The organism is Curtobacterium pusillum (genome assembly GCF_013359865.1).
Classification (GTDB): Bacteria; Actinomycetota; Actinomycetes; order Actinomycetales; family Microbacteriaceae; genus Curtobacterium; species Curtobacterium pusillum.
This window is the reverse complement of record NZ_JABMCE010000060.1, coordinates 1-85,284: the sequence shown is the minus strand read 5'-3', so window position 1 is coordinate 85,284 and position 85,284 is coordinate 1. Positions and strand designations below refer to the sequence as shown.

Here is an 85,284-nt window from a genome sequence, read left to right as displayed (position 1 = left end):
GGCGCGGCCGGCGGCGGGGGCCGCAAAACACCGGTGTTCACGCTCGGCGCCGCGGAATGCCGCGGTGCGTTGCACGAACACCGGTGTTTTGCGCGAGGGAGGGGCGTCAGTAGGCGACGCCGAAGCGCGCGCGGTGGTGCGCCGGGGCGGTGATCTCGTCAACGAAGGCGAGCGCGTAGTCCTCACCGGAGATGTCCGAGTTGCCGTCGGCGTCGGTCAGCAGGACGTCGTCCGTGGTGCGGTAGGTGCCGCGACGCTCGCCGGGGTTGTACCCGCCGAAGGCCGCCGCCGGGCTCACGTAGAACCAGTCGACGTCGGTGCCGCTCGCACGGAGGGCGTCGAGGATCTGCGCGTGGCTCTTCGCCTCGCCCTTGAACGCGTCCGGGAACTCCGGCGTGTCGAAGAGGCGCGGGCCGCCCTCGGCGACGAGCAGGGACCCGGCGCCGCCGACGATCCCGAGCCGGGCACCGGTGGCGGCAGCGGCGTCGACGAAGTGCTGGAACTTGTCCTTGAGCTCGCTGCCGTCGGCCTGCACCGCGTGGAGCGCGACCACGATGACGTCGGCGCCCTTGGTGACCTCCGCGACGAAGTCGGCGTCGAACGCGTCGCCCTGCGCGAGGGTCAGCCCCTCAGCCGCTGCGAGCTTCGAGGTGTCGCGGGCCACGGCGGTGACGGCGATGCCGCGGGAGAGGGCCTCGCGGGTGATGGCGGAGCCGGCGTAGCCGGTGCCACCGAAGACGACGATGCTGGTCATGGAGCTTCCTTTCGTGGGACGTTGACACTCACCGTACAAGCGTTACTCTCTTTGAGTAAGTAGGCACCTGAGAGTGCGTATCGGAGGACAGATGTCGGCGCTCGAGTACAGCCCCTACGCCGCGGCGTGCCCCTCGCGCCAGCTGCTCGACCGCATCGGCGACCGGTGGAGCGTCCTCACGATCGGCACCCTCGCCGACGGTCCGGCACGCTACTCGGCGATCGCCGCGCGCGTGCAGGGCGTCTCGCAGAAGATGCTCACGCAGACGCTCCGGGCGCTCGAGCGCGACGGACTCGTCACCCGAACGGTCTTCCCCGAGATCCCGCCGCACGTCGAGTACGAACTCACCGACCGCGGCCGATCCCTGCGCGAGGTCCTCAAGCCGCTCGAGGACTGGGCGACGAGCCACATGGACGACGTCGCGATCTCGCGCGATGAGTACGACGCACGCTGAGCCGCGAGCCGCGAGCGGCAACGGCACACCTGCACCGGCGACGGCGACGGCGACGACGACGCCGACCACCGCCCTGGGCGCCGCCCGGAATCCCTTGCGGCATCGCGTGGTTGCCTGGGGACATGCGATCAGTCGTCTACACGAAGCCCGGTGACAGCAGCGTCCTCGAACTCGTCGAGCGGAGCACCCCGGAGCCCGGCCCCGGCGAGGTCCGCGTCCGCATCGTCGTCTCCGGCGTCAACCCGACCGACTGGAAGGCCCGGCAAGGCGGCACGTACGGCGACGACCTGCCGTTCCCCGAGGTCACCCCGAACCAGGACGGCGCCGGTGTCGTCGACGCCGTGGGCGAGGGCGTCGACGGGCTGAGCGTCGGGGACCGAGTGTGGCTGTACATGTCGGCCGCGGGTCGCCCGACCGGGACCGCGCAGGAGTACACGGTCGTCCCGGCCTCCCGCGCCGTGCCGCTCCCGGAGGGCACCTCGTTCGACATCGGCGCGTCGCTCGGCGTCCCGGCGATGACCGCGCACCGCGCCCTGACCACCCACGAGGACGGTCCGTCACGGCTCGCACCCGGCGCCCTCAGCGGCAAGACCGTGCTCGTCGCGGGCGGCGCCGGAGCCGTCGGCCACGCCGCGATCCAGCTCGCCCGGTGGGCGGGCGCGACGGTCGTCACGACGATCAGCTCCGAGGCGAAAGCGGCGCTCGCGACCGCCGCCGGTGCACACCACGTCGTGAACTACCGCGACGACGACGCAGCCGCGCAGATCCGCGGAGTCGCCCCGGACGGCGTGGACATCGTCGTCGAGGTGTCGATCCCGAAGAACGCCGAGCTCGTCGCCGAGGTACTGGCGAACCACGGCGTCGTCTCGATCTACGCGAACAACGGCGGCGACGAGGCCACGCTGCCCGTCCGTCCGAACATGAGCGTGAACGCCCGGTACCAGTTCCTGCTGCTCTACACGATCGGCGACGAGGCGCTCACCGCGGCGGCCGAGGACGTCTCAGCAGCCCTGCGCGACGGGGTGCTGGCCGTCGGTGAGGACGCCGGACTCCCGCTCCTGCGGTTCGCACTCGACGACACCGCCGCCGCGCACGACGCCGTCCAGGGCGACGCCGTGGGCAAGGTGCTCATCGACGTCGCCGCCGGCTGACGAGCCGCCCCGCCAGAGGACGACGAACCGGCGGAACGGCTCAGCGCGCCAGCTCGGCTGCGAGGCGCGCCTCGAACCGAAGGCGGGCCGCCACGCGCTCGCGCTCGATGTTCGCGGCGATCACGTCGAGGTCTTCGTAATCGGCGTCGGTCGTGTCGTCGGTCCAGTTCGGGGTGTACACCCGGGACCGACCGAAGGGCTTTGGTTCGGGGGTCACGACGGTCATGGGGGGATGGTACGTCGAACGTCCGACAAATCGCGTGAGCATCACGGGTCTTTCCTGGGGTTCCGATCCCGTTCCGGGAACGAGGACGCGAGCGAGAACGCGATCGCCATGAACGAGGCCATCATCGCCACGTACTTCGCGTCGAGGTCGGTGAACGCGTCGGCTGCCGGCGAGTCGACGGTGAGCATGCCGAAGGAGTACTCCTCGGACCGGATCACCACCGACACGTAGGACCGGTAGCGCGGTTCGAACCCGGGCAGGTCCTCGTCGACGTCGACGTCCGCGGCGCGGTCCCCCACCACCCGCGGGCCGCCGCCCACGAGCACCCACTCGAGGTTGCGGTCACCGTACGGCGTCCCCGCGCGGAACACCCCCGCGGTGTCCTCGGCGCCGCCGTGCCCGATCGGCTCGAGCGCTCGGAGGTCCGCCGAGAGCTGGTACACGTTCGCACGCACATCGGGCACGCCGGGGAGCAGGTAGAACGCGAGCGCCACGGCGATCCGGTCCGCGAACACCGGGAGCTCGCGAGGACGGTCCCGACGCGGGAGCTCGGAGAACCGGACCAGTCGGGACGCGAGCTGACCGAACGCGTACCGGACCGCCGTGCCCTGTTCGAGTTCCAGGGCCCGGGCGGCAGCGGCCGCCGCCGCGACCGACGCTTCACCCCGACGGGCACGGACCACCTGGACGACCACCGCGGCCGTGAGCACGACGAGACCGAACACCACGAGCGAGATCCGGACGGGCGTGGCGACGAACAGGTTCGGCAGCTGGAACGCCGCCGTCGGTGCGGTGGCGATCACGATCGGCCACACGACTGCTCCGGCACGCCGTGGACGTCGCTGCGACGTCGTCCGCTCCCCTGTCATGCCTTCGACGCTAGGGCACACCACCGACGCCTCAGGAGTTGTCCACAGGCCGTCGCCGGGTGACGCATCTGTCCTCCGCAACGCCGACTTGCCCCCCGAACGGGGGCCAGCGGAACATCATCGACATGAAGCAGCGACAGAACCTCAGAGCCGCGACGCTCCTCGCGACCGCCGCCCTCGCCCTCCTCGGTGGCACGTTCGGGGCAGGTGCGGCGAACGCCGCCACCGTCTCCCCGCAGGTCATCGGCGGCGAACCGGCACCGAGCACCCCGTGGGAGGTCCAGCTCGTCTTCCAGCAGGGCGGCACCGCCACCTTCGGCTGCACGGGCGAACAACTGAACGCATCGTGGGTGATCACCGCCCGACACTGCGTCGACGGCACCACCGCGATGAACGTCTACCACTCGAACAGCACGACGAACCGGGGCCCCGCGACCGCGGCCGACCGCCTGTACTCGGCACCCGCGGGCGACATCGCGCTCGTGCACCTCCGCACGCCGAAGTCCCTCGCCTCGTACGCGCAGCTCGACCTCGGGTACAGCCCGCGCTCCTCCGGCACCGGCACGATCCTCGGCTACGGCAACCGCGCGAACAGCGTCCCGACGACGGGGCTCTACCAGGCGACGGTGAGCCTCACCGGCAGCTCCACCGACGCGTACCGCGGGATCGCGCAGCACGTCACGGGCGTCAGCGGGGCGTCGAACCACGGCGACTCGGGCGGCGCGCTCGTCGTGAACGGCAGGGTCGTCGGCGTCTGCTCGACCGGTGACGTGGCCGACCCGGGGGCGAACACCCACGCCGGATCGAACTACGCCGTCCTCCCCCAGAGCGCGAGCTGGATCCGGTCGACGGCGGGCGTCTGACCCAGCCGGCCCACCGCCGGGCTGGAGGCGCGGTGCAGGCTCGCACCGCGCCTCCCGTCCGCCAGCGGGTCGGGCGCAACCCGCGCCTCCCGTCCGCCACCTGGTAAGCAGGACGCATGACCGACGTCTCCACGCCCGCGCCCGGAACCAGAGCACTCGTCCTCGGCGGTGGCGGCGTCGCCGGCATCGCCTGGGAACTCGGAGTGCTGTCCGCCCTCCAGGCCGCCGGCGTGGACCTCGACGCGGCCGACCTCGTCGTCGGCACCAGCGCCGGCAGCGTCGTCGGCACCTTCGTCCGGTACGGCGGCGTGCAGCAGGCGTACGACCAACAGCACGCACCCGTCCCGACCACGTACGAGGAACCCGTCCCCATCGACGAGGAGGACTTCCAGCAGCGCGTCGGAGCCGTCATCGAGGGCGCGACCTCCGACCAGGACGCCCGAGCCCGCCTCGGCCTCCTCGCCCAGCGGACCACCACCGGGCAGACCGACGACGAGCGCACCGCGACCTTCGCCGAGACGCTGCCGTCCACCGAGTGGCCCGCGAAACCGCTCGCCCTCACCGCGATCGACGCCACCGACGGCACCTTCCGCGTCCTCACCGCCGCCGACGAGGTCCCGCTCCCCCGCGCCGTCGCCGCGAGCTGCTCCGTCCCGCTCGTGTGGTCACCCGTCGGCATCGAGGGGCGCCCGTACATCGACGGCGGCCTGCGCTCCGCCACGAACGCCGACATCGCCGCCGGGTACGAGCGCGTGCTCGTCGTCGCCTGCGGTCCCGAGGGCCCGTCGCCGCTCGGGCCGTGGCTCGACGTGGCGGTCGAGGGGCTCCGTGCCGCCAGCAGCTCCGTCGAGGTGATCGTCGCGGACAGCACGGCGCAGCAGGCGTTCGGCGAGAACTCGCTGTCGCTCGCCACGCAGGCGCCGTCCGCCGAGGCCGGCCGGACCCAGGGCGCCGCGGTCGCCGAGGGAATCGCCGCGTTCTGGGCGTGAGTTCTCCACAGGCCGCAGCGTGACGCTCGCGGAGGCAGGGTCCGCCGATAGCGTGGGGGCATGACGACGCCGTTCTCGGACCTCGACCAGTACACCGCCCTCCCGCGAGTGGACGGCATCGCGGTGAGCCCGGACGGCTCCCGCGTCGCCCTCACCGTCAGCGTGCTCGACGCCGACGGCACCGGGTACCGCCGCTCGATCTGGGCCGTGCCCGGCTCCGAGGACGACGTCACGGCGACGCCCGTCCGCCTGACGCGCTCGACCAAGGGTGAGGGCGATGTCGCGTTCACCCGGGCCGGCGACCTCCTCTTCGTCTCCGGGCGCCCCGACGGCGAAGGCGACAAGGACACCGACGCGCCGCAGCTGTGGGTCCTCCCGGCCGCCGGTGGCGAGGCCAGGCCGGTCACGCGGCTCACCGGCGGGGTCGGCGGCGTGCTCGGCACCGCTTCCGCGGCAGACACCGTCGCGATCACGGCGGGGCTGCTCCCCGGTGCCGGCACGGACCGCACCGGCGTGATCGCCGCCGACGCCGAGCTCCGTGGGCGCCGCAAGGACCGGAAGGTGCAGGCGATCCTGCACGAGACCTACCCCGTGCGCTTCTGGGACCACGACCTCGGCCCCGACGAGACGCACGTCCTGACACTCGACCTCGGCTCGCTGTCCGAGGCGGAGACGACGCGGCCCGCCACGCGCGACGTCGGCGATGCCGCCGCTGCGAAGCACTCCTACCCGTCGCACCTCCCCGTCCTCACCGACCTCACGCCCGCACCGGCTCGGTCGCTCGAACACGTCGACGGGGTGGTCACCCCCGACGGTTCGGTGGTCGTCGCCACCGTCGCCGTCCAGGAGGCGCGTGGTTCGCGCTCGACGATCGTCGCGTTCGACGTCGCCTCGGGTGCGCGCACCGTGCTGTTCGACGAGGACGACGTCGACCACGAGATGCCGACGATCAGCCACGACGGCCGCACGATCGCGTGGGTACGCACGCCGCGGTTCACGCCGGCCGGCGCTACCGAGCAGGAGATCTGGGTCGCGACGCTCGACGGCTCCGGCGTCTCGGGTGCGCGACGCATCGCGAACGACTGGGACCGGTGGCCGAACGAGCTCGTCTTCGCGCACGGCGACGGTGCGCTCCTGGCGACGGCGGACCAGGACGGTCGCGCTCCGGTGTTCCGGCTCCCCGTGGACGGCGGCGCCGTCGAGCAGTTGACCCACGACGACTGGGCGTACTCGAGCTTGCGCGTGGCGGAGGCGAGCGGTGCGGTCGTGGCGCTCCGTGCTTCCTGGGCGGCCCCGCTGCACCCCGTCCGGATCGCGACGGATGGCACCGCGATCCCGCTCGCGACGCCGGCTCCGGTTCCCGACGTCCCCGGTCGGCTGGAAGAGGTCGAGACGACCGCGGCCGACGGCTCGCGCGTGCGCGGCTGGCTCGTGCTGCCCGATGGTGACGGCCCCCACCCGCTGCTGCTGTGGATCCACGGCGGCCCGCTCAACTCGTGGAACCAGTGGTCGTGGCGGTGGAACCCGCAGCTCGCCGCTGCTCGCGGGTACGCGGTGCTCCTGCCCGATCCCGCGCTGTCGACCGGGTACGGCCTCGACTTCATCAACCGTGGCTGGAACGCGTGGGGTCAGGCTCCCTTCACCGACCTCATGGCGATCACCGACGCGGTGGTCGCACGGGACGACGTCGACGAGACGCGGACGGCGGCGATGGGCGGCTCGTTCGGCGGCTACATGGCGAACTGGGTCGCCGGGCACACCGATCGGTTCCGGGCGATCGTCACGCACGCCAGCCTCTGGGCGCTCGACCAGTTCAACGGGACGACGGACATGTCGCAGTACTGGCAGTCGATCTTCGACCAGGACGGCCTCCACGAGAACGACCCGCACCGGTTCGTGGCCGACATCACCTCCCCGATGCTGGTGATCCACGGGGACAAGGACTACCGCGTGCCGATCGGCGAGGGGCTCCGGCTGTGGTCCGAGCTCGCCGAGCACCATGCCGCGGCCGACGGGACGATGCCGCACCGGTTCCTGTACTTCCCGGACGAGAACCACTGGGTGCTGAAGCCGCAGCACGCCGCGGTCTGGTACGAGACGGTGTTCGCGTTCCTCGAGCAGCACGTGCGGGGCGGCGAGTGGAAGCGCCCCGAGCTCCTCGGGTGAGTTGAGCGCGCGGCCTCGGGTCGCGCGCGAGTTTCGACGATGCACCAGTCGATCGACGCGCACTTCGTCGCACCATGCGTCCGCATCAGTCGGACTCGCCGAATTCGACACCCCACGCTTCGATCGACGCGTGGGGTGTCGTACGCGGCCTGCGACGCGCCGCCCGCAGCGCTTCCCGCAGCGCCGCCCGCAGCGCTTCCCGCAGCGCTTCCCGCAACGCCGACCGCAGCGCGCCGACCCGGCCGCACCCGGCCTCGCGCCTCCCCTACACGAACGCAGCCTGGCCCGTGATCGCCCGCCCGACGATGAGCGTGTTCACCTCACGCGTGCCCTCGTACGAGTAGATCGCCTCGGCATCGGCGAAGAACCGCGCGACGCCCTTGTCGAGCACGATCCCGTTCCCGCCCTGCACCTCTCGGCACCAGGCCACGGTCTCGCGCATCTTCGCCGTCGCGAACGCCTTCGCCATCGCCGAGTGCTCGTCGCCGCCGGTGCTGGCGTCCTGCATCGCCGACGCCTGCGTGCACAGTGCGATCGACGCGGTGATGTTCCCGAGCGACTGCACGAGCCGGTCCTGCACGAGCTGGTGGGCGGCGATCGGCTTGCCGAACTGGATGCGGTTCCGCGCGTAGTCGAGCGCAGCCTCGTACGCGCCGATCGCGATGCCGATCGCCTGCCACGCCACCTCGGTCCGGGTCAGGCGGAGCACCTCGGCCGTGGTCCGGAAGGACTCGGCGCGCTGCAGCCGGCGCTGTTCGGGCACGCGCACTCCGGTCATGACGATGTCGGCGTTCTGCACACTGCGGAGCGCGATCTTGTCCTCGATCTTCGTCGCCGTGAAGCCGGGTGTGTCCGTCGTGACGAGGAAGCCCTTGACCTGACCGTCTGCGATGTCCTTCGCCCAGATGACGACGACGTCCGCGAAGGTCGCGTTCCCGATCCAGCGCTTCTCGCCGTCGAGGACCCATTCGTCACCCTCGCGCCGCGCGGTCGTGCGGAGCCCGCGTGCGGAGTCGCTGCCGGACAGCGGCTCGGTCAGCCCGAACGCCCCGACCAGTTCCCCCGACGCCATGCGCGGGAGCCACTCCTGCTGCTGCGCCTCGCTCCCCGCCACCGCGATCGAGTTCATCGCGAGGCCGGACTGCACGCCGATGAACGTCGCGACGCCGGCGTCCACCCGCCCGAGCTCGAGTGCCGCCCACCCGCGGTACACGGCCGAGTTCTCGAAGTGCCGGACGAGCGGGATGCCCGGCCCGTACATGCCGAGTTCCGAGAGCGGCTCGACGACCTGCATCGGGAACTCCGCGCGCGCCCAGTACTCGTCCGCGATCGGGCGCACCTCTGACTCGAGGTACGCGCGCAGCCGTCCGAGGGACTCGCGCTCCTGGTCGGTCAGCCCCTCCTGGAAACGGTAGAAATCGGACTCGAGCAGCGTGGTCGTGGACGTCGTCATTGACATGGGAACCACGATGCATCATTCTCGGAAACGTTGCAAGGGAGGGACGCGTGTACACATCGGATTCAGCGCTGCGCGCGTTCCGGGAGGCACGGCGCACCTTCATCGCCGGCTCCCGCATCGACATGGGCGCCTTGGCCGACTCGCTCGGCGTCGACCGCACGTCACTGTTCCGGTGGGTGGGCAACCGTGACCGGTTGCTGTCCGAGATCCTCTGGTCGCTCGCCGTCCCGACGCTCGACGCGGCTGCCGCCGCAGCGGCTCCCGCCGGCGCCGCGCGGATCGTCGACGTGCTCGATCGCTTCACTGCGGACCTGATCGAAGCGCCCTACTTCCGGGCGTTCCTGACCCGCGAACCCGCACGGGCCCTCCGCCTCCTGACGACGACCCACAGTGACGTGCAGCGCCGGTTCGTCGACCGCGTCACCGCACTCGTCGACGAGGAACGGGTCGACGGTTCGTTCGATCCCGCTCCGCTGTCCTCCGAGGAGCTCGCCCGGCTGCTCGTCCGCATCTCCGAATCCTTCACGTACGCCGACCTCATCTCCGGGGAAACACCGGACCCCGTGCGGGCCCGGGCGACGTTCGAGTACGTGCTCCGCCCCACGACCACACCGCTTCGCACGACAGGAGACCGATGACCATCGACGAGTACCCGTTCCGCCGCCTCTACCCCACCCGGTGGAACGACAACGACATGTTCGGGCACGTCAACAACACGATCTACTACTCGGCGATGGACAACGCGTCGACCTACTGGTTCCGGGAGCAGGCCGGACTCGACCCGTTCTCGTCGCACTGGATCGCTGTGCTGGTGTCGTCGAGCTGCCGGTTCGTCGAGTCGGCCGTGTGGCCGGACGTCATCGAGGTCGGGATGCGGTCGAAGCACCTCGGGAACACGAGCCTCTCGTGGCAGTTCGGCCTGTTCCGGCAGTCCGATGGTGCCCTGCTCGCGACGGGCGAGTTCGCGCACGTCATCATTGACCGCGAGGGTGCACGGCGTCCGATCCCCCTGCCGGAGTCCCTTCGCGCGCTCGTGACGTCCACGATGCTCGCCCCGGCACCCGAGCCGACGCCCGCCGTCACGGACTGACGCCGCACACCTGAGCCGCGCACAACCGATGTGTCCCCGAACCATGGATCCCCGCGGCTCGGGAGCACTTGCGTTGTGCAGCGCCGCTGCGCACCGTCGAGCCCGGTCCTCGGGTCAGGGGCGGTAGTCCCCGCGACGCGGGTTGTTCAACCGCACGATGAGGTCGTCGCCCGCCGGCTCGCCACCGACCCAGGTCCCGATCACCTTCGCGAGGTCGTCAGCACGGAGCCGATCCTCGCCCGATCGCGTTCATGATGCGCACGCGGCCGATGCGAGCCGCTCCCTCGTCGCGTAACCCGTTCGAGGGCAGCCCGCTACGAACTGAGACCTGCCCAGGCGGCGATGCCTGTCCAGACACCGCTCCCGATCGCCCCCTTGACCACGTCCGCGCCGACCACGAGCACCCGAAGCGCGAGTCTCTTGAGGCGGGACTCGTCCCCCGGATCGGCCGCGAGCGCGTCATGGAGCTCCTGCAGATCATCTGCGACGACCCTGGCTTCCGAGCTGGGCAGACCGGCGACGATGCGCTCGCGCGCCGAAAGCAGTTCGCGCAACAGATCGATGACGGAGGGATCCATCGTGGTGACGTGAGCCACCCCGTTGTCGCGTTGCTGCACCGCGCCAGGAGAGTCGAAGTTGATCTGCAACTGGCCGTTCTCGTTGTGCACGCTGACAAACACTCCTTGACGATCAGTCACCGTCGTGAGCGGTTCTCCTGGGTCGAAATCTCCGACAGCCCGCGACATCATGTGGATCGTACCGGCGCGGGTGATCCGGAAGGTCGGTGGACGCGACCGCTTCATGCGGTCCGCCAGCCCCAGGTCCTCGAGGCGCACGAGCGCCGCCTCCGTCGGTGGGTGGGATGGGAGCATCGCCGTCAGCTGCGCGAGCGATGCCCGACTTCCTCCGCGCTGGTTCGCGTTCGAGAGCAATGCAGCCAGCTCGAAGTCATTGGCCTGTATCTGGGGCACCGGCGGCGGAGCGATCTGGTGCATCGGCCGGCGGTTGAAGAAGTCAGAAGCCTCGACGACCTCGACGATGTGGCCGTCGGGAACAACATCACTCTGTCCGTCCGCGAACGCAAGCCACAGCTGCCCGTAGCGATCCGGCCCGTACACAGCGGCGATCGTGCGCGCGTAATCCTTGAGAGTTTGGACCTCCGACGTATCTCGCGAGCGGTGACCCCAATAGACCATGCCCGCCGAAACGTCATGGGGCCCGTATGCCACCCGTCCCCAGGTCGGCCTCGTCCAGAGGTAGCACGCAACCCCGAGAACGACGGCGAATCCTGCAATCCGCATCGCGATGCCGCTCGGGCTCAACGGCAACCCGAACAGGACACCGAGGAGCACCACCCCGAGTCCGATGAGGTAGAGCCGCATCGCGCTCGTCCAGAGCGGAAAGAACGTGCCGCGTGGGCCGTACATCGATGCGTCGGCCCAAGGATCGACGAACACGAACCGTTTCCAAAGCGATGACGGCCGCTGCTGATCCCCCACATGGGCCACCCTACCGACGCGCGGTCGGCTGGCTGCGGTCAGATCAACGCATCCGTGAGGTGGTTCGGCGTCCCGAACCGGTGCGCCGTGATCGACACCGCCTGCTCCCGGACGAACGGCAGGATCTCGATCCGCCCGGCCTCGGTCACCGGCTCACCGTAGACGGCGACGTCGGGACGCCCGCCCACGGCCGTGTACAGCGCAGAGACGTCACCGCCGATGAGCCGCACGCGCGTGGAGGGCCCGCTCGCGACTGCCGAAGCGAACGCAGCGTCGGTGTGCGAGGACGTGAGCGACCGGACGTTCGGCAGCGCCCGAACGGCCGCCATCACCGGGCCGGGCAGCGTCGACACCGTCGAGACGTCGATGGTCGTGCCGGCCCGGACCGACGCGGCGACGACCCGCACGAGGTCGGCGACGGCTTCTTCCGCGGGCGATGCCAGCCGGACGTGCACCGCGGGGTACGGCAGGTACCGCGCGATGTTCCGCTCGGCGCTCAGGGCCGAGACGTCCGCGGCGGTGCCGAACAGGGTCGACCAGGCGTGCTCGTCGGAGGCGACGGCACGGTCCAGTGACGACGAGGAGATCCCGGCGGCATCGACGAACGACGACACAGCGGCGGAGGGCGACGACCCGACCGACGAAGCAAGAGGCGACCACGATCCGAGGCCGAGCAGGTAGTTCAGCCCGCCGGCCTTGGTGCCGGCGCCGACTGCGGACTTCTTCCAGCCGCCGAACGGCTGTCGACGCACGATGGCGCCGGTGATGCCACGGTTGACGTAGAGGTTGCCCGCCTCGATGCGGTTCAACCACGTTCCGATCTCGGCCTGGTCGAGCGAGTGCAGGCCCGAGGTCAGGCCGTAGTCGACCTCGTTGACGATGTCGATCGCCTCGTCGAGGGTGCGCGCGGTCATCACGCCGAGGATCGGCCCGAAGTACTCGGTGCGGTGGAAGGCCGAGCCGCGCCGGACGCCTTCGCGGACTCCGGGGCTCCAGAGCTTGCCGGAGTCGTCGAGCTCGCGCGGCTGCACCGCCCACGTCTCCCCCGCACCGAGCGAGGAGAGCCCGTCGAGGAGCTTTCCGGCAGCCGGTTCGATCACCGGCCCCATTTGCGTGGTCGGGTCGGCCGGGTAGCCGACGGTGAGCGAGGACACCGCGTCGATGAGCTGCGACCGGAAGCGCCGCGACGTGGCGACGGACCCGACGAGCACGACGAGCGACGCGGCGGAGCACTTCTGACCGGCGTGCCCGAACGCCGAGGCGACGACGTCCTTCACGGCCAGGTCGAGGTCGGCGGAGGGCGTGACGATGATCGCGTTCTTGCCGGAGGTCTCGGCGAGCAGGGGCAGGTCGGGACGGAACGAGCGGAAGAGCTCGGCGGTCTCGTAAGCGCCGGTGAGGATCACCCGGTCGACGAGCGGCGACGCGACGAGCTGCTGCCCGAGCTCGTTCTCGGCCACCTGCACGAAGGCGAGCACATCGGCCGGGGCGCCCATCGCGTCGAGCGCGGTGTCGATGATCGACGCGAGGACGGCACCGCAGCGTTCGGCCGGCGGAGCGGGCTTCAGCACGACGGCGGACCCGGCGGCGAGCGCGGCGAGGGTCGACCCGGCGGGGATCGCGACGGGGAAGTTCCACGGCGGCGCGACGAGGGTCAGGGCCGCGGGCGTGAAGGCAGCGCCGTCGACGTCGTCGAGCTGCGCGGCGAGCGTGCCGTAGAAGTGCGCGAAGTCGATCGCCTCGGACACCTCGGGGTCGGCCTGGTCGATCGTCTTGCCGGTCTCGGCGGCCATGACCTCGACGAGGGCTGCGCGGTTTGCCTCGAGGGCGTCGCCGACAGCGTGCAGCACGGCACCGCGGGCCGCACCCGACCACGTCCCCCACGTCGCGCCGGCGGCACGGACGCGACCCAGGACGCTGTCGAGCGCCGTGGCGGAGCCGAGCCGCGCCTCCTGGACGGCCCTGGTGCCCAGCGTCGAGGACGCGACCCGCGCGGTGATCTCGGCGCCCCACGTGCGGAACGAGGCGACCGAGGGGTCGGTGTCCGGGGTGTTCTCGAAGTGTCCGGCGCCCGGTCGCCGCACGGCGGCGTAGCGGTCGGCCACCCGGTGCGGTGCCGGGGCGTCCAGGCCACCGGGCAGCGACAGCGGCGCGAGCGATGCGCGGAAGCGTTCCTCCTCGCGCGCGAACAAGGTCGGCGAGGACGCCAGGGAGAACACCGCGGACATGAAGTTCTCCTGCGATGCTCCTTCTTCCAGGCGGCGGATCAGGTACGCGATCGCGACGTCGAACTCTCCGGGGTGCACGACCGGCGTGTAGAGCAGCAGGGAGCCGACGGTGTTCTTGACGGCTGACGCCTGCCCCTGCGCCATGCCGAGCAGCATCTCGAACTCGATGCCGTCGCGGACTCCCCGAGAACCGGCGAGCAGCCAGGCGTGCGCGACGTCGAACAGGTTGTGCCCGGCGACGCCGACCCGGACGTTCTCGGTCCGGGACGGCGTCAGCGCCCAGTCGAGCACCCTCTTGTAGTTCGTGTCGGAGTCCTGCTTGGTGTGCCAGGTGGCGAGCGACCAGCCGTGCACCGATGCCTCGACCTGCTCCATCGGCAGGTTCGCGCCCTTGACGAGACGGACCTTGATGGCGGCACCCCCGCGGGCGCGACGAGCGGCGGACCACTCCTGCAGGTGCTGCATCGCGGCGAGCGCGTCGGGCAGGTACGCCTGCAGGACGATCCCGGCTTCGAGCCCGAGGAACTCGGGCTCGTCGAGGAGCTTCGTGAAGACCGCGATGGTGAGGTCGAGGTCCTTGTACTCCTCCATGTCGAGGTTGATGAACTTCTGCGGCGACGCCTCGGCAGCACGGCGGAAGAGGGGCCGGAGCTTCTCGACGATGTCCTCGACCGCGTGGTCGAACGCCCACGGCGAGTGCGGGTGCACGGTGGAGGAGACCTTGATCGACACGTAGTCGACGTCGTCGCGGGCGAGGAGCCGGTGGGTGCCCTCGAGGCGGCGCGCTGCCTCCTTCTCGCCGAGCACCGCCTCGCCGAGCAGGTTGACGTTCAGTCGGACGCCGTCCCGCTTGATCTTCGCGATCGCCGGCCCGAGCTTGGCGTCGGTGGCGTCGACGATGAGGTGGCCGACCATGTTCCGGAGCACCCGGCGTGCGATCGGGACGACCACACCGGGCAGCGCCGGTGCCATGCCTCCGCCGAGGCGAACGAGCCCGCGGAGGGCTGCGGGCAGGAAGCCCGGGGCATTGGGCGCGATGGCGCGGAGCGTGCGTGCCGCGACCCCGAGGTCTTCCGGGCGGACGACGCCGTCCACGAAGCCGACCGCGAAGTCCAGACCGGCAGGGTCGGCGAGCACGCCGGCGAGCTGCTTCGCCGAGCCGTCGACCGGGTAGGTCTCGGCCTCGGCGAGCCACTGTCGCACGAGCGCGACGGACTGGTCCGCGAGGGCGTCGTGGTCGGTGGCGGGGTGCTCGTGCAGGGTCGTCATGGGGTCAGTGTGGCGCGACGCATGCTTCAGCGGAAGCAACGGTTCGTGATGGGTACCGTTCAGCTGAGCTATCGTGTCCGCATGCTCGACGTCCGCCGTCTCGTCCTCCTCCGCGAGCTCTCGATCCGGGGCACGATCGCCGCCGTCGCCGAGGCCCTGAACTTCACCCCGTCGGCCGTCTCGCAGCAGCTCTCCGCGCTCGAACGGGAGGCCGGCGTGCCCCTGCTCCGCAAGGCCGGTCGGCGTCTCCAGCTCACCGCGCAGGCCGAGGTCCTGGTGCAGGCGGCCGGTGACGTGCTCGACGTGCTCGACCAGGCGCAGGCGACCGTGGAGTCCACGATGCCGACCGTGCAGGGGCGCGTCCGGGTGGCGGTGTTCCAGTCGGCGGCGCTGGCCCTCATGCCGAACGCACTGCACGCCATGGCGACGGAGCACCCGGACGTGCGGATCGAGATGGTGCAGCGCGAGCCGGAGACCGCGCTGCACGAGACCTGGGCACGCGACTTCGACATGGTCATCGCCGAGCAGTACCCGGCGCACGCGGCACCGCACCTGCCGGGCCTCGACCGGTCCGACCTCACGACCGACGCCGTCCGGCTGGCCCTGCCCCCGGTCGACACCGCGCTCGCTCCGGTGTCGTCGATCGAGGACGCCGAGGCGCTGCCCTGGGTGATGGAGCCGCGCGGGACGGCGTCCCGGCACTTCGCCGAGCAGGTCTGCCGCCGCTGGGGCTTCGAGCCGGACGTCCGCTTCGAGACCGCGGACCTGCAGACGCAGATCCGCCTCGTCGAATCCGGGAACGCGGTGAGCCTCATGCCGGACCTCATGTGGACGGGCCGCACGACGACGTGCCGCCTGCTCGAGTTGCCCGAGCGTCCGCGCCGGACGATCTTCACGGTGGTGCGCGCCGCCGGCTCGTCGTCGCCGGCCGTCCGGGCGCTGCGCGAGGCCCTCGAGCGAGCCGCCGCCGCCGTGGGCGACTGACCGCCGGACGGCCACCGGAACGAGACGTCAGGACCGCTCGTCCCGCGGCGCCGCGCTTCCCGCCCGTCGCGGTCCCGATCCTGTGGAAAACCCCAGGTGAGAGGCGGTGATTCCGTGATGGAACCGCAATCTCCGTGCCCGCCTCAGGAGCCATCCGCGGGGCTACGTTCGGCGGTGCGAGGCCGCACGTTCGCGAGTCCGCGCCACTCACTTCCAGGGGGGATTCCATGCACCAGTCCAACAAGCCGCCGGTCCGTCGGGCTGCCGTGATCGCGGTGTCGATCGCGGTGACGGCCGTCGCCTCCGCGCTCGGCGTCGGAACCGTCGCCTCGGCCGCTCCGACGGCGCCAACCACGGCAACGGTGAGCCCGACGGCGTCCGGGACGCCGAGTCCGAGCCCGTCGGCGACCTCGAGCGCCGGGCCGGCGAAGGTCGCTGCCCCGGCTGCAACACCGAGCGACGGCAGCGACCTCGCGTTCACCGAGCCGTCGACGCAGGCGGCCCCACTGGCGCTGACCGCCGTCGTCGGCACGCCCTTCAGCCACGCCTTCCACACGACGGGCGGCACCGGCACCGTGGCGTACGCCATCCAGGACGCCCCGTCCTCGGCGTACACGGTCAACGTCGAGACCGGCGTGCTCAGCGGCACTCCGACCACCGCGGGCACGTTCGACTTCGAGGTCGTCGCCCTGAGCGGGGCGACCCAGATCACGGAGTACGTCCGCCTGACGGTCTCCGCGTCACCGCTCGTCTTCACGGAGCCGTCGAGCACGGCGACGCCACTCAAGCTCACCGCGACCGCCGGGACCCGGTTCACACACACCTTCCGGACGACGGGCGGCACGGGCCGCCTGGCGTACGCCATCCAGGACTCGCCGTCGCAGGACCTCAGCGTCGACGTCGAGACCGGCGTCCTGACCGACACTGTGACGGCGGCCGGGACGTACGACTTCGAAGTCGTCGCGCTGCGCGGCACGGCGACCGCGACCGAGTACGTCCGCCTCACCGTCCGCGCCGCCGCACCCGTCGGGGTCCTGGCGATCGTCGACCAGGGCAAGCCCGGCACGACCGCGTGGTCGGTCGCGCCCGGCGGGACCATCACGGCGTTCAGCGGCGAGGGTCGCCCGCTCGGCACCGTGTCCTCCATCCCGGCGCAGCAGAACGGCACGCTGTACGTCTCCGGTCTCGCAGTCGACCGCTTCGGCAACCGGACCGACCCTGGTTCGGTGAGCGGTGGTCCACGGCCGACGCTGACGAGCTCCGTGGCGTCCGACCAGATGGTCTGGGACCAGTCCGGGTACGCATTCCGCGTGACGTTCCCGCACGCGTCCCCCCACCGCCTGACCATCACGCAGGACGGCGTGTCGACGTCGTTCGCCGTCGCGGTCCGTCCCGTCGCCACGGCTTCGGTGGCGACGACGAGCAGCGCCGGCGGGACCCTCGCGTACACCGGCGCCGACGAGACGGCGCCGCTCGCCTGGGCCTTGGGGCTGCTCACGTCCGGCGCGGCCCTCCTGCTGTACCGGCTCCGGCGCCGGCGCGCGTGACGTTGGCCACCACCTGACGGACGGGAGGCGCGGTGCCAGCTGGCACCGCGCCTCCCGTCCGTCATCCCGGCACCCCCAACCCGGGTCACATTCCGGACGGCGGTATCGCGGGCACGCGGGCGTCACCCTACGATCCGAGCAGGGCCGAGAATTCTCGGCAGATTCTTACGATCCGGTACCCGACCGGACCTGAACACCTGGGGGAACACGTGCGCCGCAGCACTTCCACCGTCCGCCGCGCCTGCGCGGTCGGCACGACCGCCGCACTCGTCGCGCTGACCACCGGTCTGGGCATCGCGACCGCGACCGCAGCCCACGCGGACACCGTCTCGACGCTGAGTGCTCCGGCTGACCCGCAGCCGCAGGACACGACCGGCACCGACGCCGGCATCGGCACCGGCAGCGACGAGACCGGCACCGGCACCGGCACCGGCACCGGCACCGACGAGACCGGTACCGTCACCGGCACGGGCACGGGCACGGGCACGGACGGTGACACCACGACCGACGCCGCGAGCGGCGGTTCCGGTGCGGCCCCGGTCACCGGCACCGGCTCGGACGCAACCGGCCCGACCGACGGCTCCGGCACGGGGTCGGGCGTCGACACCGACCAGACCACGACGACGGATGGTGGCACCACCGCTCCCTCGAACACGGTCCGACGCACAACGGACGCGACCTCCGAGTCCGGCACGTCGACCACCGAGGTCGCCGCCAAGACCGTGAAGATCGCCGGCGCCGTGAAGGTCGGCGTCACGCTGCGCGCCGAGACCACCGGGTTCGCCGCCCCCCACACCTACGCGTGGACCCGAGACGGCGACACCACCGTTCTGTCGATCGACGAGTCGTACACGTTGACCGAGGACGACGTCGACCACGTGATGACGCTCACCGTCACGGACTCGGCGACGTCCACCGCGATCTCCGCCACGAGCGAGAAGGTCTCGCAGGACGTGGCGTTCGCTGACGCCGACACGAACAGCGTCGATGCGCCGCTGACCTTCACCGAGGACGCCGGCGTCGCCTACTCGCACTCGTTCGCCGTCGCCGAGGGAAGCGGGACCGTCACGTACTCCATCGGGTACTCGTACCCGGAAGACGTCGACCCGAGCGACAGCGATGACCAGCCCGAGAGTTACCTCCCGGACGGCGTGCAGTTCGACCCCACGACTGGTGTGCTCCGCGGAGAGTCGATCTCGGCGGGCGACTACGAGTTCACGGTCGTCGCGACGAACGGCACCTCGTCCGCGACGGAGTACGTCTCGATCACGGTGAACCCCGATGTCGCGGTCGGCGTCCTGGCCTTCACGAGCGACACCAGCAACGACGACATCTTCAACGAGACCAAGGCCTCGAACGCCTGGATCATCGAGCCGGACGGCACCATCACGACGGTCCACCGCCCCGCCGACCTCGACGCCGACCCGACGATCGAGTTCGGCGGCCAGCCGACCGTGAAGCAGGGGCAGTCGCTCTGGATCCAGGGGTTCTCCGTCGACCAGTACGGCAACCCCACCGCTGACTTCGACGAGGAGACGGGCGACCTGCCCCAGCCGGTTGTGACGAGCGACGTCGCCACCGACCAGATCGCGTGGGACGACGACGAATACGCCGTCAGGGTCACGTTCCCGCACGCCTCGACGCACCACCTCACCGTCGCTCAGGACGGCGCCTCAGTGCGCTTCCCGGTCACCGTGGTGCCGACCGCCGCGACCGTCACGACGATCGCGAGCACCCCGACCGGCACGACCGGCACGACCGGCCGGCAGCTCGCCTACACCGGCTCCGACGCGACGGGCGCCCTCCCCTGGGCCCTCGGCCTCGTCCTCGCCGGCGTCGGCCTGATCGGCGCACGCACGCTGCGCCGCCGTCACGCCCAGCGCTGACGTCCAGACGTCTCCCGTCAGTTCGCGTGCCCGCGCGGCTGGCGGGAGGCCCACCTCGGCCCCGCCTCGCCCGTCACCGGCGCGGCGGGGCCGTTCCCGTCGTGCGACGGCTGTCGATCGGTAGCGTTGGGTCATGCCCACGCTCCTGCACATCGACTCCTCGGCCGACCTCGCACACTCCCGCTCCCGAGCCCTCACCGCCGCCTTCGCCGACGCCTGGCGCGCCCGCGGTCCCGAGTACACCGTCGTCCGGCGCGACCTGCACGTCGACCAGCTCCCCCACCTCGAGGGCTCGGCCCTGCACTGGGCAGCCGGTGACCGCACGGACGACGAGGTCGTCGCGCCCGAGGCCGACGCGCTCCGGCAGGAGGTCATCGATGAACTCCTCGCCGCCGACGTCGTCCTCGTCGGGGCGCCGCTCTACAACTACACGGTGCCGTCGACACTGAAGGCCTGGATCGACCGCATCCACATCCCCGGGGTCCTCGCCGGCGACGTGCAGCCCCTCGCCGGGCGTCCGGTGGTGACCGTCGTGAGTCGCGGAGCCACCTACGACGCCGGCACCCCGACCGAGGGCTGGGACCACGGCTCCCCCGTCCTGCACCTCATCCTCGGCACCGCGCTCGGCATGAAGCCCTACCCGATCACGGTGAGCGCGACGCTGGCCGACCGGCTGCCCGAACTCGCCCCGCTCGCCGACCACGCCGCGGCCGAGTTCGCCGACGCGAAGACCACGTTGGAGCGCCTCGCGACCACGCTCGCCTGACCTCAGGACACCTTCGCGAGCTGGTGGATCCGTTGCGCGGAGAGTCCGAGCACGGACGCCATCTCAGCGTAGGTGTACCCCTCGGCGCGCATGCGGGCGACGACGTTCCGCGCGAGCCGGGCCGCTTCTGCGGCGTCCTGCCGCGCGTGCTCGGCGAGCGCGCGACTCGCTTCCCACTCCGCTCGGGCGTCGTCGGGCAGGACGAACTCCACGTCGACGGTGATCTCGGTCTCCGGGATGTCGAGCGTCAGCGCCACACACTCACGTGCCATCCACTCGACGTCGGACACTCGGCGTGCCTGCGTCACGGCACGGGCCTCGGGGACGTCGATCGTCCACCATCGTCCTTCACGGTGTGCTCGCGCGCGGTACCTCGTCGTCATCGCTCCTCCGTTCATCGCCAGCCGTCCGGTGCGTCCGGGAAGACCGCCAGCACCTGTCGCACCACGCCGGGGCTGAGTTCACGGTGACGTGGGAGCACGAGCCGTCCTCCGCCCGGACCGCACCACACCTCGTGACTCCCTCGCACGCGGCCGACCCACCATCCCCGATGCCGCAGGAACGTCGTCACTGCCCGGTGGGGAACGGCTCGCACCACGCTATCAATCCCTCCTAGTCGACTCCATCAAGCGCGGCGGCTAGAGAAACGCGCCCTCGATCCAGTTTGTGTCGGCCTCCGCACGAGAGACAGGAGGGGCGACGACCTGTGGACAGCGCAGCCCTCGTCGGCACTGTGGAGGATGACGATCAGGCGGGGCGGATCTCGCCGCTCCGCCCGAGGAGCGCTGCGTGGAACGCCGTCTGCGTCAACGCGCTGGCGAGCAGGAGCCCCGTCATGGACCCGATCCCACCGCTGAACGGCACGCGGGCGGCGACCTCGAACAGCGTCGGCTCGTGCAGGACGTCGAGCGCCTCGGCCACGTGCCGCGAACGCTCCTCGCGGTGCCGCGCCAAGGTCCGAGCGCGCCCCACGACGTCCCGGAACCGGTACTCGTGCCCCGGGCAGACCTCGAGGTCCGCGTACCGGTCGAGGCGCCCGAGCGACGCCAGGTAGTCCCCGAGCGGGTTCGTCGTGGTCCTGCCGCCGAGCCCGATCCCGGAGTTGATCCGCGGCAGGACGTGGTCGCCGGTGAACAGGAGCCCGTCGGCCTCGTCGACGAAGCAGCAGTGCCCGGCCGTGTGCCCGGGGGTCCAGAGCGTCACGATCGTGCGACCGGGGACGGGGAGCTCGTCGCCGTCCTCGAGCAGCAGGTCCGCGAACGGCTCGGACGTTCGCCCGAGTCCGATCCGCCGCCCGCTCCCCCAGGCCTCGACCACGCCGGCACGCAGGTCCTCCGGCAGGCCCCACGTCGCGACGTCGGCGTCGTTCGCGACGGCGTCCTCGCGTTCCCGTCCGAGTGCCTCGACCTCCAGCCGGTGCATGGCGATGCGCGCACCACTGGCCCGGCGGATGGCCGCCGCCGCCCCGAGGTGGTCGGCGTGCAGGTGCGTCACGACGACGAGCGCGACGTCGTCGAGCGACCGGGCGAGCGTCGACAACCCATCGCGGAGCGCCTCGAGTCCGTCGTCGGCGGCCCAACCGGGGTCGATCACCGCGAGCGCCCCGTCCGAGCCCTCGACGACGTAGACCAGGGTCGCGTCGGGCACGCCGAAGCGGAACGGCACGGCGAGGGTCCAGACGCCCGGCCGGACCTCCTCGACGGGTGGCAGGACGCCGTCGCGGAGCGCGGCGGCCTGCACGGGGCTGATCGGTTCCGGTGCCGGCGCTGCCGGCGGGGGCACGGTCGTCACGCGACCACCCTAGTGACGCGACCGGCGGGACCCGGGCGAGCCGCGCCTCCAGGCCGAGTAGACAGGCCGCATGGAGATCACACCCATGCTCGCCAAGGCCGTCGCCACCGTCCCCGACCCGGACAGCGTCCGGGGCGGCCTGCGCTACGAGCCGAAGTGGGACGGCTTCCGCGGGATCGTCACGATCGACGGCGACGACGTCGAGATCGGCAGCCGCGGCGCGAAGCCCCTCACCCGCTACTTCCCGGAACTCGTCGAGGCGTTCCGCGCGCAGTTCGGCGGTCGTGACCACCCCGTGGTGCTCGACGGCGAGGTCGTCCTGCGCTCCGGCGAGCCCGGTGCCGAGCGGCTCGACTGGGACGCGCTGTCGCAACGGATCCACCCCGCGGCCTCGCGGATCGCGAAGCTCAGCGTGGAGACGCCGGCACAGTTCGTGACGTTCGACCTGCTCGCCGTCGACGGTCAGGACCTCGTCGACCTGCCGTTCGACGAGCGGCGCGCACGGCTGGAGACCCTCGCCGACGACATGACGGACCCGCTGTTCGTCACCCGCACCACCCTCGACGTCGACCTCGCACGCGAGTGGCTCACCACGTTCGAGGGCGCCGGACTCGACGGCGTCGTCGCGAAGCCCCGAGCGAAGCCGTACGAGCCGAACAAGCGCTCGATGCTCAAGGTCAAGCACCACCGGACGGCCGACGTCGTCGCGATCGGCTACCGGGTGCACAAGAGCGGCACGGGTGTCGGCTCGCTCCTCGTCGGGCTGTACGGCGACGACGGCGAGCTCCGCCAGGTGGGCGGCGTGTCCGCCTTCTCCGACAAGCGCCGGGTCGAGCTGGTGGACGAGCTCGACCAGGTGGTCCTCCGCGATGCGGATGGGAGGCCCGTCACCGGTGAGGGGGAACGGTCGCGGTTCTCGTCGGGCCGGGACACGTCGTTCGTCCGGCTTTCGCCGGACCTCGTGCTGGAGGTGCGCTACGACCAGATGGAGGGCGACCGGTTCCGGCACACGGTCCAGTTCGAACGGTGGCGTCCGGACCGCGAGGCGCGGTCCTGCGGGTTCGAGCAGCTCGAGGTCCCGACGGCGTACGACCTGCAGGACGTGCTGATGTCCGATTGACGCTCCGGGGTGGAAGTAGTTAGGCCGACTAGTAGTTTGGGAGTGCGGGCATCGACCGCGGCGAGGGACGGGAGCGGAACATGATCATCGACGGCATCAGCGACGCACACCGCGGGACCTGGTCCCGACTCACACGGCTGCACACCGCGAGCATCACCCTGCCGGTGCAGACCACGCGGGTCGTCGAGCCGAAGCGCGTCGGCGAGGACACCGGCGCCGTCTGAGTCGGTCGGCTCAGCCCTTCTTCGCCCGCGACGGCTGCACGCGCGGCGGTTCGCCCGGCATCTTCGGGAAGTCCGGCGGGAACGGCAGTTCTCCCTCGCCCTTCTCCAGGTCGCGCTCCCACCACTCGAGCAGCGGCGCGATGGAGCCCGGCTGCTCGCCCAGGGACTCCCACGGGTCGCCGGTGCTCGCGAGCCGATCCGGCACGGTTCGGATCGTGAACGTGGTCGGGTCGACGTCGTCGAGCTCCTCCCACGTGATCGGCGTCGAGACCGCAGCGTGCGGCAGGGCACGGGGACTGTAGGCGCCGGCCATGGTCCGGTCGCGGTTCGCCTGGTTGAAGTCCACGAAGACCCGCTGCCCGCGCTCCTCCTTCCACCACGCCGTCGTCACCCGGTCGGGCATGCGCCGCTCGAGCTCCCGCGCCGCCGCGATCACCGCGTGGCGCACGTCGAGGAACTCGTGCTCGGGGCGGACCGGCGCGAACACGTGCAGCCCGCGGTTGCCGCTCGTCTTGATCCACGCCGTCAGACCCACCTCGTCGAGCACCTTCCGCAGCTCGTGCGCGATCGGCACCGTGTCGCCGAAGTCGGTGCCCGGCTGCGGGTCGAGGTCGATCCGGAGCTGGTCCGGGTGGTCGGAGTCCTCCGCGCGCGAGGCCCACGGGTGGAACACCACCGTGTTCATCTGCGCCGCCCACACGGCGACGGCCGGCTCGTCGATGACGAGCTGCGGGTGGGACCTCGCGCTCGGGTAGGTGACGACGACGGAACGGACGTACTCCGGGGCGCCCTTCGGCGGGTTCTTCGAGAAGAACTGCTCGCCGTCGACGCCGCCGGGGAACCGCTGCAACGAGATCGGCCGGTCACCATTGGCCCGGACGAAGGCATCACCGACGGCGACGAGGTACTCGGCGAGGTCGAGCTTCGTGATGCCGGGCTCCGGCCAGAGCACCCGTGACGGGCTGCTGATCCGGACCTCCCGGTCGCCGTCGGGGCCGGGCACGTTCAGCGTCGTCGCGTCGCTCGCCATGCTGCGGAACCTACACGGCCGCTGCTCCAAGGGACCGTGTCGTCACATAGTGTTCCAGTGCAGGTGACCGTTCGCGTCGGCTCCCTTGCCGCCGCACCGGTACGAGCGCCCGTTCGACGCCTGGGCGACCGAGCCGTTCTGGGCGTCCGCGCAGAAGGCGCCGGGGGTGATGAGTCCCTGCGCCGGCGCCTGCTCCTGCGGAACTGGAGCCGCAGGCGCTTGAGGCACCGGCGCCGGTGCGGCAGGGGCGACGTAGGACCCGAGCGCGGTGACCTCCGTGACCGGCGCACGCGTCACTTCCTTGCCCACCTGGACTCTGCCGGTCTCGGTGCCGTCCGTCGTCGTGACCCGCCACGTGGTCGTCAGCACACCCGGGACTCCCGCAGTGGTGATGCGTGTCTGGCCCTTCGGGAGCGCGGGATCATCGACCGTGGTGCGTTCGAACGCGATCGTGGAGTCCTCGGTCACCTCGGAGACGACGACCACCGGGGTCGGCGTGGGCGTCGGCGTCGTACGCGGAGTGGCGGACTCCGCCGAGGCCACGACCGCGGCCGGACGCGCTTCGCCAACGTTCGTCACCACCGATCCGACCAGCGCACCGGCCGAGCCGACGCCGCCGATCCAGATCGCCGCCGCGACGACGACCACCACGGTCGCCTTCGTCTTCGTGGTCAGTGCCGCCCACCGCATCTCGTCCGCCCCTTCCGGCTGTCCGACGATCCAGCGTGTGGGAGACGGACCACCGCCACGACCCCCCACAACGGGGCAGCCGCGTCCAGCGGACACGGGCGGGACGGGAGGGTGGCTCGTACGTCGGAGTGGACCGGCGAGCGAATGCAGTTCGTGAGCGGTGACCCGTCTCGCGCGGGTGCGCCGCGCCTCCCGTCCGACCCGCTGGCCGGGGCAGGCCGCCGGCCGTCGTGGTGGGTCCTGCAGGCCCGTCACAGCGGGAGCGGCGCGGCTAGGCTGAGCCGGTGAGCACCACCACCGAACCCCTGCGCGTCGGGTTGGTGTCGCTGCACACCTCCCCCGGTGACGAACCCGGCTCCGGCGAGGTCGGCGGCATGAACGTCGTCGTCCGCCACCAGGCCGAGGCCCTCGCCGACCGCGGTCACCACGTCGACATCATCACGCGCCGCTCGTCGCCGACGCAGCCGGACTCGGTGTCGCTCGTCCCGGGCGTCTGCCTGCGGTTCCTGTCCGCCGGGCCCGCCGAGCCGGTGCCGAAGGGCGAGCACGACGCGTTCATCGAACCGTTCCGGCACGAGCTCGAACGTCTCGGCCCGTTCGACGTCCTGCACTCGCACCACTGGTTCTCCGGCGTGGCCGCGCTGCCCGTCGCCCGCGAGCGGGGCATCCCGCACGTGCAGTCCTTCCACTCGATCGCCGCGGGCAGCGACACCCCGCTGTCCGAGGGCGAACGGCCGGAGTCCGCGGGGCGGATGGCCGGCGAGCAGCTCCTCGCGCGCGACTCCGACGCGGTCGTGGTCGTCTCCGAGGCCGAGGCGTCGACGGTGCGGACCCGCCTCGGCGGCGACGACGCGCGTGTCTGGATCGTCCTGCCGGGCGTCGACGGTTCCGTCTTCCGCCCCGCCGCAGCCGGCTCACGCCGCGCCGCCGTCCCCTACGTGGTCGCCGCGGCGCGGGTGCAGCCGCTGAAGGGACTGGACCTGGCCATCGAGGCGATCGCCGGCATCAGCCAGGAGGCGCGACCCACCCTCGTCATCGCCGGGGACGCCTCGAGCGAGGCGGGCGGCTACGTGGACGAACTGCGTCGTCTCGCCGAGGCGCACGGCATCGGCGACCGCGTGACGTTCGTCGGTCCGCAGTCGCGTGCCGACCTGGCGTTCCTGTTCCGCGGCGCGGCAGCCGTGCTCGTGCCGTCGCACTCGGAGACGTACGGCCTCGTCGCGCTCGAGGGTTCCGCTTCCGGGGTGCCCGTCGTGGCCGCCGCTGCCGGGGGTCTCCGCGAGGCCGTGGTCGACGGTGAGACCGGGGTGGTGCTCGAGTCCCGTGACCCTGCGGTCTGGGCGGCGGAGATCGAGCGGATCCTGACGGACTCCTCCTACTCGGCATCGTTGGCCGCCGCGGGTCGCGAACACGCCGAACGGCTGAGTTGGGAGCGGTCCGCCGCGGGACTCGAGGACGTCTACCGCCGGGTGCTCGGACGCTCGTGAGCACGGCGGGACGGTTCGACGGGTTCTGGGCCGCGCTCGACGCCGTCCCGTGCGCGGACGACGCCGAGGCGCTGTACGACGTCGCGTCCGACGAGGGACGGCTCCGGCGCGCGAACCTGGATCGCTACCTGACGGTCGTCGGCTCCGGCGCGGACACGCTGCTCGTCGCCGAGGCCCCGGGCTGGCGCGGCATGACGAACACGGGGGTGCCGTTCACGAGCATGCGCGAACTCGGGCCGGAGTACCTCGTGCCGCCGGCGCCGACCGCCCCGTGGGAGGCGTCGTCGCGTGTCGTGCAGGCCGCCCTCGCGTCGTGGCGCGGTGCGCTGCCGCTGGCGTGGGCGATCTTCCCGCACCACCCGTTCGCGGCACCGGATCGGCTGACGAACCGGACGCCGCGGCCGGCCGAGGTGCGCGACGGCGCCCCGGTGTCGCTCGCACTGCTCGAGGCCCTGGGTGGTGCGTCCGCCGTCCGGGTGGTCGCGGTGGGACGGAAGGCCCAGGGAGCCCTAGCGCTGGCGGGCATCGACGCGATCGCGGTGCGGCACCCGGCGCAGGGCGGCGCGAAGCAGTTCACCGAGCAGCTGCTGGCGCTGGACCAGTAGTCCGGCAGGCGTTCACCGCGCGTGGTCAGGCGGAGCGGACCTCGACGCCCTTCGCGGTGAGCCGTTCGACGACGTGCGCGGGAAGCGGTGCCGCGGCGTACACGGTCGTGAGGGCCGGCAGGTCCAGCACGTCGTCCCAGTTCTGCGGGTCGTACCGGTCGTCGGAGCCGTCCCACCCGGGGTGCACGTCCTGCAGGACCTCGAGGTCGGAGTCCACCGTGAGCTCCGTGACGAGCGACAGCTGCGACGGCAGGAGTTCCAGATCGTCGTAGTACTCGCGCGCCCGGTCGTCCTGCCCCTCGACGTCGAGGTCCTCGTCCCCGTCGTCCTCACCCTCGGGGTCGTACGGTTCGAGGACGTCGAGGTCGTAGCAGAGCACGTCGAGCACGAGCAGCTTGGCGTTGAAGTCGGCGAACTCGACGGGCTCTTCGGTGGTGTTCGACTCGTCGTACATGGCTCGGAGCGTAGCGGTCCGTCCCCGTGCACGTCCGGGGTGCGCGCGTCGGGCAGGACACGACCGTGTTGCGATCAGCGGGGAGCTTCCTGTGAAAGCGGACAGAATGCTGTCGCCCCGGAGAGGCTGACGCATGGCCACCACCAACACAGAGCGCCCGCAGCAGGAGCAGACCGAGCTCCGGCGGGTCATCGGTCCCAAACTCCTGCTGCTGTTCATCGTCGGGGACATCCTCGGCACGGGCGTGTACGCGCTCACGGGTCAGGTCGCGGCGGAGGTCGGCGGAGCAGCGTGGCTCCCCTTCCTCATCGCGTTCGCCGTGGCGCTGCTGACGGCGTTCTCGTACCTCGAACTCGTGACGAAGTACCCGCAGACGGCGGGAGCCGCCCTCTACGTCCACAAGGCGTTCGGCATCCACTTCGTCACCTTCATCGTCACGTTCATCGTCATGTGCTCGGGCATCACGTCGGCGTCGACGGCGTCCCGGGCGTTCGCGGCGAACCTCGGCGCGGGCTTCGGTCTCGAGCTTCCGAACGCGGTGGTGATGCTCATCGCGATGGGCTTCATGCTCGCCGTGATGGCGGTCAACTTCCGCGGCGTCAGCGAGAGCGTGAAGACGAACGTCGTGCTCACCCTGGTCGAGCTGTCCGGTCTCGTCATGGTGATCCTCATCGGGTTCTGGGCGATCGCCGGCGGCGACGCGGACTTCTCCCGCGTCGTGATGTTCGAGACACCCGAGGACAAGACGCTCCTCCTCTCGGTGTCGACCGCCACGTCGCTGGCGTTCTTCGCGATGGTCGGCTTCGAGGACTCGGTGAACATGGCCGAGGAGACGAAGGACCCCTCCCGCATCTTCCCGAAGGTCATGCTCACCGGCCTCGGCATCACCGCCGTGATCTACGTGCTCGTGTCGATCTGCGCCGTCGCCGTGGTGCCGATCGGTGAACTCGCCGGCAACGAGACGCCGCTCGTCACGGTCGTGCAGACCGCGGCACCGGACTTCCCCATCGCCGACCTGCTGCCGTTCATCTCGATGTTCGCCGTCGCCAACACGGCGCTGATCAACATGATGATGGCGTCGCGGCTGCTGTACGGGATGAGCAAGCAGGGTGTCCTCCCGGGGTTCCTCTCGCGCGTCTCCCCGACCCGCCGCACCCCGTCCACCGCGATCGTCTTCACCACGCTCATCTCGCTCGCGCTGATCGGCTGGGTGTCGCTGGACCCCGAGTCCCCCATCGTCGTCGTCCTCGGTGGCACCACCTCGCTCCTGCTGCTGTCCGTGTTCGCCGTCGTGAACGCCGCGGTGCTGGTGCTCCGGCGCGACAGGGTCGGGCACAAGCACTTCCGTGCCGGGGTGATCGTGCCGATCATCGGGGTGGTCACGTGCCTGTGGCTGGTGCTGCCGTTCTCGTCCGGCCGCGACCCGCAGCAGTACCAGATCGCCGGTGCACTGCTCGCGCTCGGCATCCTGCTCTGGATCGTCACGTGGTTCACCCACGGCCGCAAGCGGGCCGAGAAGGCGCCCACTGGACTCGTCACCGAGCCGACCGCTGTGCAGCGCCCGCACGACCACGAGCACCGGGACGTCTGACCCGGCGAACGCCGACGACACCCCCGATCGGGCGGGTGCGGTTCCCAGGCGGCGCACGTAGCCTCTTCGTGCTCCGCCTGACCCGCCCCGCCCGAGAGGACCCGCCATGCGCCGCGTCGGCATCACGCTCGCATCGGTGTTCGGCGCGGGCGTCGTCGCGATCGGCATCGGTGTCATCGTCGTGGTCGTCATCGCGGTGAACTCCCTGACCGGTGCCGCGAAGTCGGCCACCGCCGACGCCGTCCCGACGTGCCCGGACGTGGCGACGAAGACGGTCGGCGGCATCGTCGTCCCCGCCGGTCCGGTCGGCGGCTTCTGCCAGGACCGTCTGGTGAACGCCGCCTACGTCATCCAGGCCGCGCAGGCCCTCGGCATCGGCCCGCACACGCAGGCCGTCGGCGTGATGACCGCGATCGGCGAGTCCAGCCTGGTGAACCTCGACCACGGGGACGCCGCCGGACCCGACAGCCGCGGGCTCTTCCAGCAGCGGGACAACGGTGCGTGGGGCACGTACGAGCAGCGGATGGACCCGTACACGGCGGCGTCGATGTTCTACGCGAAGCTCGTGAAGGTCCCGGGCTGGAAGACGATGACGCCGACGCAGCTGGCGCACGCCGTCCAGATCAACTCGGACCCCGACCACTACGCCAGGTTCTGGCCGGAGGCGAAGGCCGTGGTCGAGGGACTCACCGGGCAGACCGTGCCCGACGCGGCGCCCGAGAGCTGACCGGCACGTCACGACGCGAGCGCGATCGGTCCGTGGTCGGCCTCGTCGACCTCGTCGAGCGACACGATCGCGATGCCGCCGGTGTGGACGGCCACCTGGGCCCGGAGTCGGACGTGACGCTCCTCGAACGCGCAGGCGCAGGCGTCCACCCACTCCCAGTCGACGGGGAAGAGCCGGGACTCCCCCGGGCGCTCCCACACGAGCACGACCTCGGTCGCGGCGACCTGCACGAGGACGTCCGCCACGAGAGCAGCGAAGTCCTCGACGTGCTCGTCCGGCTGCCACGGCAGGTCGGAGATCGGCATGACGAACGACACCGGGACGGCTCGTTCGTCGAGGAACAGCACCCAGCACTGCCGGGTGATCGGGCGTTCGACGAGGTCGGCGACGAGGTCCACCACGTCGTCGTCGGTGCGGACTGCGGTGCGGATGAGGCGGTCGAGCATGTCGGTGTCTGGCATGTCCCCAGCGTCGCGGAACGGCGCGCACCCCGAGCGGCCCCGACGCCGTTCTGTGGACCGCTGTCCTCGGAACACGACCTGTGGAGGAACCGCCGACCGACGGATCAGTCCTCAGATGCCGTGGGTGATCGCGCTGTCCACGAGCAGGATCGCCCCGAAGAACACCGCCACGACGGCCGCGATGCCGACCAGGGCGAACGGCCACGACAGTCGGCGCCGCACGAGCCGCAGCACGCAGACGACCAGCGTGGCGACGAGGACGAGCGCGACGAGGACCGGCCCGGTGTACACGACCGCTCCACCGAGCGTCTCGTTGCAGGTGTTCCCCGGAACGTCACACGAACTGAACGCGAGCGACAGGAACACGATCCCGCCACCGGCGACCACCGACTCCGCTGCCAGCAGGACCAGCAGCGCGATGGTGGCGACCACGTCGACGACGCGACGACCACCTGCCAGCGGGTGTCGCGCCTCCCGTCCGAACGCCGCCGGACCCGACCCGAGCGGATCCGCAGCGACCGGCGCGTCCATCACCCTCGCCACCCACGGACGGACCCGGGCGCGGCGGCGACCAGCAGCGGCTGCCCGGGGAGCCGGCCGGCGAGGGTGAGCCCGAGGAGGACGCGCAGGAAGGAACGCATGCCCCCATCGTGCTCGTCCGGCGGCGCCGAGGTCCGCCGGTGCCGCGATCGGACATCCGCACGCCCGGGTCGGTAGATTCAGACGCATGGGAGCAGCCGCGCGGGACCACGAGCCGGCCGCCGTCCCCGCGACCCTCGCCGTGCTCCTCGGGCCGGTCGCCTTCTTCATGGGGATCATCGTGCCGGCCGCGTCGATGGGGAAGCACGTGGCGCTCGGAGCGGTGTTCGGCGTGGTGTGCGTCGCGAGCGGGTGGCGGGCGCTCGCGATCGCCCGGCGCGGCCGGCGTGCCGTACGGGTGTGGGCGTGGATCGGGATCGTCCTCGGCGGACTCGGCCTGGTGATGCTCGTGTGGCAGCTGCTCGTCATCGTGACGGGAGGCGCGTTCCCACCGCCGTTCTGGTCGCCGTACGCCCACCGCTGAGCCGTGGAACCGTGCACGGCTGCGGGCTCCGGTGACTCGGTCGTCCCCGGTCGGTCCGCCGCACGCGGAACGCGCCCAGGGTGCAGAGTGGGCGCATGACGACGACGACACGCACCCTGTTCCGACGGAAGCCGATCGAGACGATCGAGGACGAGACCGGGGGCGAGGGCGGCCTCCGACGGCACCTCGGCCTCTGGCAGCTGACCGCGATCGGCATCGGCGGCATCATCGGGGCAGGCATCTTCACCCTCGCCGGCACGGTCGCGAACGGCGTCGCCGGCCCCGCCGTCCTCATCAGCTTCCTCGTCGCCGGTGTCGCGAGTGCCGCCGCTGCGCTGTCGTACGCGGAGTTCGCCGGACTCATCCCGAAGGCCGGCAGCGCGTACACGTACGGCTACGCGGTCCTCGGCGAGATCGTCGGGTGGTTCATCGGCTGGGACCTGCTCCTCGAGTACACCGCGATCGTGGCGGTGGTCGCGATCGGGATCTCCGGGTACGTCGGGTTCCTCGTCGGGCAGTTCGGCGTGGACCTGCCCGCCTGGATGCTCGGCGCTCCCGGCACGGGCGACGGGCACGTGATCGACGTCTTCGCGATCATCCTCTGCCTGCTCACCGCGTTCGTCCTGACCCGCGGGATCCGCAGCGCCGCCCGGTTCGAGTTCGTCGCCGTCGGCATCAAGGTCGGTCTCGTCGTGCTCATCGTGGTGCTCGGCGTGTTCCACATCAACAGCGGCAACTACTCGCCGTACTTCCCGTTCGGCTTCGGCGGCGTGATGACCGGCGCCGCGACGGTGTTCTTCGCGGTGTTCGGCTACGACGCCATGTCGACCGCGGCCGAGGAGTCCACCGACGCCCGCAAGCACATGCCGAAGGCGATCCTGCTGTCCCTCGGCATCTCGATGATCCTCTACGTCCTCGCGACGCTGGTGCTGACCGGGATGCAGAAGTACACCGACATCGACCCCGCCTCGGGCTTCTCGTCGGCGTTCGCGTCGGTCGGCCTCGGCGGGGTGGCGAACGTCATCGCGATCGGCGCCATCGTCGGCATCATCACCGTCCTCGTGACCTTCATGCTGGGTGCGAGCCGCGTCTGGTTCTCGATGAGCCGCGACGGCCTCATGCCGAAGTGGTTCGCGAAGACGGACCCGAAGCGCCACGTCCCCACCCGCGTGACCTGGATCCTCGGCATCGCGTCGGCGGTCCTCGCCGGTGTGCTGCCGATCGGGGTCGTCGCCGAACTGACGAACATCGGCATCCTGCTCGCGTTCGTGGTCGTCTGCAGCGCCGTGATCGTGCTCCGCTACCGCCAGCCCGACCTCGACCGCCAGTTCCGCCTGCCGTTCATGCCGGTCATCCCCGCCATCGGCGTCATCGCGTCGCTGTGGCTCGTGACGTTCCTGCAGTGGGAGACCTGGGTGCGCTTCGCGGTCTGGTTCGCGATCGGCCTCGGCGTGTACTTCGGGTACTCGCGCCGCCACAGCGCGCTCGCAGACCGCACCGACCGCTGAACACGGCCGCGCCCGACCGCACGCGCCCGCCGTTGCGCGAGACCGCACGGCCCCGCACGGGACCGCACCGAACCGCAACCGGCATGCGGATGACCGCACCGGCGCCGTGGCGGAACCGCACGTGTCCCGCACGGTCTGTCCGCACTTCCCAGTACTGATGCGGACACCCCCCGTGCAGGGGGCAGAAGCAGGGCATCCGGCTCCCTAGCCTCGTGACGACATCACTCACGAAACGGACGGCCGGCGGTCCCCATGGTCAAACGCATGCTCATGATCGCGACGATCGCGGTGCTCTCCGCGGCGCTGACCCTGACGGCCGCGCGCACCGCCGAGTCCGGCGAACCCGACTCCGCCGGACTTGCCGTGCCGACCCCCTCAGCGAGCCCCGTCCCGACCCTTCCCGACCTCGGCACCCCGACGTTCTCGGAGGACTTCGACACCCCTGCCGCTGCGGGGGGCCCGTTCGCCGCGACCTACGCGCAGTCCTGGCAGCCGTACCCCGACGGCATGGGTGGGAAGTACTGGAGCGGGCAGATCATCAGCGCCCACGACGGCTACATGGACGTCGCGATGGACGGCGAGCACGGCGCCGCGGGCACGTTCGGCACCCCGACGGGCGCGTGGTCCCACGTCGGCGGCACGTTCAGCATCCGTGCCCGAGCCACGGGCGGCGGTGACAACGGCCTCGCCGTGATGCTCTGGCCCACGTCGGACGACTGGTCAGAGGGCGAGATGAACTACCCCGAGGGGAACTTCGACGGCGCGGTCCACGCTTTCCACCACTCGATGGTGCCCGGGCACGAACAGGACAAGGTGTCGTACACCGCGGACGTGTCCTGGAGCGATTGGCACACCTACACCACGCAGTGGGTGCCGGGGAAGTACGTGCGGTACTACCTCGACGGCAAGCTGGTCCTGTCGGTGACGCACGACGTGCCGACCACACCGCACCGGTACATGTTCCAGATCGGCAACTGGGGCTCGAGCGGGCACCTGATGATCGACTGGGTCAGGAGCTGGGACGCGACCTGAGCGGTCAGCGGTCAAAGGTCAGCGGTCGCGACCCGATCAAGCGGGCGGTGCACTGCCTTCCCGCACCTCGCGCACGTTCTGCGCCTGCCACCCCTCGGGGACCGACTCGCGGAACGCCCGGAGCGCGTCCTGGTAGCTGCTGCCGGTCGCCTCGTGCGGCTTCGTGTCCCGTGCGCGTGCGAGCGCCCGGACGGTCGTCTCGCCGGTCGCCTTGCTCGTGACCGCGTTGATCTGCTGCAGCTCGAACCCGTCCAGGTCGAGCGCCGCGATCGCGGCCTGCCGAGCCGCTTCGATGTTGTCCCCGCTGCCCTCGGATTCCCGGGTCGCGGTCGATCGGAGTTCGCCTCGCATGGTCGTCACCGTCCCAGTATCGCTCGGGCGACGGCCCGCCGGGGTCGGTGGCACCTGGCAGAGTTGTGCCGTGCCTGCCACCCCGATGATCGACGCCGTCGACGTCATCCGTTTCGTCGGGCCGCAGACCTTCGGCCGTGCGCGCGACCTCGTCCGGGCCGGTCTGGTCGACGACGCCGTCTGGCACGACGATGACGGCACCGTCACCGCGGCGGTCCTCGGCTCCGCCGACGACCCGTACGAGCTCCGCGTCGAGACCACACCGGCCCGCGGCGAGTTCGTCCGCCCCGTCCGCAGCACGTGCACCTGTCCCCTCGGCGGCGAGTGCAAGCACGTCGCCGCCGCGCTCCTCACCGTCAACGCGCGCGCCCTCGCCGCGGCCGCCGGCCCACACCAGGAAGCGCCGGCTCCGCCACCCCCGGACTGGAGGCACGACCTCGCCCGCCTCGCCGGTGACGACGAGCAGGCGGTCACCCCGCAGGGCACCCCCATGGGTCTGCAGTTCGAGTTGCGTGACGCGGTCTCCGCCCGGCTGGCGTCCCGCGCGAGGGCGGCCGGTCGAGCGCTCCCGACGGCCTCGCGGTCCGTGCGGCTCGGCGTCCGCCCGGTGACCCAGAGCGACGCCGGCAACTGGGTCCGCGGGCAGCTGACGTGGGGCACGCTGCCGTACTCGCTGAACCGGCTCGGCCTCGCCCCCGAGCAGCACGGCTGGTTCCTGCAGTTCGCCGCCCTCCACCGCGCCGGACAGCTCGCGGGGTTGCCCGGCGAGGCGGACTGGATCCACCTCGACGACTTCGGCAGCCCGCTGCTGTGGCCGTTGCTCGCGCAGGCACACGGGCTCGGGATCGCGTTCGTCACCGGGAAGCGTGCGGGCGGCGCGGTGCTCGGCACCGAGGCCCGCGTCCTGCTCGACGCCGCCCGGCACGACGGCGGACTGGTGATCGGTGCGAGCGCGGTCCTCGACGGCCGACCGGTCGCCGAGGGTGCCGCGCGGATGATCGGCGACCACGGCGTCTACGCCTTCCGTGAGAGCCCGGAGTTCCACGTCGCGTTCGCCCCGACTCCGGCCCCCGTGCCGGAGGACCAGCGCCGCATGCTCGTCGAGGGCGCCCGGATCACCGTGCCGGAGTCCGAGGTCGAGGAGTTCCTCGCGGACTGGTCCCCGAAGCTCCGCGGGGCACTCGGGCTCGTCAGCTCCGACGGGTCGATCGAGCTGCCCGAGCGCACGCCGCCCGAACTCGTCCTCACGGCGACCTTCGAACCGGCCCGCGCGCCCCGGACGGACGACCGCGTGCACCTGCAGTGGCGGTGGCAGGTCGACGGCCGCAAGGACCCCGTCGCGCTGCACGGACCGCTCCCCGACCTGTCGGGCCTGCGCGCGGCCGACGACCCGGCCCCCTCGGAACCGGCGGCCGACGACGCGGGCCGAGCCGCGCCTCCCGGACCCGGCGGCGGCCTGGCGTGGTTCGAGGACGGCACCGTCGAGGGCGCCGACGTCGCGGTCTTCTCGAACGAGCTGCTGCCGGAACTCCCGGGCCTCGGCGTCCGGACGGTCGTGCAGGGCGAGCGCGTCGACCACGAGCGGCTGACCGGTCGTCCGCACATCCGTGTCACGACGATGCCGTCCGAGAAGCACGACTGGTTCGACCTCGGGATCGTCGTCAGCGTGAACGGGAAGGAGATCCCGTTCACGCCGCTGCTCCGGGCGCTCGCCAAGCGGGACCGACGGCTCAAGCTCATCGACGGCTCGTACCTGTCGTTGTCCGACCGCGCGTTCGACCGGCTGAAGGAGCTCATCGAGCAGGCCCGCGACCTCGACGAGTGGGAACCGGACCAGCCGATGACGGTGACGCCGCTGCAGGCCGGGATCTGGTCGGAGTTCGACCAGCTCGCCGACGAGACCTCCCACGACGAACGGTGGCAGGCGATCGCGTCCGGGCTGCTCGGCGCGACCCCGCCGGGTTCGGTCGCCGTCCCGCCGTCGGTGCACGCCGACCTCCGGCCCTACCAGCACGCCGGGTACGCGTGGCTGTCGTTCCTGCTGTCGCACGGCATCGGCGGGGTGCTCGCCGACGACATGGGTCTCGGCAAGACCCTCCAGGTGCTGACGACGATCGCGGCGGCACGGGAGTCATCGCCGGACGCGCCGCCGTTCCTCGTCGTGGCGCCGACCTCGGTCGTCGGCAACTGGGCGTCCGAGGCGGCTCGGTTCACACCGGGTCTGCGCGTGGCGACCATCGGGTCGACGACGCTGAAGGACCCGGGCCTCGTGGCGCGCACCGCTGCCGCCGCCGACGTCGTCGTGACCTCGTACGCGCTGCTCCGGCTCGACGCCCGTGCGTACACCGACCTGCCGTGGTCGGCCCTCGTGCTCGACGAGGCGCAGTTCGTGAAGAACCCGCAGTCGCAGACGCACCGGGTCGCGGTCGACCTGCGCGCGCCGGTGAAGTTCGCGATCACCGGGACGCCGCTCGAGAACGGGCTGACCGACCTCTGGGCGCTGTTCCACATCGTCGCGCCCGGGCTGCTGTCGTCGTGGTCGCGGTTCGGGGACGACTACGTGAAGCCGCTGTCGTCGCCCGACCTCCGCGGGGACCCGCGCCGTCAGCTGACCGAGCGGCTCCGGCGACGGATCCGGCCGCTCATGCTCCGCCGGACGAAGGAGGGCGTCGCCGCCGACCTGCCGCCGAAGCAGGAGCAGGTCGTCCGGGTGACGCTCGACCCGGCGCACCGGGCGCTCTACGAGACGACGCTGAACCGGGAGCGCCTGAAGGTGCTCGACCTCATCGACGACCTCGCGCGGAACCGGATGATCGTGTTCCGGTCCCTGACGCTGCTGCGGATGCTGGCGCTCTCACCGGCGCTCGTCGACGGGTCACGGGACGACGTGTCCTCGGCGAAGCTCGACCTGCTGCTCGACGAACTCGAGCAGCTCGCCGCCGAGGGACGACGCGCGCTCGTGTTCAGCCAGTTCACGTCGTTCCTCCGCATGGTCGCCACGGCCCTCGACGACCGCGGCATCGGGTACGAGTACCTCGACGGGTCGACGCGGCGCCGGCCCGAGGTCATCGACCGCTTCCGCAACGGCACCGCCCCCGCGTTCCTCATCTCGCTCAAGGCCGGCGGCTTCGGGCTGACCCTGACCGAGGCGGACACCGTGTTCGTACTCGACCCCTGGTGGAACCCCGCTGCCGAATCGCAGGCGGTCGACCGGACGCACCGCATCGGGCAGACCCGGTCGGTGAACGTGCAGCGGTTCATCGCGGAGGACACCATCGAGGAGAAGGTCCTCGCGCTCGCGGCGAAGAAGGCCGAACTCTTCGCCACGATGATCGACGACGACGCCCTGTTCGCCGACGACCTGACGGCCGACGACATCCGCTCGCTCCTGGAGTGACGCCGGGCGCGCGGGCTGCGCGCATGGCCCGACGTTCCACGAGTCGATCGACGGGTGGAACGTCGGACGATGCACACGGCGGAGCGGCGCCGAGCACGCCGATCGCGCGCGGAAGTAGCCGCGCGGCGTCAGCGGCCGAGGGCGTCGATCGCCGCGACCTCCTCGGCCGTCAACTCGACGCGGGCGCCGGCCGCGTTCGACCGGATGCGCTCCGGGTTCGACGACTTCGGGATCACGACGAACCCGTGCGCGACGTGCCAGGCGACGATCACCTGGGCGCTGTCCACGTCGTGCGCCCTCGCGATGTCGAGCAGCGTCGGGTCCTGGAGGTTGCTCGCCTTGAACGGGCTGTAGCCCTCGAGGACCACACCCCGGTCCCGGAGGCCGTCCGCGATCGCCGCGTCGTACTCGACCGGGCTCCACTTGATCTGGTTCACGGCCGGGGTCGTGCCGGTCTCCTGCACGAGCTCGTCGATCTGCGCGAGCGAGTAGTTGCTCACGCCCACCGCACGGGTGAGCCCGTCGGCCTGCGCCTGCACGACCTGCTCCCACACGTCCGGACGCGCCTCACCGTTCGGCGGCCAGTGCACGAGCCACAGGTCGAGGTGGTCCAGGCCGAGCTGGTCGAGGCTCTCCTCGATCGTCCCGCGGACACGGTCGGCGTTCTCCGGCGGCAGCTTCGTCGTCACGAAGACGTCGTCACGGGCGAGCCCGGAGCCGGCGATCGCCTTCCCCACGCCGCGCTGGTTGCTGTACCCGGTGGCGGTGTCGATGTGACGGTAGCCGGCACTGAGTGCTTCGCCGACGGCCGCCGGGGCATCGGCATCGGGGATCTGCCAGGTGCCGAAGCCCAGGAGCGGCATCGACCCACCGGTGACGGACACGGACGGATTCGCGTAATCGGTCATGCGTCCGTGTCTACGCCGTGCCCGCCGGTGCCTCGCACACCCGGGGTCGTCGACGCCCCGCTCCGCCTCCTCGCGATGTCCGCGGTCTCCGGCATGATCGTCGAGGCCATCCGGCTCGCCCCGCCGCACCACCGCACGACCAGGAGCACCACCCACGCATGACGTCCCGCCGACGCCGAACCCGCACCAGCCTCACGTCCGTCCTCGTCGTCCTCGCGCTCGCCGTCGGCGGGTACACGCTCCACACTGCGGGGATCCTCGCGCCCGATGCCGAGGCCGCACCCGGCACGAGCAGCGCGACCGCGGGGTCCGGCGCGCCCACCATCACGACGGAACCGGCGGCGCCGGAGACGACCCGCGCCTCCAGTCCGACCGCCTCGGTGACCGGGACGGCCACGGACCACGAGGACGCGGCGACCGCGCGGACGCGACTCGCACAGCTGCCCGTGAAGGGCAAGGCGCCCGCGACCGGGTACGACCGTGTCGCGGACTTCGGGACGGCGTGGCTCGACGTCGACCGCAACGGGTGCGACACCCGGAACGACGTGCTGGCGCGGGACCTCACCGCCATCACGCGTCAGGGACCGTGCACGGTCCTCACGGGGACGCTCGTGTCGCCGTACACCGGTGCGACGATCGACTTCGTGCGGGGGAACACGACGTCCACGCTCGTGCAGATCGACCACGTCGTCGCGCTCGAGAACGCCTGGCGCACCGGAGCGCAGCAGCTCACCCAGACCGAACGCGAAGCCCTGGCGAACGACCCGGAGAACCTGTTCGCCGTCGACGGGCACTCGAACGCGCAGAAGCGCTCCGGCGATGCGGCGACCTGGCTGCCGGCGGACAAGTCGTTCCGGTGCACGTACATCGAGCACCAGGTCGCGGTGAAGACGCAGTACCGGCTGTGGGTCGCCCCCGCGGAGCACGACGCGATGGACCGCATCCTGAGCACCTGCTGACCACGCATGGCACGATGCGAACATGGCTGAGTCGCTGACGATCCCCCAGGCCTTCGCCCTGCTCCAGATCTCTCCGGACGGTCGGCGCAGCACCGATGGGCAGCGCCTCGACATCGGTCTCGCCGGAGCCGTCCTGGCAGACCTGGCGCTCCGAGGGGCGGTCACGCTCGACGGCGGGAAGGTCGCGGTCGCCTCGGGAACGGTCACGGGCGACGCCGCTCTCGACGAGGTGCTCGGGTCCATCGCTGCCTCCGGAGCGCCGCGGAAGGCGAAGTGGTGGGTGCAGCGGCTCGGGAAGCGACCCTTGCGTGACGCGGTGCTCGCCGGCCTGGTACAGCGCGGCATCATCAGCGAGGAGCAGCGCACCACGCTCGTGCTCTTCACGACGACGCGGCACCCCGAGCGGGACGGCGGGCCCGAGGCACTCGTGCGGTCGGGCATCGCGGACGTGCTCCGGCAGCGGACCTCGCCGACGCCATACCTCGCGGCGCTCATCGGCCTCCTGGACGCGACGAGCACCCTGCGCGAGCAGTTCGGCCGGGTCGACAAGGCGCTCGTGAAGTCGATCGCCGAGGGCGAATGGGCCTCGCCGGCCGTCCGCGCGGTGCTGTCCGACGTCCAGACCGCCGCGATCGTGGCCGGGGTGGTCGCGTCGACCGCCGCGACGTCGGCGGCGACGGGCTGAGGCGTGTTCCGACGCGCTCAGGCCCGAGCGCGGTGACCGCAGCGGCCACGGACCTGCGAGGTCTCGGGCCGCCGTGCTCGGCGGCGATCGAGTGCGATTCCTGGGACGACGAGCCGATCGAAGCGCGTGTCCCAGTCGGGTACTCCGACTACCAGACGGTGCCCGCTCCGAGGAAGATGCTGATGAAGGCTAGGCCGCCGAGGACCAGGCCGGTCACGGCCATCCCCATCCCGCGGTGGACACGGTTCGCCCGGACGATGCCGCAGATGCCGAGGATGATCGCGAGCACGTCCGGGACACCGCCGAGGAGCAGCCCGATGAAGAACGGCACCCACGTGACCAGGAACCCGAAGATGCCGAGGACGAGCGCAGCCACGGCCAGCCCGTTCCCCGGCTGCTGGCCGTAGGCGCCGGGCATGGGTTGGTACGGGTACTGCGGCGGGGGTGAGTAGCTCATACAGCCAAGCCTAGGAATGCGCAGCCGGATCCTTCAGTCCCCGTTCGCGGCACTCACAGCACGTGGTGAGCGATGAGCTTGCCGAGGTAGGTGATGTCGAAGCGGCCCTTGAACTCGAACCGGACCTTCCCGAGGCCGCTGAACCAGAGTTCGAGCTCTGCATCGAGGTCGAACGTCCCAGCCGTCTCGACAGAGAACGCCTGGATCTTGCTGTACGGCAACGAGCTGAAGTCGCGCTTCTTGCCGGTGATGCCCTGCACGTTCCCCGCGATGATGCGCTTGTCGGTGAAGACGACGAAGTCGCGGATGGTCTTCGCCGCGACGAGGACCTGCTCGCCGTCGAGGAGGAGCCCCGAGATCTGCGGGACGATCTCAGCCGGGTCGCACTGGGCGAGCTTGAACAGAGAACCGTTGTTGAAGTCGATCACGCCGCGAGCGTAGCCAGTCCCCCGCACGGAAGAGCATGCCGACACCCACCCAGTTCTGGGGATCGCTCACCTCGGCGCCACCCCGCCAGACTGGGCCGACGACCAAGCACGGATGAGGGGGACGTCGATGCCGCTGGGCGGACCAGGACCACGTGATTGGTCTCCACCGGAGTTCTCCTCGGCGCCACCACGAAAGCCGCCTCGTTCGGGGCCCGCGTTGCTCGCTGATGCGGCACTCCCTCGACGCACTTCGAGCCGACCGACACGTCCCTGGGCATGGGCGACACTCGCCATGTTGCTCGGGACCGGGAGCCTCGTCATGGGGCTGGTCGAACCTCAGCGGGCTGGTCTCCAGTCGGGGTTCATCGCGTCGACGATAGGGATCACCGCCGTCGTGCTCGGCGTGCGCGTGGTGAAGACCGCGAGAGGGGGCTCGTCAGTCGCACGAGCCTGCGGGCGCGGAGGCGCCATCCTCGGAGCCGTCGGCACGGCCCTCATGGCGTACGCAGTCATCGCCGTGGCGCTCACCGGGGTCGGCGTCCACCTTCCGGCGATCTCGTTGCCGATCAGCGACCGCGGGCAGGCGATGAGCACGGTCCTGCCGTCCACGAACGCCTCGGCAGCAGCGACGAACGCAACGTCCGTACCGACTCCTCCGGTACCCGTGCCGGCCGATGCTCCCGCTCAACACGCTGCGGTTCCGCAGACGACGGAAGCCGCGCCGGCGACGCCCGAGGCGGAACGCTCCGCCGTCGTCCAGAGCGCGGGCACGCTCGCCTTCGTGATGGAGCAGTCGTTCGGCGGCGGCCCGTACCCGGAGACGCTCGCCGTCGGGATGAGCAGCCCCCAGCGCATCATGCTGACCGACGGCACGGGACTCGCAGCCGTTCCGGACGGTTCGCGCGTCCTCTACTCCACGTCGTCCGACCGATCAGCCTGGTCCGTCACGATCATCGGCGCACGGTTCGGAGCGGTGGCGACGTACAGCTCGGCGGTCGGCACGGTCGAGGCCGGTTGACACCGTCCCGCGTCGGTTCCCGCGGATGCCCGCCACCGAACGCTCGACTCGGTGCGGCGACCCGCACGGTCAGGGGCGATGCTCGACGAGCTCGATGAACCGGGACAGCAGCGACAGCCCCGCGATGGACGGCGGCAATGCCGTGGTGAGCGCCGGCGAGTACACGAGGTACGCCGCCCACTTCGCCCGGGACAGCGCCACGTTCAACCGGTTCGGCATGAGCAGGAAGTCGAGTCCGCGCGGGATGTCGGCAGCGCTCGACGCGGCAAGCGAGACGATCGACACGACGGCCTCGCGCCCCTGGAACAGGTCCACCGTGCCGACCTGCGTTCCCCTGAGTCCGGCCCGGTCGAGCGCCTCGCGGATGACGGCACCCTGCGCGTTGTACGGCGCGACGACGATGACGTCCTCGTCCGTGAGCGTCCGGGACGCGTCACCGTCCACCCATCGCCGCCCGACGACGTCCTGCACGAGCTGTACGACGCGCGTGGCTTCCTCCGCCGAGGAGGTGGTGTTGCCCACGTGCACGATCGGCTCGGGGTGCACGCCGGGCTCGATGCCGTCGAGGTGTCGACCGGACGCCATCGAGGCGAGCTGCCCGTCGTACGACAGTGCCGAGACGGACGCGGTCAGCGCTGGCTCCATCCGACGGGTCCGCGCGAGGAAGTACCCGAACGCATCCGGCAGCACGTGTTCACCGTCCGCGAGCCACCCGAGGGCGGATTCGTCGACCGGCTCGGGGTGCGAGCCCTGCGAGACCTGCGGGAGCTGCTGCGGGTCCCCGAGCAGGAGCAGCCTGGTCGCAGCGACCGAGGACGCGATGGTGGGCGCGAGCGAGAACTGACCGGCCTCGTCGACGACGAGCAGGTCGAGGGAACGCCGCTCGATCGTTGCCTCGTTCGCGAACGTCCACGCGGTCCCACCGACGACCCCGCCGGTGCCCGACGCCTCGCAGGAGGACAGGAAGGCGGCGACAGCGGCGCCGTTCTTCACCGGCGTCCACGCTGCACCCTCGAGTTCGTCCTCGGTCGCGCCGGGCTTCGGCACCTTGACGACCCGGTCGGTGGGGACGCCGGCGCCCACCACCGACGCGAGGAAGTTCTCCGACGTCGCGTGCGACTGCCCGACCACCCCCACCCGCCAGCCGTACTCGCGGACGAGCCGAGCGACCACGTTCGACCCGACGTACGTCTTCCCCGTTCCCGGAGGGCCCTGGATCGCCAGGTACGACCGGTCGAGTCCGAGCAGCGTCGCCACGACGGCCGACACGGTGTCGTCGCCCTGCACGGGGACGATCGCTCCGCGCGGCGGAACCCGTCGGAGCAGGTCGAACGCGGGATCGGGCAGCATCGACGGCAGCTCGTCGAGCACCGCCTGACCCCACTCCGCGATCGCCTCGGGCTGCGGCTTGGCCCGTGGCGGCGCGGCCGGCGAGAGTGCCACCGGGAAGTCGTCGTGCGGTTCGCCACCGGTCGGCAGGCTCTCCTTCAGCAGCACCTCGGTCGCGTCGCCGTTGTCGGCGACCTCGAGCACGACCGCGCGAGACGACGCGCCCTTCGACCCGGGGCCCGGAGCGGTGACCGACGGCGGGAGCGGGTCGTCGTAGACGAGGTGGGGCGTGCCTCCAGGCCGAAGGCGTGAGCCGGGCGCGAGCGTTCCCGACAACCGGAGCTCTCGAGACGGCTGCTGGCGGGCCGTGAGCTTGCCCCAGTCGCGCTCCACCGAGACGCGCTCGACGACGAGCACGTCGCGCGTGTCCGCCCAGTCGTCCACCGGGTTCCGGAGCCGGTCGAAGTGGTCCTGCCAGAACGTCTTCGCCTCGCGCCGGTGGTAGTCGATCGCGGCGGCGGCGAGCGCCAACGCGGTCTGGTCGGGTGTGCGGTCGAGCGCGTCGACGTGAGCGAGTTCCGCGGCGAGCGCGACGTACACCGGGTTCGGTTCGCGCTCGACGGGGATCGGCGGGACGTCGAGCGTCTCCGGCCCGGCCGTGGGCACGGTCTGGGAAGCTCGCAGCGACAGCAGCCAGTCCCGGAGCCGGAGCGTCGACCGGCAGTCGTAGGCGTTGTAGTCGGCGACCTCGTCGAGCATGTGCTGCCCGGCCGCGGCGTCGCCGTTGCGGAGCTCCTCGATCGCGTCGACGTAGGCGGTGATGCTGTCCGCGGCGTTCGTGACGTCGCTCAGCCGGAGGTCCTCACCCATGTACAGCGGCTCGAGCTTCTTGATCGAGTAGCTGTGGCTGCCGACCACGAGCGCCTTCCGCACGATCGGGTACAGGTCCACGAGGACGCCCGCGCGCAGCAGGTCGTCCACCGATTCCTCCCCGACGCCGTGGCGTGCCGCGAGGGACAACAGGTGCGTCCGCTCGTACGCCGCATAGTGGTAGATGTGCATGCCCGGGAACTGCTCGCGGCGCTGCCGGACGAACTCGAGGAAGTCCACGAGGGCCTGCCGCTCGTCGCGGATGGAGTGTGCCCAGAACGCCGCGAACTCCGCACGGTCGTCCACGAGTCCGAAGAGGTAGTCGAGTCCCCAGTGCACGCCGTCCTCGGTGTGCAGCGGGTCGCCCTCGAAGTCGAAGAACACGTCGCCCGGATTCGGCGCCGGGATGGCGTCAAGTGCGTGCGCGTCGAGGACCTCGAAGAGCGGCTTGGTGGGCGCTCCGGCCCGTCGCGCTGCTCGCGCTGCGTCTTCTGTCTCGACCTGGAGGCGCGCCTGACGCACCAGCCTGTCCTGCGTCGAGCGCGACATGCCCGGCACGGCCGCGGTCCGGCCCGCCAGGTCGTCGATCGTCCGCACCCCCTGCCGGATCAGCTTCGTCCGCTGGTCGAGGCGCATCCCCGCGACGAGGACCAGATCGCGGTGCTCTTCCACCTGGGTCGAGCAGACGTCGCACCGGCCGCAGGAGCCGTAGCGCGGATCGCCCCAGGCGAGCGGTTCGTCGGCCGCCAGGCGTTCGGCGATCACCCGCTTGAGCTCGGCGCGCTGCGTCCGGTACACCGGCGCGATGTCGGCCAAGTCGTGGGTGGTGGTCGTCCGGTCGCCGAGCACGAGGTGGACCTGCTCGCCGGTGGGGATGCCGTGCGCCTGCATCTGCTCCGCGTACGCGGCGAGCTGCAGCAGGGCGCTGATCTTGGCGTGGCGGGCGAGCTTCGTGTCGTAGACCTCGTACTCGCCGCGGTCGTTCCGGATGATGAAGTCGGCGAAGCCGATGAAGTCGTCCGCGTGGAAGGTCGGCTGGTAGAGCACGTCCGCACCATTGCGCATCGCGGTGAGCGCCTGTTCCGCTGCCGCCGCGTAGTCAGCCGGTTCGGGGCGGTCGAACTCGACGACGTCCCGCGTCTCCTTCAGGATCGCGAGGTAGTCGAGCTCGTGCTGGTCCCCCAGCCGTGCCGTGCGCTCGAGCATGTCGTCGTGCGACTCGGGCAGGGGTTCGCCCCGTCCGAGCTTGGCGTCCATCCGCCGGAGGAACGCCCACTCGCAGGCAGCCCACGTGGAGAGGTCGCTCGGGCTGAGCAGTACATGCCCGTCGCTGCCGATCTGCATGGGTCCCCCGTCTCGTGTGGTGCCCTGCGAGCCTAGGGCCGGCCGCCGACACCCGTCGCCCTCTCGTCGCTCGCGTCCACCACCGTGGCGCGTCAGCGAACCTCTGCCGACTCCCACATGTGGCGCACACCCTGACGCAGCGCCCGGACCCAGGGCAGCACCGGAACCACGAGCAACGCCGGCGTCACCATGCAAGGGCCAGCGCCGATGGCGCCCCCGAGCCCAGGGTCGCCGGCCAACATCACCAGCGACGCTCTCCCATGCGCGTGCGCGTTACGGCTCGATATCGCGAGGCGCTCCGCGCCCCACCCCGATCTCCTCGTGGCACGTCGGGGTTGCGTGACGCCTTCAACCGCGAGATGCTGACACTGCCAGCAACATTTCAACGGTAACCCATCACAAAGAAGGGGACGCCGATGTCCTACCGCACGCCCCGCGCCGCCACCGCGCTGACCGCTTGCTTCGCCGCCGTCGCCTCGTGCCTCGTCGCCGCTGGTCCGGCCAGTGCGAACACGAACGCAGACGAAGCGACCATGCGTGACACCTGGAACACCTACGATGTGCCGGCTTCAACGCAGGACAGACTCCTCGACGAACTGACTTCCGGCGGTACGTGGGATTCTCTCGAGGGCAAGACCCCGATCGCGACCGAATCGACGATTCGGTCAGGAACCGAGGAGACGGTGGCGCGGTTCGCTGACGGTTCCATCAGTGTCACCGAGGTCGAACTCCCCACCGCCGGAGGTGCACGGGCATCCCTCAGCGGCTGCAAGATCCTCTCGCAGACGCACTACGACTCCAGGCGCTTCTGCAACGTCTCGACCAACGTCGTCGTGGCCTCGGCCGCCTACACGGTGACGTACCGCGTGGTGCAGGGCGGCCCTTCGTCGATCGTCAGTCGCTCGAGTGCCAGCGCCATGGTCACCAGGGGCTACCTCGGGAACATCTCGAAGAAGCAAATGGTCACCTCGCGGACCACCCAGAGCGGATCGAGCCCTGCGGTTGTCACAGGACGATGGACCTGGACTTCGAACCACGGGGCTGGTTCGCGGGACTACTGGCTGCAGTTCAACGTTCGCGGAACGTCCACATGGGCGCAGAACAATTGAGGATGCCTGACGTGACTTCGGCCATTGCTGAGACGCAGAATCCGCTCATCCCGGTGGGCTGGGACATCGCGGGCACCGTCCTGAGCATCGTGGTGACAGCGGCGATCATCGCCGTGATCTGCTTGCTCGTCTGCACCACCAAGCGCCGGGGGCGCGACTGACCTGAGGGGCCCGCTCACAGAGGGCGGGCCCCTCAGTCCAGCGCGGTCGGCTCAGCTGCGGCGGGTGTGCACCTCCTGAATAGCGATGTGGTGGTGACTGGCGGTGACGAGCGACGGGACTGGCACCGGGCCCCGTGAAGCAGCCCTCTCGAAGCGGCTGACCACCTCACTTGATCGAAGTGAACCGCGGCCCCTCGTACCCGTCGCGGGACACGTGTGCCGTGAAGTCCTCGAGCGACCGCACCCAGTGCCCCCGATCCCCGTACAGCGCCTGGTAGACGACCACCGGCTCCTCGGTCTCGACGTCCCGCGCGACGAGCACCACCTCGTACTCCCCGCCCTTGAAGTGGCGGTACCGGCCGGGCGTCACGTCGTCGCTCATCCTCCCGATGCTAGAGCCGCCGTGGTCCCTAGACTCGGGCCATGACCGAGCAGGCACGGACCGAGCGCGGCCTCGACCGTCTCGTGAACTTCTCCGACGCGACCGTCGCCATCGCGATCACGCTCCTCATCCTCCCGCTGGTCGACATCGCCGGTGAGCTCACCCGCGGCGAGAGCGCGGGCGACCTGCTGCGGAACCACTGGCCCTCGCTCGTGGAGTTCTTCGTCACGTTCTGGGTCATCGCGCGTTTCTGGACGCTGCACCACCAGGTGTTCGAGCACGTCCGCTCCTACAACCTGCGGCTGATGCGGCTGAACTTCGTCTGGCTCGTCAGCATCGTGTTCCTGCCGTTCGCCACCAACCTGCTGAACACCAGCGCGAACGGTGACCGGGTGTCCTACGCGCTGTACCTCGGGAGCATGGTCGTCACGAGCGTGACCCTGACCGCCATCGAGCGCGAACTCCGGCGATCCCCGGAGCTCCTGTCGACACCGCTCGGCGACTGGCGCAGGGGTCCGATCGCCGCCGGGCTGCTCGCACTGGCTCTCGTGCTCGCGATGATCTTCCCGTCGGTCGGGCTCTACTGGGTGCTGCTCCTCGTCCTGCAGGGCACCCTCACGAAGCTCCTCCCAAAGCCCCGCACCTGAGACGAGGAAGAGCAGGAGAGAACACCATGCGCAGCATCGTCGTCAGCGTCCCGTTCGCACTCGTCGTCAGTGTGGCCCTCGTGGCCTTCGGCGCAGTCCTCGCGACCGCCCCGGGAACCGCAGGCCTGTGGATCAGCAACGCTGTCGCCGCCGTCGCGCTGTTCGTAGCGATCGTCTACACCGGCGCCGCGATCCGACGCCGCCGTAGTCGTCACAACTGACCCACGCCGCCCTAGCGGGTGCCCCGCGCCGGCCGACAGCCGGTGCCGGGCGCTCATGGTTCACACCCCCGGAGGAGGGACTTCGTGCACCGGCGGCAGCGCCTTCCGCCGAGGCAGCGCACCGCGCCCGGCACGGCACCGGACGCGCCGGTGAGCAGCACCCGTCAGCGCGACGTGCCCTCGAGCGCGATCCGCGCCCCGAACCCGACGATCGCAATCCCGGCTACACCGTCGATCGTGCGCGCCACGCGCCGCTTCGACAGCCACGCCCGGAACCGCTGCGCCACGAGGGTCAGCAGCGTGAGCCACACCGCGCCGAGCACGACGTGCACCCCGGCGAGTGCGATGCCCCACGTGATCTGCGGCGCTCCCGCGGGGATGAACTGCGGGAGGAGCGCAACATAGAACGCGCCCATCTTCGGGTTGAGCAGGTTCGTCATCGTGCCCTGCCGCCACCCGCCGAGGAACGAGTCCGTCGTCCCCGTCGTCGGCTGCTCGGCCCCGTGGGAGGTGTTCCCCCGGATCGCGGACCACAGCATCCGCCCGCCGATGTACACGAGGTAGGCGGCCCCGACGAAGCGGAGCACGTCGTAGGCGACCTCCGAAGCGATCAGGATCGCACTCACCCCGGCCGCCGCGAGCACACCCCAGGCCATCGTCCCGGTCTGGATGCCCGCGATCACGCCCCAGGCGCGCCGCCGACCGCCGAGCGCGGCACTCCGCAGCACCAGCGCCGTGTCGAGGCCCGGCGTCACGGTGAGCACGGCGACGACGAGCGCGAAGGACCAGAGGACGGTGATCGAGGGCAGCACGGCACCAGCGTATTGCTGCTGCGGAGGTCTGACGGCGAGACCCGGACTGGAGGAACGAATCGCCTCGTCAGGGCGCGGTGCGTCGTCGAGGTGGGTCACGCCTCCACGCCGTGCCGTACGCCCAAAGGGTGGTCCGAGTGCCGGCGGCGATGCTCACCAAGCGCCCAGACCGCAACCGACGAAACACGAAAGTAACTTGCAGCTCTGGTGCCGCAGCCTGCAATGCGCTTTCATGGGGCGCATGACGATCACCGACCGCACCGACCGCGCCGACGCGTTCGCCCTCGTCCGGACCCAGTCCCGCACGATGCCGACAAGCATGCGCGCCATCGCCGACGCCGTCCTCGATGACCCCGCGACCGCTGCGACGACCAGTGCCGCCGAGCTCGCCGGACGCGCCGGGGTCTCCCCCGCCACCGTCTCCCGTTTCGCCCAGCACCTCGGGTTCGCGAACTTCGCCGCACTCCAGCGCAGCATGACCCGGGCCGTCGAGCGGGGCATCCACGAGCGGCGCGAGACCGAGATCCACGCCGGCGTCGGGGTCGATGACGACGTCGCCACCGTGATCGCGAAGGTCACCGAGGACGTCCGCGCCGTGATGAGCGACACCCGCGCCACGCTCGACCCGCACGCCCTCGAGGCCGCCGCGGCAGCGATCAGCGACGCCCGCCGGGTCGCCCTCTACGGCGTCGGCGCGAGCGGCATCGTCGCCCGCGACCTGCACCTCAAGCTCGAGCGCATCGGCATCGCGAGCTCGATCGCCGACGACCCGCACAACGCCCTCACCCTGGCGAGCGTCCTCGGGCCGAACGACGTCCTGGTGATCACGAGCCACTCCGGCACGACGACCGAGGCACTCGAAGTGGCGGCACTCGCCCACGAGAACGGCGCCACCGTCGTCGCGATCACCGGCCATGCCGCCTCGCCGCTCGTCCACCACACTGACCACGTCCTGCTCGGTGTCGCCGGCGCCGAGAGCGACCTCCGCCCCGCAGCGATGGGCAGCCGGATGAGCCAACTCGCCATCGTCGACGCCCTGTTCATCGTCGTCGCCCAGCGCACCGACGAACGCTCCCGACCACTCCTCGCCCGCAGCCGCCACGCGGTCCGCACGCACCACCGTTCCTGAAACGAGCACCATGCACCACGACCAGCTGCACCACGACGACCTGCGCGACGAACTCGCAGGCCTCACCACGGAGATGACCGACCCGAGCCTGGACGACATCGACCGGGTCACCACCCTCGAGGCTGCCCAGCGCATGAACGCGCTCGACCGCAGCGTGCCTGCGGCACTCGAGCCGTGCCTCCCGGCCATCGCCCTCGCCGCCGACCAGATCGCAGCCGCCTTCGCGCGCGGCGGCAGACTCGTCTACGTCGGCGCAGGCACACCGGGACGACTCGGCGTCCTCGACGCCAGCGAGTGCCCACCCACCTTCGGTACCGACCCCGCGCAGGTGGTCGGTCTGATCGCCGGCGGTCAGGTCGCGCTCACCACCGCCGTCGAGGGCGCCGAGGACGACGAGGAAGCCGCTGTCCGCGACCTCGACGCGCTCGACCTGACGGCCGACGACGTGGTCGTCGGGATCAGCGCGTCCGGCAGGACCCCCTACGTGATCGCAGCCATCCTGGAGGCGCGGCGCCGCTCCGCCCTGTCGGTCTCCGTCGCGTGCAACGCCGGGTCGGCCGCGGGGCGGGAGGCGGACATCGCCATCGACGTCGTCGTCGGTCCCGAGTTCATCGCCGGGTCCACCCGCCTGAAGGCGGGAACCGCGCAGAAGCTCGTGCTCAACATGCTCACCACCCTCGCGATGGTGCGCAGCAACAAGACGTACGGCAACCGCATGGTCGACGTGCGTGCGACGAACGCGAAGCTCGTCGCGCGGGCGTTCTCACTCGTGCAAGACGTGACCGGCGCCCCCGACTCCGAGGTGTCCGCTGCTCTCGACGAGGCCGACGGCGAGGTGAAGACCGCCATCGCGATGATCCTCACCGGGGCATCAGCCGGTGACGTCCGGGCGCGCCTGGACGCCGCTGGCGGCTCCCTGCGCGCCGTGCTCTAGCTCCCTTCCCCTGCAAGCCCGATTCCTTTCCCCCGAGGAGCACCATCAATGACCGATGCACAGCAACTCGCACAACAGATCCTCGACACCGTCGGTGGATCCTCGAACATCGCCGACGTCGAGAACTGCATGACCCGGCTGCGGGTCGAGGTCTCGTCTCCCGCTTCTGTCGACCTGCCGGGTCTGCAGGCGATCGACGGGGTCATGGCCGCGATCGCCGCAGGCTCGAACCTGCAGATCGTGCTCGGGCCGGGTCTCGTCGACCGGGTCGCGGTCGACCTGGAGGCTCTCCGTTCGGGTTCGGCCACGCCTGCTGGTGCGGCTTCGGCCTCGGTGTCGCCCGAGGAACTGGCCGCACGTGGTGCCGCGATCAAGGCGTCCGCCCGGTCCCGCTCCGACGGGCGGACCATGCGCGCCATCCGTCGCATCTCCGCGATCTTCATCCCGCTCATCCCCGCGCTGATCGCCTGTGGCCTCATCGCAGGCATCAACGGCATCCTGACGAACCTCGGCTGGCTGCCGGGCATCACGCCGTTCCTCGCCGTGCTGTCCAGCGGCTTCCTGTCGCTGCTCGCCGTGTTCGTCGGGATGAACGCCGCGAAGGAGTTCGGCGGCACGCCCATCCTCGGTGGCGCGGTCGGCGGCATCATCGTCGCTGCCGGCGTCGCGAACGTCACCGTGTTCGGCGAGACCCTCGCTCCCGGGCAGGGCGGTGTGCTCGGCGCGATGGCCGGCGGGATCCTCGCCGCCTACGTCGAGCGGTTCATGCGGAAGGTCACGCCGGACGTCATCGCGCTCATCGTCGTGCCGACCGTCACCGTGCTCGTCGCCGGCTCGGTGACACTCGGAGTCCTGATGTCCGTCGCCGGAGTCATCTCCGTCGCGATCGGCACCGCGGCCGCCTGGCTCCTCGCCAACGGTGGGGCGTTCGCCGGGTTCATCCTCGGTGGGTTCTTCCTGCCGCTCGTGATGACCGGCATGCACCAGGCGCTCACCCCGATCCACACCACGTTGATCGACCAGACGGGGTGGACCGTGCTGCTGCCCGTGCTGGCGATGGGTGGTGCGGGGCAGATCGGTGCGGCGATCGCGCTCTGGATGCGATTCCGTCACAACGAGGCGCTCTCCCGCACGATCCGCGGTGCTCTGCCCGCCGGGCTCCTCGGCGTCGGCGAGCCCCTCATCTACGGCGTGACGCTCCCCCTCGGGCGGCCGTTCATCACCGCGTGCATCGGTGGGGCGTTCGGTGGCGGCGTCGTCGGGCTGTTCGACCAGCTCGGGCACTCGGTCGGGGCGATCGCCATCGGGGCGTCGGACCTGTCGCTCATCCCGCTCCTCAATGGTTCGTCCGGCTACGGCTGGGCGCTGCTCGGATACGGGTCGGGGCTGGTCGTGGCGTACGTCGTCGGGTTCGTGGCGACGCTGCTGTTCGGGGTGTCCGCGTCGGTGAAGGCCGACCTCGAGGCGCAGTCGACGGCCTCGCCCGGCGATCCAGTCGCCCCGGCGGCGCCGCTCGACGTCGAGGTCACGCCCGTCGATTCCGTCGGGGCTGCTCGCTGATGCGGCTGGGCGCGAGCGCGTACCTGGCGCACGCTGCGCTGGCGGGTCCGACGTTCTCGGCTGCGGCGGAGGCGGGTGCGACGCTCGCGTTCACGTCGTTGCACATCCCGGAGGACTCGCCTGCGGGCGCCCGAGCTGCGGCGACCGCGATCGTGTCGGCTGCTGCGTCGTCCGGGCTTGCGGTCGTCGCCGATGTCTCCCCCAACACCGCCCGGCTGCTCGGTGATTCGCCGTGGGAGTTCCTGCGGTCGATCGGGGTGGCCCGGGTCCGGATCGACTTCGGGTTCTCTCCCGCGGAGGTTCGCGCGATCGCCGCGGTGCTGCCGATCGCACTCAACGCGAGCACCCTGCGCGCCGCCGACCTCGCGCCGTTCGCGGACCTGGACGTCGAGCTCATCCACAACTTTTACCCGCGGGAGTGGACCGGGCTTGCACTGGCGTCGGTCGCGTCGTCGGTCGCAGTTGCCCGCTCGTTCGGCTGGCGGGTCGGGGCGTTCATCGCGGGCGACTCCGTCCGGCGTGGGCCGCTCGGCGAGGGTCTGCCGACCATCGAGGAGCACCGGACCATGCCGCCGTTGTTCCAGGCGCTGGCGCTCGTCGACGCTGGTGTGGACGACGTGTACGTCGGAGATTCGGCGCTGACCGATCACTCATGGGCGAGGCTGGGGTCGTTCATCAGGGACGACGTCGTCGTGCTCGACGGTGTTGCGGCGCCGGGCGTGCACCCGGCGGTGATCGAGATGCTGGCAGTCCCCGATCGGAACCGCCCTGATGCTGCCGAAGCCATGATCCGGCTGGAGCACTCGCGCGAGCGGTTCGCCGGGTTGCCGCTGCCCGAGGTCGGTGGGCAGCCGAGGCCGACGGGGTCGGTGACCGTGCAGTTGGCGTCGGCGGGGAGGTACTGCGGAGAGGTGGGGATCACGCTCCGCGACTTGCCTGCGGACGGCCGCGTCGCAGTCGTCGGCGCGTTGACTGCGCCGGTTGTGCTCGGGACGCGTTCCTTCGCGACGATCCTTGACTGCGCCTCCTCCACCGCATCGACTCTGGCAGTCGTTCGCCAGCCGACGGGCCGGGTCCGGCCGGGCACCGACATCCCGCCTTCCGAATCGGCCTGTTCCTCAACGCATGCCTCTGACCCCGCAACGAGGTTTGCACGTGCGCCCGAGGTTCAACGCCGAGCTCTCACGTCATGACCGGCGGACAGCCCGAGAGCGAAGTGGACGCACGGAGCCAGCCCGATGCACGGCCGCGCCGAGTGTCGAGCGGGAGCTCGACGGTCGAAACGAAATCACCCGGTCTGCACGACGGCGCATGGCAGGGTGGACTTCGTGATCGAAGTTGCAGGTGCCCGCACCCGCGCGGACGGGACCGTCCTCGCCTTCCCACGGGCCCCGGTCGACCGGCAGCGGGCCAGTGGGAGTTCCCCGGCGGGAAGGTGGAGCGAATCGAGCTGCCCGGAGCAGCACTCGCGAATGAACTCTGCGAAGAGCTCGGGCGACGTCATCGGCGGTGGTCGCGGGCCCGCCGCGGCCCTATTGACAGACCACCCCGAAGGGCGCAGTCGACCTCGAGGCCTTCTACAGGATCGCATCGCTGCACAACCTGAGTAGCCCGTCGGGAACGCTTATCGCCGGACCTCGCCCGGGCGCTCACGCCCGGAGCACCATCGAGCGCCGGACGGCTTCCGCGAAAGACAACCCAGGATGATGACGGCTCGTCCAACGCTGCCACCGCGACGGATGGCGCGGACCCTCGCCGACCACGAACACGGGCAGGGCCAGTTCGCAGAGCAGCTCGTCAAGCCACGCGAGCTGCACCCGATGATGGACCCGGGCTGGACCCGTCGGTGACTTCAAGCCATAGGCAAGCAAGACAAGATCCGCCTGTCGGAGCTCGCGTTCAATCGTCGGACGCGCCACAATCCAAGCGTCAGGCTCGGCTCCTGCAATCGAGATCCCACCGCTACGGTGCGTCACCGCCGAGAAGAGATTGACCACACGCACCTCTGCGGCCGAGACGATCTCGCGGGCGAGTTCAACACGCGCCAGAGTCCGCGTTCCGTCGGTCTCAGGAGGGTTACTCAGCACGCACACCAACCGAGCGTCATCCCCCCATTGTCGGACGCTCCTACTACCGTTCAACACCGCGGACACACCTCCATCGTGCCACCTCGCACGACGCGTTGGTGAGGCAGCTAAGAGTTCTATTAGCGATGCTAGGATGACATCATGGCCTCGGAAGCCCCCATCTGGTACGGCCCTCGGGCACTCACGAAGGTGCGTCAGGTCTGCATCCCCGTAGAACTCGTCCGCGCCCTCGGGTTGGACGCTGGCAGCGAAGTTCAATTTGCGCTGACACCAGATGGGGACGAGATCCGGATCCGGCCGACGGGGCGCTCTCGTGCGCCCGAGGTCAAGGAGGCGTCATGAGCGCAGACGATCTTGAAGCCCTGTATGCAGCACCCCTCCCGGCGAACCGATCGGGAGCGCTCTACAACGCTTTTTCGTATCCGACGAAGATTTCAGCGGAGAGTGTCGGTCTGTTCATCGCTTGCCACACGGAGCCGGGCGACCACGTGCTCGACACATTCGGTGGCTCCGGCTCGACGGCAATCGGCGCGCTGCTGTGCGAACGGCCAACCGACCTTATGCTCACCCTGGCCGCTGAGAGAGGCCTGCAACCAAAGTGGGGAGCTCGAAGGGCCACCGTTTACGAACTATCGGAAATCGCAACGCTGCTGACACGTGTGATGACGGCAGCCCCGGAACCCACCGCGTTCACGGCCGCCGCCCGTCGTCTGGTCGCTGCGGCCGAGCATCTCGAGCCGTCGCTCTACGCCTCGGAGGGGCCTGACGGGGAGTCAGGAACAGTTCGCCAGGTGATCTGGAGCGACGTCGTCGCGTGCCCGAAGTGCGGCGAAGAGACCACCTACGCGGACACTCGCGTCCGGTACAACCCTCTGCGCTTTGATACCCAGCACACCTGCGCCTGTGGCCACACCGGCTCACCGGATGACTGGCCACGCGTCCTTGAAGATGTCCTCGACCCCTGGACAGGCGAAACGCTGACACGCCGTCGTCGGGTGCCCTGGAAGGTTTACGGCACCGGCCCAGCCGGCAACTGGAGCCGAACTGCCGTCCCTGCGGATGCGGACAATGAAGAGGAGGCTCGACTGCGCCCACTCCCCGAATCAGCCCCGCTCACAGCTCTGCACTGGGGGGACCTGCATCGCAATGGCTACCACCAGGGCATCGCCTCCCTGCACCACCTCTACACGGCCCGTAATTTCAGGGCGCTGGCGGTGCTCTGGCAGCTCATCGACCGGGAGCAAGAGGAACTCCGCGAGGCGCTCAAGCTACTCGTGCTTTCGTACAACGCGGCGCACTCGACACTCATGACGCGCGTGGTCCTCAAGAAGAATTCGACGGACTTCATCGTCACCGGAGCCCAGTCGGGCGTCATGTACGTCAGCGGCTTGCCCGTCGAAAAGAACGTCTTCTCCGGCGTGCGACGCAAGATCTCTACCTTCGCGGCAGCGTTCGAGCTGCTGCACGGGCTGAACGGCGAGGCGACTGTGGTGACCGGAAGCAGCGCGGACCTGCACCTCGAAGACGACTCGATCGACTATGTCTTCACTGATCCGCCTTTCGGCGCCTATATCCCGTACTCGGAGATCAATCAGGTCAACGAACTTTGGCTCGGACAGACGACGCAGACCCAAGACGAAGCGATCATCTCGCCCGCGCAAGGCAAGGGCGTCGACGAGTACCGGGCGCTCCTCACGTCCGTCTTCTCAGAGGTGGCGCGGGTGATGAAGCCGACAGCCGAAGCCACGCTGGTATTCCATTCGTCGCAGGCATCCGTCTGGCGGGCGCTGGCAACCAGCCTTGACGACGCGGGGCTCACGGTCACCGCCTCGAGCATCCTCGACAAGACGCAGGGCAGCTTCAAACAAGTAAACGGGCATCTCGCCGTGAGCGGCGATCCCATGCTGCGTCTGACAAAGCGCTCGCAGCCGACATCCCTGAGTCAGGTCGCCACGTCGACGATGACGGATCTCGTTGCCGGATCCGGTCGACCGGGCGCTACCCCGCGCGAGCGGCAGCGGCAGTTCTCTGAAGTCATCGGCCGAGCCATGGTCGACGGCGTGCCGATCACGATGAACGCACAAGCCGTGTACGACTTCGAGGCGAGCGAGTGACGCTTCTCGCCCCAAAGGAGGCCGACCGGAAAAAGCAACTTGGCCAGTACTTCACCGGGCAGCGAGTCGGGCGCCTCCTAGCCGAGCTCGCCGGCGCCGAGTCTGCGAAGAGCATCATCGACCCGATGGTGGGTTCTGCAGATCTTCTCGTGTCCTGCCTCGCGGCCGGTGCCATGCCGGAACGGATGATCGGCGTCGAGCTGGACCCAATAGCGATTGCGGAGGCCAAGGCGGCCCTGACTGGCGTGGCCGGAGCGAAGCTCCTGCTTTCCGACGCCTTCTCAGCCGAGCTCCCCGCCGAGCAATTCGACCTGGTCATCACAAACCCCCCTTACATCCGCTATCAAGCCAAGCGGGACGTGGACGGCGTCGAAATCCCGTCCGGCGAAACGGTGCGAACCGGCCTCGTGCGCGCCATCGAGTCGCGCGGCGGGCTTACCCCTGCGGTTCGTACGCGCCTTCTCCGTGCCGCTTTCGAATACCCGGGCACAGCAGATATCGCTGTTCCGGCTTGGATCCTCAGTGCTTCGCTCGTCCGCGAGGGGGGCGTTCTTGCTGTCGTAGCACCGCAAGCCTGGCTCAGCCGCAACTACGCCCATGTCGTCCGCGAACTGCTCGACGACCTGTTCAACGTGGAAGTCATCGTCGAGGACGGAGATGCTTCCTGGTTCGAGGATGCCCAGGTCCGGACGCATCTTGTGGTTGCGCGTCACCGGGCTTCCCGGCCGCAATCCCAGCACCGGTCGGTCATCCGGGCACGGGCGACACGGGAGCTCGACTGCGGCGGCTCACTTCGCGGTTCAATGCCCTCCGAGCGGGACGTGGTTGCAGCCCTCCGCGCGATTACATCCGGCTCCGCCACATTGGTCACCACCGGCCTGAGTGCCCATGTTGAACGTGATCTGTTCGTGGCGGCGAAAGGCCAGGCTGGCCATGTGTCCTTACAGGTTGCGGCCGCGCTCGGAGCGGTACCGGGAACGATGACACGAACGCTCGAGTCCTATGGCTGGCGTGCGGGTCAGGGGCTCCGAACCGGAGCGAACGACTTCTTCTACGTCACCGAAAAGGACGGTCCAAAGCCAGCCCGCCGCTGGGGTCTCAACGCATTGTCGCTCCCCCGCGAATGCCTCCTGCCCGCCGTGCGCCGCCAGAGCGACCTGGGTCCACAACGTGACGTCGCGGACGAAGCATCGCTCACCGCACGCGTCTTGTACTTGCAAGGGTGGGTCACGGCAGCAGATTCGAAACGCTTGGCGGCACCGCACACTGCTCGAATCCTGCCGCCCGACGTCGCGAGATGGATTGCCAGAGTCGCAAAGACACCGTTCTCGGACAGCGATCGTTCCAAGCTCTTCCCGGAGCTCACAGCCGTCGCTACTAACGTACGCAACGACCGCTCCGCGAAGCCAATCGCGTTTTGGTACCAACTCCCCGAGCTCGCACCCCGGCACCGTCCCGCCGTGTTCGTGCCGCGAGTCTGCGGCGGACAGCCTGCTGCTTACGCGAACTCGGTCGGTGCTGTGGTTGACGCAAATTTCGCCTCGCTCTGGCCCGTTGAGTCACGCGCGCTTCCTGCCGATGCTTTGCTGGCGCTCCTGAACTCAGCTTGGACATGGGCAAATCTCGAGGCATCCTGCACCGTGCTCGGCGGAGGCGCGCTCAAGGTCGAGGCCACCGACTTACGACGCCTGCCGTTACCTGACCTCGCGGCCGCGGACATCGAGCAACTCTCGGCCCTCGGACGCACGCTGCGGACGCAGACCAGCAGCGAGGCGCTACGCCAAGTCGACGCCCTCGTTTTCAGCGTCCTGGCCCCAGCCACTAATGCAACAACTGGATTGCGCGAACTCGCCGAGCGCTCGCTCCGGCACCGTTCCAAACGCTAGAAGTTCCCACCGTCCTCGTCACCCCAGATCCTCGCAGTACCAATAGGGTTGTTGCACACAACGAAGGGTGGAGCGGATGGATTTGGCACTCGAGACGATCCGGGTACTACGTCGGTTCAAGAACGCGGTGTTGGAAGGTCCGCCCGGCACTGGTAAGAGCCACGTCGTCGACGCCGTCGCTGCGGGCTGGGAAGCCCAAACCAGTCGACCGCTCGGCGGTAACGGGCGCGGACGCTACGCCATCACGCTGCACCCGAGCACCACGTACGAAGAGTTCGTCGAAGGGCTGCGCTACGACGAAACGAAGAGCATGTTTGTCCGCCGGGACGGCTTCCTCCGCGAGGTCATCAGCGACGCGATCAGCAACCCGGGGGCTGACTACCTCGTCCTGATTGATGAGCTAAATCGCGCGAACGTGCCGAAAGTCTTCGGAGACCTCCTGCTCACGATGGAGGCGAGTAAGCGATCCTCGTGGAACGGCACCAAGTGGGCCGGCGGTATGGAGGTCACGCTGCCGTACTCGGGCAAGCTTTTCTCCGTGCCCGACAACGTTTACCTCCTCGGCACCATGAACACATCCGACCGCTCGATCGCCCCAATTGATTCGGCTCTGCGACGCCGGTTCGGATTCGTCCGCGTCGAGCCCCTGGCCGGGGAAGCCCTCCGCGCCAAACTCATTGAGACAGACGGCGCGGAAGCAGCTGAACGTCTCGCGCGTTCCATCGACCAGTTGACGAACCTCAACGAAGCGCTTCGCCGGAGCCTTGGCCCGAGCGCCATGTTGGGACACAGCTATGTGTTCGGCGTAGACCCAACAGGGGGAGCGGTCGCGGATGCGAACGACCCCCTCGCGGTGGTGCGTGAGACAGTATCCGCTTCCGCAGCGACCGGAGTGTTCTGGGTAGAGGCGAGGAAGTTGGACGGGGGGAGCCACAACCAACTGAACCTGCCAGACATCGAGCCGGGCACCGGGCGCAAGGGCATTGTGGATGCCTTCTTCCCGCTGTCTTCGGGGGGTAGCACCACGACGCAACGCTCACCACGAGGGACACACGACAAGGTTGAGATCCTCTTCGCCGGTAAACGCTACGTCGACAACGTGGTCCGGTTTAACCCCGCCGGTCCCAACTATAAGATCTACTACCAAGGCACAACCGCTATCGGCGAGAAGTTCAGCACGATTGGAGCGTCGTTGCTCCTGGACCACAAGGTGCACGTTTGGTTACGTCGGAACGACAACACCCTCGAGCTCCTGCTGCTCGACCGCTCCCCCGCGGTACTCGCCGCGCTAGAAGGGGTAAGCGTTGCTCCTGACGGCTGGCACGAGCACACGCGCAATCCTAACGGGCGCTCCTACGGCGTCGTCGATCTCGCCTCGCTCGCCGCGACCGGCACCACGCAGCGCAGCGCGGATGAAGATGCCGAATGGATGATTTGGCGATATGCGATCCTGCCGCAGCTTCTCGACACAGCAACGCAAGTCGGCGCAACCGAGCTTCTCACGACACGGACCCGCAACGCCTGGCTAGAGACTGCAAATGCGAGCGATCTCGCCGACCGATGGGCGACGTTCGACGCGTTCCTCAGCAGCTTGTCGCTGACGATCGAGGAGGAAGGCCATGGGCTGACACGCGGGCTCACCGTCTCCGAGGTTCCTTCAAGCCCCGCGCCCGATTCCACTGACGCTCCGGAACCAACCGGCACCACGCCAGTGACAAACGAAGACGATCCCTATGCCACCGACGATGAGTAGCGAAGGGCGTCTTTGGATCAGAGCCAGTCCTCGCGGGAGTCGGTCGGGTTTTGCCGTCCTACCGGATGGTGCTGGTGGCCGGATCACCGTGACCGTCCTACCCAAACCTTGGGCACCTCGGGCCAAAACCACCCGTGAGTACGTGCACGTCGAGGGTTCCACGACGCACCTGGTTCTGCACGAGACCGAGCAGATCGCGATCCGGTCTTCCCATGCGGCACGGGGCGCGATCGCTTTGAACCTGGTGAACATCGGTAGCGAGCAGGCGGGGCTACTTGAGCTAGCAGCTACCCGCGACCACGACCACGAGCCAACCGACGCCGCAACCTCCAGCGATCCCTTCGGCGCTCTTCTCGATCTCGCATTGCTGGCCGAGCGCGGCAGCCTGTCCAACAGCCCTCTGTCCTTCGAGGGCGCCCTCGCACAGTCGTTTCTTCGGCTCCTCACACACGAGCGCCTACTGCAGGCCGTGGAACGTCTAATCTTCCGGGCTCGCCCGAAGTACGCCGAGCGGACAGAAGTACTCGAGCAGCCGCGGGGTCGTTTGAGCGAGCGCAGCTTGCTGTTCTCCATGAAATCGGGCACGCCTCGGGTGGAGTCGACCTTTGACGAGCTCACCGTCGACACGCCCTTACTCCAGGTGGTCGCGTCCGCTCTCCGAGTGATCGCCAGCGAGCGGTTGCCTGCGAAGATTGTGGCGCTGAGTCCAGGTTTACCGAACCGAGCGGTCAACCTTCTCCGCCATCTGACTGGAGTGCGCCTATTAGATCGGGAACATGCCGCCCGCGTAGCCGAAAACCTCTGGCTGAGCCCGCTCGACCGTATCTGGGAACCGACCATCGACGCAGCGCTGCCCGTGCTCCGTCAGCAGGCGGTCATGCCGGAGGATCAACTGGACTCGAGCGGCGCGATCGCCATTCACGTGTCGACCGAGAAGTTCTGGGAACAGTGCCTCGAACTTGCGCTGACCGCCGCCTTCCCTACCCTCGCGGTCAGCAGAAACGCCAAAGCCGGCGAAGGGGTGAACGTCCCCACACCCTGGGCACCCACCGCTGATGGATTCGCACAACCTGAGGCGGCCGTCGATTCCTATCCAGATTTCATGTTCACGACATCGCTGCATGTGGTCGTCGCTGACGCAAAGTACAAACTCGGCGGCACGAGGGCACCGAGCTCGCAGGACGGCTATCAGCTGTTCGCGTACAGTCACCTTGCTTCCCTCAATGAGCAGCGGTCGTCAATCGCGATGATCCTCTATCCTACGCGCCACGGCGCACGCTCGAGTCAGGTCGAGTTGCAGCGTCTCACTGGAGGGGGCTACCCACTATGGCTCGTCCAATTGCCGTTCCCCACACCGAATAATCTCCGCAGCCCCACGGCATGGAGCGCGTTCGTCACGGCTCTTTCGAGCAACCTCCAAGAGTTATCCACGAGCTGGAATGTCGACCGAACCAAGCGTCCGTCTGACTAGCCGGGCAAGGACGGATATCCGGCGCCGCACCAATCAGAAGAAATCTTCGAAGCCGACCCCATCAAAGGCGCCTGAGGATACCTGTTGGGCAAGGCCCCTACTGGTCCCCCAAAAGCTGGTCCCACGGCGCGTCCACTAACAGCGCGACTCGCCGAATGTGCGGGCCTTTAACCTCATCAATGGGACCCGAAGTGCTGTCGCCCACCGCGTACGCGAGCCACCCGTCCCCGAGCCCGAACCCGTACCTTCGGCAGTACGCAGTCATCTGTTAGCGGTCCGTGTTGCGGGTATTGCCCGTGCTTGGCCACCTTGTACTTCACGTCGATGCACATCCGAACTTCCCCGCCGACGAGCCACACGAGGTCCCGATCTTCACCGTCCCCTCGACGTGGAGCGTTGACGCGTACTGTGCCGCGAGCTCTCCTCCGTACGGCCCAAACGCTTCGCGCAGCGCGGCGGTCATGAGGTCCTCGAACACCCACCACATGTCGACGAGGAACCCGGCGGCCACGAGCGACCCAGCGCGCTGCTTTATCGATGCACCCGACAGCCCGAGCGAGACAATCGGCAGCACCGCGGAGTGGTGCGCGTTCCGCCGGTCCGAGCGGGCCATGGGCACCGGCGCCCCGACGGGGTTCACCGTCACCCCGTCGATCAGCCGCACGACTCGCCGCAGCCGCGCGACGACGTCAGCCGCCGCCCCGGCAGCCGGAGCAACGGCGTCGCCGCTGTCAGGACGAGCCGGTCCTCAGCCGGCGGACCGGGTCTTCGGCCGGATACACACGTCATGACCGGCGATCCGAACGACACCGACCTTCCGGACACCGTTGACTCGGTACTCGTCCACGACGAACGTCGGAGAGACGTCCGCGATCCGCGCGGCGACGAAACCCCCGCGACCTCGCGCGGCATCCGGTGCAGCCTCGGCTGGTCCGCCTCCCGCAGGTCAATCCGCGGGGTCGGCACCTTCGCCCCCCGCAAACGAGCGCGCGGCCTGACGACGCAACGCTGCCAGGCCGTACCGCGCCTCCAGATCGACGCCGTCGCCGTAGTGATGCTCCGCAAGGAGCGGCAGGTTCTCGTACCGCCACACGTCTTCCAGGGCATTCGGGTCAAGGTCCCGCATCAGGCAGGACGGCCCCGCTTTGGCATGGCGATCGGCAATTGCCTAGCTTGATCGACGGCAGTTGCGACCTGTCACCGCTGGAGTCGACCAATCAGACGACCAACGATCTACCTGTCGCCGTTCGGCTTCGTCGACTTCGCACCGTCACCGTCTTCCCGTTCACGAAGAGCACGCTCCGCGATCTCAGCGGCAACCCTGCCCGTCGCCAGTCGCGCGCGTTCGAGCGCCGACGATCCGAACGCCCGCGCAGCCTCGAGACTGTCGGTACTTTCGTCGATCGCCTTGTCACGGAAATCACCGACCGCCTCCAGCCACCGCTTCGCTTCCTGCCCCGTGTGCCCCTGCTCGAACCCGACACGGTTGTGGAACTCTCCGACGGCAGACCCAACCTGATTGCTCGCACGAACCACCGCCCGAGCCGGGATGGGTTGCAACAACACCTTCGTGTTGGCCCTCGTCACGGCCGCATCCATCCGTCCGATCAGTGCAGCCGTGCTGCCAGTGATCCGTTCGAAGCGGTTCTCCCGGATGGCGCGGAGAGCGAGGCGCTTCTGGGTCGCATCTTCCGGGGCCGCATCGAGCACCCGGTCGAGTTCGAGCACGTCGAGCGTGTCCTGGAGCTGCAGGCAGTGCGCGATGACGGCGAGCCACTCACGCACCTTCGGCTCGATCGCCTCCGTGGCGTCAGCGAGCTCGCTGAGCTTCATCTTCTTGTCAAGCTTGTTCGCCAGGCCATCGAGCTGGCGGAGCGCGTACGCCTGCGTCCGGGCGAGCGTGGCGCCTGTCCCCTGCACCTTCGACCACGTCGCTTCGTCGACACGTCCGGACGATGCACGTCCCGTCATCGCATCTTCGATGACGAAGTCGACACCGACCATGTCGGCGAGGACCGCGTCCTGCTGGTTCCGAAGGACGTCCTCGACCTTCTCGTCGATGTCGGCGAGGTAGTCGGCGAGCTGGTCGATCGACTTCTGCAGCGCCATCTGGTTCATCATCGTGCCGATGCTTGCGATGGTGGTCGGGTTCAGCATCGAGCCGACCGAAGCGAACTGCAGGATGTGCTTCGTCTGTCCGCCAGACGTTGCGATTCCCATCATGAGGCCGGTTTCGCTGTTCTTCATGAGCGGCAACTTCCGCGCAATCGCGGCGGACTCCTCGGTCAGCTGCACCCAGCGTCCCGAGCTGGCCATCCCGTCCGCGGTGAGCTGGGCGAGACTGCCGAGAGCACCCGTTGGGAGGTCCTGGGCCGGAGAGCTCGAATCATCGGCCAGCCCCTGACTGCGGAGGAATTGCTCGACTGCCGAGGGCTCGCCGAGGACAGCGAGGCCGCCACCGTCGCTGATGATCTCGATTCGGTCGTCCATCGTTGCCTCTCGATCCGGGTCGTTCATCGTTCGAAGTGCTCTCGTGCTCGGGCGGCCAGATCAGGATCGATCGCCCATCGTTCGCCCAGCCGATGGTTCGTTGCTGTGCGCCGGAGGAACGCCCGAAGGCGCTTCGCGTCGATGCCCAGCTCACGTGCAAGCTCTGGCGCAGTCACCGTCATGCTGCCGACTCCTGTGCCGATGCCTCGCCGGGAAGCTGGTCGATGAACCATTGCAGCGCGTCGACGATCTGTTCGCGTGCAGCCGGCTCCCTGAACACCTCGATCGGGAAGGACGGCCGCTTGTCGATGCGGCTGGCCGGAAGGCTGACTCCTTCCACTGCATTGAGACGGGCACGAAAGGCCTCCCGCAACTCGACTTCGTCGAAGGGCGGTCGGTCCCGCAGGTACTGGAACACCACTTCAACGTTGCCGCTGATCGGGTAAACCGTGAACGGCCAGTACGACTTCTCCGCTCCGACACGGCGCGGAGAAGTCATGAACGCGCTTATCTCCCGGTTGGAGCCGAACTCGACGCTTCCGCCGAGGTCCTCCCAGGCGTCGAACAACGCGGTGACACCGTGGACGATACTGGGCGGGTTCGCGGACGAGAGCTGCCCCAGGAACGTGCGGTCCGTCGTGTCGGTGCCTTCGAGGCCCTCCGCGACCAGTCCGATGAGCTCCGCAAGGCCCGCTGTCGATATGCGGGCAGCCTCATCAGCGACACCGTTCGGCGCGAACAGCAAGCCCTCTTCTTCGAGAACGACTCGCGGGTCGCGATCGTCATCTGCGTCCAGCCAACGGAAGCCCGGAGAGATGGTTCCACCGCCTTGCAGGACGCGGTGCGCGCCTGCGACAGGGACGCTGCTGAGGTGATTGCCAAGCGGCACCGGATGAGTGCCGATGAGCGCTGCGACATCTCCGTACGATGACCAGCGACCAGCGGGGATCGCCATGATTGCCTGATGGACGAGCGACCAGTCCCGGCCCGGCGTGTCAGGCTCAATACGCTCGTTGGGGCCGGACCACTGTTCGATGATCCGGTCCGCGAACCATTCATCCCGTTCGAGGATCTGCTCGCGGCCCCAGGATGACGCCTCGAGCACTCGTCGATTGAGCGCGCTGTAACTGCTGTTCAAGTAGTCCGTTTGCTTCGATTCGAACGACCGGTTGCTCAACTCGGAGTTGTACCCGGTGAGCGTGAGATTTCCGAGCTGGTGAACCAGCTGCTCGTGGACCTCGTCGACGGACTCGTCGTCCCCAAGTTCCCGTTCGAGAGCAGTGCGCCACTCAGGAGTCAGGGTTTGAGGCAAGATGTGCTCGATCGTTGACTTGTCGACATCCACGGGCTCCTTCGGGTTGAGCGATTCCTGCACCCACTTGAGGATGAGCTTCTGCTGCGTGCGGAGGCCTCGGAGGTAGAACGGCTGCGTCCGAATCGATTCACGGATCTGCGCGTCAGTCGCGAAGTACTTGCGACCCGTCGAGAAGTAGTCGAGCAGCACTTGGTCGACCGGACCGTCGTCGATGACCGCGCAAGCCTGCAAGATCGTACGGTTCAAGCCCTGTCCGGGGCGTCCGCCGAGCGTCCGCCGCACGATGTACGACTCGATCGCGGCGAGCGCACCCGTTACCTCGTCCGCGCTGCTCGTGCCAGCCGCTCGGCGAGCGAGCAGGCGGAGCGTGAGAGGCACTGTGGTCGTCGATCCCCACTCGGCGAGGCGTTGGAGGTGCTTACGAAGCCCTGGCTCGGGCTCGAGCGATGGCTCTCGGATGACTGCGAGCTGTTCGGACAGCCGGCTGAACCGCTCGATCTCCGCGAGGATCTGCTCGTCGTCCATCTTCGCGAGGCGCGACTGCTGGTAGCTGTAGATGTCTCCCTGCTTCAGCAGCGGTTCATCCGCCACGGCGTCGAGCCAGAAGATCAGCTCGAGGTCCTCTGTGCTCAGACGTTGCTGCATCGGCAGCCACCACGACGAGTACACAGACTCGCCGCGGGAACTGAGGCGCATGAACAGGTAGTTCCGGACGAGGTCTCCCTGGGTCAGCCGAAGCCCCGTGTTGTTCAGGGACTCGAAAATCCGGTACACGTTGTCCTCGTCACGAGCGGTGATCGACACGAAACTCAGACCACCGAGGACAGCCTCCCGAATTCGCTCGATGTCGTGCGGATCCTCCGGGTCGTCCGCGAGCTCGAGCGCCCTACGGAAGAACGAGTACGCCTGCCCCACACCCGAGGTCGAGTCCGCGCCGACAGCACCGTCGACGACAGCTCGGAATGCGTCACGATCGGCTTGCGTCGGTAGGAGCTTCAGCCGACCGTCTCCCGGCTTGAATCGATCGGCAATGTACTGCTCATGAATGCTCTCCGCGAGCATCGGCTGGTCCTTCTGGTGGATCCGGAGGTAGTCGCGCAATGCACACAGCAAGATCGATAGCGTCGTCAGCCGCTGCTGGCCGTCCACGACCAAGAACTCCATACCGGTCGGAACGATGGCCCCGGTCGAGAGCACGAGGGAACCCATGAAGTGTGTCGTGCCCGGGTTGCTCCGACGCGTCTCGGCGAGCTCGAGAATGTCACTCCAGAGACGATCGCGCTGACGCCCTTGCCACGCGTAGGGCCGCTGGTACAGCGGTACCAGGTACTGCTTCGGTCCTCCGAGCAGTTCCTGCAGGGTCGTCTCGCGCACGTCCATGTGTGTCCCCTCAGTCATCGGAATTCTAGGGACAGAAGTCAGCTCAACTCCACGCCCCGGCCGAGGGGCAAGCAGAACCGCACGATCGATGCGGAACTCCGCCCGCGTACCCCTGAACAGGTGCTGCCGCTCAAACGCCTCACCCACGAGGATGGTTCAACACCACTCGTCCCGGGGACGACGAGCGGCACCGAGGACCAGGACCTCCCCGAGGGGCAACACCATGACGATCGCCGGGGAATCGGCAGGGGTCGAAGCACGCCGCCAACGAAGCCACGCACAAGAACTCCGACGCCAGGCGAACGACGCCGAACAACGCGCAGCCCGCTTCGAGATCGCCGAGCGCACCGAGAGCGAGACGGCGCAGCTCCTCGCCCCACTCGCCGGCATCGGCTACCACCTGCTCGCCGACCGCCGCTGGCCCGGCAGCCGCACCGCCCAGGTCGACATGGTCGTCGTCGGTCGGGCCGGGATCTTCATCGTCGACACGAAGGCCTGGCGCGAGGTCGCAGTCCACGGTGACCGGATCACCCGCGGCCAGGAGGACGTCACCGACGACATCGCCCGCCTCGCCGACCTCGCGTACAGCACCGAGGCAGCACTCGCGGACATCGGTCTCGCACCGGGCGAGGTCCACGCCGTCGCAGCCCTCGCCGGTCAGAAGCGCATGCACGCCCGCGTCGCCTCCGTCGACGTGATCGGCACGCACGACCTCGTCGGACACATCACGAAGCGCGGCGCTCGCCTGTCGGCCTCCCGCGTGGACGAGGTCCTCGCTGCGATGCTCACGCACTTCCCGGTGATCGGCGACGACGCAGCGTCGGCGCCGCAGGTCGTCGTCCCCGCAGCGGTCCTCCCCCGCGAATCCGCGCCGACGCCCGCACCGACGATCGCCGCGCTGGACGACGAGCTCACGGACCAGCTCCTCGACGGCGTCCTCGAGTCCCCCATCGAGGACTGGATGGCCTTCCTCGACCCCGCCCAGGCGAAGCTCGTCCGCCGCAGCTTCAACGGCCCGGCGCGCATCCGCGGCGCCGCCGGCACCGGTAAGACCGTGGTCGGCCTGCACCGCGCCGCCTACCTCGCACGCTCGACCGGCGGCCGCGTGCTCTTCACCACCTACATCAAGACCCTGCCGCGAGTCCTCGAGTCGCTCCTCGAGCGCCTCGCGCCCGACATGGTCGGCCGCGTCGACTTCGTCGGCGTCCACGCCTTCGCGACGCGCCTCCTGAAGGGACGCGGGATCGCGTTCCGCGCACCCGGACTGGAGGCGCGACTCGCGTTCGACGACGCGTGGAACGCGATCCGCGCCTCCAGTCCATTGCGGTCCTCGCGTTTCTCCCGCCCCTACTGGGAGGACGAGATCAAGCACGTCATCAAGGGGCGCGGCCTGACGCGCTTCGAGCAGTACGCGGACCTGGCGCGTGTCGGGCGCAAGCACGCGCTCCCGCTGGAGACGCGGCAGGCGGTCTGGGACCTGTACGAGGCGTACTCGCGTGGGCTGCGCGAGCGACGCGCGCACGACTGGGAGGACATCGTCCTGCTCGCGCGCGACGCCGTCGCGGCGGTGCCGCTCGAGCGCTACGACGCGGTGATCGTCGACGAGGCGCAGGACCTGTCGTGCGCGATGGTCTCGCTGATGCACCACCTGGTGGGTGATCGTGCGGACGGACTGACGCTCATCGGGGACGGCCAGCAGACGATCTACCCGGGCGGATACACGCTCGGTGAGGTCGGCATCAGCCTGTCCGGGCGCGGTGTCGTGCTCGACGTGAACCACCGGAACACCGCCGAGATCCTCGAGTTCGCGAAGGAGATGGTGGCCGACGACCAGTTCGTCGACATCGAGGGCGTGGACGGCGTCGGGGACACGGTCTCGGCGATCTCCCGCTCCGGTCCGGCGCCGGCGTTCCACCGGTTCTCGAGCCGCGCCGAGCACGACCGGGTGATGCTCGCAAGGCTGAGCGAGGTCCTGCGGCTGATCGGGACCGGGCACGGTGACGTGGGCATCCTGACGGCGACGAACCGGCAGGCGGACGACGTCCGGGCCGTCCTGCGCGCTGCCGGCGTTCCGGTGGTCATGCTCGACGAGTACTCGGGCCGGACGACCGACGCGGTGCGGCTCGGCACGGTGAAGCGGGCGAAGGGCCTGGAGTTCAAGCAGGTGCTGCTCGCGCACGTCGATCGCGGGATGGTGGACGCTGCACCTGCCGAGTCGTCCGAGTCGGACCGGGAGCGGCGGGAGCGTGGGCGGCGCAAGCTCTACGTGGGGATGACGCGTGCGCGGGACGGGTTGTGGGTGGGGGTCCGCGACGGGGTGTCGCGGAGCCGGTGACAGCGGGAGCAGCTCCTACCGCTGGTCCTCGACTCGAGGCTCATCAAGACGGCCGTAGGCATCCGCCAGCCGTTCGGTGACGTCGCCCCCTGCGCCCTCGACCTGGCGGACCAGGACAGCCCACGAGTTCGTGTGCTCCACACGCCTGCCGAGGGGTTCGGCTTCTTCGCGGGTGAGTTCCCGAGCCCACGTGAGGTCGTACGTCCCAGCGTCGAACAGCATGAACAGCGCGAGGTCGAAGTCCCAGGACCGAACCGCCGAGAACGCCTGCGGACGCGCGTCGCTCGGCTGCACCATCCGCGCTTTCACCTGGACGCGCGTCCCGTCCGGCGTGAGCAGGTCGTAGCTCTTCTCCGAGTTCGGCGCGAGCGTCCCGCCGTACGCACGCAGTGCGAGCGACTCTGCGAGGTCGCCGAGCGGCGCGTTCCTCGTCCGGATCAACTCTCGCCGGAGGAGCTCGTCGATGACTGCCACGGACGATGCCAGGAGTTGTCGAACGGTCAGCTCCGCGGGGTCGAACGGCGGCGGGATCTGGACCATGGCGGCAGCCTACGACTCCCCCGGGCGTCCCAGGACCGTCCAGGTTCGCACGCGAGGATCGGCGCAGGGAGAACGCATGCACCGAGAGTTCGATCAACCACCACGCCGCTGGCCGTGGGCCGTCGTGATGCTGGCCGGCGGAATCATCGGCGCACTCGAGGCCTTCGGCATCGTCGGCGTCACCTGGGTCTCCGACCCGACGGTGGACCAGCCGATCGTCACGGAGCACGACTGGTGGCCGCCGGACTCCGCCCTGCTGGTCCTCGTCGCGATCTTCGCCATCCCGGCCGGACTGCTGGTCGGTGGGGCGGTCGCCGCCGGTGTCCACGCGCTCACGATGGCCCTCGACGACATGCTTGGCCTGGCAGGAGCCGTAGTCGTAGCGGGCATGCTGACGGCCGCCGTCGGGTTCGCTGCGGGCCTGCCGATAGCAACGCTCATCGAGGCTCCCCCGGTCCTACTGCCCTTCGCCGCCACAGCGGCAGGCATCAGCGGCGCGCTCCTGTCGGCTGCCGCGCTCCGGAGCCGGGAACCCAGACGCGCCACGGCCTGACCGGCGGGACTACTCCCAAGTCAGCACGAACCGCCCCCGCGTCCCGCCCGCCTCGAGCCGCTCGTGCGCCTCCGCCGCCCGCGCAGCCGGCAGCACCTCTGCCACCCGCGGCGTCAGCGTCCCGCTCTCCACTGCGTGCCGCAACTGCTCGAGCTTGTCGAACGACCGGTACTCCTGGGCCACCATGATCCTGTCGAACCGGATCCCCCGAGCCCTGTTCCCCTCCCAGCCCCGCACGCTGAAGAACGCTCCCCCGTCCTGCACCGCGTCCACGACCTCGTCCTGCTGTACGGAGGCATCGGCGAGCGCATCGACGCCGGACGGCACCAGAGCCCGCACATCCCGAGCGAACGAAGCACCGCGCAGGACGACGTGGTCCGGCCGCAGCGACCGCACGAGCGGCTCGTCCTTCGGCGCAGCATCGGCGATGACGGTGATCCCAGCAGCACGTGCCAGCTGCACGACATAGTTCCCGAGCAGCCCGGCGGCGCCGGTGACGGCGAGCGTCTGCGCGGGTGCCAACGCCGCGCGCGACAGGATCTGCAGCGCGGTCAGCCCGTTCATCGGGATCGTGGCGGCCTCCTCGATCGAGATCCCGCGCGGGATCCGCGTGAACGATCCGACGGGCGCGACGAGCTCCTGCACGTACGCCCCGCCGTGCGTGCTGAGCGGCAGCGCGATCGCCATCACCTCGTCGCCGACCTCCCACCCCGACACGTCCAGCCCGACCTGGTCGATGACCCCGGCCGCGTCCATCCCGGGCACGTACGGCGGCGAAGCCTGCGACGAGTCCCGCTGCCCGGCACGCACCCCTGTGTCGGTCGGGTTCACGGCGAACGCCTGCACCCGGATGCGCACCGAGCCCGAGCCGGGGTGTGGCTGCGGGACCTCGTGGACGGCGAGGGCCCCAGGCCCTCCGAACTGTTCGACTCCGACGACCTGCATCGTTCCGGTCTACCCGTGCGTTGCTCCGTGCAACCTGACCCGCGACTCCCGGTGAGCCGTTCCACGGCCGACAGAGCGCCCCGCGCTTCCGTTGTCTCGTTGAACGCAACGACGTAGGTCCGACCGTCCCGCATCCGCAGGCGAACCGCGTGGTGCCCTCCAGCGGAGTACAGCCGCCCCCGATCCTCGTGCGGCCTCCCCTTCACACCCCACCCGCCGTACTCGGCGAACGCGTCCACCGAGACGAGCGCGGCCTCGGCGATGTCCTCCTGCCGCAGCCGCATGCGCCAGAACGGCGCGAACCCGACGACCACGCGCTCGTGCGTGCAGGTGACGAACGCTGCCGTGCGCATGACGCAGACGCCGACCGCAACCGATGCAGTTCCGAACGCCAGCAGCACGATGACCGCGGCTCGATCGAAGCCGTTCGCGGCGACGCCCACCGCGAGCATGACGGCCACCGGCAGCAACAAGAAGACCAACGCCAGCACGGCCCCACTTCGCGCTCGACTCCGGAACGGCGGGCTGCGATGGGTGGACGTCATGGCTTGCGTGTCGACACCGACGCTGCGAAGTCGGCGAGGTCGAGCTCCGCGCCCGCCCACTCGACCAGCATCGGGTCGTGGGTGGCCACGACGATCGCGCTCCCCGTTCGCCGCAGCGCATCGAGACCATGTCGGACCCGCTCCGCGCTCTCCTCGTCGAGGGATGCGGTCGGCTCGTCGGCCAACACGACCCGCGGGCGCTGCGCGAGCACGCGGGCAACTGCGACGCGCTGCTGCTCGCCGCCGCTGAGCAATCCGGCCCGGGTCCGGTGCCGTCCACGGAGCCCGACGACGCTCAACGCCTCGTCGATCCGCTCGCGCAGCGCCGCGCGCGTCGTGCCCGCGGGCCTGAGCACCCCGAGGTTCTGCGCGACCGTCCACTCGGGTACGACGGCGTGGTCCTGCATGACGAAACCGAGCGCCTCCCGTCGCAGACGCCGTCGTTCGGCTGCGCCCACCCGGTGCACGTCCTCGCCGAGCACTCGCACACGGCCCCGCGCCGGCACCTGGAGACCGCCGAGGCACCGCAACAAGGTGCTCTTCCCCTGCCCCGACACCCCGCGGACCGCGACCGCGCTCCCCGGGTAGGCCTCGAACCGGACCCCGTTCCAGAGCGTCCGTGTCGAGACGTCGAACCCGAGGCCTTCGGTGGCGAGCAGCGGCTGGGCGGTCATCGGATGTTCCTTTCGCGCCGACCGGTGAGAGCCAGCAAACTGATGAGCACGGCGGCAACCGCGCTCCCGGCGACGGCAGCGCTGGTGAGCGCTCCGCTGAGCGACGTTCCGAGGACGAGCTCCGTGGCTGCGACGACCGCGAACGTCATCGCCAGGCCGCCGGCGACGAAAGTCCGGTGCGCGACGGCCGGATGCCGTCCGACCAGGAAGCGCAGGCGTGCCGAGCGACGGTTCCGCGCGCGGTGGTCCGAGATGAGCGCGGCAACCGCGAAGACCAGTACCAGTCCGGTGGCGACAGCGAGGATCTCAGCGATCAGCCGTTCGGCTCGCAGCGCTCCGAGCTTCCCCTCGACCACTGCGCCCACTCGACGGATCTGCAGCACCGAGGCGGAGAGGTCCCGATCTGCGAGTGACCGTTCGAGTGCCGATCGGTCCGAGAACCGGACCTCGCCGTTCGCGACCGCGGTTCCGAGACGGTTCGGGGCGATCTGCGCTGGGTCCCGGACGACCAGCACCGGGACCTCCGGCCAGCTCGATGCATCGGAAGGGGCCGCGCTCGTCCAGTCGGCGATGGCTTCGACGATGGAAGCCGTCGACGGGACCGAGCGCGCCACCACGTCGAGGCCGTCCGGCGGACTGGCCTCGTCGACTTCCCACCCGTCGGCGAGCGTGGATGTGGCGGCGGCTCGAACCGCTTCGAGTCTCGGCTCGAGGACCTCGGGCACGAGGAGGACTGGCTCCCCGCCGGGAGCAGCGTCCGCGACCTCGTCGGCGAATGGTTCGAGGGCTGTGCTCGCTTCGCCGACCACGGTGAACTGGTCGACGAAGGACGACTGCGCCATGCTCGCTTCGCCGCGCCGGAGTGCTTCGAGCGCCAACTCCCCAAAGGCGACGTCCTGCTCGAACGCGGTGAAGTTGGTTCCGAGTACGACGTCGTTCCCGCGCGATGCCTCAGCGACGAGCGTCGACTCCAAGGCATCAGATGCTTCGCGTCCATCGACTGCCGCACGGAAGTCGACCACGGTCAGGACGAGCAGCGCGACCGCCGTGGTCATGACGACAGGACGGAGCGAGCTCGTGGCCGTCCCACCGACGGCGTCCCGTGCCCACCACAGACTGCAGAGGACGTGCGCGACGACGATGCCGAGGCTCGTCGCCCCGAGCGCCGCGAGTGCCATCGGTACGGTGACGCTCCAGGTCGGGACGTCCGCCTGCCGAAGCCACAGCAAACAGACGACGGCGATGAGCAGCACCAGCGCGATCGCTCCGACGAGTGAGCCGATCTCGCGAGCCTCATGCGCGACCAGCCGGAGCCGGGACCACCCGACCGTACGACGGAGCACCTGACGCGCACTGCGCTTGATCGACTCCGCGACGAGCGCGACGACGACACCGAGCGCGGTCGCCACCAGAGCGGCGAGCGTGGTCGGTCGTTCGACGGCGACGAGGAGGGGTTCGTACCAGGTCGGATTCAGTCCGGCGAACTCGTAACCGGCATCACGAAGGCCGTCGAGGAAGGCTGCGACGCCATGCTCCGAGCCCCCGATCGCGAACGTCGTCCGGAGATCGAGGTCTGCTCCGTCGAGGACCGGCCGCACATCGAGGTGTCCTGCGAAAACCGGCATCGCAGGCTCCCCCCGGAGTGTGTAGGCAGTCCAGGCGCCTGCGCGGCCATCCCGATCGGGAACCAGCATCGAGAGCGCGACGTCCGCGTCTGCTGCGATGCTCGACAGTTTCTGGACCTGTTGCGCCGTCGTCAGGCCGTACGGCAGGTCCGTGAACTCGACGCTCGTCCGCCCCGCAAGCAGGCCGAGCGATTCCAGCGTGCCGACGATCGACACGACCAGGGCACTCGCCGCAAGCAGTGCGGCCGCCACCGCGACGACGGTGGCGGCCGCGAACATCCTCATCCGCGGGTGGCCCAGTACGCCTGGTTCCCCGACAGCGACTTCGCCCGGTGGGCGTAGGCCAACTTCGTCGGCGGCATCCAGGCGGACCTGGTCACCACGCCGCTCGACTTGACCGAAGCGCGGTGGGTGGAGCGATCGGTCAGGAACAGCGAGTGCACGCGCTTGTCCCACACCCCGTACGTCCACGTGCCGCCGCCGACGTACTCCGTGCCGTTCCTGGTCTGCATGGCGTCCGCGGACGCGCTGCCCTCGCGGATCGCTCCGGCGGTGTCGCCAGCCTCCGCGGCACTGGCGGCGCTGACGCCGATGCCCCCGGTGAGCGCTGCAGCAGCGACAGCCGCCGCGAGGATGGTGATCATCTTCACCGAGGTTCCCCTTCGTTCGAGTACGCCAGGTGGCGCTCACCGAGTAGACCAGAAGAACGGCAGTATCAGAAGTTTCGGATATCCCGAATGTTCGATCCAGATCCCCCGATCGGAGGATGCACCTCCACCGCCCTCGCCGATCCACCCCGGCCCCCGACCGACCACGCTGGACGCATGCCCGACATCCCCGCCGTCGAGGTCCACCACCTCACGAAGCAGTACCCCTCCGGCAAACGCGCCGTGGACGACGTCTCCTTCGACATTCCCCGCGGAGAGACCTTCGCCCTCCTCGGCCCGAACGGCGCCGGCAAGACGACGACGGTCGAGATCCTCGAGGGCTACCGCACCCGCACGGGCGGCGACGTCCGGGTGCTCGGCGTCGATCCCGCTCGAGCGCCCCGCTCCCACCGAGAGCGCGTCGGCGTCGTCCTGCAGACCAGCGCCGAGTCGCCGAACGTCACGGTCGCCGAGCAGCTGCGGCACTTCACGACGTTCTACCCGCGGTACCGCAGCATCGAGGAACTCCTCGCTGCCACCGGACTCGAGGCGCAGCGCAACACCCGGATCGCGAAGCTCTCCGGCGGACAGCGCCGCCGCGTCGACGTGGCGCTCGGCATCATCGGCCGCCCCGAGGTCCTGTTCCTCGACGAGCCGACGACCGGCTTCGACCCCGAGGCCCGTCGGCACTTCTGGGACCTCATCAACGAGGTCAAGGCCGAGGGCACGACGATCCTCCTCACCACGCACTACCTTGACGAGGCCGCACACCTCGCGGACCGGGCGGCCGTCATCGCCGACGGCAAGCTCCTCGGCATCGCGCCGATCGACGAGATCGGCGGCACCGAGGCACGCACGCCCCGCGTCCGCTGGCGCAAGCAGGACGGCAAGCACCACGACGAGCGCACCACCGACCCGGTCGCACTGATCCGGAACCGGGACGACCCCATGCACGATCTCGAAGTCATCCGCCCGTCCCTCGAGGACGTCTACCTCGGAATGGTCGGTCAACGATGAACACTGCGGCCACGATCGGCGCCCACCGCATCACCTACGAGCTCCGCTCCTACTTCCGCGCCCCCGACGCCGTCTTCTTCACCTTCCTCTTCCCGATCGTCATGCTGGCGCTCTTCTCGGTCGCGTTCTCCAGCGCAGAGGACATCCACGCCGGCCCGAACGTCAGCGTCGACTACGCCACGTACTACCTGCCCGGTCTCGTCGCGACCGGCATCCTGCTGTCGGGCACGCAGTCCCTCGGCGTCGACATTGCCGGCGAGCGCAGCGACGGCACGCTGAAGCGTCTCGGCGGCACTCCCCTGCCGGTGGTGAGCTACTTCATCGGCAAGATCGGCATGGTCCTGGTCACGACGGTCGTGCAGACCGCACTGCTGCTCACGATCGCGAGCGTGGTCTTCAGCGTGGACCTGCCGTCCGACGGCGGCGCGTGGGCGCCCTTCGCGGGCATCATGCTGCTCGGCGTCGCCACGAGCTGCGTCCTCGGCATCGCGATCTCGGCGCTCCCCCGCGAGGGCCGCCGCGCCACCGCCACGATCGTCCCCATCGTCCTGGTCCTCCAGTTCATCTCCGGCGTCTACCTCCCGTTCACACAGCTCCCCGACTGGTTGCAGAACGTCGCGTCGGTGTTCCCCCTGCGCTGGATAGCGTCCGGCATGCGGTCGGTCTTCCTGCCCGACGCGTTCGCGTCCGCCGAGCCGGGAGGCGCGTGGCACCTCGGCCTCGGAACCCTCGTCCTGGCAGCATGGCTGGTCGTGGGCGCGGTGGCCTGCCTCCTGACGTTCCGGTGGAATCGAAAGGACGCGTGATCCGTCCTGTGGAGAACCGTGGGAGCGTCGGTTGGAGATGGGATGCTGTCGGCATGGACCAGTCCGAGTCGACGGTGCGGCAGAACGTGTGGCTGCACGCGTTCTTCGCCGCGACCGTCGTTCTGACGGCGGTCATCGCCGTGTTCGGGTGGTCGCCGTGGCCGTCCCGATGGCCGGCGTACGTCGCCCTGACGGGCTTCGCCGCCGCCTACGTCGCGTACGGCTGGCGCGGGTACGAGGTCCCTCGGGCAGCCGCAGCGTTCCTCCCGGTCGCCCTCGCCGTCACGCTCGTCCTCCCGGCGGTCGCACCGACCACGGCGTTCGTGCAGTGCATCGTGTTCCCGCTCGTCTGGTGCCAAGCACGAGGGGTGCGCACCTCGGTCCTGCTCTCGGTCGTGGTCGGGGTGCTCAGCGCGATCGGCTTGCAGATCTCGTGCGGCCCGGACGCCCTCGTCGGCACGATCCTGATCGAGTCGGTGAGCGTCGTGGGTTCCTGCGGCATGGGCATCTGGATGACGCGGGTCGCTGCCCTCGCCGAAGAACGCCGCCGGCTACTCGACGAACTCCGATCGACGCAGGACTCCCTCGCCGAGGCACACCGCACCGCCGGCGTGACGAGCGAACGCGAACGCCTCGCGCGCGAGATCCACGACACTGTCGCGCAGAACCTCGCCGGCATCGTCATGCTCACCGAGCGGGCCCGCGGTGACCTCGCGGCGGACCGCGTGGACCGACTGGACGAACGCCTCACCATCCTCGAAGAATCGGCGCGCGCCGCCCTCGAGGAGTCCCGCACCCTCGTCGCAGCGGGTGCCGCCGGTGTCGCCGGCGACGGCCTCGGCGCCGCACTCCACCGACTCGGCGAACGCTTCTCCCGCGAGACCGGCATCCCGGTCACGGTCGACGCACCGGACTGCGTACTCGATCGCGACACGCAGGTGGTGCTGCTGCGCGTCGCCCAGGAGGCACTGGCCAACGTCCGCACGCACGCCCACGCCGCCTCGGCGCGGGTCGCACTGCACGTGGCGGCCGACCAGGTCGGCCTTCGGATCGCCGATGACGGCGTCGGCTTCGACGCGTCCGTACCGACTGCGGGCCACGGGCTCCGAGGGGTGCGCGAGCGGCTCGCCCTCGCGGGCGGGACCTGCACGATCACGAGCGATGCCGGACGCGGCACCGTCGTCGACGTGTCGTTGCCCACCGGAGCCGAACCGCGCCTCCCGGCCGTGGCCGAACCCGTGACGGAAGTAAGCCGGTGATCCGCGTCGTGGTGGCGGACGACCACCCGATCGTCCGCGCGGGCATCGTCGCGCTGTTGCAGGACGCCGACGACGTCGAGGTGGTCGGGCAGGCGAGCGACGGCGAGACCGCGGTCGCACTCGTCCTCGCCGAGCGGCCGGACGTCGTCCTGATGGACCTCCGGATGCCGGGGATGAACGGCGACGAAGCGACGGCTGCGATCCTCGCCCGCGAGCCAGGGATCCGTGTGCTGATCCTGACGACCTACGAGTCCGACGACCAGATCCTCGCGGCGATCGAGGCCGGCGCTGCCGGGTACCTGCTGAAGGCTGCGCCGGAGTCGGAGATCCTCGCGGGCCTGCGAGCCACCGCCCGCGGTGAGACGGCGCTCGCTCCCTCGGCGGCCGCGGCCCTCGTCCGCCGGACCACGGGCAAGCCGAGCACGGGCCCGTCGCTGTCCCCGCGGGAGCTCGAGGTCCTGCAGCTCGTCGCGCAGGGCAACTCGAACCCGGCGATCGGCCGCTCGCTGTTCCTCAGCGAGACGACGGTGAAGACGCACCTCGGGCACGTGTTCGAGAAGCTCGGGGTGAACGACCGCACCCGCGCCGTGACGCGCGCGATGGAGCTCGGCCTCCTCCGCTGACCCCGCGGCGTCTTTTCGGGAGGTCGGCTACGAACTCGTTCACCGTGCCGATGAGGTTCTTTGCGCAGGGAATCCGCCTGCTCATCACCCCATCACGAAGGTCTCTCCATGCTCCGAAAGAACAAGAACACACCGGCGCCCATCCGTTTCGACGAAGCGGAGTTCGCGCGTCAGTACCGGCAGCGCGCTGCACCGTCCTCGGCTCTCGTGGCCGCCTTCCACAAGGCCGCGTCCGGCGACGACTCCATGGCGCTCGGAGTGCTGAACCGCGTGCGGGCAGACGCTGCGACCGGACCCGGCGGCATCTTGACGATGTTCGCCGTCGCTCTTGCAGTGGTGGGGTCAATGACAACCACAGCGTTGACGGTCACCGAAGGATCAGCACCCGAGCACTGGCGCGTCGTGTTCGGGACCGTCATGGTCGGCACAGCGGCCGGCTTCACCGTCCTCGGCGTCTGGCTCTACGTTCGGCAGTCCTCGCGACACCGCTGCGCCAACATGTGGAAGGACGCCCTCGAGCACGCGCCCCGTCCCACGCGTCGTTGACCGTTCGGATTCACTGGATTCCGGTCGAGTGGACCGGAACGGTCACCGCTCCTGCGCGACGCGGTACCAGCGGGGTCGGAGCCACCGTGGCAGACCCATCAGGATGACCCAGAACCCGAGCGAGCCGGTGACCACCGCGCAGAACGCGAACACGAAGGACAACCCGAAGACCGGCGTCCGGACGAAGCTCGCCGCGAGCGCCATCGACAGGAGGGTCAGTCCGAGCCAGAACCACCCGAAGACGAAGTGGTCGACGATCCGACCGCGCCACGACCGCCACAGCCCGGCGTAGGCCGCAGCCCCGAGACCGCCGAAGATCAGGCCCAGGGCGACGAGGACGAGCACGTACAACACCGGCGTCACGCTCACTGCTCCGCCCAGGACCCTGGCTTCATCGATCGTCGCGGGTCACTGCGCCGACGACCTGTCGAACCACCACCTCGGTGCGGATCGGCCGGAGCGAGACAGCACCGTCGGCCTGCGTGGACCGCTCGAGCCAACCGAACCCAGGAACATCGATCGCGAAGATCCCGAATCCGGTCTCTTCAGACCAGCCGAACACGGACCGCCATCCGGGAGTCGCCCAGGCCCGGCGGAACCACTCCGGCCCTCCGGGCGCTGATTCGTCGGGCGTCGGGGCCTCAGCGAGCTCTGCATACCGTGCTTGCAGCGCCGTGAGGGGGACGGTCACGGCTTCCTGCTCATCGACGAACCACGTCGGGTCGATGGCGACCCAGTCGAGGAGGTGTCCGACGGCGCCGGCGACCGAGGTGACCCCGAGGCCGACCCGTCCAGCACCGAGTTCGACGCGCATGGCCGCCCGACTCCCATCCACCCAGATCGCGGCATGACGAGTCCCGTCCCCGGATTCGATCCGCGTCCGGAGCGAGCGGTTGGCGCTCGCGATGATCCCGACGAACTCCAAGCCGGTCTCCGACAATGCACCGAAACGGTTGACCAGCCCGAGCTCACGTGCGGCTCGGCCTTCCTCCGAACGACGAGTACCGGCCGACACCAGCCCGCGGCTCCGGACGTGCCAGAGGTGGTCGAAAAGCGCTTCCGAACCCTGCCACTCGAGCCGGCATCCGGGCTGGTAGTCGCGTACCCGGTCGAGCGCCTCGAGTTCGACGCCGGCGCGCTCGCTGGCAGCGCGATCGACGCGCGGCATCATGCGCTCGTTCCCTCCTGCACGTCGACCAGACGCACGGAATCCATCACCTGGGAGAGAACCGCTTCAACAGCGGTCCATTCGAGCACGGAAGCACTGGCTGTCAAGTGGACTGCCGTGTCACCTGTGGTGATGACACGTTGGTCGACGACGATCCAGTCCTCAACGAGCGGGTAGCCGAAGAGCAGTCGAGCGCTGGGCCCGAGCGCGTGCTCCTGGCGACGGACCTCGAGGACTCGCGTTCCCGGGTGTGCGGCGATGGCAGCGGCCATCATGCCGGAGGACGCCTCGACCAGCGACACCGTCGTCGATTCCTGCGCCACGACCACGTTCGGCCGGAACCCGTTGGGCGTCGGACGTTCGATCACGGTGCCGAAAGTGGCTTCGGTGAGAACCCAGCCGTCGGGCAGGTCCGCCGCGATCACGTGCTGCTCCGATGCCGGTACCAGCGCGGCGTCAGCCACGCGGGCACACCGAACACGAACAGTCCGACAGCGACGAGGATCAGCACGAAGGCCGCGATCATCATGACCGCTGTGAGCACGAACGCGTGCGTCGACAGGAGCGCCGCGAAGACGCCCAGGCAGATACCGCCGAACCCGAGAAAAGCGGTCGGGAAGATGCGGTCGGCGCTCCACGAACGCGTCCAGCTCCGCCAGAGCCCGGTGTAGGCGGTCAATCCCACGAGCGCGAAAGCGCACGACACCGCGATGATCGCCCAGATCACCCGAAAATTCCCTTCCACACGTCGTGCACGCCCTTCGCGAAGTCCGACCCTTGGTACATGTCGTTCAGCTTGTCGCCGAGCATCTCGCCACCTGTCCCGCCGAGCCAACCTCCGATGGCGCTCCCGACGATACCGCCCACGACAGTCCCTACCCCTGGGAACAGGGCAGTCCCGATGGCGCCACCGATCCACGCACCGGCCGCCGCGGCGCCGACCGTCGTCCCTCCCTTGATGACCGTGGTCGTGACCGCGCTCTCAGTGCGTCGCGAGTCGGACCAGTCGGGGTGATCGACTTCGTCCTCATGCCACTGGTCGTTCCAGGTCGAGCCGAGCGTGAGGACCGTTCCGGCGACGCCCAAGACCTTGGTCGCGCCCTTGGCTGCGTCGGGCATCGCCTCCAGCAGGGCGTTCTTGTCCTTCACCAGCAAATTGTGCGAGCCGTACCGAGGATCGTCGAGGGGGATGTCGGGCCCCTTCGGCGGGTACGGAACTTCGAGCCCGCTCGGGGAACGCCACCACTGCTTGCCGTTCGCGTCGATGAACGCGGGCGGCGGGGTGCGCAGCGTCGCCTCTGGGATGACTCCGGCAGGCACAGTGGTGAGCTGGCGCCACCGTTCGAGGGTCTCCTGCGAAACGGACATCCCCCCACCGACGATGGCTCCGGACGTCCCACCGCCGACGAAGCTCAGGAACTTCGAGGCCGCTGACTGCTCGTACGCCTTGAGCGCGTTGATCGCGCCGGCGCACTCCTGGTCTGCCTGCAGTGCCGCTGCGTTGAACTGGTCGACTCGACGCTGCAGGGCCCGCTGCTGGTCGTCCCGCGCCTGCTCCGCTGCCGCGACTTCTTCGTCGGTCGCGCCGGCTGGAGTCGATGTGTCGGCCCGGCGAAGGCCTTGATGTCAGAGAGGAGAGTTGCCCGCTGGGTCTGAAGCGTCTGCACCGTCATCGAGTACGAGTCGAGCGCACTCTTCGCCTTGGAAGCTGCGTCAACCAACCCGACCACGTCCGCATCGATCGGGGACAAGGCGTTCCGGAGGGTGGCCGCTTCAGGAGCGTCGTAGACATCGGACGACGCGAAAGCTTTCCACGCGGCTTCGATCGCATCGGCCTGGGTCTGCGCCGTACTTGCCGCCGAGACCAGATCCGAACCGACCGACTCGAGCGTCGCGGGGTCGGGCAACTCGTTGACAGTGGGGGCGAAGGTCACTGCTCGATCCCCTTGTTCGCGTTCGCCGCCATCTCCTCGTCGCCGGATGCGTACGCCTTCGCGATCGATCGCGCTGCCGCGACGGACGCGGTCACGCGGCTACCGATCGAGGCGAGTCGGATCTCCCCTGGGTTCTGCTTGAACGCACTGAGTGCCGTCGCGGTGTTCATTGCTCGCGCCGCGAGCGACTCCGCTGAGCCGGCGGCATTCTGCAACGACTGCTCTGCCGTCGCCATGTCCGCGAGTGCGGTCTCCGCGTCCGAGATCGCTCGGTCGAAGGCGGCCGGATCGAGGCGCCATCCGTTGATCGCCATGCTGCATCCCCCTCGAACTGCTGCAGTGTGTCGGAACCCATCGAGGATACCGACACTCACGGAGAACGCGTGTTCCACGGTGGTGGTTCCGCGCGGACGCGTGAGGCGGGGCGTTCGTCGGTGCGACGATCGGCAGCGTGTTCCCCGGCCCCGGCACGGCGATCGGCGGGATCGTGGGCGGCATCGTCGGCGGTATCGTCGGCAGTGGGGTCGGTGAAGACATCGGCGAAGCGGCCAAGGGACTATGGGACAAGATCACGGGATGACCGGCGCAGACCAGGGTGTGCGCACCGACGCTGCCGACTGGCGTGTGCGCGACACCGGCATCGGCGCGCTGCACGTGCCGGCGCAGTGGATCGATGACGATCGGACCGGCGCGCTCGCCGTGGTTCGACCAGAGTCCTCCGCGAACCCGAACGGTGCCTTCCGTGAGAACGCGGTGCTCTCGGTGGTCGAGTCCGCCGGGGACGTCGTCGCCGACTCGTCTAACGCGATCGCCGAGGCCCGCGCCATGGTGCCGTGGTCGCACGTCGTCTCGGTGACGCCGTGGCCGCAGGGCCCGTTCGACCGGCGGATGCAGTTCGTCTACGAGTACGACGGCGTCACGGCCGCCGTGACGAAGTTCACCGGCACGCTGGGCGGCAGCCGAATCGACCTCACGTGCAGCGCCGGCCTCGACGTCTACCCGACCCTCGTCGGCACGTTCGACTCGATCGCCGCGCTCAGCGAGCTGGAGGTGCACGCGTGAATGACCTCCTCGACCCGTTCGCGACGCAGCACGCGGGGCAACCCCTCGAACGCCTCGACCGAGCACAGGGCCAGCCGCTCCCGGCTCCGGCGTACACCCTGCCGTCCGGTGCACTGCAGGCCCTCTTCGACCTCCGCGGCCGGGGCCTCGTCTCCGCTGCGAAGCGCAACTCCCCGGCGGCCACGGCGCTGCGCGAGGCAGGCCTGCTCGGCCGGTTCGGCGGCGCGAGCGACACCGCGACGACCATCGCCGGCATCGTCGAGCGCGCGGGCCGCACCCTCGCGGCCGAACGTGTCGACCGCTCCGGGACGACCACGTGGTCGTGCTGGGCCAGCGGCCCCGATGCCGTCGTCCGGACGGCGCACGACGACACCGAGACGATCGACCTCCTCCCGTTCACATCCGCCGTGGCACGCCTGGTCGCGTGGTCGGGCATCGAGCCGTTCTGGCCCGTCGCCGACCCGGACGACGACGAGTCCCGGGTGATCCCCGACGACGTCGTGGACGCCGTGGTCGCCGGCCGCCAGGTCGATCCCCCGGCGGATGCCGGGCCGGTCCTCGCAGCGCGCTGGCGCGAACCGTGGTCGACGGTGTCGATCGCGGTACCGGGGTCCGACGACGGGCTCCCCCTCGTCTTCATGGGTTCCGCGTCGCACCTGCGCATCCGCGTGGACGGCGGCTCGCGGCTGCAGCTCGTCCCGTCGTACTGGGTGTTCGAGGCGCTCCCGCAACTGCTCGAACGAAGCTGGAGCACGACGTGATCTGGATCATCGGCGCCGCCCTGATGCTCATCGGCCTGCTCGGCTACACCGGACTCTGGCGCTCCTGGGCGAAGGGCGGCCTGTCGTACTGGGTCTTCGGCCTGTTCTGGTTCGGCCTCGGCATCGTCCTGGCGAGCATCGTCCTCGCCACCCCGGCCCCGAGCTGGCTCTTCTGGGTCCCCGCGGTCATCGCCCTGCTCGGCGCCGCCTCGACCTGGTACCTGCCCCCAGCACTGACCCCGCGCTGGTTCCGCGCGCTCCGCCGCAGCTGGCGCTGAATCGCGCGGCGCAGCGTCCGCGACGGTACAGGCACCAGACTGGAGGCGCGGCACCTGCCCGCACCGCGCCCCCAGTCCTAGGACGGGCACCGTCTCCCATCCGACGCCCACCCTGGTCAGCGGCCCGCATGCGCCATCCGGCAAGAAGGACACCAGCGGCGACTGCTCTCGATCACTGCAGGTCCGAGCCGCCGCCCGGCCCGCACCGCCCGCTCGGCGATGCGCAAGAGCAAGACGCCTGAGCCGCCCGCGAGCAGCGAGGCAGCAGGCTCTCACGCCCCCGACCATGCCCCGCCAGTGCCCGTCGGTGTACGAGCCGGCGTCCACGCAGAAGAGGTCGACCCCGTCCACCGTCACGACGTGGTTCACGTGTCGTGGTCGCGCCCTGATCGTCGAGTAGTTCACCAGCCCCAACCCGCCGTGGCGTCGAGTCGCTCGTGGTGACCCTCACGCCGAAAAACCGCCACACCCAGCACTTTGCGACAGCGCCGGCGAAGGCCCCCACCCGAAAACGCAGAAAACCCCTGACCAGTCAAGGTCAGGGGTTCCCTGGTGTTGCAACGTTAAGTCCGGCGGCGTCCTACTCTCCCACAAGGTCCCCCTTGCAGTACCATCGGCGCTGAGAGGCTTAGCTTCCGGGTTCGAAATGTGACCGGGCGTTTCCCTCTCGCTATGACCACCGGAACACCTTCGACCCAATCACTTGGAAATCCGAAAGCTGTTCCGCGCATGCGCGGTATTCAGTTTCTTGTTCCCGATCGTCTGTCGGGAACCACAAAGTGGACG

At 69.8% G+C, this 85,284-nt stretch carries 87 protein-coding genes and 1 rRNA gene; 51 read left to right on the top strand and 37 right to left on the bottom strand.

The annotated features are described in order from the left end of the window. Positions 1 to 106 precede the first annotated feature (106 nt). Positions 107 to 754, bottom strand: a complete 648-nt coding sequence (locus tag HP507_RS04965; RefSeq protein WP_175350739.1) for an NAD(P)-dependent oxidoreductase — start codon at positions 752 to 754, stop codon at positions 107 to 109. A gap of 91 nt (positions 755 to 845) precedes the next feature. Here HP507_RS04965 and HP507_RS04960 point away from each other — a divergent pair, with 91 nt between their 5' ends. Both HP507_RS04960 and HP507_RS04955 read left to right on the top strand, forming a co-directional pair. Continuing rightward, positions 846 to 1,208, top strand: coding sequence for a winged helix-turn-helix transcriptional regulator (locus HP507_RS04960; protein WP_175350744.1), 363 nt, complete (start codon positions 846 to 848; stop codon positions 1,206 to 1,208). A 122-nt stretch (positions 1,209 to 1,330) separates the two neighbouring features. Continuing rightward, on the top strand, positions 1,331 to 2,359 hold the full coding sequence (locus tag HP507_RS04955; protein ID WP_175350738.1) for an NADPH:quinone reductase: 1,029 nt from the start codon (positions 1,331 to 1,333) through the stop codon (positions 2,357 to 2,359). A gap of 40 nt (positions 2,360 to 2,399) precedes the next feature. On the opposite strand, the gene HP507_RS04950 is transcribed toward HP507_RS04955, so the two are convergent. Together HP507_RS04950 and HP507_RS04945 are read right to left on the bottom strand one after the other, a co-directional pair. Next, positions 2,400 to 2,585, bottom strand: a complete 186-nt coding sequence (locus tag HP507_RS04950) for a hypothetical protein (protein WP_175350737.1) — start codon at positions 2,583 to 2,585, stop codon at positions 2,400 to 2,402. Between the two features lie 41 nt (positions 2,586 to 2,626). Beyond that, entirely contained in the window at positions 2,627 to 3,454 is an 828-nt protein-coding gene (locus tag HP507_RS04945) for a GAF domain-containing protein (protein ID WP_175350736.1), read from the bottom strand. Positions 3,455 to 3,579: 125 nt separating this feature from the next. Between HP507_RS04945 and HP507_RS04940 the strand changes: the two genes are divergently transcribed. The 3 genes from HP507_RS04940 to HP507_RS04930 all read left to right on the top strand — a co-directional run bounded on the left by HP507_RS04940 (position 3,580) and on the right by HP507_RS04930 (position 7,472). Beyond that, the gene (locus tag HP507_RS04940; RefSeq protein ID WP_175350735.1) at positions 3,580 to 4,317 is read left to right on the top strand and encodes a S1 family peptidase; all 738 of its coding nucleotides are present in this window, start codon (positions 3,580 to 3,582) and stop codon (positions 4,315 to 4,317) included. A gap of 116 nt (positions 4,318 to 4,433) precedes the next feature. Beyond that, positions 4,434 to 5,306, top strand: coding sequence for a patatin-like phospholipase family protein (locus HP507_RS04935; RefSeq protein ID WP_175350734.1), 873 nt, complete (start codon positions 4,434 to 4,436; stop codon positions 5,304 to 5,306). 60 nt (positions 5,307 to 5,366) lie between these two features. Then, the gene (locus HP507_RS04930) at positions 5,367 to 7,472 is read left to right on the top strand and encodes a S9 family peptidase (protein WP_175350733.1); all 2,106 of its coding nucleotides are present in this window, start codon (positions 5,367 to 5,369) and stop codon (positions 7,470 to 7,472) included. Positions 7,473 to 7,737: 265 nt separating this feature from the next. Here HP507_RS04930 and HP507_RS04925 read toward each other — a convergent pair whose 3' ends face one another. Further along, positions 7,738 to 8,925, bottom strand: a complete 1,188-nt coding sequence (locus tag HP507_RS04925; protein WP_175350743.1) for an acyl-CoA dehydrogenase family protein — start codon at positions 8,923 to 8,925, stop codon at positions 7,738 to 7,740. A gap of 53 nt (positions 8,926 to 8,978) precedes the next feature. Here HP507_RS04925 and HP507_RS04920 point away from each other — a divergent pair, with 53 nt between their 5' ends. Both HP507_RS04920 and HP507_RS04915 read left to right on the top strand, forming a co-directional pair. Then, positions 8,979 to 9,569 (top strand): QsdR family transcriptional regulator, encoded by a 591-nt coding sequence (locus HP507_RS04920; protein ID WP_175350732.1) that lies wholly within the window; start codon positions 8,979 to 8,981, stop codon positions 9,567 to 9,569. After that, positions 9,566 to 10,021, top strand: coding sequence for an acyl-CoA thioesterase (locus HP507_RS04915; RefSeq protein WP_175350731.1), 456 nt, complete (start codon positions 9,566 to 9,568; stop codon positions 10,019 to 10,021). Before HP507_RS04920 ends, HP507_RS04915 begins: the two co-directional genes overlap by 4 nt. 314 nt (positions 10,022 to 10,335) lie before the next feature. Here HP507_RS04915 and HP507_RS04910 read toward each other — a convergent pair whose 3' ends face one another. Both HP507_RS04910 and HP507_RS04905 read right to left on the bottom strand, forming a co-directional pair. Beyond that, the gene (locus tag HP507_RS04910) at positions 10,336 to 11,520 is read right to left on the bottom strand and encodes a hypothetical protein (RefSeq protein ID WP_175350730.1); all 1,185 of its coding nucleotides are present in this window, start codon (positions 11,518 to 11,520) and stop codon (positions 10,336 to 10,338) included. A gap of 38 nt (positions 11,521 to 11,558) precedes the next feature. Next, positions 11,559 to 15,017: a proline dehydrogenase family protein gene (locus tag HP507_RS04905; protein WP_175350729.1), complete on the bottom strand. Its 3,459-nt coding sequence runs from the start codon at positions 15,015 to 15,017 to the stop codon at positions 11,559 to 11,561. 81 nt (positions 15,018 to 15,098) lie between these two features. Between HP507_RS04905 and HP507_RS04900 the strand changes: the two genes are divergently transcribed. The 4 genes from HP507_RS04900 (at position 15,099) to HP507_RS04885 (ending at position 20,200) form a co-directional block, all read left to right on the top strand. Next, positions 15,099 to 16,001 (top strand): LysR family transcriptional regulator, encoded by a 903-nt coding sequence (locus HP507_RS04900; RefSeq protein ID WP_175350728.1) that lies wholly within the window; start codon positions 15,099 to 15,101, stop codon positions 15,999 to 16,001. A 227-nt stretch (positions 16,002 to 16,228) separates the two neighbouring features. Further along, positions 16,229 to 17,548, top strand: a complete 1,320-nt coding sequence (locus HP507_RS04895; protein WP_175350727.1) for a hypothetical protein — start codon at positions 16,229 to 16,231, stop codon at positions 17,546 to 17,548. Positions 17,549 to 17,757: 209 nt separating this feature from the next. Beyond that, positions 17,758 to 19,434, top strand: a complete 1,677-nt coding sequence (locus HP507_RS04890) for a hypothetical protein (protein ID WP_175350726.1) — start codon at positions 17,758 to 17,760, stop codon at positions 19,432 to 19,434. 133 nt (positions 19,435 to 19,567) lie between these two features. Beyond that, positions 19,568 to 20,200: an FMN-dependent NADH-azoreductase gene (locus HP507_RS04885; protein ID WP_175350725.1), complete on the top strand. Its 633-nt coding sequence runs from the start codon at positions 19,568 to 19,570 to the stop codon at positions 20,198 to 20,200. Positions 20,201 to 20,202: 2 nt separating this feature from the next. Here HP507_RS04885 and HP507_RS04880 read toward each other — a convergent pair whose 3' ends face one another. From HP507_RS04880 to HP507_RS04870, 3 genes are all read right to left on the bottom strand, one after another. After that, the gene (locus HP507_RS04880; RefSeq protein WP_175350724.1) at positions 20,203 to 20,583 is read right to left on the bottom strand and encodes an XRE family transcriptional regulator; all 381 of its coding nucleotides are present in this window, start codon (positions 20,581 to 20,583) and stop codon (positions 20,203 to 20,205) included. Between the two features lie 11 nt (positions 20,584 to 20,594). Next, on the bottom strand, positions 20,595 to 20,771 hold the full coding sequence (locus HP507_RS18525) for a type II toxin-antitoxin system HicA family toxin (RefSeq protein ID WP_376984152.1): 177 nt from the start codon (positions 20,769 to 20,771) through the stop codon (positions 20,595 to 20,597). A gap of 176 nt (positions 20,772 to 20,947) precedes the next feature. Beyond that, positions 20,948 to 21,991: an MBL fold metallo-hydrolase gene (locus HP507_RS04870; RefSeq protein WP_175350722.1), complete on the bottom strand. Its 1,044-nt coding sequence runs from the start codon at positions 21,989 to 21,991 to the stop codon at positions 20,948 to 20,950. A gap of 70 nt (positions 21,992 to 22,061) precedes the next feature. Here HP507_RS04870 and HP507_RS04865 point away from each other — a divergent pair, with 70 nt between their 5' ends. Both HP507_RS04865 and HP507_RS04860 read left to right on the top strand, forming a co-directional pair. Beyond that, complete coding sequence (locus HP507_RS04865; RefSeq protein WP_175350721.1) at positions 22,062 to 23,111, top strand: ATP-dependent DNA ligase; 1,050 nt, start codon at positions 22,062 to 22,064, stop codon at positions 23,109 to 23,111. 80 nt (positions 23,112 to 23,191) lie between these two features. Next, positions 23,192 to 23,335, top strand: coding sequence for a hypothetical protein (locus HP507_RS04860; protein ID WP_175350720.1), 144 nt, complete (start codon positions 23,192 to 23,194; stop codon positions 23,333 to 23,335). Positions 23,336 to 23,345: 10 nt separating this feature from the next. On the opposite strand, the gene ligD is transcribed toward HP507_RS04860, so the two are convergent. After that, positions 23,346 to 24,365, bottom strand: coding sequence for a non-homologous end-joining DNA ligase (gene ligD, locus HP507_RS04855; protein WP_175350719.1), 1,020 nt, complete (start codon positions 24,363 to 24,365; stop codon positions 23,346 to 23,348). Between the two features lie 42 nt (positions 24,366 to 24,407). Continuing rightward, the gene (locus tag HP507_RS04850; RefSeq protein WP_217508500.1) at positions 24,408 to 25,055 is read right to left on the bottom strand and encodes a G5 domain-containing protein; all 648 of its coding nucleotides are present in this window, start codon (positions 25,053 to 25,055) and stop codon (positions 24,408 to 24,410) included. Positions 25,056 to 25,339: 284 nt separating this feature from the next. Here HP507_RS04850 and HP507_RS04845 point away from each other — a divergent pair, with 284 nt between their 5' ends. Then, positions 25,340 to 26,542, top strand: a complete 1,203-nt coding sequence (locus HP507_RS04845; protein ID WP_175350718.1) for a glycosyltransferase — start codon at positions 25,340 to 25,342, stop codon at positions 26,540 to 26,542. After that, a complete protein-coding gene (locus tag HP507_RS04840; RefSeq protein ID WP_175350717.1) occupies positions 26,539 to 27,147 on the top strand; it encodes a uracil-DNA glycosylase in 609 nt (202 codons plus the stop codon). Before HP507_RS04845 ends, HP507_RS04840 begins: the two co-directional genes overlap by 4 nt. 25 nt (positions 27,148 to 27,172) lie before the next feature. Here the strand turns inward: HP507_RS04840 and HP507_RS04835 are convergent, their stop codons facing one another. Continuing rightward, positions 27,173 to 27,601: a DUF6892 domain-containing protein gene (locus HP507_RS04835; protein WP_175350716.1), complete on the bottom strand. Its 429-nt coding sequence runs from the start codon at positions 27,599 to 27,601 to the stop codon at positions 27,173 to 27,175. A gap of 133 nt (positions 27,602 to 27,734) precedes the next feature. On the opposite strand from HP507_RS04835, the gene HP507_RS04830 reads away from it, so the two are divergent. Together HP507_RS04830 and HP507_RS04825 are read left to right on the top strand one after the other, a co-directional pair. Next, positions 27,735 to 29,192 (top strand): APC family permease, encoded by a 1,458-nt coding sequence (locus tag HP507_RS04830; RefSeq protein WP_175350715.1) that lies wholly within the window; start codon positions 27,735 to 27,737, stop codon positions 29,190 to 29,192. A 106-nt stretch (positions 29,193 to 29,298) separates the two neighbouring features. After that, positions 29,299 to 29,919 carry a hypothetical protein gene (locus HP507_RS04825; RefSeq protein ID WP_175350714.1) on the top strand — a complete coding sequence of 207 codons (621 nt, stop codon included), beginning with the start codon at positions 29,299 to 29,301 and terminating at the stop codon, positions 29,917 to 29,919. An 8-nt stretch (positions 29,920 to 29,927) separates the two neighbouring features. Here the strand turns inward: HP507_RS04825 and HP507_RS04820 are convergent, their stop codons facing one another. Further along, entirely contained in the window at positions 29,928 to 30,380 is a 453-nt protein-coding gene (locus tag HP507_RS04820; RefSeq protein ID WP_175350713.1) for a hypothetical protein, read from the bottom strand. 111 nt (positions 30,381 to 30,491) lie between these two features. Then, complete coding sequence (locus tag HP507_RS18580; RefSeq protein ID WP_175350712.1) at positions 30,492 to 30,812, bottom strand: hypothetical protein; 321 nt, start codon at positions 30,810 to 30,812, stop codon at positions 30,492 to 30,494. A gap of 295 nt (positions 30,813 to 31,107) precedes the next feature. On the opposite strand from HP507_RS18580, the gene HP507_RS04810 reads away from it, so the two are divergent. The 3 genes from HP507_RS04810 (at position 31,108) to HP507_RS04800 (ending at position 33,983) form a co-directional block, all read left to right on the top strand. Continuing rightward, positions 31,108 to 31,443, top strand: coding sequence for a hypothetical protein (locus HP507_RS04810; RefSeq protein WP_175350711.1), 336 nt, complete (start codon positions 31,108 to 31,110; stop codon positions 31,441 to 31,443). Between the two features lie 95 nt (positions 31,444 to 31,538). After that, positions 31,539 to 32,951 carry an amino acid permease gene (locus HP507_RS04805; RefSeq protein WP_175350710.1) on the top strand — a complete coding sequence of 471 codons (1,413 nt, stop codon included), beginning with the start codon at positions 31,539 to 31,541 and terminating at the stop codon, positions 32,949 to 32,951. A 264-nt stretch (positions 32,952 to 33,215) separates the two neighbouring features. Beyond that, positions 33,216 to 33,983 (top strand): glycoside hydrolase family 16 protein, encoded by a 768-nt coding sequence (locus HP507_RS04800; protein ID WP_254700937.1) that lies wholly within the window; start codon positions 33,216 to 33,218, stop codon positions 33,981 to 33,983. A 36-nt stretch (positions 33,984 to 34,019) separates the two neighbouring features. Here the strand turns inward: HP507_RS04800 and HP507_RS04795 are convergent, their stop codons facing one another. Beyond that, the gene (locus tag HP507_RS04795) at positions 34,020 to 34,343 is read right to left on the bottom strand and encodes a hypothetical protein (RefSeq protein ID WP_175350708.1); all 324 of its coding nucleotides are present in this window, start codon (positions 34,341 to 34,343) and stop codon (positions 34,020 to 34,022) included. Between the two features lie 61 nt (positions 34,344 to 34,404). Here HP507_RS04795 and HP507_RS04790 point away from each other — a divergent pair, with 61 nt between their 5' ends. After that, positions 34,405 to 37,731, top strand: a complete 3,327-nt coding sequence (locus HP507_RS04790) for a DEAD/DEAH box helicase (RefSeq protein WP_175350707.1) — start codon at positions 34,405 to 34,407, stop codon at positions 37,729 to 37,731. A gap of 128 nt (positions 37,732 to 37,859) precedes the next feature. Here HP507_RS04790 and HP507_RS04785 read toward each other — a convergent pair whose 3' ends face one another. Further along, on the bottom strand, positions 37,860 to 38,639 hold the full coding sequence (locus tag HP507_RS04785) for an aldo/keto reductase (protein WP_217508499.1): 780 nt from the start codon (positions 38,637 to 38,639) through the stop codon (positions 37,860 to 37,862). A 27-nt stretch (positions 38,640 to 38,666) separates the two neighbouring features. Between HP507_RS04785 and HP507_RS18145 the strand changes: the two genes are divergently transcribed. Genes HP507_RS18145 through HP507_RS04775 form a run of 3 tightly spaced genes read left to right on the top strand, consistent with a single transcriptional unit; the run spans position 38,667 to position 40,283 of the window. Then, positions 38,667 to 38,801, top strand: coding sequence for a hypothetical protein (locus tag HP507_RS18145; protein ID WP_271207069.1), 135 nt, complete (start codon positions 38,667 to 38,669; stop codon positions 38,799 to 38,801). Continuing rightward, on the top strand, positions 38,798 to 39,598 hold the full coding sequence (locus HP507_RS04780) for an HNH endonuclease family protein (RefSeq protein ID WP_175350706.1): 801 nt from the start codon (positions 38,798 to 38,800) through the stop codon (positions 39,596 to 39,598). The genes HP507_RS18145 and HP507_RS04780 overlap by 4 nt, the downstream gene beginning before the upstream one ends. A 22-nt stretch (positions 39,599 to 39,620) precedes the next feature. Continuing rightward, complete coding sequence (locus HP507_RS04775; RefSeq protein WP_175350705.1) at positions 39,621 to 40,283, top strand: GOLPH3/VPS74 family protein; 663 nt, start codon at positions 39,621 to 39,623, stop codon at positions 40,281 to 40,283. Positions 40,284 to 40,431: 148 nt separating this feature from the next. On the opposite strand, the gene HP507_RS04770 is transcribed toward HP507_RS04775, so the two are convergent. Then, complete coding sequence (locus HP507_RS04770) at positions 40,432 to 40,740, bottom strand: hypothetical protein (protein WP_175350704.1); 309 nt, start codon at positions 40,738 to 40,740, stop codon at positions 40,432 to 40,434. A 53-nt stretch (positions 40,741 to 40,793) separates the two neighbouring features. Then, positions 40,794 to 41,168: a PH domain-containing protein gene (locus HP507_RS04765; RefSeq protein ID WP_175350703.1), complete on the bottom strand. Its 375-nt coding sequence runs from the start codon at positions 41,166 to 41,168 to the stop codon at positions 40,794 to 40,796. 292 nt (positions 41,169 to 41,460) lie between these two features. Here HP507_RS04765 and HP507_RS04760 point away from each other — a divergent pair, with 292 nt between their 5' ends. After that, positions 41,461 to 42,186 (top strand): hypothetical protein, encoded by a 726-nt coding sequence (locus HP507_RS04760; protein ID WP_175350702.1) that lies wholly within the window; start codon positions 41,461 to 41,463, stop codon positions 42,184 to 42,186. 69 nt (positions 42,187 to 42,255) lie between these two features. Here the strand turns inward: HP507_RS04760 and HP507_RS04755 are convergent, their stop codons facing one another. Then, complete coding sequence (locus HP507_RS04755; RefSeq protein ID WP_175350701.1) at positions 42,256 to 45,729, bottom strand: TM0106 family RecB-like putative nuclease; 3,474 nt, start codon at positions 45,727 to 45,729, stop codon at positions 42,256 to 42,258. A gap of 416 nt (positions 45,730 to 46,145) precedes the next feature. Between HP507_RS04755 and HP507_RS04750 the strand changes: the two genes are divergently transcribed. Together HP507_RS04750 and HP507_RS04745 are read left to right on the top strand one after the other, a co-directional pair. Next, on the top strand, positions 46,146 to 46,838 hold the full coding sequence (locus HP507_RS04750; RefSeq protein WP_175350700.1) for a hypothetical protein: 693 nt from the start codon (positions 46,146 to 46,148) through the stop codon (positions 46,836 to 46,838). 2 nt (positions 46,839 to 46,840) lie between these two features. After that, complete coding sequence (locus HP507_RS04745) at positions 46,841 to 46,999, top strand: hypothetical protein (RefSeq protein WP_175350699.1); 159 nt, start codon at positions 46,841 to 46,843, stop codon at positions 46,997 to 46,999. 166 nt (positions 47,000 to 47,165) lie between these two features. Here HP507_RS04745 and HP507_RS04740 read toward each other — a convergent pair whose 3' ends face one another. After that, positions 47,166 to 47,381, bottom strand: coding sequence for a DUF1653 domain-containing protein (locus HP507_RS04740; protein WP_175350698.1), 216 nt, complete (start codon positions 47,379 to 47,381; stop codon positions 47,166 to 47,168). Positions 47,382 to 47,422: 41 nt separating this feature from the next. Here HP507_RS04740 and HP507_RS04735 point away from each other — a divergent pair, with 41 nt between their 5' ends. Together HP507_RS04735 and HP507_RS04730 are read left to right on the top strand one after the other, a co-directional pair. Further along, a complete protein-coding gene (locus tag HP507_RS04735; RefSeq protein ID WP_175350697.1) occupies positions 47,423 to 48,028 on the top strand; it encodes a TMEM175 family protein in 606 nt (201 codons plus the stop codon). A 26-nt stretch (positions 48,029 to 48,054) separates the two neighbouring features. Then, positions 48,055 to 48,249: a DUF308 domain-containing protein gene (locus HP507_RS04730; RefSeq protein WP_175350696.1), complete on the top strand. Its 195-nt coding sequence runs from the start codon at positions 48,055 to 48,057 to the stop codon at positions 48,247 to 48,249. 164 nt (positions 48,250 to 48,413) lie between these two features. Here the strand turns inward: HP507_RS04730 and HP507_RS04725 are convergent, their stop codons facing one another. Further along, positions 48,414 to 49,061, bottom strand: coding sequence for a LysE family translocator (locus HP507_RS04725; protein ID WP_217508498.1), 648 nt, complete (start codon positions 49,059 to 49,061; stop codon positions 48,414 to 48,416). A gap of 241 nt (positions 49,062 to 49,302) precedes the next feature. Here HP507_RS04725 and HP507_RS04720 point away from each other — a divergent pair, with 241 nt between their 5' ends. The 5 genes from HP507_RS04720 to HP507_RS18320 are packed head-to-tail and all read left to right on the top strand — an operon-like array spanning position 49,303 to position 54,290. Continuing rightward, complete coding sequence (locus tag HP507_RS04720; protein ID WP_175350695.1) at positions 49,303 to 50,190, top strand: MurR/RpiR family transcriptional regulator; 888 nt, start codon at positions 49,303 to 49,305, stop codon at positions 50,188 to 50,190. A 10-nt stretch (positions 50,191 to 50,200) separates the two neighbouring features. Beyond that, on the top strand, positions 50,201 to 51,124 hold the full coding sequence (gene murQ / locus HP507_RS04715) for an N-acetylmuramic acid 6-phosphate etherase (protein WP_175350694.1): 924 nt from the start codon (positions 50,201 to 50,203) through the stop codon (positions 51,122 to 51,124). Between the two features lie 48 nt (positions 51,125 to 51,172). Beyond that, a complete protein-coding gene (locus HP507_RS04710) occupies positions 51,173 to 52,684 on the top strand; it encodes a PTS transporter subunit EIIC (protein ID WP_175350693.1) in 1,512 nt (503 codons plus the stop codon). Next, positions 52,684 to 53,877, top strand: a complete 1,194-nt coding sequence (locus HP507_RS04705) for a MupG family TIM beta-alpha barrel fold protein (protein ID WP_175350692.1) — start codon at positions 52,684 to 52,686, stop codon at positions 53,875 to 53,877. The genes HP507_RS04710 and HP507_RS04705 overlap by 1 nt, the downstream gene beginning before the upstream one ends. Further along, the gene (locus HP507_RS18320) at positions 53,874 to 54,290 is read left to right on the top strand and encodes an NUDIX domain-containing protein (protein WP_175350691.1); all 417 of its coding nucleotides are present in this window, start codon (positions 53,874 to 53,876) and stop codon (positions 54,288 to 54,290) included. The genes HP507_RS04705 and HP507_RS18320 overlap by 4 nt, the downstream gene beginning before the upstream one ends. 43 nt (positions 54,291 to 54,333) lie before the next feature. Here HP507_RS18320 and HP507_RS04695 read toward each other — a convergent pair whose 3' ends face one another. Next, positions 54,334 to 54,777: a DUF1643 domain-containing protein gene (locus tag HP507_RS04695; protein WP_175350690.1), complete on the bottom strand. Its 444-nt coding sequence runs from the start codon at positions 54,775 to 54,777 to the stop codon at positions 54,334 to 54,336. A 135-nt stretch (positions 54,778 to 54,912) separates the two neighbouring features. On the opposite strand from HP507_RS04695, the gene HP507_RS18515 reads away from it, so the two are divergent. The 5 genes from HP507_RS18515 to HP507_RS04675 all read left to right on the top strand — a co-directional run bounded on the left by HP507_RS18515 (position 54,913) and on the right by HP507_RS04675 (position 61,995). Next, positions 54,913 to 55,113 carry an AbrB/MazE/SpoVT family DNA-binding domain-containing protein gene (locus HP507_RS18515; RefSeq protein ID WP_376984139.1) on the top strand — a complete coding sequence of 67 codons (201 nt, stop codon included), beginning with the start codon at positions 54,913 to 54,915 and terminating at the stop codon, positions 55,111 to 55,113. Next, positions 55,110 to 56,885, top strand: coding sequence for a DNA methyltransferase (locus HP507_RS04690; protein WP_175350689.1), 1,776 nt, complete (start codon positions 55,110 to 55,112; stop codon positions 56,883 to 56,885). Before HP507_RS18515 ends, HP507_RS04690 begins: the two co-directional genes overlap by 4 nt. Next, positions 56,882 to 58,771 carry an N-6 DNA methylase gene (locus HP507_RS04685; RefSeq protein ID WP_175350688.1) on the top strand — a complete coding sequence of 630 codons (1,890 nt, stop codon included), beginning with the start codon at positions 56,882 to 56,884 and terminating at the stop codon, positions 58,769 to 58,771. The genes HP507_RS04690 and HP507_RS04685 overlap by 4 nt, the downstream gene beginning before the upstream one ends. A 76-nt stretch (positions 58,772 to 58,847) precedes the next feature. Then, positions 58,848 to 60,524, top strand: coding sequence for an McrB family protein (locus HP507_RS04680; protein WP_175350687.1), 1,677 nt, complete (start codon positions 58,848 to 58,850; stop codon positions 60,522 to 60,524). A gap of 88 nt (positions 60,525 to 60,612) precedes the next feature. After that, on the top strand, positions 60,613 to 61,995 hold the full coding sequence (locus HP507_RS04675) for a 5-methylcytosine restriction system specificity protein McrC (RefSeq protein WP_175350686.1): 1,383 nt from the start codon (positions 60,613 to 60,615) through the stop codon (positions 61,993 to 61,995). A gap of 316 nt (positions 61,996 to 62,311) precedes the next feature. Here the strand turns inward: HP507_RS04675 and HP507_RS04670 are convergent, their stop codons facing one another. Continuing rightward, positions 62,312 to 62,671, bottom strand: coding sequence for a 5-methylcytosine restriction system specificity protein McrC (locus HP507_RS04670; RefSeq protein WP_271207120.1), 360 nt, complete (start codon positions 62,669 to 62,671; stop codon positions 62,312 to 62,314). Positions 62,672 to 62,782: 111 nt separating this feature from the next. Between HP507_RS04670 and HP507_RS04665 the strand changes: the two genes are divergently transcribed. Further along, positions 62,783 to 63,172 carry a hypothetical protein gene (locus HP507_RS04665; RefSeq protein WP_175350684.1) on the top strand — a complete coding sequence of 130 codons (390 nt, stop codon included), beginning with the start codon at positions 62,783 to 62,785 and terminating at the stop codon, positions 63,170 to 63,172. Between the two features lie 56 nt (positions 63,173 to 63,228). Here the strand turns inward: HP507_RS04665 and HP507_RS04660 are convergent, their stop codons facing one another. Both HP507_RS04660 and HP507_RS04655 read right to left on the bottom strand, forming a co-directional pair. Continuing rightward, a complete protein-coding gene (locus HP507_RS04660; RefSeq protein WP_217508497.1) occupies positions 63,229 to 64,512 on the bottom strand; it encodes a hypothetical protein in 1,284 nt (427 codons plus the stop codon). A 151-nt stretch (positions 64,513 to 64,663) separates the two neighbouring features. Then, entirely contained in the window at positions 64,664 to 67,180 is a 2,517-nt protein-coding gene (locus HP507_RS04655; protein ID WP_175350683.1) for a GmrSD restriction endonuclease domain-containing protein, read from the bottom strand. Between the two features lie 223 nt (positions 67,181 to 67,403). Between HP507_RS04655 and HP507_RS04650 the strand changes: the two genes are divergently transcribed. Next, positions 67,404 to 69,515, top strand: coding sequence for a nuclease-related domain-containing DEAD/DEAH box helicase (locus tag HP507_RS04650; RefSeq protein WP_175350682.1), 2,112 nt, complete (start codon positions 67,404 to 67,406; stop codon positions 69,513 to 69,515). A 15-nt stretch (positions 69,516 to 69,530) separates the two neighbouring features. Here the strand turns inward: HP507_RS04650 and HP507_RS04645 are convergent, their stop codons facing one another. Next, positions 69,531 to 70,055, bottom strand: a complete 525-nt coding sequence (locus HP507_RS04645; RefSeq protein ID WP_175350681.1) for a DUF6998 domain-containing protein — start codon at positions 70,053 to 70,055, stop codon at positions 69,531 to 69,533. Between the two features lie 76 nt (positions 70,056 to 70,131). On the opposite strand from HP507_RS04645, the gene HP507_RS04640 reads away from it, so the two are divergent. Beyond that, positions 70,132 to 70,608: a hypothetical protein gene (locus HP507_RS04640; RefSeq protein WP_175350680.1), complete on the top strand. Its 477-nt coding sequence runs from the start codon at positions 70,132 to 70,134 to the stop codon at positions 70,606 to 70,608. 9 nt (positions 70,609 to 70,617) lie between these two features. On the opposite strand, the gene HP507_RS04635 is transcribed toward HP507_RS04640, so the two are convergent. From HP507_RS04635 to HP507_RS04620, 4 genes are all read right to left on the bottom strand, one after another. After that, positions 70,618 to 71,553 (bottom strand): NADP-dependent oxidoreductase, encoded by a 936-nt coding sequence (locus HP507_RS04635; RefSeq protein ID WP_175350679.1) that lies wholly within the window; start codon positions 71,551 to 71,553, stop codon positions 70,618 to 70,620. Positions 71,554 to 72,094: 541 nt separating this feature from the next. Beyond that, positions 72,095 to 72,772 (bottom strand): ABC transporter ATP-binding protein, encoded by a 678-nt coding sequence (locus HP507_RS04630; protein WP_175350678.1) that lies wholly within the window; start codon positions 72,770 to 72,772, stop codon positions 72,095 to 72,097. Continuing rightward, a complete protein-coding gene (locus HP507_RS04625) occupies positions 72,769 to 74,676 on the bottom strand; it encodes a hypothetical protein (protein ID WP_175350677.1) in 1,908 nt (635 codons plus the stop codon). The genes HP507_RS04630 and HP507_RS04625 overlap by 4 nt, the downstream gene beginning before the upstream one ends. A 2-nt stretch (positions 74,677 to 74,678) precedes the next feature. Beyond that, a complete protein-coding gene (locus HP507_RS04620; protein ID WP_254700938.1) occupies positions 74,679 to 75,041 on the bottom strand; it encodes a lactococcin 972 family bacteriocin in 363 nt (120 codons plus the stop codon). Between the two features lie 180 nt (positions 75,042 to 75,221). Between HP507_RS04620 and HP507_RS04615 the strand changes: the two genes are divergently transcribed. The 5 genes from HP507_RS04615 (at position 75,222) to HP507_RS04595 (ending at position 79,295) form a co-directional block, all read left to right on the top strand. Further along, positions 75,222 to 76,061: an ABC transporter ATP-binding protein gene (locus HP507_RS04615; RefSeq protein ID WP_175350675.1), complete on the top strand. Its 840-nt coding sequence runs from the start codon at positions 75,222 to 75,224 to the stop codon at positions 76,059 to 76,061. Beyond that, positions 76,058 to 76,867, top strand: coding sequence for an ABC transporter permease (locus HP507_RS04610; protein ID WP_175350674.1), 810 nt, complete (start codon positions 76,058 to 76,060; stop codon positions 76,865 to 76,867). Before HP507_RS04615 ends, HP507_RS04610 begins: the two co-directional genes overlap by 4 nt. A 53-nt stretch (positions 76,868 to 76,920) precedes the next feature. After that, complete coding sequence (locus HP507_RS04605) at positions 76,921 to 78,126, top strand: sensor histidine kinase (protein ID WP_175350673.1); 1,206 nt, start codon at positions 76,921 to 76,923, stop codon at positions 78,124 to 78,126. Continuing rightward, the gene (locus tag HP507_RS04600; protein ID WP_175350672.1) at positions 78,123 to 78,749 is read left to right on the top strand and encodes a response regulator transcription factor; all 627 of its coding nucleotides are present in this window, start codon (positions 78,123 to 78,125) and stop codon (positions 78,747 to 78,749) included. The genes HP507_RS04605 and HP507_RS04600 overlap by 4 nt, the downstream gene beginning before the upstream one ends. A 108-nt stretch (positions 78,750 to 78,857) precedes the next feature. Then, on the top strand, positions 78,858 to 79,295 hold the full coding sequence (locus HP507_RS04595) for a hypothetical protein (protein WP_175350671.1): 438 nt from the start codon (positions 78,858 to 78,860) through the stop codon (positions 79,293 to 79,295). A gap of 42 nt (positions 79,296 to 79,337) precedes the next feature. On the opposite strand, the gene HP507_RS04590 is transcribed toward HP507_RS04595, so the two are convergent. From HP507_RS04590 to HP507_RS04565, 6 genes are all read right to left on the bottom strand, one after another. Next, entirely contained in the window at positions 79,338 to 79,658 is a 321-nt protein-coding gene (locus HP507_RS04590) for a hypothetical protein (RefSeq protein WP_175350670.1), read from the bottom strand. Between the two features lie 28 nt (positions 79,659 to 79,686). Next, positions 79,687 to 80,466, bottom strand: coding sequence for a hypothetical protein (locus HP507_RS04585; protein ID WP_175350669.1), 780 nt, complete (start codon positions 80,464 to 80,466; stop codon positions 79,687 to 79,689). Continuing rightward, positions 80,463 to 80,927 (bottom strand): hypothetical protein, encoded by a 465-nt coding sequence (locus HP507_RS04580; RefSeq protein WP_175350668.1) that lies wholly within the window; start codon positions 80,925 to 80,927, stop codon positions 80,463 to 80,465. Before HP507_RS04580 ends, HP507_RS04585 begins: the two co-directional genes overlap by 4 nt. Further along, positions 80,885 to 81,190 carry a hypothetical protein gene (locus HP507_RS04575; RefSeq protein ID WP_175350667.1) on the bottom strand — a complete coding sequence of 102 codons (306 nt, stop codon included), beginning with the start codon at positions 81,188 to 81,190 and terminating at the stop codon, positions 80,885 to 80,887. The genes HP507_RS04580 and HP507_RS04575 overlap by 43 nt, the downstream gene beginning before the upstream one ends. Next, the gene (locus HP507_RS04570; protein WP_175350666.1) at positions 81,187 to 81,612 is read right to left on the bottom strand and encodes a hypothetical protein; all 426 of its coding nucleotides are present in this window, start codon (positions 81,610 to 81,612) and stop codon (positions 81,187 to 81,189) included. The genes HP507_RS04575 and HP507_RS04570 overlap by 4 nt, the downstream gene beginning before the upstream one ends. Positions 81,613 to 82,393: 781 nt before the next feature. Beyond that, entirely contained in the window at positions 82,394 to 82,711 is a 318-nt protein-coding gene (locus HP507_RS04565) for a DUF6507 family protein (protein WP_175350665.1), read from the bottom strand. A gap of 137 nt (positions 82,712 to 82,848) precedes the next feature. Here HP507_RS04565 and HP507_RS18140 point away from each other — a divergent pair, with 137 nt between their 5' ends. From HP507_RS18140 to HP507_RS04550, 4 genes are read left to right on the top strand one after another with little or no spacing between them, the layout of a single operon-like run. Next, positions 82,849 to 82,977: a hypothetical protein gene (locus HP507_RS18140; protein ID WP_271207088.1), complete on the top strand. Its 129-nt coding sequence runs from the start codon at positions 82,849 to 82,851 to the stop codon at positions 82,975 to 82,977. After that, complete coding sequence (locus tag HP507_RS04560; protein ID WP_175350664.1) at positions 82,974 to 83,459, top strand: hypothetical protein; 486 nt, start codon at positions 82,974 to 82,976, stop codon at positions 83,457 to 83,459. Before HP507_RS18140 ends, HP507_RS04560 begins: the two co-directional genes overlap by 4 nt. Further along, on the top strand, positions 83,456 to 84,220 hold the full coding sequence (locus HP507_RS04555) for a hypothetical protein (RefSeq protein ID WP_175350663.1): 765 nt from the start codon (positions 83,456 to 83,458) through the stop codon (positions 84,218 to 84,220). Before HP507_RS04560 ends, HP507_RS04555 begins: the two co-directional genes overlap by 4 nt. Further along, entirely contained in the window at positions 84,217 to 84,498 is a 282-nt protein-coding gene (locus HP507_RS04550) for a hypothetical protein (RefSeq protein WP_175350662.1), read from the top strand. The genes HP507_RS04555 and HP507_RS04550 overlap by 4 nt, the downstream gene beginning before the upstream one ends. A gap of 567 nt (positions 84,499 to 85,065) precedes the next feature. Here the strand turns inward: HP507_RS04550 and rrf are convergent. Beyond that, positions 85,066 to 85,182, bottom strand: a 5S ribosomal RNA gene (gene rrf / locus HP507_RS04545). Between the last annotated feature and the right edge of the window lie 102 nt (positions 85,183 to 85,284).

Coding starts and splice junctions, on each gene's coding strand:
- HP507_RS04605 (WP_175350673.1), top strand. CDS start 76,921: ATGGACCAGTCCGAGTCGACGGTGCGGCAGAACGTGTGGCTGCACGCG.
- HP507_RS04965 (WP_175350739.1), bottom strand. CDS start 754: ATGACCAGCATCGTCGTCTTCGGTGGCACCGGCTACGCCGGCTCCGCC.
- HP507_RS04885 (WP_175350725.1), top strand. CDS start 19,568: ATGCCCACGCTCCTGCACATCGACTCCTCGGCCGACCTCGCACACTCC.
- HP507_RS04810 (WP_175350711.1), top strand. CDS start 31,108: ATGGGAGCAGCCGCGCGGGACCACGAGCCGGCCGCCGTCCCCGCGACC.
- HP507_RS04905 (WP_175350729.1), bottom strand. CDS start 15,017: ATGACGACCCTGCACGAGCACCCCGCCACCGACCACGACGCCCTCGCG.
- HP507_RS04830 (WP_175350715.1), top strand. CDS start 27,735: ATGGCCACCACCAACACAGAGCGCCCGCAGCAGGAGCAGACCGAGCTC.
- HP507_RS04735 (WP_175350697.1), top strand. CDS start 47,423: ATGACCGAGCAGGCACGGACCGAGCGCGGCCTCGACCGTCTCGTGAAC.
- HP507_RS04650 (WP_175350682.1), top strand. CDS start 67,404: ATGACGATCGCCGGGGAATCGGCAGGGGTCGAAGCACGCCGCCAACGA.
- HP507_RS04805 (WP_175350710.1), top strand. CDS start 31,539: ATGACGACGACGACACGCACCCTGTTCCGACGGAAGCCGATCGAGACG.
- ligD (WP_175350719.1), bottom strand. CDS start 24,365: ATGGCGAGCGACGCGACGACGCTGAACGTGCCCGGCCCCGACGGCGAC.
- HP507_RS04865 (WP_175350721.1), top strand. CDS start 22,062: ATGGAGATCACACCCATGCTCGCCAAGGCCGTCGCCACCGTCCCCGAC.
- HP507_RS04760 (WP_175350702.1), top strand. CDS start 41,461: ATGTTGCTCGGGACCGGGAGCCTCGTCATGGGGCTGGTCGAACCTCAG.
- HP507_RS04950 (WP_175350737.1), bottom strand. CDS start 2,585: ATGACCGTCGTGACCCCCGAACCAAAGCCCTTCGGTCGGTCCCGGGTG.
- HP507_RS04630 (WP_175350678.1), bottom strand. CDS start 72,772: ATGACCGCCCAGCCGCTGCTCGCCACCGAAGGCCTCGGGTTCGACGTC.
- HP507_RS04740 (WP_175350698.1), bottom strand. CDS start 47,381: ATGAGCGACGACGTGACGCCCGGCCGGTACCGCCACTTCAAGGGCGGG.
- HP507_RS04620 (WP_254700938.1), bottom strand. CDS start 75,041: ATGATCACCATCCTCGCGGCGGCTGTCGCTGCTGCAGCGCTCACCGGG.
- HP507_RS04835 (WP_175350716.1), bottom strand. CDS start 27,601: ATGTACGACGAGTCGAACACCACCGAAGAGCCCGTCGAGTTCGCCGAC.
- HP507_RS04565 (WP_175350665.1), bottom strand. CDS start 82,711: ATGGCGATCAACGGATGGCGCCTCGATCCGGCCGCCTTCGACCGAGCG.
- HP507_RS04625 (WP_175350677.1), bottom strand. CDS start 74,676: ATGTTCGCGGCCGCCACCGTCGTCGCGGTGGCGGCCGCACTGCTTGCG.
- HP507_RS04925 (WP_175350743.1), bottom strand. CDS start 8,925: ATGACGACGTCCACGACCACGCTGCTCGAGTCCGATTTCTACCGTTTC.
- HP507_RS04635 (WP_175350679.1), bottom strand. CDS start 71,553: ATGCAGGTCGTCGGAGTCGAACAGTTCGGAGGGCCTGGGGCCCTCGCC.
- HP507_RS04560 (WP_175350664.1), top strand. CDS start 82,974: ATGACCGGCGCAGACCAGGGTGTGCGCACCGACGCTGCCGACTGGCGT.
- HP507_RS18515 (WP_376984139.1), top strand. CDS start 54,913: ATGGCCTCGGAAGCCCCCATCTGGTACGGCCCTCGGGCACTCACGAAG.
- HP507_RS04785 (WP_217508499.1), bottom strand. CDS start 38,639: ATGACCGATTACGCGAATCCGTCCGTGTCCGTCACCGGTGGGTCGATG.
- HP507_RS04825 (WP_175350714.1), top strand. CDS start 29,299: ATGCGCCGCGTCGGCATCACGCTCGCATCGGTGTTCGGCGCGGGCGTC.
- HP507_RS04730 (WP_175350696.1), top strand. CDS start 48,055: ATGCGCAGCATCGTCGTCAGCGTCCCGTTCGCACTCGTCGTCAGTGTG.
- HP507_RS04710 (WP_175350693.1), top strand. CDS start 51,173: ATGACCGATGCACAGCAACTCGCACAACAGATCCTCGACACCGTCGGT.
- HP507_RS04800 (WP_254700937.1), top strand. CDS start 33,216: ATGCTCATGATCGCGACGATCGCGGTGCTCTCCGCGGCGCTGACCCTG.
- HP507_RS04610 (WP_175350674.1), top strand. CDS start 76,058: ATGAACACTGCGGCCACGATCGGCGCCCACCGCATCACCTACGAGCTC.
- HP507_RS04945 (WP_175350736.1), bottom strand. CDS start 3,454: ATGACAGGGGAGCGGACGACGTCGCAGCGACGTCCACGGCGTGCCGGA.
- HP507_RS04750 (WP_175350700.1), top strand. CDS start 46,146: ATGTCCTACCGCACGCCCCGCGCCGCCACCGCGCTGACCGCTTGCTTC.
- HP507_RS04935 (WP_175350734.1), top strand. CDS start 4,434: ATGACCGACGTCTCCACGCCCGCGCCCGGAACCAGAGCACTCGTCCTC.
- HP507_RS04775 (WP_175350705.1), top strand. CDS start 39,621: ATGGCTGAGTCGCTGACGATCCCCCAGGCCTTCGCCCTGCTCCAGATC.
- HP507_RS04655 (WP_175350683.1), bottom strand. CDS start 67,180: ATGGACGTGCGCGAGACGACCCTGCAGGAACTGCTCGGAGGACCGAAG.
- HP507_RS04595 (WP_175350671.1), top strand. CDS start 78,858: ATGCTCCGAAAGAACAAGAACACACCGGCGCCCATCCGTTTCGACGAA.
- HP507_RS04660 (WP_217508497.1), bottom strand. CDS start 64,512: ATGAACGACCCGGATCGAGAGGCAACGATGGACGACCGAATCGAGATC.
- HP507_RS04615 (WP_175350675.1), top strand. CDS start 75,222: ATGCCCGACATCCCCGCCGTCGAGGTCCACCACCTCACGAAGCAGTAC.
- HP507_RS04745 (WP_175350699.1), top strand. CDS start 46,841: ATGCCTGACGTGACTTCGGCCATTGCTGAGACGCAGAATCCGCTCATC.
- murQ (WP_175350694.1), top strand. CDS start 50,201: ATGCACCACGACCAGCTGCACCACGACGACCTGCGCGACGAACTCGCA.
- HP507_RS04690 (WP_175350689.1), top strand. CDS start 55,110: ATGAGCGCAGACGATCTTGAAGCCCTGTATGCAGCACCCCTCCCGGCG.
- HP507_RS04680 (WP_175350687.1), top strand. CDS start 58,848: ATGGATTTGGCACTCGAGACGATCCGGGTACTACGTCGGTTCAAGAAC.
- HP507_RS04755 (WP_175350701.1), bottom strand. CDS start 45,729: ATGCAGATCGGCAGCGACGGGCATGTACTGCTCAGCCCGAGCGACCTC.
- HP507_RS04955 (WP_175350738.1), top strand. CDS start 1,331: ATGCGATCAGTCGTCTACACGAAGCCCGGTGACAGCAGCGTCCTCGAA.
- HP507_RS04720 (WP_175350695.1), top strand. CDS start 49,303: ATGACGATCACCGACCGCACCGACCGCGCCGACGCGTTCGCCCTCGTC.
- HP507_RS04940 (WP_175350735.1), top strand. CDS start 3,580: ATGAAGCAGCGACAGAACCTCAGAGCCGCGACGCTCCTCGCGACCGCC.
- HP507_RS04860 (WP_175350720.1), top strand. CDS start 23,192: ATGATCATCGACGGCATCAGCGACGCACACCGCGGGACCTGGTCCCGA.
- HP507_RS04780 (WP_175350706.1), top strand. CDS start 38,798: ATGACGTCCCGCCGACGCCGAACCCGCACCAGCCTCACGTCCGTCCTC.
- HP507_RS04585 (WP_175350669.1), bottom strand. CDS start 80,466: ATGATGCCGCGCGTCGATCGCGCTGCCAGCGAGCGCGCCGGCGTCGAA.
- HP507_RS04640 (WP_175350680.1), top strand. CDS start 70,132: ATGCACCGAGAGTTCGATCAACCACCACGCCGCTGGCCGTGGGCCGTC.
- HP507_RS04705 (WP_175350692.1), top strand. CDS start 52,684: ATGCGGCTGGGCGCGAGCGCGTACCTGGCGCACGCTGCGCTGGCGGGT.
- HP507_RS18320 (WP_175350691.1), top strand. CDS start 53,874: ATGACCGGCGGACAGCCCGAGAGCGAAGTGGACGCACGGAGCCAGCCC.
- HP507_RS04770 (WP_175350704.1), bottom strand. CDS start 40,740: ATGAGCTACTCACCCCCGCCGCAGTACCCGTACCAACCCATGCCCGGC.
- HP507_RS04915 (WP_175350731.1), top strand. CDS start 9,566: ATGACCATCGACGAGTACCCGTTCCGCCGCCTCTACCCCACCCGGTGG.
- HP507_RS04930 (WP_175350733.1), top strand. CDS start 5,367: ATGACGACGCCGTTCTCGGACCTCGACCAGTACACCGCCCTCCCGCGA.
- HP507_RS04665 (WP_175350684.1), top strand. CDS start 62,783: ATGACCGGCGATCCGAACGACACCGACCTTCCGGACACCGTTGACTCG.
- HP507_RS04820 (WP_175350713.1), bottom strand. CDS start 30,380: ATGCCAGACACCGACATGCTCGACCGCCTCATCCGCACCGCAGTCCGC.
- HP507_RS04900 (WP_175350728.1), top strand. CDS start 15,099: ATGCTCGACGTCCGCCGTCTCGTCCTCCTCCGCGAGCTCTCGATCCGG.
- HP507_RS04960 (WP_175350744.1), top strand. CDS start 846: ATGTCGGCGCTCGAGTACAGCCCCTACGCCGCGGCGTGCCCCTCGCGC.
- HP507_RS04645 (WP_175350681.1), bottom strand. CDS start 70,055: ATGGTCCAGATCCCGCCGCCGTTCGACCCCGCGGAGCTGACCGTTCGA.
- HP507_RS04850 (WP_217508500.1), bottom strand. CDS start 25,055: ATGCGGTGGGCGGCACTGACCACGAAGACGAAGGCGACCGTGGTGGTC.
- HP507_RS04880 (WP_175350724.1), bottom strand. CDS start 20,583: ATGACGACGAGGTACCGCGCGCGAGCACACCGTGAAGGACGATGGTGG.
- HP507_RS04895 (WP_175350727.1), top strand. CDS start 16,229: ATGCACCAGTCCAACAAGCCGCCGGTCCGTCGGGCTGCCGTGATCGCG.